Source organism: Ekhidna sp. ABH4_415, from assembly GCF_056161305.1.
The window spans coordinates 288,357-403,699 of record NZ_JBSWYW010000004.1; the positions used below are offsets into that span (position 1 = coordinate 288,357).

At 41.3% G+C, this 115,343-nt stretch carries 96 protein-coding genes, 1 tRNA gene and 1 pseudogene (2 of these 98 cut by a window edge); 46 read left to right on the forward strand and 52 right to left on the reverse strand.

The genetic code is table 11. The features are described 5' to 3' along the window. A protein-coding gene (locus ACXAH9_RS08625) for an asparagine synthetase B (protein WP_474894459.1) crosses the window boundary here: on the forward strand, window positions 1-684 show its 3' portion. The gene continues 573 nt to the left of window position 1, outside the view; only the last 684 of its 1,257 coding nucleotides appear in the window; the start codon falls outside the window, past its left edge; the stop codon is at window positions 682-684. 105 nt (window positions 685-789) lie between these two features. On the opposite strand, the gene ACXAH9_RS08630 is transcribed toward ACXAH9_RS08625, so the two are convergent. Further along, on the reverse strand, window positions 790-1,389 hold the full coding sequence (locus tag ACXAH9_RS08630; RefSeq protein ID WP_474894460.1) for a MiaE family protein: 600 nt from the start codon (window positions 1,387-1,389) through the stop codon (window positions 790-792). Next, window positions 1,389-3,290, reverse strand: coding sequence for a putative porin (locus tag ACXAH9_RS08635; RefSeq protein WP_474894461.1), 1,902 nt, complete (start codon window positions 3,288-3,290; stop codon window positions 1,389-1,391). The genes ACXAH9_RS08630 and ACXAH9_RS08635 overlap by 1 nt, the downstream gene beginning before the upstream one ends. Window positions 3,291-3,395: 105 nt before the next feature. Between ACXAH9_RS08635 and ACXAH9_RS08640 the strand changes: the two genes are divergently transcribed. Together ACXAH9_RS08640 and ACXAH9_RS08645 are read left to right on the forward strand one after the other, a co-directional pair. Next, the gene (locus ACXAH9_RS08640; RefSeq protein ID WP_474894462.1) at window positions 3,396-4,490 is read left to right on the forward strand and encodes a Nif3-like dinuclear metal center hexameric protein; all 1,095 of its coding nucleotides are present in this window, start codon (window positions 3,396-3,398) and stop codon (window positions 4,488-4,490) included. A gap of 8 nt (window positions 4,491-4,498) precedes the next feature. Further along, window positions 4,499-5,296 carry a zinc ribbon domain-containing protein gene (locus ACXAH9_RS08645; protein ID WP_474894463.1) on the forward strand — a complete coding sequence of 266 codons (798 nt, stop codon included), beginning with the start codon at window positions 4,499-4,501 and terminating at the stop codon, window positions 5,294-5,296. A gap of 48 nt (window positions 5,297-5,344) precedes the next feature. On the opposite strand, the gene ACXAH9_RS08650 is transcribed toward ACXAH9_RS08645, so the two are convergent. Both ACXAH9_RS08650 and ACXAH9_RS08655 read right to left on the reverse strand, forming a co-directional pair. Next, window positions 5,345-5,899, reverse strand: a complete 555-nt coding sequence (locus ACXAH9_RS08650; RefSeq protein WP_474894464.1) for a 1-acyl-sn-glycerol-3-phosphate acyltransferase — start codon at window positions 5,897-5,899, stop codon at window positions 5,345-5,347. Window positions 5,900-5,970: 71 nt separating this feature from the next. Then, window positions 5,971-6,915, reverse strand: a complete 945-nt coding sequence (locus ACXAH9_RS08655; RefSeq protein WP_474894465.1) for an acetyl-CoA carboxylase carboxyltransferase subunit alpha — start codon at window positions 6,913-6,915, stop codon at window positions 5,971-5,973. 130 nt (window positions 6,916-7,045) lie between these two features. Here ACXAH9_RS08655 and ACXAH9_RS08660 point away from each other — a divergent pair. Next, a tRNA-Asp gene (locus ACXAH9_RS08660) sits at window positions 7,046-7,119 on the forward strand. Window positions 7,120-7,199: 80 nt separating this feature from the next. Here the strand turns inward: ACXAH9_RS08660 and ACXAH9_RS08665 are convergent. Continuing rightward, window positions 7,200-7,316: pseudogene (locus ACXAH9_RS08665) on the reverse strand (methylglyoxal synthase); the annotation flags it as partial. Window positions 7,317-7,610: 294 nt separating this feature from the next. Here ACXAH9_RS08665 and ACXAH9_RS08670 point away from each other — a divergent pair. Then, the gene (locus ACXAH9_RS08670; RefSeq protein ID WP_474894466.1) at window positions 7,611-13,547 is read left to right on the forward strand and encodes a T9SS type A sorting domain-containing protein; all 5,937 of its coding nucleotides are present in this window, start codon (window positions 7,611-7,613) and stop codon (window positions 13,545-13,547) included. Window positions 13,548-13,679: 132 nt separating this feature from the next. Here ACXAH9_RS08670 and rplT read toward each other — a convergent pair whose 3' ends face one another. The 15 genes from rplT to ACXAH9_RS08745 all read right to left on the reverse strand — a co-directional run bounded on the left by rplT (window position 13,680) and on the right by ACXAH9_RS08745 (window position 28,463). Beyond that, entirely contained in the window at window positions 13,680-14,024 is a 345-nt protein-coding gene (gene rplT / locus ACXAH9_RS08675; RefSeq protein ID WP_474894467.1) for a 50S ribosomal protein L20, read from the reverse strand. A 107-nt stretch (window positions 14,025-14,131) separates the two neighbouring features. Then, on the reverse strand, window positions 14,132-14,326 hold the full coding sequence (gene rpmI / locus ACXAH9_RS08680) for a 50S ribosomal protein L35 (protein WP_349567321.1): 195 nt from the start codon (window positions 14,324-14,326) through the stop codon (window positions 14,132-14,134). A gap of 27 nt (window positions 14,327-14,353) precedes the next feature. Beyond that, window positions 14,354-14,908 (reverse strand): translation initiation factor IF-3, encoded by a 555-nt coding sequence (gene infC, locus ACXAH9_RS08685; protein WP_474894573.1) that lies wholly within the window; start codon window positions 14,906-14,908, stop codon window positions 14,354-14,356. A 72-nt stretch (window positions 14,909-14,980) separates the two neighbouring features. Beyond that, complete coding sequence (gene thrS / locus ACXAH9_RS08690; protein WP_474894468.1) at window positions 14,981-16,924, reverse strand: threonine--tRNA ligase; 1,944 nt, start codon at window positions 16,922-16,924, stop codon at window positions 14,981-14,983. After that, window positions 16,924-17,988 carry a hypothetical protein gene (locus ACXAH9_RS08695; protein ID WP_474894469.1) on the reverse strand — a complete coding sequence of 355 codons (1,065 nt, stop codon included), beginning with the start codon at window positions 17,986-17,988 and terminating at the stop codon, window positions 16,924-16,926. Before ACXAH9_RS08695 ends, thrS begins: the two co-directional genes overlap by 1 nt. 39 nt (window positions 17,989-18,027) lie before the next feature. Continuing rightward, the gene (locus tag ACXAH9_RS08700; protein WP_474894470.1) at window positions 18,028-18,804 is read right to left on the reverse strand and encodes a helix-turn-helix domain-containing protein; all 777 of its coding nucleotides are present in this window, start codon (window positions 18,802-18,804) and stop codon (window positions 18,028-18,030) included. Beyond that, window positions 18,804-19,088, reverse strand: a complete 285-nt coding sequence (locus ACXAH9_RS08705) for a hypothetical protein (protein ID WP_474894471.1) — start codon at window positions 19,086-19,088, stop codon at window positions 18,804-18,806. Before ACXAH9_RS08705 ends, ACXAH9_RS08700 begins: the two co-directional genes overlap by 1 nt. A 60-nt stretch (window positions 19,089-19,148) precedes the next feature. After that, window positions 19,149-20,138: a glycosyltransferase family 2 protein gene (locus ACXAH9_RS08710; RefSeq protein WP_474894472.1), complete on the reverse strand. Its 990-nt coding sequence runs from the start codon at window positions 20,136-20,138 to the stop codon at window positions 19,149-19,151. Then, window positions 20,131-20,934 carry a hypothetical protein gene (locus tag ACXAH9_RS08715; protein WP_474894473.1) on the reverse strand — a complete coding sequence of 268 codons (804 nt, stop codon included), beginning with the start codon at window positions 20,932-20,934 and terminating at the stop codon, window positions 20,131-20,133. The genes ACXAH9_RS08710 and ACXAH9_RS08715 overlap by 8 nt, the downstream gene beginning before the upstream one ends. A 95-nt stretch (window positions 20,935-21,029) precedes the next feature. Then, window positions 21,030-21,716: an SGNH/GDSL hydrolase family protein gene (locus tag ACXAH9_RS08720; RefSeq protein ID WP_474894474.1), complete on the reverse strand. Its 687-nt coding sequence runs from the start codon at window positions 21,714-21,716 to the stop codon at window positions 21,030-21,032. A 62-nt stretch (window positions 21,717-21,778) separates the two neighbouring features. Continuing rightward, window positions 21,779-22,585, reverse strand: a complete 807-nt coding sequence (locus tag ACXAH9_RS08725; protein WP_474894475.1) for an energy transducer TonB — start codon at window positions 22,583-22,585, stop codon at window positions 21,779-21,781. A 93-nt stretch (window positions 22,586-22,678) separates the two neighbouring features. Next, on the reverse strand, window positions 22,679-22,963 hold the full coding sequence (locus ACXAH9_RS08730) for a GNAT family N-acetyltransferase (RefSeq protein ID WP_474894476.1): 285 nt from the start codon (window positions 22,961-22,963) through the stop codon (window positions 22,679-22,681). Continuing rightward, a complete protein-coding gene (locus ACXAH9_RS08735; protein ID WP_474894477.1) occupies window positions 22,953-23,318 on the reverse strand; it encodes an MmcQ/YjbR family DNA-binding protein in 366 nt (121 codons plus the stop codon). Before ACXAH9_RS08735 ends, ACXAH9_RS08730 begins: the two co-directional genes overlap by 11 nt. A 409-nt stretch (window positions 23,319-23,727) precedes the next feature. Beyond that, window positions 23,728-24,954, reverse strand: a complete 1,227-nt coding sequence (locus tag ACXAH9_RS08740) for a hypothetical protein (RefSeq protein WP_474894478.1) — start codon at window positions 24,952-24,954, stop codon at window positions 23,728-23,730. Between the two features lie 2 nt (window positions 24,955-24,956). Next, a complete protein-coding gene (locus ACXAH9_RS08745) occupies window positions 24,957-28,463 on the reverse strand; it encodes a PKD domain-containing protein (RefSeq protein WP_474894479.1) in 3,507 nt (1,168 codons plus the stop codon). 338 nt (window positions 28,464-28,801) lie between these two features. Between ACXAH9_RS08745 and ACXAH9_RS08750 the strand changes: the two genes are divergently transcribed. Beyond that, on the forward strand, window positions 28,802-30,190 hold the full coding sequence (locus ACXAH9_RS08750) for a hypothetical protein (RefSeq protein WP_474894480.1): 1,389 nt from the start codon (window positions 28,802-28,804) through the stop codon (window positions 30,188-30,190). A gap of 46 nt (window positions 30,191-30,236) precedes the next feature. On the opposite strand, the gene ACXAH9_RS08755 is transcribed toward ACXAH9_RS08750, so the two are convergent. The 5 genes from ACXAH9_RS08755 to ACXAH9_RS08775 all read right to left on the reverse strand — a co-directional run bounded on the left by ACXAH9_RS08755 (window position 30,237) and on the right by ACXAH9_RS08775 (window position 41,627). Further along, window positions 30,237-32,087, reverse strand: a complete 1,851-nt coding sequence (locus ACXAH9_RS08755; protein ID WP_474894481.1) for a DUF3857 domain-containing protein — start codon at window positions 32,085-32,087, stop codon at window positions 30,237-30,239. 33 nt (window positions 32,088-32,120) lie between these two features. Then, entirely contained in the window at window positions 32,121-33,971 is a 1,851-nt protein-coding gene (locus tag ACXAH9_RS08760) for a hypothetical protein (RefSeq protein WP_474894482.1), read from the reverse strand. Window positions 33,972-34,438: 467 nt separating this feature from the next. Continuing rightward, on the reverse strand, window positions 34,439-34,828 hold the full coding sequence (locus tag ACXAH9_RS08765; RefSeq protein ID WP_474894483.1) for a hypothetical protein: 390 nt from the start codon (window positions 34,826-34,828) through the stop codon (window positions 34,439-34,441). 7 nt (window positions 34,829-34,835) lie between these two features. After that, a complete protein-coding gene (locus ACXAH9_RS08770; protein WP_474894484.1) occupies window positions 34,836-41,177 on the reverse strand; it encodes a DUF6443 domain-containing protein in 6,342 nt (2,113 codons plus the stop codon). Window positions 41,178-41,189: 12 nt separating this feature from the next. Beyond that, the gene (locus ACXAH9_RS08775; RefSeq protein WP_474894485.1) at window positions 41,190-41,627 is read right to left on the reverse strand and encodes a hypothetical protein; all 438 of its coding nucleotides are present in this window, start codon (window positions 41,625-41,627) and stop codon (window positions 41,190-41,192) included. 309 nt (window positions 41,628-41,936) lie between these two features. Between ACXAH9_RS08775 and ACXAH9_RS08780 the strand changes: the two genes are divergently transcribed. Continuing rightward, on the forward strand, window positions 41,937-44,183 hold the full coding sequence (locus ACXAH9_RS08780) for a TonB-dependent receptor (RefSeq protein ID WP_474894486.1): 2,247 nt from the start codon (window positions 41,937-41,939) through the stop codon (window positions 44,181-44,183). A gap of 243 nt (window positions 44,184-44,426) precedes the next feature. Here the strand turns inward: ACXAH9_RS08780 and ACXAH9_RS08785 are convergent, their stop codons facing one another. Both ACXAH9_RS08785 and ACXAH9_RS08790 read right to left on the reverse strand, forming a co-directional pair. After that, on the reverse strand, window positions 44,427-45,161 hold the full coding sequence (locus tag ACXAH9_RS08785) for a transporter (protein ID WP_474894487.1): 735 nt from the start codon (window positions 45,159-45,161) through the stop codon (window positions 44,427-44,429). Window positions 45,162-45,429: 268 nt separating this feature from the next. Beyond that, window positions 45,430-45,636: a DUF6728 family protein gene (locus ACXAH9_RS08790; RefSeq protein WP_474894488.1), complete on the reverse strand. Its 207-nt coding sequence runs from the start codon at window positions 45,634-45,636 to the stop codon at window positions 45,430-45,432. Between the two features lie 104 nt (window positions 45,637-45,740). On the opposite strand from ACXAH9_RS08790, the gene ACXAH9_RS08795 reads away from it, so the two are divergent. From ACXAH9_RS08795 to ACXAH9_RS08825, 7 genes are all read left to right on the forward strand, one after another. Continuing rightward, window positions 45,741-46,133, forward strand: a complete 393-nt coding sequence (locus tag ACXAH9_RS08795; RefSeq protein WP_474894489.1) for a Fur family transcriptional regulator — start codon at window positions 45,741-45,743, stop codon at window positions 46,131-46,133. A gap of 1 nt (window position 46,134) precedes the next feature. Then, a complete protein-coding gene (locus tag ACXAH9_RS08800; RefSeq protein ID WP_474894490.1) occupies window positions 46,135-48,507 on the forward strand; it encodes a TonB-dependent receptor in 2,373 nt (790 codons plus the stop codon). A gap of 78 nt (window positions 48,508-48,585) precedes the next feature. Continuing rightward, window positions 48,586-49,182, forward strand: a complete 597-nt coding sequence (locus ACXAH9_RS08805; RefSeq protein WP_474894491.1) for a hypothetical protein — start codon at window positions 48,586-48,588, stop codon at window positions 49,180-49,182. Between the two features lie 161 nt (window positions 49,183-49,343). Beyond that, window positions 49,344-49,862, forward strand: a complete 519-nt coding sequence (locus ACXAH9_RS08810; RefSeq protein WP_474894492.1) for a hypothetical protein — start codon at window positions 49,344-49,346, stop codon at window positions 49,860-49,862. 58 nt (window positions 49,863-49,920) lie between these two features. After that, entirely contained in the window at window positions 49,921-50,298 is a 378-nt protein-coding gene (locus tag ACXAH9_RS08815; protein WP_474894493.1) for a group III truncated hemoglobin, read from the forward strand. 156 nt (window positions 50,299-50,454) lie between these two features. After that, the gene (locus tag ACXAH9_RS08820; RefSeq protein ID WP_474894494.1) at window positions 50,455-50,985 is read left to right on the forward strand and encodes a hypothetical protein; all 531 of its coding nucleotides are present in this window, start codon (window positions 50,455-50,457) and stop codon (window positions 50,983-50,985) included. Between the two features lie 156 nt (window positions 50,986-51,141). After that, window positions 51,142-51,636, forward strand: a complete 495-nt coding sequence (locus ACXAH9_RS08825; protein WP_474894495.1) for a nuclear transport factor 2 family protein — start codon at window positions 51,142-51,144, stop codon at window positions 51,634-51,636. A 238-nt stretch (window positions 51,637-51,874) separates the two neighbouring features. Here ACXAH9_RS08825 and ispG read toward each other — a convergent pair whose 3' ends face one another. Then, on the reverse strand, window positions 51,875-53,824 hold the full coding sequence (gene ispG / locus ACXAH9_RS08830) for a (E)-4-hydroxy-3-methylbut-2-enyl-diphosphate synthase (RefSeq protein WP_474894496.1): 1,950 nt from the start codon (window positions 53,822-53,824) through the stop codon (window positions 51,875-51,877). A gap of 7 nt (window positions 53,825-53,831) precedes the next feature. Continuing rightward, complete coding sequence (locus ACXAH9_RS08835; protein WP_474894497.1) at window positions 53,832-54,545, reverse strand: SDR family oxidoreductase; 714 nt, start codon at window positions 54,543-54,545, stop codon at window positions 53,832-53,834. Window positions 54,546-54,614: 69 nt separating this feature from the next. Here ACXAH9_RS08835 and ACXAH9_RS08840 point away from each other — a divergent pair, with 69 nt between their 5' ends. The 4 genes from ACXAH9_RS08840 (at window position 54,615) to ACXAH9_RS08855 (ending at window position 61,127) form a co-directional block, all read left to right on the forward strand. Beyond that, the gene (locus ACXAH9_RS08840) at window positions 54,615-55,358 is read left to right on the forward strand and encodes an MlaE family ABC transporter permease (protein WP_474894498.1); all 744 of its coding nucleotides are present in this window, start codon (window positions 54,615-54,617) and stop codon (window positions 55,356-55,358) included. After that, complete coding sequence (locus tag ACXAH9_RS08845) at window positions 55,355-56,104, forward strand: ABC transporter ATP-binding protein (RefSeq protein ID WP_474894499.1); 750 nt, start codon at window positions 55,355-55,357, stop codon at window positions 56,102-56,104. The genes ACXAH9_RS08840 and ACXAH9_RS08845 overlap by 4 nt, the downstream gene beginning before the upstream one ends. 131 nt (window positions 56,105-56,235) lie before the next feature. Next, window positions 56,236-60,099 (forward strand): PKD domain-containing protein, encoded by a 3,864-nt coding sequence (locus ACXAH9_RS08850; RefSeq protein WP_474894500.1) that lies wholly within the window; start codon window positions 56,236-56,238, stop codon window positions 60,097-60,099. Further along, complete coding sequence (locus tag ACXAH9_RS08855) at window positions 60,096-61,127, forward strand: PorP/SprF family type IX secretion system membrane protein (RefSeq protein WP_474894501.1); 1,032 nt, start codon at window positions 60,096-60,098, stop codon at window positions 61,125-61,127. The genes ACXAH9_RS08850 and ACXAH9_RS08855 overlap by 4 nt, the downstream gene beginning before the upstream one ends. 13 nt (window positions 61,128-61,140) lie before the next feature. Here the strand turns inward: ACXAH9_RS08855 and ACXAH9_RS08860 are convergent, their stop codons facing one another. The 20 genes from ACXAH9_RS08860 to ACXAH9_RS08955 form a co-directional block, all read right to left on the reverse strand. Beyond that, window positions 61,141-64,605: a hypothetical protein gene (locus ACXAH9_RS08860; protein WP_474894502.1), complete on the reverse strand. Its 3,465-nt coding sequence runs from the start codon at window positions 64,603-64,605 to the stop codon at window positions 61,141-61,143. Further along, entirely contained in the window at window positions 64,523-67,939 is a 3,417-nt protein-coding gene (locus tag ACXAH9_RS08865) for a sensor histidine kinase (RefSeq protein ID WP_474894503.1), read from the reverse strand. Before ACXAH9_RS08865 ends, ACXAH9_RS08860 begins: the two co-directional genes overlap by 83 nt. A 37-nt stretch (window positions 67,940-67,976) precedes the next feature. Beyond that, complete coding sequence (locus ACXAH9_RS08870; RefSeq protein ID WP_474894504.1) at window positions 67,977-68,237, reverse strand: DUF983 domain-containing protein; 261 nt, start codon at window positions 68,235-68,237, stop codon at window positions 67,977-67,979. 58 nt (window positions 68,238-68,295) lie between these two features. Further along, window positions 68,296-68,547 (reverse strand): hypothetical protein, encoded by a 252-nt coding sequence (locus ACXAH9_RS08875; protein ID WP_474894505.1) that lies wholly within the window; start codon window positions 68,545-68,547, stop codon window positions 68,296-68,298. A 4-nt stretch (window positions 68,548-68,551) separates the two neighbouring features. Continuing rightward, complete coding sequence (locus tag ACXAH9_RS08880) at window positions 68,552-69,133, reverse strand: DUF420 domain-containing protein (RefSeq protein WP_474894506.1); 582 nt, start codon at window positions 69,131-69,133, stop codon at window positions 68,552-68,554. After that, entirely contained in the window at window positions 69,111-69,536 is a 426-nt protein-coding gene (locus ACXAH9_RS08885; protein WP_474894507.1) for a hypothetical protein, read from the reverse strand. Before ACXAH9_RS08885 ends, ACXAH9_RS08880 begins: the two co-directional genes overlap by 23 nt. A 9-nt stretch (window positions 69,537-69,545) precedes the next feature. Beyond that, complete coding sequence (locus ACXAH9_RS08890; RefSeq protein WP_349567389.1) at window positions 69,546-69,875, reverse strand: cytochrome C oxidase subunit IV family protein; 330 nt, start codon at window positions 69,873-69,875, stop codon at window positions 69,546-69,548. Window positions 69,876-69,895: 20 nt separating this feature from the next. Then, the gene (locus ACXAH9_RS08895; RefSeq protein WP_474894508.1) at window positions 69,896-70,651 is read right to left on the reverse strand and encodes a cytochrome c oxidase subunit 3; all 756 of its coding nucleotides are present in this window, start codon (window positions 70,649-70,651) and stop codon (window positions 69,896-69,898) included. A 17-nt stretch (window positions 70,652-70,668) separates the two neighbouring features. Continuing rightward, window positions 70,669-71,238: a cytochrome c oxidase subunit 3 gene (locus ACXAH9_RS08900; protein WP_474894509.1), complete on the reverse strand. Its 570-nt coding sequence runs from the start codon at window positions 71,236-71,238 to the stop codon at window positions 70,669-70,671. Continuing rightward, window positions 71,235-72,125, reverse strand: a complete 891-nt coding sequence (gene cyoE / locus ACXAH9_RS08905; RefSeq protein ID WP_474894510.1) for a heme o synthase — start codon at window positions 72,123-72,125, stop codon at window positions 71,235-71,237. Before cyoE ends, ACXAH9_RS08900 begins: the two co-directional genes overlap by 4 nt. Then, complete coding sequence (locus ACXAH9_RS08910; protein WP_474894511.1) at window positions 72,122-73,141, reverse strand: COX15/CtaA family protein; 1,020 nt, start codon at window positions 73,139-73,141, stop codon at window positions 72,122-72,124. The genes cyoE and ACXAH9_RS08910 overlap by 4 nt, the downstream gene beginning before the upstream one ends. Next, window positions 73,125-74,987, reverse strand: coding sequence for a cytochrome c oxidase subunit I (locus ACXAH9_RS08915; RefSeq protein WP_474894512.1), 1,863 nt, complete (start codon window positions 74,985-74,987; stop codon window positions 73,125-73,127). The genes ACXAH9_RS08910 and ACXAH9_RS08915 overlap by 17 nt, the downstream gene beginning before the upstream one ends. A gap of 6 nt (window positions 74,988-74,993) precedes the next feature. Beyond that, on the reverse strand, window positions 74,994-76,082 hold the full coding sequence (locus tag ACXAH9_RS08920) for a cytochrome c oxidase subunit II (protein WP_474894513.1): 1,089 nt from the start codon (window positions 76,080-76,082) through the stop codon (window positions 74,994-74,996). Between the two features lie 17 nt (window positions 76,083-76,099). Continuing rightward, complete coding sequence (locus tag ACXAH9_RS08925; protein WP_474894514.1) at window positions 76,100-77,458, reverse strand: quinol:cytochrome C oxidoreductase; 1,359 nt, start codon at window positions 77,456-77,458, stop codon at window positions 76,100-76,102. Window positions 77,459-77,466: 8 nt separating this feature from the next. Continuing rightward, window positions 77,467-78,093 (reverse strand): c-type cytochrome, encoded by a 627-nt coding sequence (locus ACXAH9_RS08930; protein ID WP_474894515.1) that lies wholly within the window; start codon window positions 78,091-78,093, stop codon window positions 77,467-77,469. 2 nt (window positions 78,094-78,095) lie between these two features. Next, entirely contained in the window at window positions 78,096-78,623 is a 528-nt protein-coding gene (locus tag ACXAH9_RS08935) for a DUF3341 domain-containing protein (RefSeq protein WP_474894516.1), read from the reverse strand. 11 nt (window positions 78,624-78,634) lie between these two features. Beyond that, window positions 78,635-80,008 carry an NrfD/PsrC family molybdoenzyme membrane anchor subunit gene (gene nrfD, locus ACXAH9_RS08940; RefSeq protein ID WP_474894517.1) on the reverse strand — a complete coding sequence of 458 codons (1,374 nt, stop codon included), beginning with the start codon at window positions 80,006-80,008 and terminating at the stop codon, window positions 78,635-78,637. After that, window positions 80,008-83,109 (reverse strand): TAT-variant-translocated molybdopterin oxidoreductase, encoded by a 3,102-nt coding sequence (locus ACXAH9_RS08945; protein WP_474894518.1) that lies wholly within the window; start codon window positions 83,107-83,109, stop codon window positions 80,008-80,010. The genes nrfD and ACXAH9_RS08945 overlap by 1 nt, the downstream gene beginning before the upstream one ends. 27 nt (window positions 83,110-83,136) lie before the next feature. Then, a complete protein-coding gene (locus tag ACXAH9_RS08950; RefSeq protein ID WP_474894519.1) occupies window positions 83,137-84,450 on the reverse strand; it encodes a cytochrome c3 family protein in 1,314 nt (437 codons plus the stop codon). 152 nt (window positions 84,451-84,602) lie between these two features. Continuing rightward, window positions 84,603-85,886 carry a serine hydrolase domain-containing protein gene (locus ACXAH9_RS08955; RefSeq protein WP_474894520.1) on the reverse strand — a complete coding sequence of 428 codons (1,284 nt, stop codon included), beginning with the start codon at window positions 85,884-85,886 and terminating at the stop codon, window positions 84,603-84,605. 32 nt (window positions 85,887-85,918) lie between these two features. On the opposite strand from ACXAH9_RS08955, the gene serA reads away from it, so the two are divergent. The 4 genes from serA to ACXAH9_RS08975 all read left to right on the forward strand — a co-directional run bounded on the left by serA (window position 85,919) and on the right by ACXAH9_RS08975 (window position 90,464). Then, entirely contained in the window at window positions 85,919-87,811 is a 1,893-nt protein-coding gene (serA, locus tag ACXAH9_RS08960) for a phosphoglycerate dehydrogenase (RefSeq protein WP_474894521.1), read from the forward strand. Between the two features lie 75 nt (window positions 87,812-87,886). Next, entirely contained in the window at window positions 87,887-88,273 is a 387-nt protein-coding gene (locus tag ACXAH9_RS08965) for a monothiol bacilliredoxin BrxC family protein (protein WP_474894522.1), read from the forward strand. Between the two features lie 59 nt (window positions 88,274-88,332). Next, window positions 88,333-89,403 carry an aminotransferase class V-fold PLP-dependent enzyme gene (locus tag ACXAH9_RS08970; protein WP_474894523.1) on the forward strand — a complete coding sequence of 357 codons (1,071 nt, stop codon included), beginning with the start codon at window positions 88,333-88,335 and terminating at the stop codon, window positions 89,401-89,403. Between the two features lie 149 nt (window positions 89,404-89,552). Continuing rightward, complete coding sequence (locus ACXAH9_RS08975) at window positions 89,553-90,464, forward strand: universal stress protein (protein WP_474894524.1); 912 nt, start codon at window positions 89,553-89,555, stop codon at window positions 90,462-90,464. Here ACXAH9_RS08975 and ACXAH9_RS08980 read toward each other — a convergent pair. After that, a complete protein-coding gene (locus ACXAH9_RS08980) occupies window positions 90,461-90,910 on the reverse strand; it encodes a MarR family winged helix-turn-helix transcriptional regulator (RefSeq protein ID WP_474894525.1) in 450 nt (149 codons plus the stop codon). The genes ACXAH9_RS08975 and ACXAH9_RS08980 overlap by 4 nt on opposite strands. A 135-nt stretch (window positions 90,911-91,045) precedes the next feature. On the opposite strand from ACXAH9_RS08980, the gene ACXAH9_RS08985 reads away from it, so the two are divergent. The 13 genes from ACXAH9_RS08985 (at window position 91,046) to lepB (ending at window position 102,577) form a co-directional block, all read left to right on the forward strand. Then, window positions 91,046-91,582 (forward strand): RNA polymerase sigma factor, encoded by a 537-nt coding sequence (locus ACXAH9_RS08985; protein WP_474894526.1) that lies wholly within the window; start codon window positions 91,046-91,048, stop codon window positions 91,580-91,582. A 35-nt stretch (window positions 91,583-91,617) separates the two neighbouring features. Beyond that, a complete protein-coding gene (locus ACXAH9_RS08990) occupies window positions 91,618-92,043 on the forward strand; it encodes a hypothetical protein (protein ID WP_474894527.1) in 426 nt (141 codons plus the stop codon). Between the two features lie 3 nt (window positions 92,044-92,046). Continuing rightward, the gene (locus ACXAH9_RS08995) at window positions 92,047-92,523 is read left to right on the forward strand and encodes a hypothetical protein (RefSeq protein ID WP_474894528.1); all 477 of its coding nucleotides are present in this window, start codon (window positions 92,047-92,049) and stop codon (window positions 92,521-92,523) included. A 19-nt stretch (window positions 92,524-92,542) separates the two neighbouring features. Then, window positions 92,543-93,643 carry a TorF family putative porin gene (locus tag ACXAH9_RS09000; RefSeq protein ID WP_474894529.1) on the forward strand — a complete coding sequence of 367 codons (1,101 nt, stop codon included), beginning with the start codon at window positions 92,543-92,545 and terminating at the stop codon, window positions 93,641-93,643. Between the two features lie 65 nt (window positions 93,644-93,708). Continuing rightward, window positions 93,709-95,328, forward strand: coding sequence for a CTP synthase (locus ACXAH9_RS09005; RefSeq protein WP_474894530.1), 1,620 nt, complete (start codon window positions 93,709-93,711; stop codon window positions 95,326-95,328). Between the two features lie 10 nt (window positions 95,329-95,338). Next, on the forward strand, window positions 95,339-97,156 hold the full coding sequence (gene yidC, locus ACXAH9_RS09010; RefSeq protein ID WP_474894531.1) for a membrane protein insertase YidC: 1,818 nt from the start codon (window positions 95,339-95,341) through the stop codon (window positions 97,154-97,156). Window positions 97,157-97,261: 105 nt separating this feature from the next. Next, window positions 97,262-97,513 (forward strand): DUF6364 family protein, encoded by a 252-nt coding sequence (locus ACXAH9_RS09015; RefSeq protein ID WP_474894532.1) that lies wholly within the window; start codon window positions 97,262-97,264, stop codon window positions 97,511-97,513. Further along, window positions 97,510-97,932, forward strand: a complete 423-nt coding sequence (locus ACXAH9_RS09020) for a type II toxin-antitoxin system VapC family toxin (protein WP_474894533.1) — start codon at window positions 97,510-97,512, stop codon at window positions 97,930-97,932. The genes ACXAH9_RS09015 and ACXAH9_RS09020 overlap by 4 nt, the downstream gene beginning before the upstream one ends. Before the next feature lie 156 nt (window positions 97,933-98,088). Further along, entirely contained in the window at window positions 98,089-98,865 is a 777-nt protein-coding gene (locus tag ACXAH9_RS09025) for a ParA family protein (RefSeq protein ID WP_474894534.1), read from the forward strand. Window positions 98,866-98,872: 7 nt separating this feature from the next. Then, entirely contained in the window at window positions 98,873-99,766 is an 894-nt protein-coding gene (locus ACXAH9_RS09030; protein WP_474894535.1) for a ParB/RepB/Spo0J family partition protein, read from the forward strand. A gap of 59 nt (window positions 99,767-99,825) precedes the next feature. Next, complete coding sequence (locus ACXAH9_RS09035) at window positions 99,826-100,404, forward strand: DUF5683 domain-containing protein (protein ID WP_474894536.1); 579 nt, start codon at window positions 99,826-99,828, stop codon at window positions 100,402-100,404. Window positions 100,405-100,407: 3 nt separating this feature from the next. After that, window positions 100,408-101,118, forward strand: coding sequence for a 4-hydroxy-tetrahydrodipicolinate reductase (dapB, locus tag ACXAH9_RS09040; protein ID WP_474894537.1), 711 nt, complete (start codon window positions 100,408-100,410; stop codon window positions 101,116-101,118). A 4-nt stretch (window positions 101,119-101,122) separates the two neighbouring features. After that, complete coding sequence (lepB, locus tag ACXAH9_RS09045; protein WP_474894538.1) at window positions 101,123-102,577, forward strand: signal peptidase I; 1,455 nt, start codon at window positions 101,123-101,125, stop codon at window positions 102,575-102,577. 140 nt (window positions 102,578-102,717) lie between these two features. On the opposite strand, the gene ACXAH9_RS09050 is transcribed toward lepB, so the two are convergent. Together ACXAH9_RS09050 and ung are read right to left on the reverse strand one after the other, a co-directional pair. Further along, a complete protein-coding gene (locus tag ACXAH9_RS09050) occupies window positions 102,718-104,184 on the reverse strand; it encodes a S41 family peptidase (RefSeq protein WP_474894539.1) in 1,467 nt (488 codons plus the stop codon). Window positions 104,185-104,250: 66 nt separating this feature from the next. Continuing rightward, entirely contained in the window at window positions 104,251-104,913 is a 663-nt protein-coding gene (gene ung, locus ACXAH9_RS09055) for a uracil-DNA glycosylase (protein WP_474894540.1), read from the reverse strand. Between the two features lie 64 nt (window positions 104,914-104,977). Between ung and apaG the strand changes: the two genes are divergently transcribed. From apaG to ACXAH9_RS09110, 11 genes are all read left to right on the forward strand, one after another. Then, the gene (apaG, locus tag ACXAH9_RS09060; RefSeq protein WP_474894541.1) at window positions 104,978-105,364 is read left to right on the forward strand and encodes a Co2+/Mg2+ efflux protein ApaG; all 387 of its coding nucleotides are present in this window, start codon (window positions 104,978-104,980) and stop codon (window positions 105,362-105,364) included. A 3-nt stretch (window positions 105,365-105,367) separates the two neighbouring features. Further along, entirely contained in the window at window positions 105,368-106,141 is a 774-nt protein-coding gene (locus ACXAH9_RS09065; RefSeq protein ID WP_474894542.1) for an O-methyltransferase, read from the forward strand. Between the two features lie 45 nt (window positions 106,142-106,186). Further along, complete coding sequence (locus ACXAH9_RS09070; protein WP_474894543.1) at window positions 106,187-107,116, forward strand: coiled-coil domain-containing protein; 930 nt, start codon at window positions 106,187-106,189, stop codon at window positions 107,114-107,116. Between the two features lie 149 nt (window positions 107,117-107,265). Further along, window positions 107,266-107,628: a 30S ribosomal protein S6 gene (gene rpsF, locus ACXAH9_RS09075; RefSeq protein WP_424964163.1), complete on the forward strand. Its 363-nt coding sequence runs from the start codon at window positions 107,266-107,268 to the stop codon at window positions 107,626-107,628. Continuing rightward, window positions 107,625-107,876 carry a 30S ribosomal protein S18 gene (gene rpsR, locus ACXAH9_RS09080; RefSeq protein ID WP_349567461.1) on the forward strand — a complete coding sequence of 84 codons (252 nt, stop codon included), beginning with the start codon at window positions 107,625-107,627 and terminating at the stop codon, window positions 107,874-107,876. The genes rpsF and rpsR overlap by 4 nt, the downstream gene beginning before the upstream one ends. An 8-nt stretch (window positions 107,877-107,884) precedes the next feature. Further along, window positions 107,885-108,328 carry a 50S ribosomal protein L9 gene (gene rplI, locus ACXAH9_RS09085; RefSeq protein ID WP_474894544.1) on the forward strand — a complete coding sequence of 148 codons (444 nt, stop codon included), beginning with the start codon at window positions 107,885-107,887 and terminating at the stop codon, window positions 108,326-108,328. A gap of 69 nt (window positions 108,329-108,397) precedes the next feature. After that, entirely contained in the window at window positions 108,398-109,327 is a 930-nt protein-coding gene (locus ACXAH9_RS09090; RefSeq protein WP_474894545.1) for an endonuclease/exonuclease/phosphatase family protein, read from the forward strand. A gap of 13 nt (window positions 109,328-109,340) precedes the next feature. Then, window positions 109,341-110,312 (forward strand): GSCFA domain-containing protein, encoded by a 972-nt coding sequence (locus ACXAH9_RS09095; protein ID WP_474894546.1) that lies wholly within the window; start codon window positions 109,341-109,343, stop codon window positions 110,310-110,312. After that, window positions 110,309-112,384 (forward strand): thioredoxin domain-containing protein, encoded by a 2,076-nt coding sequence (locus ACXAH9_RS09100; RefSeq protein ID WP_474894547.1) that lies wholly within the window; start codon window positions 110,309-110,311, stop codon window positions 112,382-112,384. Before ACXAH9_RS09095 ends, ACXAH9_RS09100 begins: the two co-directional genes overlap by 4 nt. A 154-nt stretch (window positions 112,385-112,538) precedes the next feature. Next, window positions 112,539-112,922 (forward strand): response regulator, encoded by a 384-nt coding sequence (locus tag ACXAH9_RS09105; protein WP_474894548.1) that lies wholly within the window; start codon window positions 112,539-112,541, stop codon window positions 112,920-112,922. Between the two features lie 37 nt (window positions 112,923-112,959). Beyond that, window positions 112,960-115,343, forward strand: partial view of a ligand-binding sensor domain-containing protein gene (locus ACXAH9_RS09110; protein ID WP_474894549.1) — the 5' portion only. Its footprint extends 178 nt past the window's final position; 2,384 of the gene's 2,562 nt are visible here — the first part of the coding sequence; its start codon is at window positions 112,960-112,962; its stop codon lies off the right edge, out of view.

Here is a 115,343-nt window from a genome sequence, read left to right on the forward strand (position 1 = left end):
GCCAAAAAGCATGGCTTCAGCAAAGTATCCCAACTTAAGCTTGCCACTGTAAAGCGAATCAAAGCATATGTAGCAAGTGGTGGCTTCCTTTTTGCCATGTGCTCGGCAACAGACACTTATGATATTGCTTTAGCTGCCGAGGGATTAGATATCGTAGAAAGCATCTATGACGGTGATCCGGCTGATCCCCGAGCTCAATCCAAACTGGATTATTCTAAAACTATGGCATTTGAAAATTTCATCATCGAGCGTGATCCGATGCGCTATGAATACTCGAACATTGATAATCAGGCCAATGAAAGAGGGCTTGTGGAAAAGAACGATTATTTCACATTATTCGAGTTTTCTGCGAAGTGGGATCCAATTCCCACAATGCTAACTCAAAACCATCAGCAGATTATCCATGGATTCATGGGGCAAACCACCGGCTTTAAAAAACAACTGGTAAAAGGTGATGTGATTGTCATGGGCCAAACCCCGAGCATCAGTGAAGCTAAGTACATTCACGGCGTTTTAGGCAGAGGTTTTTGGACGTTCTATGGCGGACATGATCCGGAAGACTACCAGCATTTTGTAAACGAACCTCCTACTGATTTGAATCTACATCCTACTTCACCTGGTTATCGGTTGATCCTGAATAACATCCTGTTCCCAGCGGCAAAGAAAAAGAAGCAGAAAACTTAGTTTAATTCAAGTACTTTATGGAAATGAATTAGAAGAAAATCATTCCCTAAAACCCACCCCTCCCCCTCCAAGGAGAGGAATTAATGTGTTTTTTTAGTATGCTAATCAATGCATCCGATCTGCACGAGGCTTCAAATCCTTCATGATCTTTGCCTCTTCAGCAAGGAAATATCTCCATCGCGCTTCTACCCTCTCCTCAGGAAGATATTCCTTGGCCAGATCAATGAAGTTGTGATAATGACCAGCCTCCGAAACCATTAGGTCATAGTAGAATCTTTGTAGCTCTTCATCTTCAATATTTTTCCAGAGTAGCTTGAATCGCTCACAGCTTCGAGCTTCAATCAACGCATTCATTAATAGGCGTTCTACCAGTTGCTCATCTCTGGTGCCGCCTTTTTTCATTATTCCACTTAGCCGAGAAACGTACTCGTCTTTTCTAGCTTTGCCCAGCTTAAACCCACGCTTCTTTAAATGCTCAATAACCATCTCAAAGTGTGCCCACTCTTCGGCAACTACAGGTGTTAAAACATCAAGAAGCTTTTCACGCTCCGGAAACATGATAATTAAAGAAATACAAGAAGATGCGGCCTTCTGCTCACAATACGCATGATCCACCAAAATGTCCTCAATATTCTTTTCAGCTATATTAACCCACCGTGGATCGGTTGGTAGCTCCAGTCCTAGTGTGGTTTTGTTTGGTTCCATCAATCAAAAAACATCCATCTAACAATTAAATCAATCACTTTGGGTTGGCCAGGATAATTTGGTGTCACAAAATACCCGTCATCCTGAGGTTGATTAAAGTGTGACCACTTTATGGCAAAGAAAAACTTGTCAACCTTCATATTAATGAAAAGATCAGCTGCTGCATATCCAAATATTTCCTGATCCTCCTGCAGGTAGAATTGCTGGATTTCCGGGGCATAAGCATTTGCAAAGTAGGATGAGCGAGCGTGTGCATCAACACCAAACTCTACTGGTATAAGGTCATTAAACCACTTACCTCTCCAAAAAAATCTTCCATTGAAATACAGGTCTGGGACACGGACAAATGATGATGACCCACCTGAAACATTGGTCGCCAGTATCTCATTTTCGAGGTGCCATCCCTCCTGCTTGTCATTAAAAAACCTCAAATTAAAATCACCGCCGAACGAGGAAATAAGTACGGGATCACTGGCTTGTTGAGGCTCGATACTTTGATCGAAGTAAATAAAGTTGCTGTATGAGGTTAGGCTGACCTTCGGTCTGATTTCGAATGACTTAAAATCCAGATTGATTTGGCCATCCATTTTATTGGTAAATATCTGTTTGAAATCATTATGCCATTCGTGATGATTTCCGAAATAATCAGAATAGATAAACGGCACGGCAAACTTCATCGACTTGTAACTGACATTGATCAGATCACTCGAAATGTTGCCGCCAAATTGATATTCACCTCCTACCAGGTATTCAGCATTGGCTGTTACGGCGAATTTTTCCTTCCAATTGAACCTGGCGTATCCTCCCAGGTATTTTTCCACGGTCTTTACACTCGGATTGTATAGCAAGTACTTAAAATCTACCGCTCTTAGTCTGGCGTAAAAACGGTAGAAAACACTTGAAATATCCCCTTTCCATCCTAATTCATTAGAAAGCGAGGTGAAGACGGATCGCTCGTTGGTAGAATCAGGATCGATCAGGAATTCATCATAGAAATCGTCGTAATAATTATAACCGCCAGGTCCGGTACTGGTCTCATAGTCCTGATAGATATTGGTCTCCTTCCGGTAGTCAAATACATGATATAGTTGAAACTGATCAGCGATTTTCACATCCTGGTACACATGCCACCGGGAGACCTTTACAATACTTTGTGCCTGATCAAGACGCACCAATGCATTATCAAACAGGAAAAAGTCTGTGCGAAGGGAGTCTGATGTTGGGCGCGCACCTCCCTGTTCCACTACTTTGTGACTCATACTTGAGTAGCTGGCCATAGCCTGGTAAGGCATTGTTGAATGCTTATAATGTGTATATCCGGTAAATGAGGTTCCAACTACCTGCCTGTCTGTCTGACTTTCCGGAGCAAGCTGTTTATTTGCCGTGATTTTTCGCATGTCAAAACCCAGGTTCCAGTTTTCATTTACATTTCTGGAAAACCCGATATCTACAAGGTTTCTATTACCCCCACCCAGATACACCTGGAGTTCTATAAAGGGAGATTTAGTATCGTAATATTTGATTTCCTCTGGCTGGAAAGCATACCTACTGTAGGCATTAAATCCTGAAGATCGTCCAATTAGATTTTGTGGAGTATAAAAAATTGGAAACAAAGCAGTTCCAAAATTGCCCAGGTCCTGAAACTTCCTGCCTGATTGGTTGTAAAACGATTTTCTTTCAAACTTATAAATGGAAGTATCCACGGTTTGGTACTTCACCTGGTTATTCAGCACCTGAGCTTCCATAGTGAATGAAGTGGTCTCTGGTCCATAAACCAACTGAGTAGAATCATCTACGATTTGGGCGTGTATTGCCTGATAAAATAAAAACGTTGTAAAGAATAAAAATATTCGCACGGGCAAATTTAATGATTGCTTGTATTGAATGACTGCATTTTCCATGCATTTACAAAAAGCATTCCGAATAAGATTGAAAATCAATAAAAACATCCGAAATAGTGATCGCTTATGATATATTATTGCATTGTTGCAACATCATAAAAACTTATGCAAATCAAAGAAATCATAAGCTACCTCGAATCATGGGCTCCACCCTCACTGCAGGAATCATATGATAATTCCGGTTTGCTGATTGGTGAAAAAGACACAGAGGTTACTGAAGTACTCATAACTCTGGACATCACGGAAGATGTCATTGATGAAGCTATTGATACTAGCGCCAATCTTATCATCGCCCATCACCCTTTCATATTCAAAGGCATTAAACGAATAGGAAATACCCATTGGATCGATCGATGCATTAGGAAAGCCATTAAACATGACATCAGCATATACGCCATCCATACCAATCTGGATAATGTGCATACAGGCGTAAACAAGAAGATTGCTGAAAAGATCGGACTCGAAAACCTCTCCATCCTACAGCCTAAGAATGAGACACTTTCAAAGATCACCGTATTTATTCCTTCTGAAAATAAACAAGAGGTGTTGGACGCCATGTTTGAAGCAGGAGCAGGAAACATTGGAAACTACGACCACTGTAGCTTTCAGGTAGCTGGCACTGGTACATTTAGAGGTAATGAGAACAGTAATCCTACCATTGGTAAACAAGGAGAAGATGAAGAAGTGAACGAAACCAGAGCAGAAGTATTGGTTCCAAACTATAACATGAGTGCTGTATTGGCAGCCATGCATCAGGCTCACCCCTATGAAGAGGTAGCTCATTTCGTCACTCAACTATCCAATACAAATCAGGAAGTTGGGTCAGGGATGATTGGAGAGCTTCCTGAGGCTATGGAATCAGAAGCATTCCTAGCTTATCTGAAAGAACGAATGCAACTCAAAATGATTCGACATACAGACGTAGTAAACCAATCAATTAAAAAAGTAGCGGTTTGTGGTGGATCTGGCAGCTTCCTGCTTGGTGCTGCTCAAAGCAAGAAAGCAGATATTTTCATTACCGGTGATTTTAAATACCATGACTTTTTTGAGGCTAATAAAGAGATCATTATAGCCGATATAGGGCACTATGAAAGTGAAGTGTTCACTAAAGAATTAATACAGGATGCTTTAACTAAAAATTTCACTAAGTTTGCGTTCCGTTTGTCGCAGGTAGACACGAATCCAATCAAATATCTATAGAAAACTGAATGGAAAATACAGTAGCTAAAAAGCTAGAAGCTTTAGAAAAACTACAGGCACTAGACTCAAAAATTGACGAGATAAAAAAAATTCGGGGAGCTCTCCCTGAAGAGGTTCAGGATCTGGAAGATGAGATAGCAGGGTATCAGACCCGTATCGATAAACAAGGTGAAGAACAGAAGGAATTAGAAGATGCCATCTCGGCCAACAAGACAGCAATAAAAGATGCTGAGAAGCTGATCAAGAAGTACGAAGAGCAGCAGATGAACGTACGAAACAACCGTGAGTACGATGCTATCACGAAAGAGATGGAACTTCAGCAGCTTGAAATTCAGATTCTTGAAAAAAGAATAAAGGAAGCCGGTGAAAAGATCGAAGCTAAAAAAGAAGAGATCGAAGAAACAAAGGCTATTTTAAGTGAAAGAGAAAAGGATCTCAAAAGCAAGAAGGAAGAGCTGGCAACCATCGTTAAAGAATCTGAAGCTGATGAGCAGAAGATCGAGAAGGATCGGGAAAAAGCAGCTAAAAATGTAGAGGATCGACTATTGAAGTCTTACGATAAGGTAAGAAAGAATATGAGAAATGGTCTTGCGGTTGTTCCTGTGAAAAGAGGTGCATGCGGAGGCTGTTTCAACGTAGTGCCTCCTCAGAAACAAGCTGAAATCAGAGAGAAGAAAAAAATTATCGTTTGTGAGCATTGTGGAAGAATTCTTTCCGACGTGGAAGATGTGATAGAGGAAGAAAAGCCGAAAAGAAGAACAACTAGAAAAAAGACTACAACCAAAAAAGCTGCGGCAAAAAAATAAGTTGTCACCATCAAGAAAAAGAAAAGGCTTCCAAATTGGAAGCCTTTTTTATTTTACACCATCTTCCGGATTTTTTCCGGTGAATTGCTTGAAGTGATTTCTGATTTCTTCCATCTCCTGATCCATCTCCCCTTTTGTATAATAAGGCTCATCTATGTAGACTGTCTTGGTTTTATAATCGAATCCAATCTTCACTATCGGCACGCCTGCTTCATGTGCAATGCGATAAAAGCCTGTTTTCCATTTAGGTGCGTAGCTTCGGGTGCCTTCAGGGGTGATTGTCATAATAAACTCTTCACGTGATTTGTATAAGTCTACTACCTGCTGGACCAGTTGAGTACTTCTCTTTTTACTTTTTCGATCTACCGGCACACCTCCGATTGATTTCAGAAAAAAACCTACCAACGGAATTTTAAACAGCTCCTTTTTTGCTAAAAAATTAGGATGAAATCCGATGACATTTCTGGCTCCCCAACCAACAAAAAAGTCCCAGTTGCTAGTATGTGGAGCCACGATAATGACATACTTTTTCAGGTCAGGCTTTTGTCCTTTTACCTTCCACCCAAATAGCTTGTATAACTTAGCAAGTATCCATTTAATCATTCCACCTTCATTTTAGTTTGTGAAATTAAATCTTACGCAAGTAAGAGGAACCGGATAAAAAGCGGCTATTTTTACTTATAAGCACCCATGGAAGAGAATTTATCGATTCGTTCGTTGATCCTTTCCTCTGGAGATTTTGCCGCTAAGGCTTTAAGCTCTTTTGTGATTACTTTTTTTAGTTCACTTGATGCCTTATTCAAATCGGTATGTGCCCCACCAAGTGGCTCTTTAATAATCCCATCGATTAGCTTATTCTTGAGCATATCATCTGCAGTAAGCTTGAGTGCCTCAGCAGCCTGCTCCTTGTAATCCCAGCTTCTCCACAAAATAGAAGAGCATGATTCTGGTGAAATGACCGAATACCAGGTATTCTCCATCATAAATACCTTATCGCCTATAGCGATTCCTAACGCGCCACCTGATGCACCCTCTCCAATGATGATACAGATGACAGGTACCTTGAGCATTGTCATCTCTTTCAGGTTTCTTGCAATGGCCTCTCCCTGCCCTCTTTCTTCAGCTTCTAAACCCGGAAAAGCTCCAGGTGTATCAATAAGTGTAACAATTGGCTTATTAAACTTCTCAGCCAGCTTCATTAACCTCAACGCTTTTCGGTATCCCTCCGGATTTGCCATTCCGAAATTACGCATCTGACGTTGCTTAGTAGATCTCCCCTTCTGCTGACCGATGAACATTACCGTCTCAGAACCAATCGTGCCAAAACCACCAACCATGGCCTTATCATCCTTCACTGTTCGGTCACCATGAAGCTCAATGAAGTCATTTGTAATCTCATAGATGTAATCCAGCGTATAAGGGCGCTCCGGATGACGGGATAATTGTACCCTTTGCCAGCGGGTGAGATTGCTAAATGTCTCCTTCTTCAATTTCAATATTTTTTTCTCCAATTGATTTACCGCATCTGAAACATCCACATCACTGGTCTTGGCCAGCTCTTTCATATCGGTAAGTTTGGACTCTAGCTCAGAAATAGGTTTTTCAAAGTCTAATAACATAGGATTGAATTTGCAGCAACAAACTTACGGCGAAAGGTTTAAACACCTTTAAAATATTATTAAGAAAATTCGTGATCAGGTATTGTTTGAAAAGAAATAAGCTTTTAGCTTTGCATCGCTTTTGTAGCACGGTCCGGTAGTTCAGTTGGTTAGAATGCCTGCCTGTCACGCAGGAGGTCGCGAGTTCGAGTCTCGTCCGGACCGCAAAAGTCACAAACCCATCTCTTCATGAGGTGGGTTTTTTGTTTTTAAAAGCCATAAAAACTTAAGCCTCACAAACTCAATCAATTTTTCAATAAGGATTGGAAAACCAATTCAGCCGTTACGGGATTTGTGGCCAGAGGAGTGTTGTGCGCACCACAGGTACGCATCAGCATCTGCACATCCGGTTCATGAGGATGCTATCGCAACATTCATTGGTTGAGTGAACAATCCAGGCAATTTGTGTTTTACGATAAATCACATCACTGAAAACAATATCCCGTCACATAATGTGAAAATAAAATATTTGCATTAGCAACTACTAACAATTCTCAAATGGTACAATATTAAGTTGAAATAGAAGCATTTCGTCGAAAAATTTATCAATTGCTAAATCAGAGACATATCTTCGCAGCATATGTTTGAGTGAAATGTGCTCCATCCATTAAGAAGGCACCAGCCACGAGTTAGCGAAACCTTACTTTTCCATCTGTATGAAAAAGCTTTTTATTCCTTTATTAATATTCATTTTTTCATCTCCAGTAATTTCTCAGGATGATTGCGCTGCTCGAGCGATATTTGATTGGGACGATTTTGATGGAAATGAGCCTGTGATTGGTGATACGTATAATACAGGAACGGTAGATTTTGTTTTTTCATCTTCTGGGTCCACAGCAAGAACCACTCTTGATAATATCGGAAATGGTTATTTCCCAACAGGAAATAATGTTTTTGGTGACGCATGGAATATTCTTCAAGATCTTCAAAACAATACTGAGAGTGTTACCTACACGGTAGATTTCAATGGTGACCTTCTTTATGATTTTTGCTTCACGCTCTTGGATGTTGATACCAATGGAGACTTTGTAGACCAGGTTACTGTTAATGGGATTGATGCTCTCGGTGGCACAATTACCTTAACTGCCGGAGACATTAGTAATCAGGGGCCAAATGTAAGTTTTACTGCAACCAATGTATTTACTGGAACAGGTGCATCGCCTGACGCATTCAATGACCCTCAGTCTAATGTGACCATTTGCTTTCCTGAACCTATTCAACGGGTAGAGATAGTTTATACAAACACAGATCCTTCCAACCCTCAACAACAAGGTATTGGGGTTTTTGACTTCAATTTCTGCTCTCTTGACTTTGATAATGATGGAACACGAGACACTGCGGAAACTGATTCAGATGGAGATGGTATTTCTGATATGCAAGAAGGCTATACTCCAGGTGATGCAGATGCAGATGGGATTCCTAACTGCTATGATAGTGATTTCCCAGGACGTGTAGATTCCAACGGAGACAATACCGATGATAATTTCGACAGTGACCTGGATGGCGCACCTGATGCCCTGGATCTCGACTCTGACAATGATGGAATATTAGATGCAATCGAGAATCTTCCTGCGACCGGAGGTTTCCCGGAAGATACAGATGGAGATGGTACGGACGACTACTTAGATAGTGATTCGGATGAAGATGGAGTATCTGATTTAATTGAAGGTAATGATATTGATTTTAATGGTGTGGTTGATGTGGCGCTTGCAGGTACAGATGCTGATGGTGATGGAATAGATGATAACATTGATACCGTTGATGGATTAGAAACTGCAGGTAATTCCACAGGTATCATCTCGGTTGTTGCAGCTAACCTGGTAGATGATGATACTACACCCGACTATAGAGATCCAGATGATGATGGAGATGGAACACTCACAAGCGCTGAAATTCCGGATGCTAACGGAGATGGGATTCCTGATTACATTTCAGCATGTGATGACGGGTCTGTATTAACATTCAATGGGTTCGCAGATGGAACAACGCCAGGTCCGGTATTTAATGTGGACGCGGTTGATATTACTTTTAGTTTTACTGACCCATCAAATTCCTCGCAAGAATACGAGATAGATAATCAGATTCAAACGGACAATTACGTTCGAGTACTTCAAACGACAAGCTCTGCATCTTCTTTTACCTTACTCAGGGTCAAATTCGACAAGCCATTAGAAGGGTTTTGCTTTGACCTTCTGGACATAGATAAAGCGAGTGGAAATCATGCAGACTCCATGGCTGTTAATATTTTCCGGGATGGAGATGTTGTTGTGCTCGATGGGAGCAATATTATCAATGGAGCATATAATAAACTCAATACTAACAATTTTGTCGTTGGAACTGCCAACTCTAATAATGACGAGTATTTTGGGAATGTAAGGCTTTGTTTACTTCAATCAGTAGACTCATTGGTAATTAAATATGGTAATGCTATACCCATTGGAAATCAAGCAGTTGGATTAGATGACTTTTCATGGTGTGGAATTGATTCAGATTATGATCAAATACTTGATTTCAATGATCCGGATGATAACAATAATGGCATCAGCGATATCATTGAAGGAGGTGGTGTCGATCATTCTTTAGATACTGATGGAGATAAAATTCCAGACTACATGGATGCCGACTTTGCAGGATTCACGGACAGTAATGGAGATGGAGTTAATGATAATGCAGACCTGGACCTGGATGGGATTCCGGATCATGTAGATAAAGACACGGATAATGATGGAATTCCAGATGCAGTAGAAGCCAATGGAGGCAACTTACCTGCAAATATGGATGCCGATGGGGCCTACCCTCCTTCATACGCGTTAGCTAATGATTCTGACGGAGATGGAATTGTCAACGACGTTGATACCTCTACAGGTGGTACAGCACTGTCTAACCCGGATACTGACGGAGACACCTTCAACGATTTTAGAGATCTCGATTCTGATGGCGATGGCATCCCTGATCTGATTGAGGCTGGAGGGGCCGATGCTGATAATGACGGCCAAATTGATAACTTTTCGGATGCAACGGGAGATGGATTTCATGATGATTACGATCCGGATGTTTTCGGTACCACTTTGCTGAGCGGCAGTATCTCAAAGTATGCACGGGATTCCGATGGTGACAATATTGCAGATTACTTAGATATTGACTCTGATGGTGACGGTGTGATAGATAATATCGAATCACAATCAACAGCTGGGTATGTGGCTGCAGTGGGTACGGATACCGATGGTGATGGCTGGGATGACAGCTATGATGCTGATAATGGAGGAACTGCACCTTCCCTACCTGATACAGACTCGGATGCTACGGCTGATTACCTGGATTCGGATTCGGATGGCGATGGAATAAATGATAGTGTGGAAAGTCGGGATTCAGACAGTGACGGTGTAGCCGATCAACTGGCATCAGGAACAGACACTGATGGAGACGGACTGGATGATGCATATGATTCTGATTGTGCTCCATGTGGCAGTATTACCGGTGTGACGGCTCCTACACAGGACACAGATACGGATAGCCGTCCTGATTATAGAGATACCGACGATGATGGTGACGGTGTATTATCATCATCAGAAGATTATAACGCAAATGGAAACTTTGCCGACGATTTCACTCAAGGAGGCTCGCCTACTCCGGATTATTTATTCTTCACCAACGACCCTGATGGAGATGGAGTAGACAATGCGAGCGATCTGGATGACAATAATGATGGCATTCCTGATACCCAGCAATCTGATGTAATAGACACAGATGGAGACGGAATTGTCGATAGATACGACCTGGACATAGATGGTGATGGTATTCCAAATGCATACGAAGCAAACGATGGATCCCTTCCTGCCAACATGGATGAAAATGGCCAGTATCCTGTGGCCTACGCTACTGCAAATGATATAGATGGTGATGGTCTGGTGGACGATATTGATGATACCGGAGGGGCTTATTTCTTAGGTACACCTTTACCAAACAATGATTTTGATGGTGATGGATTATCAGATTTTGAAGATGCAGATACCGATGGTGATGGCATTCCAGATGCGATAGAGTCAGTAGGAACAGACACTAATGCTAATGGCATCCCTGACTCATTCACAGATACGGATGGCGATGGAAACCTGGACTACAGAGATGGAGATTCTGATGGCGATGGCATCCTGGATTTAAGAGAGGGTCAAACTACGGCTGGGTATATTGGTACTCCATCAGGAACGGATACCGATGGAGATGGTATTGATGATAGCTTTGATGCGGATAATGGAGGAACAGCCATCATTGGAAATGATCATGATAACGATGGCACTCCTGACTTTCAAGACACAGATAGTGACAATGATGGCATATCAGACCTGATTGAAGGGAATGATAATAATGCAGACGGTGTGGAAGATGACACTCCATCAGGAACTGATGCAAATGACAATGGAGTTGATGATGATTTTGATGCGACTCCTGTGGCACTTCAAAATACGGATGCAGATAGTGAGCCTGACTGGAGAGACAATGATGACGATGGAGATGGTACTCCAACTGCTGATGAAAATGTCGATATAAACCCTGCGGATGGAACTCCTGATTATTTGCAATCTAATGGTAACACGTGTGGCACAGGTTTTACTTCTGTTGCTACAAATGCCTTAGCTGTTGAAAGCGAGACTGGCATTGGCAATGGAGGTGGTATTGCTGCCACGGGAGCGCAGGATTATGTAGCTGGATCAGGTGATTTTACTACTGTCGCAACAGTTGGGAATGGAGATCAACTGGATTTGTATCTGGGCAGCTTTGTTCCTTCTGGATCTACAATAAGTATCCGATATACAGCTGGCGCAATTGGAGATCAGGTAAATGTTAACAGCTCTGTTGATAACATTACATATGGAAATTCACAGACATTTACATCCACAGTCACCACCACAGGAGCAGCAACTTTTTCTTACGTCACCACTGCAGATGTTTATTACGTAAGGTTTACCGGAACCGTGGCAGGTGATCTTGTTGCAATTGACGCACTATCCTTTACCGGATGTCTTGCTGATAGTGACAATGATGGCACTGCGGATGTCTCTGATAATGACAGTGACAATGACGGACTGACAGACCTCCAAGAGGGCAATGGTACCGACCCTTCAGCCGATGCAGATGCGGATGGAGTACCCAATTTCCTTGATACTGACTTTGTTGGTTTTGAAGATATAAATTCAGATGGTATCAATGATAATTTTGATCAGGATTTAGATGGCGTTCCAAACCACCAGGATCTGGATTCAGACAATGACGGAATTCCGGATGCGATTGAAGCAAATGGTGGCTCATTACCGGCTAATATGACGTCTGAGGGAGCATATCTATCATCATATGTTGCAGCAAATGATACTGATAATGATGGCTTGGCAAATGATGTGGATATAGATAACGGGGGTACTGCACTTGCTAACCCAGACACAGATAATGGTACAGGATACGATGACAATTTGCCCGACTTTCTTGATCGAGATTCTGATAACGATGGCATTACAGATGTGGCTGAAAATAATGGCACAGACTCCAACCGTGATGGTATCCTGGACAACTTTGTAGACACAGATGGTGATGGATTAAATGATTCAGTGGACCCAGATAATGGTGGGACAGCATTGACCATAATCAATACGGATGGAGCAGATAATCCTGATTATCTCGATACAGACTCAGACAATGACAGTGCAGGATCTCCTGGACTTGGGGATATATTTGAGGGTCATGACTCTAATTTTGATGGGACTCCATCATGGGATGACAATGATAATTTTATTTTAGACACCAACGAAGGGAATATTGATCTGGACGGTGATGGCATCCTGGATGCATTTGATCCGGATCAGGGAGGAATAGGTGCAGCCTTACCGAATGCCGATGGAGATGGTTTAGCGAACTTCAGAGATAATGACGATGATGGTGATGGTACTCCTACCCTCTCGGAAGATGCTAATTCAGATGGAAACTATTTCAATGACTTCACAGAAGGACAATCTGGTGAGTTTGCCAGCGTTCCCGATTATCTTTACAACTCGTCATCTCCTCTCCCGGTTGAGTTAATTAGCTTTAAAGTGACACTAGCAAACAAAAATGCAGAGCTGACCTGGATCACTGCGCAAGAGATCAATAACGATCACTTTGAAATCGAGTATTCCAATGATGGCTTATCGTTTGAATCAATTGGGCAAGTGGAAGGAAACGGAACGGTAAGTCAGATTTCGGAATACACATTCGTTCACAGTAACCTTCGGTCAGGCTTTAACTATTACCGATTGAAACAAGTAGATTACGACGGCCGGTTTGATTACTCACAGATCAAGCGTATTAGTCTCGGAGCTTTTGAAGACGTGACCATCAGCATCTACCCTAACCCAACCAATGATTGGGCGAATGTGATTATCAATGAAGGCATGGCTACTTCCATTGAATTGATCACTTTGAGTGGCACGGTGTTAAAGTCTATCACCTATGAGGAAGGAATGAACAAACACACCTTTGATGTGACAGGGCTAAAAGCTGGTATGTATTTGATCAGGGTGCAGGGACCCGAAGTGAATACAATCAAGAGACTAGTGATCAGATAATAGACACTTAATAGCATAATAGCATAAACCCCATCCGTTCGGTTGGGGTTTTATTTTGTCCGTTTCAAATCATCACACACAAAAAAACCCTCACATCGCTGTGAGGGTTCCTAAAGTCTTAAGAAGAAGTGCTTACTTCTTCACTGTGTCGACTACTGCTTTGAAAGCCTTAGGCTCATTCATCGCCAGATCAGCAAGTGCCTTTCTGTTGATTTCAATTCCAGCTTCTTTCAGCTTACCCATAAACACGGAGTAAGACATTCCGTGCTCGCGAGCACCAGCATTGATTCGTTGGATCCACAGTGATCTAAATTCTCTTTTCTTCGCTTTTCTGTCTCTGTAGGCATATGACCATCCTTTCTCAATGGCGTTCTTAGAAACAGTCCAGACATTTTTTCTTCTGCCAAAGTATCCTTTGGCGTGCTTCATCATCTTCTTACGACGAGCTCTGGAAGCTACATGATTTACTGATCTCATTTTGTTTTGTTTTTGACGATTGGCGCTCCGACTTTAACGGAAACTTCAGCCAATAATCGGGTTTTACATTTAACCATCCGTTAACTAACGGATCTAATTAATCGAAATTACAGATTCAAAAGACGTTTGATGTTTGGTTCATCCGCCTTATCCACTACTGCCATGTATCGAAGATTACGCTTCTGCTTGGTCTCCTTCTTGGTCAGAATGTGGTTTTTGAATGCGTGCTTTCTTTTAATCTTTCCAGTTCCAGTTAGCTTAAATCGCTTCTTGGCGCTGGAGTTTGTTTTAAGTTTCGGCATCTCTACTTTATTCTGTTCTACTATTAATTACTTTTTCTGTTGCTTAGGCGCCACGAACAATATCATTCGTTTACCCTCCATTTTCGGAAGCTGCTCTACTTTACCCAACTCCTCAAGTGCTTGCGCAAACTTAAGAAGCAAAATTTCTCCCCTGTCTTTGAAAACAATCGTTCTTCCGTAGAAGTGTACGTATGCTTTCACCTTCGCTCCGTCTTTCAAAAACTTCTTCGCATGATTCAACTTAAAATTGAAATCATGGTCATCTGTATTGGGACCAAACCGTATCTCTTTGATTACTGTCTTCTGAGCTTTGGCTTTGATCTCCTTTTGTTTCTTCTTCTGCTCGTACTTGAACTTAGAGTAATCGATCACTTTACATACAGGCGGATCAGCATTTGGTGAAATTTCCACCAAGTCAAGATTTTGCTCTTTAGCGATTTTAATTGCCTGCTCTATTGGGTAAACATCAACCTTCACATTGTCTCCAACCACCCTTACCTTTCGTGCAGTGATTTTCTCATTTACCTTGTAAGGCTCTTCTTTTCTGATTCTGGAAGGGCCTCTTCTTCTTAGTTTAGCGATTGTACTCCTTTATTTTAGTTGAACATTAAAAACAAAACGCAAATATCGCGATTATTTAGTCTTAACAAAAACTCAATTGATAAGTTCAGCCACTTTATTGTGGAAAAAACGAACAAATTCCTCTTTTTTCATCGATCCAATGTCTCCTTCTCCGTGCTGTCTCACAGAAACAGCTCCTTCGGCTTGCTCCTTTTCACCTACAATTAACATATAAGGGATCTTTTTTACCTCAGAATCTCGAATTTTCTTTCCGATTTTCTCATCCCGTTCATCAATAAACCCGCGTATGTCCTGCTCCTGCATTTCTAAATAAATCTGCTTGGCATAATCGTGATATTTTTCAGAAATTGGAAGAATGGCGATCTGCTCAGGTGCCAGCCATAATGGGAAATCTCCTGCACAATTCTCAATAAGTATGGCAATGAAACGTTCCATCGAACCAAAAGGTGCTCGATGGATCATCACTGGTCTGTGCTTCTGATTGTCACTTCCTACATACTCCAACTCAAATCGATTTGGAAGACTGTAGTCTACCTGAATGGTTCCCAGTTGCCATTTTCTACCCAACGCATCTTTGACCATAAAGTCTAGTTTTGGACCATAAAATGCCGCTTCGCCATATTCTACAACCGTCTGCAGTCCTTTTTCATCAGCAACCTCTTGAATTTCTCTTTCAGCACGATCCCAATCTTCATCTTTTCCGATGTACTTCTCAGGGTTGTCTGGGTCTCTGAGGGAGACTTGCGCCGTGAAGTCGCCAAAACCCAGTGCGCCAAAAACGTGAAGTACAAGATCAATTACCTTGGCAAACTCTTCCTTCACCTGATCCTGACGACAGAAGATGTGTGCATCATCTTGTGTAAAACCTCGCACACGTGTAAGTCCGTGCAGCTCACCACTTTGCTCATAGCGATAAACTGTACCAAATTCAGCATACCTGATCGGAAGGTCTTTATACGATCGTGGGCGCGACTTATAAATCTCACAGTGATGCGGACAGTTCATCGGTTTAAGTAAGAACTCTTCATCTTCTGCAGGAGTTTTGATTGGCTGAAATGAATCCTCTCCATACTTTGCATAGTGACCGGAAGTCACATACAACTCCTTACCACCTATATGCGGCGATACCACCTGATCGTACCCCGCTTTTAATTGCGCCTTACGCATAAAGTTTTCCAGACGTTCACGCAACACGGCACCTTTAGGCAACCATAGTGGTAGCCCCTTCCCTACTTTTTCAGAGAAAGTGAAAAGCTCCAGCTCTTTTCCTATTTTCCTGTGGTCACGCTGCTTGGCCTGTTCCAGGAGTTCCAGATACTCCTTTAGCTCTTTCTGTTTGGGAAACGAAATGGCGTATAGACGAGTTAACTGCTTTCTATTTTCATCTCCTCTCCAGTAAGCACCCGCTACATTCAATATTTTTACCGCCTTGATGTAGCCGGTATGAGGAATATGCGGTCCGCGACATAGATCGGTGAAGTTTCCCTGATTGTAGAAAGTGATACTTCCATCCTCCAGTCCGTCAATGAGCTCAAGTTTATACTCATCGCCTTTTTCCTTATAGAATTTGATGGCGTCTGCCTTTGAAATATCCTTTCTGGTAAATTCATTTTTTTCACGGGCCAGCTCCAGCATCTTCTTTTCGATCGCTTCCAAATTGTCCGCGTCAAATTCCTGATCACCGAAATCTATATCATAATAGAACCCATTTTCTATGGGAGGACCAATGCCCAACTTGATTCCCGGGTAGAGCGCTTCCAGTGCCTCCGCCATCAGGTGAGCCGAAGAGTGCCACATGGTAGATTTTCCTTCCTCATCATTCCAGGTCAGCAACTGCAACTCAGCATCCTCTTCGATGGGACGAAAAGAATCTCTTACTTCTCCGTTTACCTTGGCGGCCAATACGTTTCTAGCCAGCCCTTCACTGATACTCATAGCCACATCCAAAGCTGTGCTACCTTTCTCGTATTGTCTCTTGGAGCCATCCGGTAATGTAATGGTGATTTGATCACTCATTAATTCTCAATTTTTTTTGGTTGTAATTCAATTGTTGGAAGCTTTTCTTCCTCAAATTTTAAGCGCTGCAAATATGCAATTTTTCGCTGTATAAGGTCTATTCTTTGTTGTGCTAATGTGTCATCAGGGTTTAAACGAGTAAGGTATTCGAAGTATTTTAATGAAGTTGTGAACCAACCTCGCTCATCATATAAGTCCCCCGCCTTCCAAATGGGTTTCCTGTTTGCTGAGTCTTTGGCAATAACATCTGCCAATACGTAACTGGCAGAATCCCATAATAAGTCCTTTTTAAACCAATCAGCCAGCAAATAAGCAATGGTATCACGATCGGCATAGGGTTTAATTACCTGCCGAGCTTCCGTTCTCCTGTTTGCATTTTCCAGCATCCGAGCATAAGCAAGCTGAATATTAAAATCGTATTTATTCTGCTCAGCATAGTCACCAACCACCTGAAAACTGAAGTCATAATAACCTAACCGGTTTAGAATTTTTCCATACTGCCACATTAATTCATGCTGAGGATCCAGTTTATACAGCTTACCTAGGTTGTAAACGGCAAGTACTGTATCCTTGATTAACAGGTATTGTTCAGAAGCAAATCGAATATCCTCAAGCGACTGCCTTTTTGTTAAGAACCATCTCAGTTCTTCTGAAGCTCTTTTATGCGAACCCGCCTGTACCAGTGATGCAATATATTGCTGGGCAAACTCACGTTTTAAATCATATTCCTCATCCCAACGATCAAACACCTCAACAAGTAGTTGGTGGCGTTGATGCTGCTCGTAGTATGCGATGTATTGACGCACCAATTGATTGGTCATTCCATGGCCCTCCCGATATGCGTCAAGAGCAGAAATACACGTCGTAGGCCACTCTAACTGCTCGCAATAGAATAGCTTTTGATCGACCAACCGGCTATTCTCCGGATCCGATTTTAATTTGTCATTGATGCGCTCAAGTGCTTCACTGTAAAATCCTGCGTGCAGTTCAGGAACAACAATCTTGTCGTTCTTTGGGGAAGAACAAGCAACAACAAACACCAACAATAAGAAGGATCTCCACATAAGCGATCAAAGTTAATTTGATTGCGGTGGAATTAAGTGCTAGTCTGTGCTCTTCTTTAATCTTTCAACGTCGTTTCTCAGATTTCCGATCATTTCCATCATTTGATCCATGGAAAGCTCATTGGTGGTGTTCGGGTCTGGAAACTCTACAGAGATGTATGCTTTCGCCTCCCATATCTCTACAACTTCTGCAGGATCAAGCTCATAAGCGCTAAAGGATTTATTATCAGAAACCAGGAACAGCTTTCCTTTTTCCTCGATGTAGTTGAAAACACGTTTGTATACCACTCCTTCCGATTGGGTCACCAGCACGTAGGTATTTCCGTTTCTGATATGATCCAGCTGTTCTACATATTTACCAATGATGATACTTCCGGAAGCTATTGGCAGCATGGAGTCACCGGCGATTTCAAAGGCTCTATAGGTTCCTCCTTTAGGCAGGACAGGTAGATGAAACCTTGGAAGATCTGTCAGGTACTCCGGGTCGGCATACCCATTGGTGTAACCGGCTGCAGCTTTGGTGGGAACCAGTTGGATATACTCTTCGTCAGCATCCTCGTCTACGGTAACAGCAAGCACTTTTACATTTTGCTTAGGCACCCGATTCTCCCGTGTCAGATCTTCATTGATCAACTCATCCACAGTTACCTCAAATAGCTCAGCCATTTTTGATAATGTGGTGAGCCTCGGATCTGCCCTGCCCTCTTCATACGCTCCCACAGATGGGCGATTAATTCCCAAGGCCAAAGCGAAGGTTTCCTGGGTGTATCCTTTCTTCTTTCGAAGGTATTTGATGTTATTAGGTATTCGTGCCATTATTCGAAGATCATGAGGTTGGTTGGTTGTGATTCCTGCCCTACACTAAATAAATGAAGGTGACGGGATTCGATGCTGCGATCGAGCTCGTTCAATCGTTTTCTGATGCGATGAATGACAGAACGCAATGTTTCATCTGCCTCCACCAGTACATAGCCATATAGCTGCTTACTCTCCCTGATTGTCGCAAAAAATTTGACTTGATAGCGACCTGAACTGAGCTTCTTCGAAGTAATTCTCAGTTTATAATAATCATCTAATATCAAATCCTTTGCTACCTGCATGGTTGAGTATTTGATGATAAAATTAGTAAAAAATATTGAATACTAAAATTTTTAGACTTTTTATGAAGCTAAAATAAAATGCTTGCCCTCTTCATAGCCTTTTTCAATTAAAAATGACCGAATTTCATCGCGTGTACCACGATTAGAAACATAGGAAACTACGAACGCTTTTTCTTTATCAGGGAGGTTTTCATAATGACGAACACCCTTACTTTCCTTCACATCGATGTATCCCGCTATCGAAATGCCTTCCTTTTTAAGGTGATCACTTCTTCTTCGTGATACTCTCCCAGCTCCCCACACCCATACATGTGGATGAAAAGGATTGTGATTCTTTAGCCATTTGCTGAGATAAACAGCCTTAACGCTAAAAAATGCATCTTGAGTGTATCGTTTATCTGTCCGGGTAAGTCTGTTTTCTGTGTCCCTCCATTTCAAAACGGGTTGATCCACTTTTTTCATTTTCACTCCATGTGACTGAAGCCGGAGAAAGAACGCATAATCTTCCGGAAACTCATTGTCCTCAAACATACCGTATGAATCAAAAAGGGGTTTCCGAATCATCATGGTTGGATTAGCTAGAGGAAACTCTACGAATTGATTTAAAGTAATTTCATCAGGCTCTGTGATCGTATTGAGCCAGTTTACATAATGGATAAACCCTTCATTTTCTGAAGGGCCCAGGTATTCCACCAGACCAGAAGCGACACCCAGATCATCTTCCGCTTCCAGCATCTCTACTTGTTGATTTAATCGTTCAGGAAATGCAATATCATCTGCATCCATTCGGGCGATGAATTGCCCCCTGGACGCTCTGATTCCTGCATTTGCAGCATGAGCGACCCCTCGTTGCTCTTCATGGATGAGGATGATCTGATCATGTAATGCAAATGATTTAGCCACTTTGAGTGATGCATCCGTAGAATTATTGTCCACTAAAATCAGCTCGAAATTTTGATAGGATTGATTTAGAATACTTTCGATGGCTTCCTCAAGGAACGGAGCATTGTAAAACGGAAGCACCACTGATACAAGAGGTGTATCAATCATTTCCGCCTTCGTCTTCCTCCTCTTCAGTGGTACCTTCAACCGATGGCTCCTCAGTGGATTCCTCTGGTGCTGAATCTTCTACCTTGTCCTTCTTTTTCTTTTTAAACAAGCCCTTGAAGAATGGCTCCTTCGTTTGTAGTGAATCTGGTGTGTTGCCCGACAGACTATCCACAGGAGTTGGCTTTGGTCTAGGACGCCTATCCACCAACCTTTCCGCAAAATACTTATTGTAGTAAAGCTGCTCTACATTGAAATTATCCTTCGGATCATAACCATACAGGAACCTGTCTTTTTCTTCCTCTTCTTCCGCTTTAGCCACAGACTGTCTCGCCGCAGAATCCAGAACCAGGGAATCCATCGCCACAGATAACGAATCTACACCCAGTGAATCCGCAAAATCGGAGGCTACAAATTCATTAGAGATGGGTTCTGGTGCCAACACATTCTCCATTGGAGCTGTTCGCATCTGGTATTTCTTTATTGGTTTCCAGGCTGGCTTAATGATCCCATACTTTGTTTTGTTCTGTATCCGCCAAGGAACGACCTTTTCACCAGCATAAGCATAATAGTCTGTCTTGGGTTGAGCAACTACCCCAAGTGAGTCATCCGGATCTGCTCCACTTTGCTGAGCCAGAAATTGCGAACGGGTATTTTCATCCAGCTGCCATACATAGGAAAAATAGGCATTTCGGGTAGAATCATCCAGAATGTATGTACTCTGATAGGCAGAGCATATCACCTTGTCCTGGCAGGAGATCAAGGATGCATAACACAAAAGGACGATCAGCCTCTTCATAGAGATTGGTTGTGACAAGCAGTGATTTGGATCAAAAATAGGTTTAATTTCTTATATACCTATAAATCAACGACGAAATTGAACTTTTAGTAGATTTATCTGGATGATAAGTTGTTAAACACATGATCATACATCTTGTCTACCCACATTTCGTACATTTTTCCTGATGGATGAAGGCCGTCCGAGGCAATCAAGGCAGGGTCTTCTTTTGCTTTTCTGGAGATGGGGGTAATGTCAAAGAATTTCACATCCCGAAGTTTAGAAATCTTCTCCGCAATCGCATTATAGTTATCCAGTTCGGTGGCGATTTTTTCCTCATCCAGCATTTTCTTCTTGGCAAATGGCGTCATCCCATAATCCGGAATGGATACCACCATCACATTATAGGGGTTGCCACCCGCAAAATCTATTGCCTGATCTAAAAGCAGTTTGAATTCTTTTTCGTACTGCTCCACTGGATATCCACGATACTGATTATTTACTCCTATTAATAAGGAAACAAAATCATAAGGCCCCTCTACGTCAGCTTTCACAATTCCTGATATAAGCTCATCTGTTGTCCACCCAGTTGTGGCTACTATCACTGGGTCTACCTGGATAGAATCTTTTCTCAATCTGTGAGCTAATTGAACGGGCCAGCGTTCATCCACATCTACTGCTTCGCCGATGGTATAGGAATCACCCAGGGCAAGAAAAACATACCCGTCTTTATTCATGGAGTCGGACTTTTGGGTGGCGCAGGAAGAAACGATCAATACACATAAGAGAAATAACAAACGCATGATTAGGGATTTTGTGCAAATTAAAGATTTCGCGAATGAAATCCTCAACTAATCCCATTTCACTAGCGCTTTTCCAAAATGAACCTGACTGGTATGATCTTCTTCACCCTGACAGGCACTCCACGCTGTTTACCCGGATTCCATGCTGGAGCATTTGCTATCACTCGAATGGCTTCTTCATCACACCCTGCACCAATTCCTTTAGCTAGCTGCACATTCGTGATATTTCCATCTTTTTCAATAACAAACTGAACATATACTGCCCCGGAAATACCCAAACGCATAGCAGCAGGTGGGTATTTAAGTTCACTACTTAAATAAGCATAGAAAGCCTCTATTCCTCCTTTGGGTGTAGGTTCCTGCTCTACCACAACAAAGATTTCATCCACAACCTCCTCCTCTTCTTCCGGTGGGGTGTAGTCCACTACTTCCACCACTTCGTCTTCGGTTACCTCCACATCCAAATTGATCGTGATATCCTCAATAATCTCTGCATCTTTTACCTCAGCAATCTTAAACGCCTCCTGTTTTGGAGGTGGAGGTGGAGGTGGTTGACTGCTTATTGGAATTTCGATGATTTCATTTAAATCTCCCTGAACCTCTCCCAGGTCCACAATATCTCCCGAATCATAGCTTTTCCAGTTTATGGCTATGATCGCTAATAATATACTCACAGCCATACCAACATTCATAAAAAGCGGTCTTAGACGAAGGTCTCGTTCCTTACGCTCCTGCTTGATTTTAAGTAGCTCATTGTAAAGGTCTACTTCTTTATTGACTTTAACGATCTCTTCGTTAACTGAAGAAAGTTCATTAATAACTCCTGGATGTAAACTCGTGGGAGGATGAAGTTCATCTGCCTTTTTCATGATCAATAGATTTAAATGGATGATATGTAAACCTATTGATCCCTAACAGCTTAAGTTATGACCTATGCTAAAGCGTGAAGTGATTAAAATCACCTATAGCACATCCCGCAACTCTTCATTCTTATCAAAAACGGAACGTGCGAAAGGACATAGTGGTACAATGCTTATCGCTTTCTTTCGGGCATCATCCACAGCTCGTTCTACCATTTTCTTGCCCAAACCTGTTCCTCTCATCGAGTCATCTACCTCGGTATGATCAATGATGATTCGGTCAGACCCTGCTTTGGAATAGGTCATCTCTCCTACTTTATTCCCATCCATCTCTACAAAATAGGAACCTTTGGATTCTGACTCTTCATGTTGTATCTCAATGTCCATCACTTTGCTTTAATTCTTCTTTTAGCTTTTTCGGAAGTTTGCTGACTACCAGCTCATAGCTGTGATTGATCAGGTGTCTGATCTTATCATCAGGAACTGATCCATCGGTATCGACAGAATTCCATTGCTTTTTATGCATGTGATACCCCGGACGGATGGAACCGTCAAACTTTTCGCGAAGTTCAATGGCGTACTCCGGATCACATTTGAGGTTGATGAATTCAAAGGAATCAATTCCGGTGAGGGCATACATTTTATCCATCACTTTGAACACCAACGTATCCGGACCAAACGGGGTGTGTTCGGTGGTACCGGGCTTAGCCAGGCAGTAGTCTCGAAATTCTTCGATGTTCATGGAGGAAAGTTAGCAAATGCATTACTCACCCCCTAGCCCCCGAATCGGCGGACCGCTCAAAGGGGAACTCGATTTTGTTTCAAAGAAGCCAGTACACAACCCCAGATCCTTCGCAAGCTCAGGATGACACGCACTTAGAAAGGTTACTAAGAACTTGCTCAGAAGACGGTTTTAACCTATCTCGCCGTTGTTGGTCTTGTGACCAAAAACCATTCTAAAGTCGTTCGGCGTATAAAGGACTCGTCGGTGACAACACCAACGAGGGCGGAGAGTAAATTATAGAATGTCACTCTGAACTTGTTTCAGAGTCTAATTAAAAGAGAATTTAACAACGAATGTAAGAGCCTACCAAAGATGAAAACTTCTTAAAACCCACCCCAAACCCCTCCAAGGAGGGGAATTATAGATGTTAAAATCCAATAGTATACCCAATCCTTGGTGTCAGCGGACGCTGATTGAGGGTGTTGTTTTTGTAGTTGAAGTCGTACAACAACGAAACACTCAAACTGACCTTTCGGGTGATATTAAAGCGGCGACCTATGCCTGCAAGCGCTGCATATTGCCAGGAAGTAGAAGCAGTGGATTCTTGAAATAAAGATTTGTTCTTTACTAGTTGGTACTCCGAATACAAGAAGAACCCTTTGAGAATATCGTAGTTGGCAAACAAACTGAAACCATGTGCGTCTCCTGTCAACGAGGTAGAGTCACGATTATTTAGCTGCTCACGCAGCATGAGTCCCATACCGATAGAGAAAGACTGATTCCAACGATAACCCAACTGGATGTTCGAATCCAATATCACCGGATCGGTGGATTGGATTGTGATGTTTCCATTCAAAAATATTCGATCTTTTAGCGGTGTGCCTTTCAATGATTTTCGTTTGATCCCCTCGTCTTCTTTACTCAAATCAGGTACCACCGCATACTTTTCTTTGGCAGCTTTCAGTGAGAGCTGTGATTTGGTGAACTCTTCCGGGGAGATATTCTTGAAGAAGTCTGACACTCCGGAGCGATCGATTTGCTGGATGTTACCATATTCATCCAGCGCCCCATGCTTCATTTGCTCAGCGACTTTAAAATCACTTTCCTGTCTTAGCTCCTCTGGCAGATAGGACTCCAGACGTTCTTTCATCTGAAAGCGATCCGCCAGCATGGCACTATCCAGTTGCATGGAATCCGGTTTGAACCGATCCAGGTAGGCTGAGTCATACTGACCATACACCTCATAGATTTTTTGTACTTGCTCAAAATCACCTCTTTTGGATAGCTCCTGAAGTGCCCAGTCTACCGAGTCTTCCGGAGGGTCAAATTGCGTGTAATCCACTGCATACTCTTTGGGCTTTCTAAACTTATACTTCCCAAGAAGGAACTCTTTCTTATGTTCTTTCACCTCCTTCCATTTACCGATGGATTTCAAGCTGTCTTTATGATCTCGCTTGTAAGTCTTCCAGGCCTTTTTTGCCGCTTTGATGCTGTCCTTGGAGTACGCTTGCTTATATGCCTTCAGTTTAGACCGAGCATCCTTGGACTTTTCAACTTTCTTGAGATGTTTATCCGAGACGTTTACATCGAATTTGATTTGGCCGTGAAGACTGGCAGTCAAAATCAAGCCAGCCAATATCATAAATGCACGCATTATTAATTAGGACCGCCAGATCCACCTGAGCTACAATTGTTACCTGAATCGATCAGTTCAAAGGTTTCTGTGACAGTCAATGATCGATTACACCTATCAGTAACCTTCACCCTCACTTTATGTGTTCCAGTCACATTTGAATTTTGAGGCCAATTCTCAGAAGGCTGACCAGAACCAAAAGGAATAAAATCCCCTGTACTATTGTACTGATAAGACCACTCATAAACATAGTTACCTCCCGGCGAACATGTGCTTACACCATTTCCTATATTGGCATAAAATGCAGATGGACTACCATCATAAATGCAATGTTGAGTGGGTCCGCTCATCGACAAAGACCAATATACCAGTGTTTGGATTGTAACGATTTTAGAAATAACCACCGGTTCATTGTATTCCGGATTTGAAATCGTCACTTTAACCGTATATGAACCACCGTTGGAATAGGTATGACTGGCTGTCGCACCTGTGCTACTAGAAGTACCATCTCCCCAATTCCAGGTATAAGTGCATTCGCCATATGGACAATTAATGTTTGTTAGTGAAAACTGATGGGATTTATCTTCATAGTTACCATCTACGTGATACTGCACTGCAATTTCCGCATTGAGTTCATTATTATCAGTGATTGTATGATATCTGTACCTTGAAGTAATGTTTCCATCGTTATCACGAGTAAGTAGAAGACGATTGCGATCATCATACTCATAACTAACCTTTCTGGCATTAGCATCTGTGACTTGTGTAACTCCTACCAATGGTTTGTTTGCATAACTGGTTGCTCTTTCATAAGTGGTTCCTGGATTTACTACTGTTCGCTCCAGAAATCCATACGCATCGTATTCATAGTTTGTAATAATCTCATCGAATCCTTTTTTAGATAGCAATAAACCATCAGAACTGTAATCCATGAATTCACCGACCTCTTGAAGATCAGATTCCATCCATGTATCAACCGGTGTTTTCATCAATGTGTATTGCTTATGAGGAACAATAAGTCCATGCTCAATTTTGTATCGGATAATGGAAGCTTGTGAAGTAACATAATCCGTACTTCCCGGAAACTTCGTTTGAGATTCTGACTGGACCACCACACCATGCATTTTCTTTGAACTCATTTCTCCTAACACACTCAAATTGTGCTTGGTACTACTTGTAATATCGACAGGGTAAGAATAAAAAGTTCTCGAGCTATATCCCCTACTATTGTCTACATCCACTTGTGAAGTTAGTGTAGGAAACGTGTCATGATACTTAAAGGACTTGGTCTTTGAAACTTGCCCCCCATTTTCAAATCTAGTTTCCGTGATGGACTCCAATCGATCAGTTTTTATTTGAATATCATATTGTGCCAATGCAACATCTTTCGAACCACTCTTCTCATTTTTAATTTGATATGCAATAGATGATACCATATAGTAAGGTGCTGAATTAACATCTTCATAGTTAAACATCTTGATTAGTATTGGGCTCTGATTATCTAATTCACCATAATATTCAATTCTATCATAATCACCCCTATCATAGTACTCAAGTGAATATGTGGTAAATGGAGCGGATCTGGAGCCTGTATTTGAGTTTATTAACGTCAAACTTCCTGAACTTAGGTGATAAGAGGATTTTGAAGGAGGATTTGATGATATCGCGTTCTTAAAATAATGAACTTCTTTAGATCCAATCAAGTCATTGGTAATTGAAACTTTTCCGTATCCGATTGACATATTGTTTAATTGGAGTACGTTACTAATCGATTGATTATAGATGATAAACCTATCTCTGTTATTACCAATATCCTTTTCATCTAATAGCAGGTATGATGGATTATTATACCCATTGAGCTGTTCGTAGGTAAAGGATTGACTCCTAATTAAATTTTCATTCTCATCAAAGGTTTGAATACTCTCAACCCTAAGACCAGCACCTATTATTGTACCTTGCGCATCCCTATGATGTCCATACGTGTATTTAGAGGTTCCTCCTGTTGGGTAAATAACAGAAGTTAAAATATTTGCTTTTGCATACTCACTTGGTCTTTTATCAATTCCCTCCATCGAGTATCTGTTTGGCGATCGTTCATAGACCCATTCATCTTCCAATTGTGCATTTGGGACATATGTATTCCCTTGATGATCTCCGGCATTGTTATATCCCCAATGATCTGTGTAAAAAGAATTTCGAGGTGGTAATTCATAATAATTAAGTTGACCACTACTGTAGTCTTCATTGATATAGGTGAAACCTCTTACTAAAGACCCGTCCTTATAAATGGCATTTAATTTTAATCTCTTGCATTCTGGGCCAGAACAAAAAGCATTTCTACCACCTTGTAAATATGAGTCTTTAGAATAAAAGTATTCTTGATCAAGCGAATAGGAACTTACGGTATTTCCAAATTTGTCATTCAATTCAATGAGCTCTAATCTCTTACTACCCGGAAGATCATCTCTAGCATTTGAATAGATAAACTCAATATCCCCTTTTGTAAAATGTATTCCTTTTATATATCTAACACCAGTTTCCTTCCTACTCTCATACACTTTAGTATCTGTAGTTGAAATATTCCCACCTGTACTAAGTGCAGTACCTATCGTTTCATATTCTAAGGCCGTTTCCTCTAAAGGTATGGGGTTTGTGTATGAGAACGTGATGCTTTTGTTATCAGGCAAGTCAGGGTAAGTTATTTTAGATAAATGCCAAGTAGAAATATATGTGTATTCATTACTGGGATCGTATAATTCAGTGGTTTTCCTTTTATTTAGTTTAGTTTCCTCATTTATATCAAACAAATACTTAACTCCATTTAGATCGGTTACTTCCCAATATCCATTTGGAAATTCATTGTTGATATAAGTAATCTTTATGTCAGAATAAGGCATCATCTGGAAGTTGGACCATGAGGCTATTCCATATTGGCAAGAAATTCTATCCGTATAATAGGAATGGCATGCTTCCATACAATTTGGATCTTCAACATCACATTCGCTCTGACACTCAGAAACACTTTCATATCCTTCCGGATGGCAATAAACACTCTCCATTAAATAATCATTAAAGTTTCCTTCAAAAATGAAGCGACCTCCTCCTCCCGGAAAGGATAAATAAAAGAGATCCTTTTCTCCATCCAATGAGCCATTTATAAGCATATTCAATTTACCATAATCGAGGTTTGATGGATTATCAATCATAGGAGCATATTCATCTGGAACTCCTCTAATTACTCTAGTGATCATCCCTCCCGCATTCAAGTTCCATCCAAGACCCACAGGGGTTGAGGTTTGAGCCACCTTTATCCCTGAGGTGCTGTAGCTTAGCGAAACAGGCACAGAAGCTCCATTATTGGCAGTAGCAGCGAACAGTGGTACACCGATGGTCGTACTTCCTGAAAACAGACCTGCATTGCCATTCTGACTACTAATGACCCCCTGTGAAGCAGGTGATGGCATGGTCTGGCTAAATAAAACGTGAATAGTGAGAATGCTTAAAAGCGTTGATAGGATCAGTGATTTCATGTAAGGAAACATTGGTGATTTACGTGGGCGAAACGGTTAGGTTAAATATGCCCACTTTTAGTGCTTCAAACATAATTGATTTCCGTTATGTGGCCAAGGGAAATAAAAGTGATTTATTTTCGTCATAGCAAGAAGTAGCTGAAGTAACACTATTTGTTTTTAAGGACTACTGAAATTATGTGAGTTACGAATTTCAAAAACTACACATGTCAAATAATTCTTCATAAAAAGTATATGCACTCTTAGGAATATTTGCATTTTTACAATCACACAATTAGATGGAGAAATCAGGCTTGAAAGGTCTTAATCTTAGTATTTAAAATCACTACCTAACCATTATGAGAAATATTATCTTAATAAATCCCATAAAATTTTTCACTTTATTACTTTTTATATTTTTACTTAACTGTTCTTGCTTATCACAGGAGGTTATCAGAAAAGAAAAGCTTAAAGTAGAATCAAAAGGGCAAACCATATTATTAAATACTTCAAATCCCAAAATCGCTTTATTCGACAAAAATTCTGTAACCCTCGTTCCTATTGATTCTTCTGTGAAAAAATCAACTTATTACGTAAAAGGGTTTCTCTATTATATTGTTGGAGTTCCGCAATATGTTAAGAGATTAGATAAAAAAAATATAGTTGGTTATTCGGTCACCAATAATTCTGATTTCACTTTCTATGTAAAAAGTAAAAAGCGATATTTAGAATTTTTACTTCTTAGATCGAGTAACAACACACATAATTATGGTAGAATCAATTTTAAATTTCCAGATGATGATGATATAGTTTCAATATTCTCTACTATGAACAACTTCTATGTGGTAACTATTACTAAAAACTCATCTACCCTCAACTGCTATGAATTTAATGCGGTGTATTTAAAAGACAAGTGGTCAATTGACTTGTCGGATGAATTTCAAAATTCTTCACTCCACGACTTGTTAATAAGTAAGTTTAATCAGCAGGGAACAATAAACTTAGATCTAACATCATCCATAACTACTGTTGAAAATCCCTTAGAGCTGGATAAAATGCAGTCTATTCAACTGACAAAGATTTTTATTGACAAATCAAACTTACACTTCACATTAGATTCTGACGAAAGATATACTCGGCTTATCTCGATTTCGATTCCTAAAAAAGATTATTCAATAACAAATATTAGTTACCCCACATTCTGCTTCACCAAAAACAATCATAACACCAACTCGTTCTTTGCAGGCAATCGTCTATTCAATTTTAGATTTTGCCCTGATGCATTAGCATTGAAGGTTAGTTCATTGGACGGAGGAACGCTTAAACAATTGGAAATTTCCTCTGAATACGAGTCTTGGAGCAAGACTCCTCTTTATGGAGATGAGTATATGATTAACAAAACCATGAGTAGTATAATTTCTTACTTATCAGAATGCATTGCGGGAATAGTTGTAAATACGGTCGGAAATGATGCTATGATATCACTCGGTGGAAGAAAATCATTAGACAGCTCAGAAATTAAGCCTGGAAAAAAAGCATATTCTGAAGGATGGCTTCTGTTTCCCTTATTCTTTGAAGACCTAACTCCTAAAAAAGCCAATGCCAAAAGTATTTTTGATGACTATGTAAAGTACGCAGCTAAAGCCAAATCATCCAGTTTTCAAAAAACATTTCAATTGGATGATCAATTGTATTATTCCTACTATGATGAAAAACAAGGGGTGTTTACAATAGCCACTTTTAAGTAAACATCATCCACATCTAAAATTAATCACTGCCTGATGTTAAGAGGTATTATGTGCCTGAATGTAAAACGATTTTATTCCTGTCAGCTTTCCGAATAGCATTAATAAAATCTAAAAAACGATCATAATCCATCTCATCATAGGTGCCTTTGGATAAAACAAGGGTTCTCTTCAGAACGATCTCTTTGCTTGAATTAGAGACAAATGAAATATTATACCTCCCAAATTCTGTTTCCAAGCGATGATCTTTAGGCAGACGTTCAATCCAACAATCTTTCGGTAAAATCAGATTGACTGTCTCATCAATGGTAAAGCCTCTTTTTATTTCAACAATTTTAGATACCCGGTCTATCTGTAAATAATGGTCAAAAGACTGCAAAAGATTCGCATTTATTATCAGCCTATCTTCACTTTTTCTTGCTAGATTCCTAACACTAAGATTGAACTCAGTATTGAATTCGGCATGCTCTTTATTGATCGTGCTTGTAAAACTATTTATGGAATAATCTTTGTAATCAAATAAGGTAAGGTTATAACGCCTAAGCTGATCTTCTGAATAGGTTTGGTAAATCTGGGAGTTATCGAAAAACACACCGCTGTATTTAGTTGCGATAACACCTTCAGCATTTCCATCTGAATTTAAGTCAAATTCTGCATCCTTAATTATCCGATTCTCCTTAGCACTATAGCTTGGTGTTTTAATAATTTCACCCGTGTGAACCCCAATCCACAATGCATGCCGGTCATCAGTAAACGAGCCAATATAATTAGGTGGAATTGTCTGACTGGTACATTCTAAAAAAATAGTATCCGAACCATTAGGAACTCCTAGAAATACATGGTTAAACTGATTACTAGGAAAATCATATATTATATCATCTACATCAGCTCCTGCTTTTACAAGGATATAGTTAGACTCAATCCCTTTATAATCAAGCATTGCCTTCATATAGTTTGTTAGTGCTTTGCATTCTCCATAACCATATTCATCCACAAAATCAGAGGGCAAGGATTGAAACCCTCCTATACCCAATTGTATAGAAACATATCTGGTCTGATTTTGCATATAGCTATACGCTGCTTCAACAATTGATCGCACATCTTTCTCAGCCAATTTATCGAGCATTTCTTTTGTTGCTGGCAGCAACTCATTCCTGCCATTATTTAAATCAGCAAACCATATTGCAAAATTTTCCCATTTCGTCATATCACCAATGTATCCATCAAGGTTAAATTCACTCGGAGCAAGATACACTTTAGGTTGATCCTCAATGAACCGTCGATAATCAATTTCCTTCTCTTTTGGCTTTAAATTTCCAACCGACCATGTGATTGAGTTTCTGTTTTCATCAGATTTCGATTTTACAGGATTGGATGGCATGTTATCCTCCAGATACCTTAGTTCATATGTTTCAGGAAAGATCACTTGCAAAATACTAGTGTCTACTCCCATATTAAACCCATCTTGAGCTATCCAGGTAGGCAGATTTAAAAAGCCTTTGTGATCAAAAACAGCCTTCACTCTTACTTTAAATGGGTAGTTCTGATACTGCGGATCCATGACTACATAGTTTGCATCTGTGGTCTCAAAAGATTGAGAAATGGAGTAATGACTCAATTTGCCTTGACCTAAAGACTTAACCCTCTTACCGCCAGGATCAAAAACCTCCATTTTAAATGAACTCAACTTTCTGAATTGATCTTCATAGTCTACGAAAACTGCATTTCTATAGGCCTCCTCATTGTTTATTATCATGGAGTATTCTTGTACAACTCTCAGGTCTTCAATGCTTTTGATTTCGACTGTAATCTTTTCAAACTCTTTTCTTGAAAACTCACCGGGTTGTGAGAATGAGTGAAAATGAGCCAATATAAATATGATAAAAACTATGTTTTTCATTTTAAAGCAAAAGAGCATGTTACTTAATAGACCTTAAGTCTTTTTCACAAGGTGGATCGGCTTATTAATCTTATCTATGATGTAACTATGAAAATCCCTTAGTATTCCGTACTCTTCCTGGGAGTAAAGAGTATTATTTACCTCATAAGAATATTGAACTTGAATTTTATTGTTAAGCATAGAGTAGTTAATGGTAAAAACCATTCCGTTATTAAATGCATTAACCGCTTCAGATTTAGGCAGCTCACTGAGTGTTAGCCCTTCAGGTATCGTAATATTTATGGTAGCTCTCTCCTTAAATCTATGGCCTAAATCAACGGGAGCAATTCTTGCCTGAGCCACATATGGATTGGATGAGAAGCTACAAAAAAGAAATGGATCAATATAGATATCGCGCCCTAAGTCTGTGATGGATTCTGTTACATCTGCCTTGAATGATTCCATCACTACAGCTTTATTGGCTTTTACTTTTGAATCATACGAATCAACCTCAATTTGATATTTATCCGCTAATTGGGCTGCTATGCTTTCATCAGATGAATTATTATAATTCTCGTGCCAGTCTAGAAAGTAATAGTTTGATTTTTTTTGAGAAACATTGATTGAAGCCAGGTGATCCTCATCTAAAACCATATTTACCATACGATGCACCTCTGAAATACGAGAGGGCTTTAATGATATCCATTCACCTTCTTTTTCATCAGTAATAAGCCATCCTTGCCCGTTTAAGCATTTTTCGGGTATCATACCCATAATCAGGTTCTTATCTGTTGCATCTAGCACAATGCCCCCCTCTTCACTTTCTGCATAAGCCAATACATAATTGAGATTCCAAAGGTTAGGAATCAATGGATTCAACAATCCATTATCTCTGGTGCTTAACACCACGGGGTACGCTTCCAGCTCAAGCTCTCTTAACAATGCAATGAGGGTGAGATTAATATCAGCAGATGTACCCTGCTTATCTGTTTTTAACTTTTTATTCAAAAGTTCGCTTCCAAATAACCTGTCATTCCCATTCCAGCTAATTTCATCGCGCATGTAGCTATAGGCTTTTTGCATCCGCTGTTCTTTTGTAAGTGTTTTCTTCCACAACTTCACTGAGTCTTTCAAAAAAGAAGTGCTTTTTATCAAATGTCCAAATTGATAGCTTTCCATCAATTTTTCGCTTATTGTTGGCCATGAGGTGCTTATATTTTCGTAGAAATATCCAGGAATAGCAATTTTTGTCAGCTGAAATTCAAATTTTGTCACATAGTTGGAGTAATGAGACACAAATGGTTCCACCACAAAGGCCGGAACATCTTTAACCATATAATGATCATTCCCGATAACATCAATTTTACCAAAACCTCTTTGCTGCTTCTCAAAAATTACGTATTGTGTTTTTTCCAATTTCAACTCATTATATACAATGGGTATTGTTTCCTGAAATCGCCATTCAAATGGTATACCATAGTGCATATAGCGAATGTCTATTACACTACCCACTTTCACATTTGGTAAAAAGATCTTATAAACATGAAATCCATCAAACAATTCCTCAGTATAAATTGAAGAGTTAGTGAGCTTACTTTCAACTATTTGATCATTTTCAAGATTGTATACAAATGCGCTGATGCTCCCCTTACTTGGAGTCTTGAGCGTGAGATTAGCATATGATTTACCTGCATGTTTGAGTACTTTAATTCGCCTATGTCTGATGAACTTTCCATCTTGCCTAAATTCTCCCTTATCGTATAAAACAACTGCGCTAGCAGAAGAATCAAATGCACAATATTTCATTTCCAGCTCTTGCCTGGAGACATCTTTAAACTTGATTGATTGCTGGGAAAATGATAAAAATGAAAACAACAAAGGCAGTAGAGAGAAAAACAGTTTCATGAAATTAATTGATTTGGCGAATAGATATATTACAAGTAATTATTGATTGGCAATAAAACTCCAAGTATAGCGTAATTCCGTTATTTGAGCAAGCCAGAATAATTGAAAAAGGGATTATCAATTTTGTTCCCTGTGCCAATTCCTACAATCAATCTTGGTGCAGGACACTGCTTGGATTGAAGTAAAGGTAAAAGTTAATTAAGATCGCTTCGTTTCACTCGCGATGACGAAAATAAAAATATTTCCGTCTTTGCGAAGGAAGAACGACTGAAGCAATCTCATCTATTGTAACTAACGACCATAATTGCATGTCATCCTGAACGCAGTGAAGGATCTACTTCAATTGATCGCAGATTTCTCTGTAAGGTCCAACCAGACACTTGAACCAGTTTTGTCTTTTTAGGCTTGGGCTAGTTAGGAATAAACAAACATATTCCGCAAGTTACAAACTTGCGGGAGCGGGGGAGTTAATCTTCTCTCAATTCTTCATTCAAATATTCGCCTATTCTAAATATGAATTGACGATTTCCTCTTTTAATTACAAGCGTATCATTACCTGATCTCTTTTCTAGATAATCGTCAACACTTAAAAAGTAATTGAGTTTATAAGGTTTATATTCATAGTTTCTAGCAGGCAAAATTTTGATTTTCTTTCCACTGTTAAGTTCTATTAGAGCAACGGACTGATATGGTCTTACCGAGAGAATTGAATCATAAATGTAATCTTGAAATCCTATTTCTTCATAGCTATCAATTTTTCTGTTAAAAACCATGAAGATTATTATCCCAAGAGTCAATCCAAAAACCATTAGTTTAAGGAATAACATCCATTTATTATCGTCATTTATTGAAAACATTTACTCATTATTTATAGCCAGCAAAACCAATATTAAAATTTCCTGAAGGCCCTTGTGGAGACATTCCTATATTTCTTGATATGCCAATGATATAACCACCAGAGGCAACTTTTGCTATTGAAATTCCGCCACCAAGTTCAATACCCACTGACATCCCAAGATTACCAGAAAATCTTAAACCTTTAAAATCATCAAAGCTAAGTGTACTAGGGTTCCCTGTATAATAGTATTCTGTAAACATCATTGAGATACCCACATCAAGCCCTACGGCATATCCAACTTCCGCGAAGGTTTTTGTTTTGCCTTTATCTGGCCCTGTTAATAAGGTTAATTTGGAATTGTAGGTAACGTCAACACCTCCAGCAACTACAACATCTACATTAACAGCATATGATTTTGCATCTGGCAAAATACCGAAAGCTATTCTAAACAGATTGAATTCTATTATTTCAGCAAGTGAAGGTTCTCTATTTTCAGTTTTTCCATTTGATTGATCTTGAGTTACTCTCCCATCACCCCACAATCCAACATCACCAAGAAAATCTTGCCAATTGAATACTGCTCTATTGATTGAAATGCCTAATCCGGCAGTTAGTAAATTTTCATCATCATCATAAATCCAATAACTACTTCTATCACCTGCAACATATGAACGATTACTTGGATCAAAATAAGATGAAGGGATTATCTGTCCGGACCCTAATGCTCCACCACTAACTGCAAAACTTTTATCTGTGCCTTTGGCTGTAGAGCGCCAAGCAGTTATCATCATTGAACTTAATCTTTCCCTGTCACTAGCAACATAAGATTTAAAATCAACCCCATATCCAAAGCCTTGGCTTAAACCACTCCCCAATCCAACATTAATCCAATCCATTGGTTCACCAGTTCCCATTACACCACCCGCATCTACAACTGGCCAGTGATCAGGAAAATCTTCAGGTCTCAACCCCAACGGATCCGTATACCTTACCGGATTATTATAATTCGCATGATACGGAGAATAGCCCGTCTGCGTGCCGGCCATCGGGTCTACCGCAAAGAACTGCCCCAGAGTAGGATCGTAGTTTCTGTATAGGAAATCATAATAGCCCGTGAGGCTGTCATATCCTGCATAGGCCGCCTGGTACATCATGCCCGGGTCTATGTAGCCTGCTGCCCGCCAGCTTTTGTCTGTATGCAAGCCGTACGGATAGTATTCATTCACCTGCGAGACCTTAAAGCTCGCACTCGCACTACTGTGCGTGATCTTCAGATCGTCAAAAAAGACTTCCTGGTCCTCCTCACTTTCATTGGCTACATACACCAGCAAATAACCCGGCTGATCAAATACCAGCTTGCCAGGTGTCTCTAGCTTGGCCCATTCCTTAAATGAAGAATCTGTGACTGCCCGGTAGTTGGATAATTCAGCCACAAACTGGTAATTCACATCATAGAACAAGTACGCCAGGTACGCATCCGGTGCATCGGTGTTGCTTGCCGTGTTTCCATCTACTGGAAACGGGTTACTTCCTCCTGTGCCCAGGGTATTGCTAAGGGCCTCTCCCAGAGCACCATCTGTAGAAGAGGTTCCTGTCATCGTGTGCAGGGCAGTCAATATATCGCCAAAGGTACTGGAAGTGCCATGAGGATCATCCGTGTATTTCGCCCAAACGTTTATTTCCACTTCGTCGTTGGCCTGGATATTCAGCACTTTTGCTGGACCCAGTGTACGATTGGCTGCATTATTCAATGCGACACTTTTAGTACCCAGCGGCGTATGATTTTCGTTTGGCACCCGGGTCACTCCGGTCCAGTCAAACTCCGGATGCTCCGTTTCCATGGTAGCCGTATAAATGTTGCGCTCCGGCAGCACCCCAAAGGCCACCCGGTTGTTGCCCTGGTTGTCCGTAATGAAGTATTCATTGAAATACTGGCCGTTTTGTTTGTAGGCCCTACCTCCTTCTATATACACCTGGTTGATCTCCTCATCCAGGTACTCTACTGCTCCTACATAGTCTATTTTGGCGATGGATTTACCGTCAGCGTTTATTACTTCTTTCGACAGTCGGTTCCCTCCAGCATCGTAGGTGTAGCTGATCGTGGTGTTATCGTAAAAAGTGATCTGATCCACCAGCTGCAGGTGGTTGTAGTGAATATCCGTGATCTGCTTATTCATGTCGGAGGTGCGGTTGCCCATCTCGTCATACGCATAGTCTGTGCCGGGATAGTAGTCCTCCATTCCACTGGTGTTGGCACTGTTGTCTGCTACAGCGGTCAGCTTATTTGAATTTGGTTCATAGGTATAATCTAAATTATCCAGTGGACCGTCAGCCGCATTACGTGTCAGCTGGTCGGTGTTGCCATTGGCATCATAGCTGGCTGTCATGGTGTAGGTATCCGCGTCACCGGTCCAGGTGCCCGCATTGTCCGTCGCATAGCTGGCAGCCTGCAGTTGGTTTAGTGGGGTGTAGGTGTAGCCGTAGATGGCTTCCTTACCCCCCTGTGGTCCCCCCGAGGGGACAGTCTCATTGGTAATATTGGTAGCGTTCCAAGAGGCAGAAGCAATATTTCCGTCATAGCTTGGCGCAATGGCCTGCCCGTTTACAGTAACAGGGTCAGTATAGTTTAGCTCCATACCAAACACATCGCTCTCCTCATCACCCAAACCGGAATCGTTGATGGACTTCAGCCACCCACGGATGGTGTATCGGTAGTCTACCGACTGCAGGAAGGAGCCTCCATTGTCGCTGGAATGAATATTCTTTTCCACCAGCTCACCCAGTACATTGTAATTATAGGCAGCCACCAGCGTGCGGTTGGCCCCATCAATGGTCTCATACGTGCGTAGGTGATTTCCGCGATCATCGTATTCATACTCGGAGAGCAGCGTCACAGATTCCTTTCCGGTATGGTCCAGCAGGCTTTGCAGCACCTTGCCTTCCCAGTCCATCTCGTAGCTGAGGCGGTCCGTACCACCCACGTGGTTTTCAGCCACCAGCTGAATTTCGCGTAGCTTGTTGTCGTAGTACACCACCGAGTTGAGCCACAGGTCGGTACCCAGCACGCGCACTTTTGCACCGGTGGTCATGCCCAGTACGGCAGAACTATGACTATCGGCTACTATCAACTCAAAATCTGGTCCAAGTGTAACATCTGGTGGGATTGTTACTACTACATTTTGCTGATAAGCAAACTTACTGTTTGCCTCCGCCTGCGTAATTGTATGGTCAGAGGTCAACAATATGTATCCATCAGGAGCCGAGGATTCGAATGTAAAACCAGCAGGCATCAGGGAAGAAAAATCATGACCTTCCACATCCCAGCCTGGTCTGCTCACAAAATCGTAGTTGTCGTAATACGTGATGGTGTGCAACTCATAATCAGAAAAGTCAATATCCAGTTTGGGGAACGATCGATCCAGCGTATATCCAATCGCATCATTGGTGACACCCTCGTACCTGCCTCCGGATACCATGGCCTGCAGCTCAGCACGGGTCTTTGAGGTAGTGACCAGACCGGAAAGCACCGTTCGACCGAAAATATCGTATTTCACAAACGTCCAGGTGTTGTTGCCTTCGGCATCTTTTTGTCCATCGTGCCGCGTGAGAACCGGTCGGTTCCATTCATCGTAGACCACATAGTGCCATCCGGCACCCGGAGAGCGAGACTCAATTACCCTGCTTCGCTCGTCGTATTTTTGCTCAAACAGGAAGCCGGCAATTTCCTCATCGGTCAGCGATGTTTTATTTGCCATCTTCGGTGGAATCACATACCGCAGGCGTGCGTATTCATCATACACATGATAGGTCGTATTCCAGGAGTTCCCGTCCCATTTGCGCTTGGCGAGGGTTTGGCCAAGACCGTTGCTTATCGTCTGCGTCTTTCTTCCGTCGGGTGAGGTCACCTCACTGATGGTAAGCAGGTTATTACTATATAACGATCCTACAACTGGTTTTTCATTAGCATCCAGCTCCCATCTTTTCACTTCATCTACCGTGCCATTCATAGAAGTCGTATACATGAAGTAGCTCATCTCGGTTTTCTTGTTGGCCGTGTGCCATGCCTCTCCTGATGCCAGGACAGATGTCACTCGCCCATAGTTGTCATACTCCCGCACGCTGAATGGGTTGGCATCATGCGTGATGCCCTGCTGGGTGGAATAAAAACCGGCCTGCTCGGTGGTGGGATCTGTACGGTATTCACCCGGCACGTTCGCATCTACGAGATATGACATATAGGAGGTAGACTGCCGCCCCTGGTTGTCATATACATTGTATTGCACCACATCCTCCCCATTTTGTCCGGCTGCTGCAGCAATGCTCATGGTCGGTCTTCCGGCACCATCGGTATAGCTATAGCTTACACTTTTTTCCGTTTCAGAGAGTGTAGCAAATCCTGCAGGGTCGCTGAGTGGTATCCGGGGACGCTCCACACGCACAAAGTTTTGATCCATGGAGGGCGGCTCTATGCAATCGGTACGTAGAGCTGGTGAAACAGTATTGGAATACACACTGCCGCTGCACGGCTGCTCATACCGCACCCGAAATGCATCGCCCTCTACCACCATGGAGGTTCGGGTGGTCTGGATATTTCCAAGGGTTACCCAGGTCCCTTTCCGAAGCACCTCCAAAAAGGTGTTGTTTACGTCAATGTTGTTGTTGGTTTTAGTAAAACGAAAGCTCACATCATCGCCTGGACAGTACTGCCCGGCAGTATAGGTCAAAGAGCCCGGATTAGATTGTACCGTGTAAACCGGAATGGTTATTTGATTGGAGTTTACCCATGTGCTCCCCGCAGACTGCACCTGCCGCATCACCCTCAGGTTTTCGGAGATGGTCATGGTGGTATTAAAGCTTACTGAATTAACATTATCGGCAAAAGTTTTCCAGGTGGAGCCATCCAGATACCTCCAGCGATAGGTGTAGTTTCCATCCCCCCCAATTGCTGCATCGCCGCTGATCATTTCAGGGTCATCGCCTGCACACAGATCGCCTCCGGTATAGGTAATGGTTCCTCCTCTCAATACCGGCAAAACAGACACATATGTAGTATAGCCAGAGCTTCTATCTTCTCCGTTCGCTTGAACACGATAGTAGTATGTCTTCAGATCATTGAGCCCGGAAAAGGCATAGTTTAAAAACTGGGTGGTTCCGGAAGCTACAATCGTAGAAAAATTGGGATCATCCGAAACCTGAACGGTGTAACTCTTTGCATCTGTCACTGCGCTCCAGTTTGTTCTGAAACCTGACAATGACCGGTTGGTGGTGTTGATGCCTGTAGGTTTAGAAATAGAGGTGTAGGCCGTACGCGTGGACCCATAGCCAGAGGTGTAATGCTGGCCTACTCCTTTTAGTCGGTAATAATAATTCTTGCCTGCCTCCAGTCCGGAGATGGTTTTGCTGGTGGTGGTGGTTGAGTATCCGTTGTAACCCGATAGGTGAGTGGAAAAATCACTTTTTTCAGAGACATACAGCAGGTAAGATTGAGCTCCACCCACACTCTGCCAATTAGCATTAAAGGAATGATTGGTTCGTGATGTTTCTGCGGAAGCAGCGGGTGTAGCCATATTGGTATTAGCCATCACATAATCTGAATTAGCAGAGGTGGCATCCTCTCCTACTGCCCGGGCACGGTAATAGTATTTTTTCCCAGGAGTTAGACCTGAAACCGTCAGGCTGGTACCGGAGACGGATTTATTATTGTAGCTGGACAGCTTATTGCTAAAGCTGCTATTGGTTGCTACATCCAGGCGATAAGACTGAGCGCCGGACACCCCGCCCCATCGGGCTGTAAAGCGAGTAGTGGTTCTACTTGTTTCTTCAATTTTAGCCGGTTTTTCAATATTGGTAGTCACCGTCATCGTATTGGAATTCCCGGATACATTTCCGTTAGACCCTTTGGATCGGACCCGGTAGTAGTAGCTCTTACCGGGCGTCAGGTTCAAAACAGAATAAATCGTAGGTGGAGTACCATTGTTACTTCCTTCAAAGCCACCGTCAAAGCCGCCACCAATTTCGACATTGTTGTAACCAGATAATGTAGTGGGACCAAAATTACTTGTAGTAGCCACATCCAGGTAGTAATGGGTGGCATTATCCACAGCCGTCCAGTTGGCATTGAAGCTCATGGTCGTTACCGAGCTGGCTGCAGTGGCTGTAGGGCGTGAAGTGTTGGTAGAGCCTCCGCCAGATCCACCGCCAGATCCGCCCCCTTCTCTTTCTACGCAGTTTCCTTCCACATCTCTTAAACACGGTTCCCTATCTCCACCACCATCATCCGGCGGGCAGATAAAGCACTGTGCACTTGCACCTAAAGAAAAGAACAATAGAAACGATAAGAAGAATAGGGTGATTATAGGTGATTTCATCGGTGGTGATAATTAATTCGACGGAATTTTTTTGAGGTACATTTTATTTAGTAACTCATCTGAAGAGGGAGAGGCAATAATGAACAGTAGATGGTTAGGATCAGGCATTTCAAAATGCTGACTTTTTGAGGCACCGCTATAAAAATCAAGCTTTAAGCTACCATTTTCTATTGTCCAGGTGCCATCAAAAAAGGTTCCTCCTTTGGTACCTATCAAAAAGGTGGAGTCCTCTTTGAAAAAAAATTGTTGATTGACCAGCTGGGTTTTTAACTGGCTTTTTTCTTCCTCTGTCAGGGATTCAAATCGATTTTGGGAAGACTCGTCCATCAGGGACAAAGTACCCTCATAATCGATCTCCCAACTACCAATTAGGTCTGAACGGTTTTGGCTATACGAGAAAAAACAAAATGTTAGACAAAAGAAAGTGAGCAGAACAGTACGGTGGTCCATATTGTGATTAGGTTAGGTGTGACGCCTAGCTGAAAACGTCAAATATTCACAAGTATAAAACCACTATTTAAAATATACAACTGATCGTAAGATTTCCGATGGAACACATGTTTATCACACTTTGCTTCATTGCGTGGAGGCATGTCGAAGCAATCTTATGATTAGGAGCATACCTTGCATTGATGAGATTCCTTCGCTTCGCTCGGAATACGGCAGTGTCTATTCTATTTTTAGGCTAATCTAACTTTTTGTTTTGTTTATACTAATCAATAGTTTTGCATAATCGTAAGAATGATGAACGATATGTTTATGAGATTAGGGGTATTAATCATGCTATTCGTGCCAATCCTGTCATTTGGTCAAAATGAGGTGAGTGGAACAGTATTGACGGATGGAGAAGCTTTCCCAGGTGCTACCGTACGATTATTGGAGACAGATCATGGTGCGGTGACCGATGCAAACGGTGATTTTTTAATCAAAGATGTGCAGCAAGGCAGCTATACATTAGAGATTCGATCTGTTGGCTTTAAGATCATCAAGGAAGAAATAACTGTTCCATCCACTTCACTTTCTTTCAACCTTGAAGAAAGTACGCTCACTATGGACGAGGTAGTGGTGACAGGCACCATGCAGCCAACATTCGTTTCCCGATCGCCAGTCAAAGTGGAAGTGGTCACAGCAAAACATTTGAACACCTATACCCCTGCGGCAGCAACGAGTGTTGTAGAAGGCATTTCATTGGTCAATGGCATCCAGGAGGTGGTGGCGTGTGGCGTATGTTTTACGAACAGTATCTCCATTAACGGACTTCCAGGCCCTTATACTGCAATCCTCATGGATGGCTCCCCTATTTATGGAAACCTGGCTTCTGTTTACGGACTCAATGGCATTCCCAGCATGATCATCGATCGGTTTGAAGTGATCAAAGGGCCGAGCTCGACCCTCTATGGCTCAGAAGCAGTGGCAGGTGTGATCAACATCATCACCAAAGATCCTTCCAGTCAGCCATTGTTTTCTGCAGATGTGATGGGTACCTCTCATTATGAGTCATTTGGCAACTTCTCTTTGGCTCCACGCATTGGAAAAAGTGCAGGTTTCATCGGACTCAACTATGCCTACATCAATGATTTTGATGACAGAAATGGGGATGGTTTTGGTGATAACATTAACCTGGACCGTATTTCCCTTTTCTCCAAGTGGGATATTTATCGGCCTTCTGGGAAGAAATTCACGATCTCAGGGAAATATTACTATGAAGACAGACGAAATGGGGTAAAAGAGTTTCTTCAAGACCGAAACTATCGGAATCTGCGAGGAAGCAACGAGGTGTACGGAGAAAGCATCTACACGCACAGGTACGAGCTTTTCGGAACGTATCAATTACCTACATCAGAGAACATCCGGATCGATTACTCGCTGAGCACACATGAGCAGGACAGCTATTATGGCGCTGACTACTACCAGGCATCCCAGGACATTCTTTTCTCGAATTTGATTTGGGACAAACCCTTAAATAATCATCAACTAACCACAGGCCTGACCTCTAGGTATCAAACCTATGATGACAATACCATAGCTACTGAGGCGAACGGTGAAAATCAACCGGACAATCAATACATTCCTGGGATTTTTGTGCAGGACGAATGGAATATTTCCGATCGGTTTACGGCCCTCTCAGGCTTAAGGCTGGATCACTACGAAGACCATGGCCTCATTCCCGCCCCAAGGCTAAGCCTGAAATATAAGCCAGGTGAGTGGACCACCCTGCGCTCCAACTTTGGTACAGGTTTTCGCATTGTAAATCTCTTTACAGAAGACCATGCCTTTGTTACGGGTCAACGTGAGGTGGTCATTGAAGAAGAACTGCGTCCTGAGGAATCATACAACCTCTCTTTCAACCTTAATCACATTTATACATGGGGTGCCAGCCAGGGCATGCTGGATATCGATGCATACTATACGTACTTCACGAACAAGATCACACCAGATTATTCTAATGAAGATCAAATTCGTTACACCAATACAGATGGGTTTGCAGTAAGCAAAGGAATAGGCATCAGCATTCAGCAAGAGCTGGCTTTTCCTCTGGCTTTCAATGCGGGAATAAACCTGCAGGATGTGACTGAGAAGGAAAACGGTGAAAAAAGGGATATCGAATTTGCTCCCTCCTGGACAGGTATATTCACTGCCAATTACCGTCACAAGCCCTGGGATTTGACCCTGGCCTACACGGCAAGGCTGACGGGCCCGATGGCGCTTCCTGAGGTGTATGATTTAGATGGAAATGGAAATCCATTGCCCAACCCACGACCAACCTCCTCCTCTACTTTCGCTATTCACAATTTACAAGTAGCAAAAGACTTCAAGAATGGCTGGTCGATATACGGAGGCCTACAAAACATCTTCGATTATGTACAGCCCTGGTCACCTTTGACAGGGACCAATGATCCCAATGCCAACCTCGGATTCAGCGATAGTTTCGATACGGCCTATGCGTACTCACCTATTCATGGAAGAGAGGTGTACCTCGGTATTAATTGGAGTTTGGCGAGGTGATAATTTTATCATTCACTGATTGTTAAAAGACTCTACCGTCAGGCTAAGCTCTCCTCAATGTCATCCTGTTAAGGATCTATCAATTTCAGTGCTTCGACCTTTAGAGATTCTTCCAGAATGACAACATGGTAGAGCAGAATCCGCTTAGCCCTGACGGTTTCACTAACTCAAAAAAGAGAACTTGTGATAAATGTTAATCAGTGTGTTCGATCCCTTTAGGGAACAAAAAGGCGCGCAGTATCTTTAAAACCCGACCGCCGCACCAAAACCAATAAAATAGTCCGGTGAGATATCTGACAGTCCTACCCCCCCGGTTAAATCAACCTGGAAGTTGTTTTTCACCAGGTAGATAAACCCGGCATTAAATCGGTGATCTGCATCATCTTCGTAAAAGAAACCATATGGTTCGGCGAAGGCTGTCCAACCGGGAAGAAATGAATACCCAATCACTGCTGAGTAGAGTGTAGTGGTATTGTTTTCAGGAAACTGCATACCCACATTGTAGCCCAATGACCAAAATTCGCCAAGTGTGTTTGAGAAGTTTAACCGTACCTCAGGAATGGCCTTCCCCGGTCTAAATTCTTCCTTCCCATTATTAAGTGTCACCTGTCCAATAATACTCGTTTGAGGCATGGCGCCTCGCTCTGTTACCAGGTGCACTTTCGTACCAAGTGTGATTGGAGTAAGGCCACTTACTTTAGCATCAGTCGCTCCATCTTTGACCTGTTGGATGTTTTGAGTGATTCGTAGCTCAGCAAACTTTAAGAGTCCTACTCTGGCGTGTAAGTTGGCTATTGTAGTATTAGTAATGTCTAAAGCTGACTCGTGAATAAATCCATATTCGATAATGGCTGTTCCAAGTGGAACCACGGTCGAGGCTGCTGATTGCGTGGGTCTGTCTGTGATCATTGGGTCAGAATCCTGAGCAAAAGCAGTTGCTGTGCTCAGGAAAAGAGTGATTATTAGTGACTTTTTCATAAAGCTAAAATAGTAAGAGTCTGTCTCAAAAAAGCAAAAAAGCCATCATCCCGAGGAATCGAACAGGGCAGCCTGTCGGCGATCTCGATATTAATAACGGTTCTTTTAACGAGATTGCTTCATTTCATTCGCAATGACGAAACACTTTTGAGACAGCCTCTTATTGAATTCATTTGAATAGTGCATCAGGTGGCTTGAAAACGCTTTCCAGTTAGATTAAAAATGTTTAAAGATTTCTCCCGTTGGTCGAAATGACAAAATAGAAGGTTTACGCTCTAGATATGGCTCTCACAATCATCACGATCACCGCTCCTAAAAACATCAGGATGGAAATCTTATTAATTGTGTGCATCGCTTTTAGGTTAAAGCTCTTGGGACGGTTTGGATCCTTTTTTCTGAAAAAGTAAGTCAATACTTCAGTGAAATCAAAGTAGTTGACTTTCTCCTCTTGCTTATTTGTTTCTTGCTTTTCCATATGCTATTGAAACCACAAAACTAAAGAAAGTGTTTCCCAATTAATTAATGCAATTAAGTTGCATAAAGTATATTTGCTTCATGCAGGAAAACCTGAAACAAATCTTGAAAAATCACAGTCTGAGAATCACCGATTGTCGGCTGGACGTGATGCAATATTTTCTGGATGAAAAGAATGCGCTTTCGCAAGGTGATTTAGAAAATAGGTTCACCGAATATGATCGCGTAACACTTTATAGGACACTGAACAGCTTTTTGGATTCTGGCATCCTGCACAAAATTCCCAACGAGACAGGCAGTGCCACCTATGGCCTGTGTCACGATACCTGCTCTCCTGATCATCACGATCACAACCATGTTCATTTCAAATGCAACACCTGTGGGCAGATCGAGTGCCTGGATGAAAAACAACCCATGCCAAATATTTCACTTCCAGAAGGATATGAAGCAGAGGGAGTGAATCTCATTGTAGACGGCAAATGTGCCAATTGTGTCTAAGATGAAGTATTTATTCATTGTATTCCTGGCGATTTCCTTTCAAGGACTTACCCAATCGTCTGATTGTGATCGGTCGGTCACAGGTAAAGTATTGGACATTGACACCAATGAACCATTGCCTTTCGCAACCGTTAAGATCAAAAACTCCTCTTTAGGTGCAGTAGCAGATGAATCAGGTGAATTTGAGATCACAAACATTTGTCTGGACGAGGTGGACCTTGAGGTTCGGTTTCTTGGCTTCAAAACAGTAGTGCACCATCATGATTTTCATCACCCCTCTCCTGTTATATACATGGCTTCTGAAGAAACACTTTTGGAAAGTGTGGTTGTGGAAGAAGTACTGAATGCTCATGAGGTTAAAACCCTTGACCCGAAGGAAATTTCGGTTGATGTATCTGAAAGTATGGGGGCAACTGCCGGTGACCTGCTAGCTAAGGCATCTGGAGTATACACGCTACGAACCGGACAAAATGTGGTAAAACCTGTCGTTCATGGCTTGCACTCCAATCGGGTGTTGATCATCAACAATGGTGTACGGCACTCTTACCAGGCCTGGGGATCGGAACATGCACCGGAAATTGATCCTTCTCAGATAGACCGTATCCAATTGATCAAGGGAGCCTCCACCGTACGCTACGGACCGGATGCGCTTGGAGGGGTCATCCTTTTCGATGCGCCACAACCTGCATACAATTCAGGATTAAAAGGAGAAATCAATACCGGCTTTCAAACGAATGGCCGTTCCTTTAGTGCGGAAGCAACTGCACAGGCTGGCTATGAACGGAATGCATGGATGGTCAGTGTGAATGGTACGAAACAAGGTGATCTAAAAGCTCCGGATTATCACTTAACCAATACAGGAAAGAGAGAGCTTGGCTATTCGATCGCCACGCGCCACCACTTTTCATGGATCGATATTGATTTATATGCCAGTCACTTTGAACAAGAGCTGGGGATTTTGAGGGGATCGGTAAATGGAAATCTGACAGACCTGGCAAATGCCATTGGTGCTGATGTACCGAATGAAACCAAAGATTTTTCATTCGACATTAATAATCCCAGACAGGAGACCGTTCATGATCTTTTCAAAATCAAAACAACCATCTTTTTAGGTGAACAGCAATTCGATCTGCAATACGCTTTTCAAAAGAATGAACGACGTGAGTTTGATATCCGCCGAGGCACAAACAATGATCGTCCGGCAATTAATTTGAAACTAAATACGCATACAGTGGATTTTGACTGGGATCACCCAAGCTCTGGTAATTGGGCTGGTACAGTGGGAGTGCAATTCTTCGCTCAAAACAACGACAATATCCCTGGCACTAATACTATACCATTTGTGCCTAATTACAACAACACGAGTGTTGGTCTTTTTGGTATCGAATCCTACACAACAAACCAAACTACATATGAAGCAGGTCTACGCTTCGATTTTCTGAACATGAATGTACGTGGTAGAGATTCAAGCAACGATATCTATCGGGAGAACTTGAATTTTCAGAACTTCACATTCACTGCCGGCATGATCCATGACTTCAGTGATCAAATTTCCATCCGATCCAACATAGGTACCGCATGGAGGGCTCCTAATATTAACGAACTCTACAGCTTCGGGAAGCATCAGAATATCATTGAGTTTGGGCTGTGGCGATATGAAATTTTCATGGCCAATGATAGCATCTCTACCTCAGGAGTATTTACACAGGATGATAAAGAGGTAAAAAGTGAGCGAGGCATTAAATGGATTTCTACCCTTGACATTTATGGTGATGCTTTTAGAGTTGAGATTACCCCCTATGTCAACTGGATTAAAAACTATTTCTTTCTCAGGCCTTATGGTTTGACCAATACCGTGCGAGGTACCTTCCCCTATTTTATCCATGATCAAACGGACGCATTGTACACGGGTTTAGATGTCGATATCAGCAAAGAGTGGAATGAGGAGTATTCTGGAGAGTTAAAAGTTTCTTATGTCTATGCACGGGATGTTTCCAATGATCAGCCATTCATTGGTATTCCTCCGCTAAATGTACAGGCGAATCTTACCCGCAAAATCAAGAATTTTACGCTGACATTGTATCCATCCTGGACCGCCCGACAGACTCACCAGCCGACAGTTATTCCGGCAGAGGCCTTCGCTGGTTCCGAAGAAATTGTATTTGACCGGACAGGAACCTTTGATTTCCTGACTTCTCCTGAGGCTTTCTTTTTGATGAATGCCTCCCTTAAATATGAGCGGGATAACCTTACTGTCAGAATAGCTGGTGAGAATCTCTTTAATACCTCCTATCGAAGGTACACAGATCAGTCTCGCTATTTTGCAGATGATTTGGGCATCAATTTCAAACTTTTCCTCAGCTACTCAATTTAATTCTTACAACATTGTTGCACTTATGCATTAAGGGATTTATACTTGCAATAGTATTGCATAAATGTAATTGACTTAAAAATGAAATACATCAAAAACTATTTATTAGTCGGTCTAATCGTAACCGGAGGGCTTTGTACAAGTTGTGGAGATGATGATGCACCTGCTGCAGAAAATGAAGAAGAAGTCATTGATTTGGTTACACTCACATTCACACCTCAGGGAGGTGGATCAGCAATTGTTGCCACCGCGACTGATCCAGATGGTGAAGGTGTGGCTGATTTCGAAACAGAAATCATCAACCTGGACATCAACACAACCTATGATCTGGCTATAAAAGTCGAAAATAGTGAAGGGGGTGAAAACATAACAGAGGAAATTGAAGAGGAAGATGAGGAACACATGTTCTTCTTTGCTTTTACCAATAATATCTTCAGTGATCCTGCGGGAAATGGAAACGCAGACAATAGAACGGATGATGTGAACTATAGTGATCAGGATGCTGATGGTAATCCAGTGGGATTATCCACCTCATGGACTACTTCGGATGTGGCCTCTAGCGATGGTGATTTTCAGGTCATTCTAAAGCATCAACCAGGTATCAAATCTACCACCTCTACATCATCTGATGGTGAAACAGATATTGACATCACCTGGACGATCAACATCAACGGCTAACTCCTCAGATATATTAGGTTAAACATCTTTAGGTTAGTCTTAAAATCCACTCGACGGGTGGATTTTTTTATGAGTAAACACTAAGTAGCAATTAATTTAACAATCCGCTGTTTTAGGATTTAAGAGAATAATCCAACTTTGCTTTTCAATTGAATAAACAAATGAAAACGATTAAGAATCTCTTATTACTTGCAGCAATAGCTTTAAGTATGTCGATTGCTTCATGTGGAAGTGATGATTCAGACGCTCCAGAGTCTAGTGCGACTATCACATTTGATGGAAAAGTTTACCAAAAACCCAGTGATAATGAAATCGCCTACATTGAATTCTCTATAGATGATGAAACCTCTTTTTCAATCGGGGGGGATGCGGTGAATGGTTCGGATACAGTGAACTTTACTGTGAACGTTCCTCGTTTGACTATTGCAACCTATACCAGAGCTTCAAATGGTGGTGATGCGGCTGTTTCGGTAACACCTTCCAATGAATCTACCTTCTCCACAAGTATTTTTGGACAGGATACTGACATGACTGATTATGAAATACAGATTACGGCGGTGACAAAGAAAACCGTTTCGGGTACTTTCACTGCCACTGTTCAATCTTTTAGTGACGAAACCACCAAGGAGATCTCAGGTGAGTTTGTCGCCATTGATTTTGCATCATTCTTTGATTTTTAATTAGACAGAATGGCTTTTTAAAAGGGGCTTCTTGCCCCTTTTTTATTATAATTCCATAATGCCAGATATTACCACGAGAAAGGATATTGAGCTACTTGTTGATGCGTTTTATGAGCTGGTCATCGAAGATAGGATTATTGGTGAATTTTTCACCAAGGTTATGAAATTGAAATGGGAGGTTCACATCCCGATCATGTACGATTTCTGGGAAACAATCCTGCTCGAAAACATGGTTTATGAGGGCAACCCCATGCTCAAACACATTCAACTCAGCCAGAAAAAGAGCTTGGAGCCCCGGCACTTTGAAAGATGGTTGATGCTATGGGAAATGACTGTCATTAATCACTTCGAAGGACCGAAAGCAGATGAGGCCATAAGCAGAGCTAAACAAATCGCTGACCTAATCCAGTTTAAAGTCAATTCCAAAATTCTTTGAGGCATTAAGAAAGTATCCTACTCCATATTTGGTTAAACGGGATATCTATGAAATTCATTCAATGATCTTGTTAGATGACTCATTTGTCGAAATAGAAATAAACGTGTGATCTTGAAATGTATTTTCGTGGCTTTACTAAACAGATATATATTTTACATGAAGAGCTTACAAAAATTTACGTTACTATTAACTATTTCATTTGGTTTTTTATTTACTGCTTGTGTTGAAGATGTTGAAGAAAAACTGGAAGACGTTGTGACGTTTAATGAAGATTTTACTTACGATGAAACGTTTTATATAGCGTTAGATGAAAGCGCCTCAGTCGTATCCAGAGACACTAGTGATGTGGACGTTTCTCTTGATGGTATGAAAGTGACTGACGTTACTTTCAATAAGATTGAGCTTTCAATTTCTAATTATCAGGGTGAATCCATTACCCTAAATAACTTTGAACTGACGCTTGAAGGATCAGATGTGGTATTGCAAAGTCCAATCAGACAAGACTTGTCACAATTAAACGGGCAAACCATTGAATTAGAATATACTGATGATTTTGAAGCACTCGAAGCTTACTTGCTGGAAAATCCACAAACCAAGCTTTTGACTGCTATTGACCTGAGTGGTGGACCAGTAAGCTTTACATTGGATTTAGCTATCGACATGAATATCGAAGCTACTCCCCTATAATTAGATTAGAGCCAAATCATCTATAATATTTTACAAGCCTTTCTTGGCTTCAAAACCTGTGAAGTAACCTTCACAGGTTTTTTTATGAACGATTCAAGGATTTTCATAACCTCTTTCGATTGCTGCCCGTTAACATCCTCTTTCAAAATAAACAACATGATACGTCAATCCTCCTTAATCACTATGCTATTCATTCTTCTTAGTATTAATTCTTGCAATCAAAAAGGGAATACAAGTGAACTGCATCAACTTAAACAAATAAGCCAAAATCAAGAAGTACTCGACAAAAACAAAGAATTAATCACCCGTTTCTATCAGGAATTTTTTGGTGATAAAGATTTTACAGCTGCCAACCGATATATTGCAGATACATATATTCAACACAACCCGACAGTGGGTGACGGTAAAGAGGCGTTGGTAAAGGCCGCTGAAGTTTGGTTAAGAGATGCTCCAAAGCGTGAAATCAATTTCAACCTGATTATTGCTGAAAATGACCTGGTCTTTGTACAGGTCATTTCCGAAAACGGAGGCAACAGACAATCGACCATGGATGTCTTCCGGGTAACCGATGGAAAAATAACTGAACACTGGGATGCATTTGCAACTTTTAAGAAAGCTCAAAACTCTGCCAACGATCATCCTCTATTTTAGAAAAACTCTCCATTGCCTCGGTTCGTGTCCTCACGAATCGAAAGAAATAGGTTAATGAAGCACAAACCTTAGATCATAGCCCTTGAAACAAGATCAGGGTGAGGTTCTAGCTAAAAAGATCAAGCTTACGAGTCGTCAGACGAATTAAACCCTTCAGTTTCGAATAACACCAACAAATAACAGACACTATATACGATACAACTCGGGATACGTCGGACCGTCCTCAAAGAGGGGATTACTAAACCTCCACTTCTTCCGGCTCTACCCAACTACCATGCTCCTTGATCAACTCGATGAGTTCATCAAGAGCCCGCTCTGAAGGTACCCCGCGTTTCACTACTTCTTGGCCTTTGTAAAGTGTGATTTTTCCTTTTCCCGAACCTACATAACCAAAGTCCGCATCAGCCATCTCCCCAGGACCATTTACAATACAACCCATTATGCCAATCTTCACCCCTTTCAAATGGTCGGTTCGCTTTCGAATCATAGCAGTGGTTTCCTGCAGATCGAAGAGTGTACGTCCACACGATGGGCACGAGATGTATTCCGTCTTTGTGATTCTGGTTCGGGCTGCCTGCAGTATTCCGAAAGCAGTATTGTTGTACAATTGCAATGTATCAATAGATGGAGTAAAGATTGGAGACAGCATAATGCCGTCACCGATTCCATCAATCATCAAGGTACCCGCATCTGTGGAAGCATGGACGATCAGTTCGTCCTGCGTTCGCTCTTCGTATGACTGATTCAGCACGACCGGAACATCTATTTTACGATTCATCAGCTCCACAACAAACCTTCTGATACTAGCAGTGGCATGTGCTTGCTCAGAATGCAGTATAAGCACTGTATTGGCCGTTTTTTTCAGTAAACCAAAGATTGTTTGGTCGTAATTGTCAGTATCAATCCCTATAAAGTTTAACTTACCATCAAGAGACTCAACTTTTTCTAAATCAGAGATATATGGGTATTTATTTATCTTATCACTGCAGTTTTTCCAAACATCATAATCCATGACCTCTTTCAGTCCATTTGGCAGCATGAATTCAACAGGATTTGAACCAGTATAAATGTAGTCAGCTCCCAGGTCATTCATCCCCCACTTGTCCAGTTCAGGCAAATAGGAATGCCCAATGGACTTCAAATCTTTCACATCAATCTGATCGACGTTTGAGAAATCCGCAATGACGCGTGGTACATTCTCATGACCAAAATTGAAGACCTCCTTAGTTGCTCTTCGCTTATATTCAAATGGATCAATTGGCCACTGGTCAGTGACCGATTTTATTTCTTTCTGGTTCTCTTTATTAGCTAGGCGGTCCACCATGATCTGAGCTACCGGAACTTCCACTTCCGGCTCCTCTGTGAGTGAAACCCGGACCGTATCTCCTAACCCATCTTCTAATAAAGTGCCAATCCCTACAGCCGATTTGATACGACCGTCTTCTGCTTCGCCGGCTTCAGTCACACCCAGGTGTAATGGATATGGCTCGAGTCCTTCCTCATCCAGCTTGTTCACCAGCAAACGATACGCCTGTACCATCACCTGCGGATTACTACTCTTCATTGAGATTACCAGGTCTTTGTAGTCCATCGATTCGCAAATACGAATGAATTCCAATGCTGACTCCACCATACCAAGTGGAGTATCACCGTACCTACTCATGATCCTGTCAGAAAGAGAACCGTGATTCGTTCCAATTCGCATGGCTGTTCCGTGCTTTTTACAGATTTCTACCAGCGGAGAAAATTTATCTTCGATGCGTTTAATCTCATCTGCATACGTCTGATCCGTATATTCGATCTGTTCGAATTTCTTTTTATCCGCGTAGTTGCCCGGGTTCACCCGCACCTTTTCCACGATAGTTGCAGCGAGCTCGGCAGCATTTGGCGTAAAATGAATATCTGCAACTAGGGGCACTTCACATCCTCGCTTTCGAAGCTCATTCTTAATATTTTCCAGATTTTGAGCTTCTTTAATGCTTGGAGCTGTGATTCGAACATACTCACACCCCGCCTCTACCATTCTAAGTACTTGTTCTACAGAACCCATGGTATCCATGGTATCCACAGTGGTCATGGACTGCACACGGATGGGGTTATCTCCTCCTAAAGGGATATCTCCTATGTATACCTCCCGTGTTTTTCGTCGGGAATAGTGTGTGAGACTATTGCAGTATTTCTGAATCATATGTTTCTTATATATCTCCTAATTGAGGTCTCAATACCACCTCTTCTATTACACTACGCTCACTCAACCGATAACTGGTATAGATGGTTTCGGCGATATCTTCCGGTTTCATGAATCGTTCTTCCGGAATATTCACTCCATCCCAGCTCGGTGTTTTCACGGCCCCTGCCAAAACTGAGGTAACACGCACACCAAATTCTTTCAGTTCTTCTCTGATCGCTTGCGAGAATCCATATAACGCAAACTTGGAAATGGAGTAAGATCCACCATTTGGATAGGCTTTCAAGCTCGCCACCGAACAAAGATTAAAGATATGACCACTTTTATTTTGTTTCATCGCCGGAGCTAAAGCGCGGGTCAGGTGATACGCACTGTACAGGTTTGTATTTATCATCTGCTCCAATGCGCCATCTTCCTCTTCCAATACTGACCCTGGATTAAAAACGCCCGTGTTATTTACAAGAATCTCAACTGGTTTGGCAATCATTCTTACAAACTCCACAAATGATTTTACCCCTTCCTTATTAGACAAGTCAGCAGCAAACGTATGAATTAGTACCTTATGGTTTTCATTAACCTGTTTTCTCAACACGTCCAGATCATCCTCATTTCTGCTACAGGTAGCCACGGGCCAGCCTTCGGATGCAAAACGCTCTACAAGTGCCCTCCCTATTCCCTTAGTTCCTCCGGTAATTACCACCAATCTCTCTGAATTATGCATGTTTCTTTTTTGATTATTCCTTAAGGTGTTATGTTTGACAAAGCTAACAATCTTAGCGTACGCAACTTCATGAAGAGTTTAGGGAAATTCATCATCTTTTTAGGCCAATTATTCGTCAGAAGGGAATCGTTCAAGACGTATGTCACCCGTATCATAGATGAAAGCATTAAAGTTGGCTACAATTCGGTATTCATTGTTGTAATCGTTTCTGCCTTTATGGGTGCTGTTACGACAGTTCAAACGGCTTACAACCTCATTTCACCACTAATTGCCGACCCTGTGATCGCTCTGGTGGTAAGGGATATGACCTTAATTGAGTTAGCTCCTACCATTACAGCAATTGTTTACGCTGGAAAGGTGGGGTCCAATATCGCCGGAGAATTAGGCACAATGAAAATAACCGAACAGGTGGATGCACTGGAGGTGATGGGAATCAATGCTACCTCCTACCTTGTTCTTCCCAAAATAATCGCTTCCGTCTTAATGTTTCCAGTATTGGTGATCATGGCCGGGTTTGTCTCCATCTACGGTGGGTACCTCACAGCACAGTTGACCGGTGTGATATCAGGAACAGATTACATACTCGGCATCCAAATGGATTTCATTCCATTCCAGGTCACTTTCGCTTTGATTAAAGCTGTTGTATTTGGATTCTTAGTGGCAGCAATCAGCTCGTATAAAGGGTATTTCACATCAGGAGGTGCATTGGAGGTAGGTCAATCCAGTACCAATGCCGTAACAAGCAGTTGTATTGCCATATTGGCCGGAGATTATCTATTAGCTTACCTATTAGCCCCATTGTTGACACCATGATTGAAGTAAGAAATATTTCCAAGTCATTTGCTGACAAGCAGGTACTCTTCGATATAAATGTCGATTTTGAAACCGGTAAAACCAATATGATCATTGGAGCGAGTGGAACTGGAAAAAGTGTTTTGCTCAAATGTATAGTTGGCCTAATCAAACCAGATGAGGGGACCGTTGAATTTAATGGACGAACTTTTGCCAATGCGTCCAAGGAGGTGCAAACAGAAATTCGGAGAGAAATGGGCATGCTATTTCAGGGGGGTGCCTTGTTTGATAGCTTAAATGTGGAAGCTAATGTAATGTTTCCGCTCAATGTCCTGACAAAGCAATCCTATGAAGAGAAACTTGAGCGTGTTAACTTTTGCCTGGAGCGCGTAGGATTGGAAGATGTCAATAGTAAAATGCCGTCGGAAATCTCAGGTGGAATGAAAAAGAGAGTGGGTATTGCGCGAGCTATCGTGACCAAACCAAACTACCTATTTTGTGATGAGCCCAACTCCGGACTTGATCCTCAAACATCAATCAAGATTGATAATCTCATCAAAGACATTACCGATGAGTACGGCATTACCACCGTGGTAGTATCTCATGACATGAATTCAGTATTAGAGATAGGTGATAAAGTAAATTTCATGCACGAAGGGAGAATCCTTTGGACAGGACCGAGTGATGATATCGGGGATTCTGATGTGCAGGAATTGAATGATTTTGTCTTTGCTGGCCGACTGATGAAAATGGTTAAAGGCGTTTAATGCGCTTTAAGATTTGGGATAATCCTCACACTTTTTAAAGGTTGTCACAATATTTAAGAAAATCACACATTATAACTGTGTACCTTAGTTGGAAGAGTTAAATTTATTCTTCCAAAATTACCATTCTAACTATGAGGCTAAATCTAACACTCACCACAGCCCTCATACTTTTTGGAATACTGGCTTATGGCCAGTGTAGCCTGCTTAGCACCACCATCAGTGTTGATTTTAGTGCTGACGGAACCTGTGCGCCTGTCACTGTAAATACGTTTGAGGTTACCTATACCTTTAATGCCCCACAAAATCCAGCGGATATAGAAATCGAATTTAGATGGAACGATCCGGGCAATACAACACAAACGATTTCTGGAGCAGGGTTGACTGTCTCCAACGGGAACCGAACATATCAGGCCACTTCCTTACCATTCCTCTACCCGGATACCGGGCCCGAATGCTTTTTTGAGGCCCAGGCATTTATCATCGTAGCTGGTGATGAGTGTGAATCTTCCGAACAGACTCAGATCGTACCTTCCTGGAATGTCGATGATCAGAACGGTGGCATCATCGCCATCGATCCGGGAGCCTACAATGTCTGTGAGAATACGGCGATCACCAACGTGTCATTTACAGACGCCTCCACCTTCAACTGTAACATAGCCGACCATCCAGACAACCCTAATCAGATTTCACGTTGGACACAATTTGTGTATGGGACAGATCCCGCACCCGCTGTGGGCCGGATAAGAGACGTAACCCTGGAAGATGGAGGCACTCAGGTGTTGACTGATGGTTCAGGCAATATCGCATCACCAGACACCCGGGGAACAGCTGGCCTAATGGTCACTGCTGCCTATTTTGGACAGGTACTGGAAGTGCCGTTTCCGGCAGACGTACCCAATAACATTTCGCTACCAATCTCTGCCCCTGCCAATGCGCTCAATGCAGTAGGGAGTACTTTTGAAGTAACTCTTTTCAATTGGAACACCTGCAATCCATACAATGGAGATCCACTTGACCCCAACTACGAAGATGCAGTTTCTGAGACTGTGTTTTTCACCATCATTCCACCGCCAGCACCCTCCTATCAAGCCAGGGATGGTGGACCCGGCGGACCAGTCTTAACAGAGTTTTGTATCGATTCGGATATCTACTTTGAAAATCTCACTGCTGGTGGACCTTACAATTACACCTGGGAATTTTATGATGGGCCAGCGGATACGGATCCTCTTTTAAATACATCAACTGATGTTAATCCAACCTATAGTTTTAACACGGGCGGGTCTAAGTTAGTGAGACTCATCGCGACCGATCCGAATGCTGATGGCGTATGCGATGTGGTCTATGATGATGTCATTACCCTCTCTCCGGATGCCATTGCAGACTTTGATTTTTATGATGCCGGCTTTACCACAACCATAGCACCAGACTTTTGCCAGACAGGAGGAGATACATTCACCGTGGGATTCAGGGACAACACCACACTGGTACCAAACACGGAGCTGCTCTATGAATTTTACGTTGAAGGAAACCCACCTACTAGCGGAACCCCGGACGATACCCAACCAGCAGGTGGAGTGTATACCTCTTCTAACATACCAGACTTTACTCGATCGTATACGAATGAGGAATATGTAATTGTGAGACTTATAGCACGAAACACCTCAACGCTTTGTGGAAGTATCTCCCAGGATACGATCTTTGTTTACGGACAGCCAACACCTGATTTCACCACGAATGAGGCGTGTGAAGGAGCCCGCACTTCATTTTCAACTATTGCAAACGCCACCGATCTTACCACTCAGGTGAACAATGATGAGGTAGATACCTGGGAGTGGGATTTCAGCTATGATGGATCGTTCAATATTGAGTTGGTTCGGACCGACAATTCAGATTTCGATTGGTACCTGGATGGAACAGACATTGCGACCGGAGTAGAGCCTGCCACTTCAATAGCAAACACTTACACAGTTGCTCTGCGAATGACAACAGAAAAAGGAGGCTGTTCGGACATTATCACCATGCCTGTGACTGTAAACCCTAATCCAGACGCTCAATTTTCGCATAATGCTGGCGCAGAGGTTTGTCCTGGTGATATTGTGACTTTCAACAATTTATCAAGCAATGTGGGACTCACAACCAATTATAGTTTGGAGGTAGCTCATCCCCCATCCGGATTTGCCTCGTCCGATCCTTTTCCTTTGGCGAGCCTTGATTTTGCATTCGTTAATCCTGATGACACCATTCGAACCTATCAAATACAAATAAGAGCTGAAACAACTGATGGCTGCATCACATTTAGTCCGATTCAGACCATCCAGGTCTCGCCAGACGAGGAAGCTGAATTCTCAGACCCATCCTATGATTTCTTTGCTACGAACTGCTCTCCATGGAACAGCACCATGATCGTTGATACAGAAACGGCCAGCCTAAATGCGGATGAATACACCTGGACATTGATGGATCAAAACGGTGTTTTGGCTGGATACCCGGTTACAGTACCTGATACAGATCCTGATTTCAATGAATTCGATTATCAGATTGTCAACATAAGTAACACCATTATGAACTACCAGATGGTGCTTGAAGCTGAAAAAGCAGGTGTCTGCATTTCCAATGACACGTTCAATATCCAAATCAGTCCACAACCAGATGCTGCGTTTACAGCGAGTCGAGAAGACGAATGCGATCAGGTAAACTTCACACTTGAAGCGACTCAAAAGGGACTGGCAAATTATGATTGGTCTTTCAACCCAGTCCCAGATGCTGCTTTTGGTGGAAATGATGAGATTCAAGTATCCTTTAATCGAGAGGTGAATACCGGTTCAGATTTTATTGCAACGATGACGCTGGTGACCACCAACCTAGCTTCGTGTGAAAGTGATCCTGAGGTGGTCAATGAAACCATTGAGAAAGAGCGCCCTTCTGTAGTAGCAGACTTCACCATCGATCCGACGGAGTTACAGCTTCCGGACAACACCATCACAATCACCAATAACAGCACCACCGGGCCTGATATAACATACCTATGGGATTTTGGTGATGGTACCACCTCTACTGATCAGAACCCGGGCACTCACGAGTATAATCGCTTCGGCACCTACCAAATCACGCTTGAGGTTACTGATGATTTCTGTACGGTAGAGACTTCTCAATCGCTCACAGTGTTTCCAACAGCTCCAGTCCTTGATTTTGAGGCGGACGTGTTGGAAGGCTGTGCACCCCTAACCGTGCAATTCACTAACCTTTCACAGTTTGCAGAACCCGGCGAATATCTATGGGAATTTGGAGATGGTAGTATATCCAGGTCTGATAATCCGACACACACATTCTTTCAGGATGGGAATTTTACCGTAAGGTTGAGGGGAGAAAACGAAGTGGGAGAAACCTCGGAAATTGAAAAAGAACAATACATCGATGTTTATGGAAGGCCTTTCGCTGATTTCCTTGTTTCTGCCCGCGTAGTATACATACCAGATCAGGAAGCTGTATTTAGAAACCTAAGTGAGAATGCTACCAACTTTCAATGGGATTTTGGTGATGGAACAACATCCACTGAAGAAAGTCCAAGCCATGCCTATACCGAAGAAGGCTTCTATGATATCACCTTAATTGCTTCGAATGATTTTGGATGTGTTGACACCCTATTCCGATCGGCAGAAATAGAGGCCATCTCTGGGGGGCAAGTAAACACACCAAATGCCTTTACCCCTAGCCTGAATGGGCCTACAGGTGGGAATGTAGGATCAAATGGGAATGATCCATCGAGAATCAATGATGTGTTTTTGCCTCGTCTTGAAGGAGTGGAAAGATTTCGAATGCTCATTTACAATAAGTGGGGCCAGTTGGTTTTTGAGAGCAACTCACAAGATGTTGGCTGGGACGGCTATTACCGAAATCAATTAGCACCTTCCGGTGTGTATGTTTACAAACTGGAGCTGAGGTATTCAGACGGGCGAGATGTAATAAAAGTAGGAGACGTTACTCTGATTCGATGAAGAAAATACTCTCCTATATCACCCTCTTGTTTACAATCGCCCTTTCAATGGGTCAGGATGCGCAGTACTCACAGTTTTACTCCAACCCACTTTATCTGAATCCTGCTTTTGCTGGCACAGCAGCTAACACGCGAGCAGTGGTGATTCATCGGATTCAATGGCCCAACTTGCCGCAGGCTTTCACTAACTCTACTGTATCACTTGACTATAATGGAGACAATATCAACAGCGGTTTTGGCGTGCTGATTCACCAGGACAGCCAAGGATCAGCGAGTCTGCAAAACACGACCACATCATTTATTTATGCTTACTCCGCAAATATCAATGACAAGGTAGTGATACGCCCGGCACTGAAATTCGGCTATGTATTTAGAGATATAGATAGGTCTAAGCTGGTTCTTGGAGATCAGGTCGATTTCGGTGTGGATGGAACACCCTCGCAAGATCCTCAGGTCAACTCCATTCGATTACAAAATTATTGGGATATCGGAACCGGAATATTGATCTACACCAAGAAAAATTGGTTTGGGGTGGCCATTGACCACTTAACTCAACCGAATCAATCACTATTGGAAGGCACAGACAAGTTAGCTATTCGTTACTCTTTTCATATCGGTAGCCGATATCCTCTTCAGAAACTCATACCAATAGGCACAATTGCTCCTACAATCGCACCAAGTATCTTGTATCGAAGACAAGGCGATTTCCAACAGCTGGATGCAGGAGCTTCTGTTCATCTTCAGCCTGTGATCATAGGCCTTTATTACAGAGGAATGCCATTCGTAAATGATTCGTTTGGTCGGATCAATCAGGATGCAGTCATCCTACAGGCCGGTGTAGAGTATTACAATTTTGAGTTTAGTTACAGCTTCGACCTTAACCTTTCTAAGCTTGATCCGGTAGCGGGAGGTGGTGCGCATGAATTTTCGCTGATCTACAACTTCAAGTTTCCTAGAAGCAGATACAAACCTCCTAAATCACAAAGAAAGCTCAATTGTCCGGTGTTTGTGCACAAGCCAATCAACTGATCCTTTCTGCTGATCAAAAGAATGCAGTCACCTGCACATTTCCTGTATGGATAGCGGATGCATCTTCAGACTTTCTGCCATTGTAAAGAAGGGACAGCTGCATTCCTTTTGAGATTTTCTGTTGCCAGTTAACCTGCCACGTCTGGTTCGTTCCAGGCTGTAAGGCATCTAACAACAGATACCCGAGGTAAGAAGATGGATCACCAGTAAAATCAATTTGAACGATGGAAAAGGTGCCACGCAAGGAGCCCTTACCTGCCTGATTCCAGGTCAGCTCGGTCTTGTACACCTTAGATAGTGCGGATTCTAATGATGACTCAGTAAATTCATTCCTTCTTGTCTTTCGCTCATAGCTACCAATTAAGCGCAATACATTGGATGGCTGCCAGATCAATTGTGGACTGTAGGTGTATGTGATGATCTCAAAGTTTCGTGAGTCCAAATAATCAGATTGGTTTAGCAAATTGCCAAGCGAGGTAGTGACACGAAACGTGTATTCAGAACCTAAATCTACTTTAGCATTTGAAATCCATTCCAATTTTTCTCTCGTTTCAAACCCCTGAACCAGCAACTGTTTGTTATCCGATGTTTGGTGAGTGAAATCACCTGCAAAGCCTCTTCCGTTTCGGTTATAAAACAGCGTGTATCGTTTCACATTTTGAGTAAAAACCAGATTCTCATCACCCAAATCAACTGTGAAAGGATTTAAACGATCACTGTAGGATTCTGAGGTGGTTTTGTAATTGACATTGAAATTGACATTAGCAGAAAGTTTGGAAGCAAATTGCTTAAAACCTCCATGGCTTCTCCATTTGGATGGAAATCGTGCATCAATCGTATGCAAGTAGAAGGTTTGAAAGGATGTGATGTAATCGTCAGTAGGGGTGAAAATCTTAACGTAATTACGTTCATCCGGATTGATTGCTTCAAAGAATTCATTCAGATCCTGCACCCCATCACCATTGGTGTCTCTCCAGGTATGGGTCCCCTCTCCTGTAGCCACAGGGAGGTAGACAAACTCCCGCCGAAGCTCCCGACTGTTTCCAGTGGAGTAAGAAAAGTTTGACCTCAGATTCCGTTTCAGGAAGTTCTGAACCCAATTGACTCGTCCGTTGATCACCTCATCCTGTCCCAGGTTGAGATCGAGCTTATCTTCCACCTGTCGGTAATTAAAATCAGCAGTAAAACTCCCTTTCTCTCCATTACGGCTGTAAGAAGTGCGCAGGTTTTTGGAGAAAAGGTAATCCACCATGTTTCCATTGACAGGTCGTTTGTCGCTTCTAAGCTGATAACCAATTCGATAATTGGATTTAGATGAATCTGTGCTTGCCAGGTATACTTCATGTGCACTGTAGTGCATCAATGAGCTCACCACACTATCGCCAGCCTGAATTTCGTTTTCGTCCATGTCAAACTGGTAGCCCGGAGCGATCTTCCATTTTCGATAACTCAGGTCCGACTTAGATCTGACCCAATCTGTCGTACGATTTACCTGTTGATTCTCGAGCAAAAAGTGAGTGGAAACCAATCTGACATCAGCGACTTCCTGATTAAAGTCAAGCGTATACTGCCAACCATCAATAAAATCTGCACGCTTTCGACGATTAGCAGACATGATAAACCGATTTTCATTATTCTTTTCTATGCCTGCTCTAGCAAAAAGGATTAAATCCTGCGACTGCTCATTTCGGTCAGGGGTATAATTCCAGTCCCGATCAAACAGGATGGATCGGTAACGGTCTATAAAGGTGAAATCCTTTTCATCAAGCTCCATAGCCAGAGAGCCCAGCCAATTATAACCAGGAAGAGGTGCCGACCTTCCTGAGGTTTGGATAGATGTAAAGTACCCCCTGCTGGTGTTGTCATTATCATCCACCGGTGAATAAAGATTTTGATCTGTATTAGAAATAGCCACCTCACTTTTGACAGATTCATATTCTGATAATTGAACCTCTCCTCCTAACGTTATCATTTGCCTGCTGTTGGGTAACGGAATAAAAGCACCCGGCTCATAATTTCCTTGCGCCTCACCGCTTTGCGGAGAAACCCATTCGTATACGCGTCCATTAGCCGTCGTTTCCCTTAATAAATAGTTCCCATTACCAAATCCAACATCAGAGAAGGTTGGGCTAAACAATTCGGCTGATGGGTCTGTCGAATATTGAAAGATCTCCTGAGGGTTTCCATCCTGATCCACTGTATCTTTTTTGATGTATAGAATGCGATTCTCAGAAAATCGCACTGAATCAAATCCGGTCACAAATGCCTGATCGATATTATCCCCTATTGAACGTAGTTGATCCAGGTCCGTCTCATTCAAACTAAAGCCGAAACTGGTGTTTGGATTGTCTCTCTCCCGATAGTAATTGGCATACAAACGGACCTTTTCGTTTGAAACTGACTGGTATGCTGAAAGATTCGTTCGACTGTAAAACTGCTCTGCATATTCAAAATCCACTCTAATGATGGAAAATTGAGTGATCACGATGTGATTGTTAAAGGTGATTTCACCCAGGTTATAATCAATGACATAATCCCTATCAAACCCTCTCTCGAGACGCTTTCCATCTAAAAACACTTTCTCTGAATTTGCCAACACAATAATGAATCGCTCCCCGTTTGGTCCTCTCAGTTTGTAAGGACCGTTCAGCCCATCAATGGGTTCCAAAACTGCTGAATTAAACTTCCCTTTAGACAAAGCGCCCGACACACGAGATTCATGTTTCCACTTGCCTGACTGCCCCCTATAGCTGGCCTGCAATCCTTGCACGTTTTTATAATACCTCAAAAAGTATCCGGCATCACTTGGTTGCTGAAGCACTACATCGCCGGCCGTTACATCAAAACGATCATTATAGAGTTTAATGAAAACATTATCAAAATCTCTGATCTGCTGGGTATTCCCTTCTGGCTGATAAGGCACGTTTTGATCTGTGATGACCGCTGAAAGGAACAGGTTCTCATCCAACTTGCCATCCATCTGTAGGTTGAGACTTGAATTCACAAACAAACTCTGTCGGTTGCCGAAGGAAACACCCCGGGTAATTGCGCCATATTTCTGCATCCCCCCGAAATCAAAGAGCTCTTCTTTTTCAACACCGGGGTTTTGACCTGAGATAATTTCTATTTCCCTGGAGTCGTCATAGTCTGCGATATCCCTGTTTTGATAGGCTTTGGTGAGCAAAGGTGACAATACTCGATAACAGACCTCAACTTCTGGTTGCTGTGACCTGATGTTGATCACCTGAGTGGAATCATTCCATTCGTAGCTGGCTGCTACTTCAATAGATCCAGGCTCTATGAGTATAGAATCAAGTTTTACCTGAATATTGGATGGGATAGTTTTACACTTAAGATTTTGGGCGTGAAGAGCCGATGAAAAGAGTATAAAAAGACTAGGAATCAGCCAGCGGCATGGAAATGAAAAAGGTAGTTCCTTCTCCTTGCTTTGATTCAAACCAAATGTTTCCTCCCGCATTTTCAATTCCTTTTTTTGCTAAGGCCAGGCCTATTCCGCTACCTGTTGATTTTGTACTAAAATAGTTCAGGAATATCTTATCCCTCAATTCATCAGGAACTCCCCTACCATTGTCCTTTACAGAAAGCAGCCCTTTACCCGAACGTTCTTCGAGTGAGATATGTATTTCCGCTTGTTTACCCTCAACCGACTGAATGGCATTCAGAACGACATTATTCAATATTCTCCTGAAAATATCTTTATCTGCTTCTATTTGAACACCGGAATCGGCATTTAGATGAATCTTTACATCCTCAGCGCTGTATAAGCCCACAACCTCTTTAATTAACATTCCCCAATCAAAAACCTGATTATCCGGTGCTGGCATTTCCGCGAAAGCTGAGAATGATTCCGCAATCTGACTCAAGGTATCCACCTGGGTTAGCAGTGAGGTTAGTGTTTCATACTCTTTGGATTCAGCATCGTGTTTTCTTAACATCTGCTGGATTTTTAGTTGCATAGGTGTGAGCGGATTTTTAATCTCATGAGCTACCTGCTTCGCAATCTCTTTCCATGCAGTTTCCTTCTGGCTTTTCGCCAAAGCCAGTTTACTATCCTCCAATTTCACAAGCATCTGATTGTAATCCTTCACAAGGGAACCAATCTCATCAGAAGACTCATATTCTATAGGTTTGTTCACCTCCTGTAGGGTGACCCTTCGAATCTTAGCCGCCACCATCCGAAGCGGATGAAGAAGATTATTCAACACCGCATTTCCAAAAACGATAGCAATAATGAAGATGAACCCAAATATGGTTATCAAGTTGCCAAATACCTCAATTTGCTGACGTCTGAGGTGATTTTTTGAATCGAAGAATGGCATAGCAATGAACCCCGCTACCTGATTATCGATGGTGTTTACCACCGCATAGCAAACTTTATAATCCAGACTACCAACACTCTCATCAGCAATGATGCTCTGGTTTTCTTTTACTACCAATTCTTCAAATACAATTGGATTAATGAGGTTTCCCTGCAACTTAAGATTAAAAATTTCCGGTTGACTGGTTGCAATTAGATAGCCTGACTCATTGTAAAAACTCAAATCAGATTGAATATAACTACTGATCTCCGCCAAACGATATGCACCTACTTCATTGCTGACTTCTTCTATTTCATTCGAAAGTATCTCAGAAATATACAATGCCTGCTTGATGTAACTGCGATTGATTTCTTCACGATATGAGGTATTTAATGTATTGAGTAAAGCAAAGCCTGTAATTAGCAAAGGAATGACGAAAGCCATGCCGAGGTACAGCTGGATTTTACTGGTAAAATTGAATTTTAGTCCATGCTCAACAGCCGAGCTACTCACACTAAAAACCCCAAAGGAAAATAGCAGGAGAAGAAAGAAAAAGAAGAAATTGGTAAGCCTATCTCGTGCCTCATATTTCTTTGAAATAATTAGAATCGTCCTTCCGTCATTGGTTTTCACACCATAGTAGTGACGTTTATTTTTTTCAATACCTCTTTTGTAAAGTGCATCTCGTTCAAAATCCTCTTCGGTTGGCCACTCTCCCTGTCCAAACTTACTGCGATGAAACAGGATGTCATCACCGGCAAAAACAGCATAGTCGAAATCATTAGTTACCGAGAAATATTTGTTATCAGTCAAAAGTGCAGGATATACACTCGTTGGGACCCGTTTTTTGATTTGAAGGATGATCAAGCCAACAAGATCACCCACATTTATCTTACAGATGTATTTGAAGTTTGTTCCTTCATCTATAAAGTAGATGTTATCATAATCGGACTGATTTTGAGGGGTCAGCAGGCTGTACTCTCGCGTGAAACGAGTGTTCAAAGACAGTTGCTGATAGTCCTGAAAAACGATATCCAGGTCATATTTATTGAAATAGGGAGTTAGAAATTCACTCCTTATTCTCTCTTCCAGCACCTTCCTACTTCGCTCGCTTGCAATGAGTGCCAATGTCTCATCTGACGAAAGCTTTTTTATTGTTTGATCGAGGTAGTACTCGCCTAAAACATCTCTCTTCAATAGCAGGTAGTTGGCAAATTTCTTTTTTGCATCCAGTTCTGCGCCCTCTTCATATTTATAAATGCAGAATGCAAGCACAGCGGATACTCCCACACTGAAAATCAATATAAAAAGCAGGTTAGCATAAGTGAATTCTCTGAAGGATTTACCCCACTGATAGCGGATTGAGATCAATAAAACTGAAACATGAACAACACTGAACGAAATCGACAACAAGTCTGCAAAAGCCATTAGCACTGCTGCAATTAATGACCCGATGATAGCCTGGGAAATGAAGTGGCTTCTTCTAATTAAGTTGAGGGTGAGGTAGGTGAAGTAGAAATACCCAACACAGGCTAGCAATATGCAGAGGTAAGCTACTGCTCTCAGCAAAGAAAATTGAATGGATTGTCCTACATCAAGAGAGAGCTGCGAGTGGCTAATGATACTCCATGCAACGTGAAGTACAACACCAGAGAGAATGGTATTGAAAGCACTCACACAAACAACTCCCCATTTAGATCTCTTAATGTTTTGAAGATATGGTGCCGAGGCTAAGAGGATCAGATTCAATATCAAACAGTTGATCAGGAGGTCACCCAGTGTGGGATTGACCACAGAGGAAGTATACTTGATTGGGTCAAAAATCTCGTACCTGAAAAGCAATTGAAAGGCATCAAAAGCGAGCGTTAGAAATCGCAGAAGTAACAAACCTATACTTGATACCCAAAAGAAGCGGATACCCTCCTTACTAAACTTCCAATATTCAAAGAAAATGATCGCCAATATTATGATGGTCACAAGCACATCAATTAGCCGGCTTGGCATCCAATCCACGTCAAAGTAGATTAGCTTATTAAAATGATATTCGCCTGAGGTAGCAGACAGATCAGTTATTTGATCATAGAGTAAAGCGCTTTTACTTTCATTTAGGTATTGATTGGTGATTGAATAAGTCTCCAGCAATTGGTGACATGAAACATAAATACACGTTTCCCTTTCCAATTGCTGAACGAGAAATATACCAAGATCATTTTCAACTATCTGGATAGTGTCCTGAGTCAAATTGGATACAAAAGGTCTGTTATCGCTCCAATCTTCTAATCTTCCATTACAAATTGTTCGTTTTCTAAAATCACTTGAAGTAGCCTCACCATCCCGCCAGTTCTGAAGGTCCTGATATTGCTGAGAAACGATTTCCTCGAAGCTATCAATAGCCTTCTTGCTTTTTAACTCCTCCCAATCAATAAAAAAGTGATTGATAGAAAAAGCCACCAGGCACGCAAAAAGTAGCAGAAATGAGACCCTGTGATTCACAAGCTTGAATATACAATAATCAAGCCTTTAATCCTTTTTAGCTCTTCCAAATGAGATAAAGAAAGACCACACGTGAGTATCTGAAATTGAGTGGAAACAGTAAAAGTGCAGCTGCAAGAATGGATATTAAATACACATTCAATGGCGGGTCGCTAAAGAAATAATAAAGGATAAATGCGGTTACTAAGAAGATCGCCGTAGAAAACCCATAGCTCACATACATTGCCCCATAAAAGTTGCCCGGCTCTTTTTCATACCTCAAATTGCAATTAGGACAATTGGTATGCATGGATGACATTTTCTTTAAGTTGAATGGGGAGTGAGTAAAAATCTCACCCTCCCTGCACCGGGGGCATTTAGCCTTTAATACGCTCGCTAAGACTGACACGCTTTGTTGTTTTACTGTATTTGTACCAAAGGAAAATCATCAGAAATACGACGATGTAAGGTGTGAAGAACAGAAACATAATTCCATTATTCAGTCCCTCTGCCATAGAGGTCTCTCCTGCACTCACATTGTTTTTTATTTGCGTCCGGCACATGGCGCACTGTGCCCAGTTTATGAATGGAATGAACAACGAGAATACAAGAATGACAACCTTCCTCATTTTTCTAAAAATAATATGGTTCGATCATGAAGTAAACAATTACCCCGGTAATGGATACATACAACCAAACCGGATACGTAAATTTCACCATCTTCTTATGTCGATCAATCTGATCAGTTAGTGCATAGTAAAACGCGAATAATACGAACGGCACTACAAGAATTGATAGCAAAATATGACTTGCAAGAATAACCAAATACACTACCCTGCTGGTTCCTGCCTCTATCAATTCTTTTTCGCTTAATTCTCCGTCATGATTCAGGTCTCCAAATTTTACAGACTCAACACTGGAATGATAGAGTACATAGGAGATCAGAAACAACACTCCAAGAAACAGAGCCGTAAACATAAATGAACGATGAGCTTTAATGTTTCCCCTTTTTATAGAAACTAGGGCAGCTATTAACGTAACAACTGTCAGTGAGTTAATAATGGCATGCGCACCTGGTAGCATCTTCACCCAATCTCCTGTCATGCTCAGTTTCGCCGGAAAGAAAATCAGAAATGCAACAACAAGTGGTATAAGAATGGATATCAAATAAATGACCCTCAGGTAGATTTTATTATCTGCTTGTTCCTTTGCCATATGATTGTTGAAGTGTTAAAATATCCAACTCTGTGAGTAATTGATCCACACCTTCACGGGTAAGATCGTACCCTCCCCAGAGACCCTCTTTGTTTATTAAAACAAGATCTACGTCAGATTGATTGATACAATCAAAAAAAGATATTGATTCATACACCAAGGTAGCTTTGCGCTTATCTACGGCATAGATAACCCTATTCATATAGTTGGTTTCCACCAGTGATAAGGTATCACTTTTGGATACAATAGTTATTTCTTCAAATTGCTGACATTCGGAAGGTATCTCTGCCATCAAGGCTAAAGAAAACCGATTGTCCCCAAACAACTGAAGTATAAGGTACCATGCAACTGGTACCAGTAGAACGATGAATATGAATATGCGCTTAAGCCCCTTGTTCTTCAAGTTGCCAGATCAATAAAGAGCTTCAAGTATGGCTCCACCTTGATAGATCATGATGAAGATAAAGAATACTACAAAAAGCATTGGAAGCACTATGGACATTTTCAGGGACTTCTTCTCATGACCAAGGTGCATGAATTCCGCTACTATGTAATACGCTTTAAGAATAGTCAGTGCTATGAACACCCATATTCTAACCCACTTATGCTCATGAGGTACTGTAAATGCAATACCGAATTCAATCGCTGTAATAGCTGCCAGGTATAACATCACTTTGATGAAATTTCTCACCTTAGCCTTATTTACCGGCTTTACCTCAACTTGTTGCGTTTGCTGCTCCATTTGATATATCTATTATGCGATTAAACTAAGTAAAAGAATGTGAAAACAAATACCCATACCAGATCTACAAAGTGCCAGTAAAGGCCTACTTTCTCTACCATTTCGTAGTGCCCTCGTCTTTCGAAGACTCCCACTGTTGCCTGATAGAAAATGATGAAGTTTATGACTACTCCACTGAATACGTGGAAACCATGGAATCCGGTAATGAAAAAGAATAATGCGGCAAAGTTTGGCGGTCCATATTGATTTTGAGAAAGTCCGGCACCTTGTAAAAAGTTGCCTACTGCATTCATTGACATATCTGAACCGTGAATGAAGTGACCCCACTCCCATGCCTGACAGCCCAAGAAGGTTAAACCACCAAGAATCGTCCATAGCATCCACTTCTCCACTCCTTTTCGATCCATACGCTCACCAGCCTCTACCGCCAATACCATCGTCACACTACTAACGATCAAAATGAACGTCATAAGACCAACAAAAACAAGTGGAGCGCTTTCAATTCCTAATGCATGCATCCCTGGGAATGCTTCAAATACTTTTTCCGGAATCGGCCAATACTCTTGCGAGAACTTAAAGTCAGCAACCGCACCTGCGTATGCCGGGTGACTGAATCGGATCAATCCGTAAGTGATCAATAATGCGGAAAATGTAAAGGCATCTGACAGGAGGAAAAACCACATCATCAGTTTGCCATAGCTTGCCTTCATAGGTGAAACACCACCTCTCCAGATATTTTTTCCTTTTTCTTCTACTATTACAGCCGATTCAGCCATTATTTTAGGTTTTAGGTTTAATTATTGAAAATCAAAAATAAGTATAAATACAACCAAAGTCCACCAAGAAAATGCCAGAAAGTAGTACACATTTCAATTCGCACCATGCTCTTTGAATGAACTTTATATTTAAATGCTTTTGCCAACACAATCAACAGAAAAATCACCGCTCCAATTAAGTGAACAACATGCAGTCCTGTAAATATGTAAATAAATGAACTAGCCGGGTTTCCAACAAAATGATAGCCTCCATCTACCAGCTGACCCCATGCTTTTACTTGCCCTACGATAAAGGCTAAAGCCAAAATACCGGTCACAGCCAATCCTATTCGTATATTCTGAATGTTATTACGCTTTGCTGAAATGTAAGCGAAGTGCATGGACACACTACTTAATAGTATGATTGCAGTGGTCCATTTAAACAAAGGCGGAAAATCAATATAGATCCAATCCCCTACCGATTTCTTTACAATATAGGCACTCGATAGTGAGATGAAAATCATGATTACCGAAACCAAAAACAGCCACATGGCGAATTTTTGGGGATGCATGGATCGTACCTTACCTGCTTCTATCTCTCCTGTCATATCTTGTCAATTAAAAAGGTTATTTGCACAATAGGTAAGTAGATGAATGAGCCAAACATAATGCGCCTGGCTTTTTGATTAGATGTATCTTTCATTAGGCTGAAGGTGGTTGCTAAAAACAACACCCCACATACTGTAGCTACTACTCCGCTGGTAAGACCTGTCAGTCCAAAAATCGTAGGAAGTAGTCCCAGGGGCAACAGGAACAAGGTATAAACCATAATATTGATGGCTGTACTTAAATCCTTGGCTCCACCTCCCGGTAATAGTTTAAATCCTGCTTTCTTATAGTCCTCATCAGACACCCATGCAATCGCCCAAAAGTGAGGAAACTGCCAAATAAACTGGATACCGAAAATGATCATGGCTTCATAAGACAACACACCGCTTGCAGCAGCCCAGCCGATTAATGGAGGCAAAGCACCTGGAATAGCACCCACAAAAACAGCAATGGATCCTACTCTTTTCAACGGTGTATAAACAAACGCATAAAGTAGTAAAGACAGAAATGACAATGCGGTTGCTAACACGTTGGTAGCAAGTAGCATTAAGGCTAAACCGGCAATACCTGTCAGAATACTAAACCATACGGCTTCTGTTTCAGTAATGCGATTAGAAGGTAATGGACGATTTTTTGTCCGCTTCATGATCGCATCGTACTTCTGTTCAAGCACTTGATTGATCGTAACTGAGGAACCGGAAACCAAGAATCCGGCAATCAGGAATAAAAGGAAGCTTCCCCAGTTCAACACGGATTGGTTTGCCAACGCATAGCCAAATCCTGATGAAAAAACGACTAAAAAGGAAAGACGAGGTTTTAGTAATTCGTAATAAGCACGTGCTTTCTCAGAAGTGCTAATATCGATATGTGAAACAGCCGTATTCATTTCTCGAATTTGAGACGCAAAGTTAAATAAAACAGCAGGCTAAAGATACCCACTGCTAAAATTAAATGAAGGGGTTGTACCCAAAATGGAAAGTCGAAACGAACCATCGCAATTCCGGCAATCATAGCCATAAAAACCAACACAACTAGCTGCATAGATCGTTGGACAATCCAATCCTCCCCGACCTTACGAGCAAAATAAAACATGCTTACTACTCCAATTAGAATCAGCCATGAATAAGACCGATGAACATAAAATGTAGTAGACAGGTAATTGACCCATTCACTTCTTCCAGTTGTGGACACCAGCAAGTCATCGATCACTCCTCTCACCTCTGTGCCAAGAATAATCTGTGGAATGAATAACAATGTGGTGAGCAATCCAATAATAAAAAGTGGTTTATGTTTTATTGTCTTCAATTCTCTCACCTTCACATTCATCCAGATCAACAAGGCCACAATCAACAATGCCAGTAGCATATGAAACGTAATAAAACCATGAAGAAGGTTTGTAGACACAACCAGCGAGCCAACCCAGCCCTGAAAGCCTGTTAGGATGAAGATTGCTACACCCATTATTGGAATCCAAATTGATTTTTTCCGAAAAGAGAAGGATAAAACCATATTCAGAAAGACTAGCAGACCAATTAACACACCAACTAACCTATTGATATACTCAATCCATGCTTTAGTCGCATTAAATTCGTGCTCAACCAACACCGCCGGATCTTTCGTGATCTTTTCACTAAGTTCCTGATAGCCTAGTTTGCTAAACAAACCAGATAGTCGTTCATTCTTAGCTATTCGCTGTTCACGGAAGACATCCTGATAATTTTCAGGTAGCGTTTCAACGCTGGTTGGCGGAATGTAGGAGCCAAAGCATTTCGGCCAGTCCGGACATCCCATGCCCGCACCCATTACACGCACAATGCTCCCAACTAGGATCAGTACGAATACTGATCCTAGTGTAATTGCATTGATTCTTAAAAATTTCTTTTGATTAATTAGCTTTCTCAACTCCTGTCAAATCTTCATCCTTCGTTAGCTCATTCTCGTGCTCAAGGTTAGATTCAGGAGTGTGTGAGTAAGGTACTGTTTGCGGAATGAAATCATCTTCTGCTCCGGGCTTACTATAATCGTAAGGCCATCTGTATACCTTCGGTATCGCTCCAACCCAGTTTCCGTGTCCAGGAAACCGTGGTGTTGTCCATTCCAGTGTGTTGGATTTCCATGGGTTTGCTGGAGCCAACTTTCCCCTCCAGATGGAGTAGAAGAAGTTGAACAAGAAGATAAATTGTGCAGCAAAAGTTAAAATTGCAGCGACACTTACAAGCGCATTCAAATCTCCGTAGATATTGAATGTCTCAAAAGAAGTAAATGAGTAATATCTTCTTGGGAATCCAGCAATTCCTATGTAATGAAGTGGGAAGAACACCAGGTAAATCCCGATAAAGGATAGCCAGAAGTGTACTTTTCCAAGTCTGTCATCCATCATTCGTCCAAAGAACTTAGGGAACCAGTGGTACACACCCGCTAATAGTCCAAAGAACGATGCACTACCCATTACCAGGTGGAAGTGAGCCACCACGAAATAGGTATCGTGCAAGTTGATATCCAATACCGAGTTTCCAAGGAAAATACCTGTCAATCCTCCTGAAATAAAGAAGGACACCAACCCAATTGAAAATAGCATGGCTGGCGTGAAAACGATATTTCCTTTCCACAATGTAGTGATATAGTTAAATGCTTTGATGGCTGACGGTACCGCAATTACCAACGTAAGGATCGTAAATACTGACCCTAAGAATGGGTTCATTCCTGTCACAAACATGTGGTGTGCCCATACGATGAATGACAAGAAGCCAATTCCTAACATTGATCCAATCATCGCTTTATACCCAAAGATTGGCTTACGTGCATTTGTTGCGATGATTTCAGATGTGATACCCAAAGCAGGTAGAATTACGATATATACCTCTGGGTGTCCAAGGAACCAGAATAAATGCTGATACAAAATAGGGCTACCACCTACATTAGGAAGTGCCTCTCCTGCTATGTAAATCTCTGATAAATAAAAGCTTGTTCCGAATGATCTGTCAAAAATCAGGAGTAAAGCTGCTGATAACAACACCGGGAATGAAAGTAGTCCAAGTATTGCAGTGATAAAGAAAGCCCAGATTGTCAACGGTAATCTGGAGAAGGACATACCTTCTGTTCTGAGGTTGATCACTGTAGTGATATAGTTAATACCACCAAGAAGTGACGATGCTATGAACAGTGCCATTGACACCAACCATAACGTCATTCCAAGGCCTGAACCTTGAATAGCCTGTGGCAGTGCACTTAATGGAGGGTAAACCGTCCATCCCCCACCTGCAGGTCCTGTTTCAATAAATAAGGAAATGAACATTACCACACTGGATGCAAAGAAGAACCAGTAAGAGAGCATGTTCATAAACCCAGAGGCCATATCTCTTGCACCAATCTGAAGTGGAATCAAGAAATTCGAGAATGTCCCACTCAAACCAGCTGTAAGCACGAAGAATACCATGATGGTACCGTGCATGGTTACCAATGCAAGATAAAATTCTGCGTCAAGTTTACCAGCTTCGGTGATCCACTGCCCTAGCATTGGTCGCAACCATTCCAGGCTCATTTCCGGAAATCCCAGTTGCAATCTGAAGATGATTGAAAGTCCGCCTCCAATCAATGCCCAGAAAATTCCTGTAATCAAGAATTGCTTCGCGATGGTCTTGTGATCAGTCGAGAAAATATACTTGCTTACAAACCCCTGCTCATGATGCTCATCGTGGTGATCATCATGCGACAAATCTTCCTGTAGTTGTATATCTGTTACTGACATATGATTTTATTTAAAACTGCTTGCAGCAGTTGTAACTTTTTGTTCTTTCTCAATGTTTTCGATTCCAGCAGCAATTTTTGCAGCTTCTTTCAGATTCTCAGGTACCTGGCTGATGTAATCTGGATTTTGCTTAAGAAACGTGTTTTCCTGACTCTCCTTGTACCATGAATCATACTCATCCTGCTCTAATACCGTAATGATACCCTTCATCCCATAATGACTCTTACCACAAATCTTATTACAAACAAGCTCATAGTTAAAATCAGGATTTCCGGTAATCTCTCTCATCTCTGCTGTACTTACCGTAGGTGTGAACCAGAACTGAGTAGGCATACCCGGCACAGCATTCATCTGCATTCTGAAATGCGGATTGTACACACTATGGATCACATCACGCCCTCTTATCTTCAACAACACTGGCTTATCTTTTGGTAAAACAAGTTGTGTAGGCATGAAATCATCATGACCACTTTGATCTGATAAATCTATTCCCATTGAATTGATTGCATCAATCTTTCTGAAGTCATAATCACCTAATTGGCCATCTTTTCCCGGATATCTGAAGGCCCATGCGTACTGATAACCCATCACTTCGATTACCTCGGCATTTTCAGGTGCAGGACCTGTGATCACATTCCACTGCTTTAACCCTGAAATAATCAACCATGCCAAAACAACTGCCGGTACCAATGTCCATATCATCTCCAACTTATTATTATGTGGATAGTAATGAGCTTTATTGCTCTCTTTGTACCGATACTTGAACCCAAATCCAAAAAGGAAGATTTGAGTGATAATAAATACTGCCACTGTGATCCACATAGTAATCCAGAAAAGGTTTTCTGTTATTACTGCGTGCTCAGAGGCAATCGGCAAATTGTAGTTATCGTATTCTGTGATTGAAAAATAGAAGAATGCAGCTATTCCCCCAACAAGAAACAATAACATCAATACTCCTTGAAGGCTGTTGTTTTTAGAAACGTAACCTTCACTTTTTTTCTTCTTTACAACACCAACTAAGGTCGTGACACGGTAAGCTGTGAATATTACAGCAACAATTAAAATGACCGCTAGTACAATTATTAAATTAAGCATAACCTATCCCTCACTTATTAAATATGATGATGCAAACTTTCTTTTAACATTGGGTGGTTCTTCGCAAATAGAGGTGCTTTCGAAAGTGCATTGTAAGTCACAAATAAGAAAGCGCTCAAGTACACGAGAATTAACCCTATTTCAAGGAATCCAAAGCCTCCATTGTCTCCTACAGTTCCCGGCGAAACCATCATGTAAAAATCCAGCCAGTGACCGAATACTACTGCAGGACAAACCACTTTTAGAATTCTTGTATGTCTCTTCGCATCTCTAGTCATTAAAACCAAGAATGGGAAGAAGAAGTTTAGAATTAAATTGATATAAAATACAGGAGCATAATGATCATCTTTCCATCGCTCCAGGAAGTATACAGTCTCTTCAGGAATGTGCGCATAATAGATCAATAAAAACTGGGAGAACCAGATATACGTCCAGAAAATACTGAATGCGAAAACGAACTTCCCAAGGTCATGGATGTGGTTTTCATTCACCACAGACAAGTATCCTTTGTCTTTCAACATTACCACTATGAATAGTGTAAGGGCCAGACCTGCTACCCACCAGCTGGCAAAAGCATACCAGCCAAACATGGTACTAAACCAGTGCACATCAATTGACATAATCCAATCCCATGCTGCCATAGAAGAAGAAACTGCAAAGAATACAAGGAAAATAGCCGAGATCTTTCTCATCTGGTACCACTTGGTAGTACCTCCTTCAATATCCTCAGATAAAGCAAGTGACTTTAGTTTTCTAAACAAGAGGTACCATACTCCAAAGAAGATTACTAACCTTCCAATCCAGAATATAGGGAATGTACCACCTTCCAAAGGCCAGAAAAAATAAGCTGCTTTCCCCTTTACTATCTTATCTCCACCAACTTCCGCATATAAATCCTCATGTGTCCAGTGAAAAATATCATGCCCGCCAATCATAAACACCACGAGCATCAGTACAAATGCAATTGGAAGCCAATTTCCAAAAGCCATTGGAATTCTCTTAATACCTGTTGCCCATCCTGCCTGAGAGGCATATTGGATAGCAAAGAAGAACACTCCAATGATTGCTAGGCCAGCGAAGAATACATTGTTGATCCAAAGATTAGATAGCACTCTTTTTACAGATGGGCTACTTCCATGATGTGCTTCATCACCACCTTCTTCACCGTGTGATCCGCTGTGATCTTCAGCTTCATATGGTTCCTCTCCGTGCCCGTCAGATACTACTTCTGAATGATCTCCGCCATGACCTCCGCCATGATCACCTGAACCTAATGTAAAATAGCCTAGCACAGAAAGTACCAACCCCACCAATAAGGTAATGATCAGACGTTTCTTCGCAGTAGCAGTAAATTCAAATCTTTCTTCTGATACCATGAGTAGTGTTAATTCGACTTTTGCAATTCTTTAACGTAACGAGCGATTCTCCATCTGTCCTCCGGACTAACCTGTGAACCATGAGCACCCATCAAACCTTTTCCATAGGTAATCACATGAAAGATGTGACCCTCTGTGATTTCTAAATATGCAGCTCCATTCAAATTCGCTACACCTGCATATTTATCAGCAACTAATCCGTCAGCATTTCCTTTTGCTCCATGGCAATGCTTACAGTAGCTATCGTATAATGCCTTTCCTTCCTTAACTACACTCTCATCTTCTACAGGAAAAGGACTTTCCAGTGTTTGAGCAGCGATTTCAAGATCGTCAATTGTCATTCTTACCGGAAGTGGCTCACCCCTTCTTACCGTATTAGCTACAGGCTCGCGCATGTTCATTTTGAACTGGTTGTAAGGGTTGGAGTTGTAAAACTCACCATGTCCATCCTCATCATTAGAATCCAACCACGTACCAGCATCTTCATTTGTAATCTGAGTCAATGGCTCATATGGAGTAGAATGATACATCTGAGGAGCATATTCCAATCCAGTGTCATCCACACCAGCAGCACATGAAGCTAAAACAGCTCCAAGTGTGATAATTCCTAAATATCTAAATGTCTTTAGTCGCATTATCAATCAAACTTTTTATTGTTAACCTCTGTAGCTCCGCTCCCCTGCAACACTTTCTTAATGTCTGCTTCTGATTTGTTATTTCTATCCAAATCAATTGCCATTACATGCTTATCGTCTGTGATTCTAATATCATAGATTCTTGGCTTTCCCCATGGCTTCAGGTTCGAAATCACAAAGAATGTTCCCACCATACCAAAAGATGCCAAAAGTACCGTCATCTCAAAAGTCACCGGAATGAAAGAAGGAATCGGAATATAATCCTTACCTCCAATGATCATTGGCCAGTCAATACCCATCATTCCAACCATCATGGTCAAAGCCAGGCAAGTTCCGGTAATACCAAACAAGAATGCAGCCACTGAAAGCCAGCTTCTTTTATATCCTAATACTTCCTCTATTCCGTGGACGGGAAATGGTGAATAAACCTCTTCGATTTTCACACCGGATTCACGAACGGTTTTGATGGCATCCATCAAAACATCTTCATCGTCATAGACGCCCAATACGTAATTCGTTCCTTGAGACATATCTTATCTATTTACGCCGACTTAGACGGCTTTTCACCTGTTGCTTTAATAATACTCTTAACCTCAGCCATGTTGATTACAGGGAAGAACTTCGCAAACAGGAAGAACGCTGTAAAGAACAAGCCAAATGTGAACACATACACGCCGATATCATACATCGTCGGGTAGAACATAGCCCAACTTGATGGCAAGAAATCTCGGTGTAGTGAAGTCACTATAATTACAAATCGCTCGAACCACATTCCAATATTTACAATGATTGAAATGATGAAGGTTGCAGCAAGATTTGTTCGAATCTTTTTGAACCAAAATAGCTGTGGTGAGATCACATTACAGGTCATCATTGACCAGTATGCCCACCAGTAAGGTCCTGTTGCTCGGTTTATGAAAGCGTATTGCTCAGCTTCCACTCCTGAATACCACGCGATAAAGAACTCAGTAATGTATGCAATACCTACAATCGAACCTGTCACAATGATGATGATGTTCATCAATTCAATGTGCTGGATCGTAATGTAATCTTCCAGTTTATAAACTTTTCGTGTTACCAGCAACAATGTCAATACCATCGCAAATCCTGAGAAGATCGCCCCTGCCACAAAGTATGGAGGGAAGATTGTGGTGTGCCACCCAGGAATTACTGAAGTCGCAAAGTCAAAGGATACAATGGTGTGTACTGAAAGTACGAGTGGAGTTGCTAAGCCAGCAAGTACAAGAGACACGGTCTCGTAGTGTGACCAGGTTTTAGCTCCACCTGTCCAGCCGAAACTGAGTGCGCCGTAAATAGCTTTCGAAATTTTGTTCTTTGCTCTATCTCTGATCGTTGCAAAATCAGGAATCAGACCTATATACCAGAATACCAATGAAACAGAGAAATACGTTGAGATGGCAAACACATCCCACAGTAGCGGAGAGTTAAAGTTTACCCACAGCGATCCGAATGTATTTGGAAGCGGTAATGCCCAGTAGAATCCTAACCATGGACGACCCATGTGAAGAACCGGGAACATCGCTGCACAAATTACTGCAAAAATCGTCATCGCCTCTGAGGCTCTGTTAATGGACATTCTCCATCGCTGACGGAATAATAATAGTACAGCTGAAATCAGGGTTCCTGCGTGACCGATACCTACCCACCATACGAAGTTGGTGATATCCCAGGCCCAACCAACAGTCTTATTGAGACCCCACATTCCAATTCCATCCCAAAGGGTGATCGCTACTGCATACCCTCCGGCCAGGAGAAGTGCTAAAGAGACTGCCATGGCTAGCATCCATGTGATGGATGGTCGCTCCTCTACTCTTCCAGCAATATCCTCAGAAACATCGTGGACGGTTTTTCCACCTGTTACTAAGGGTATCCGTACTTCTGATTCTGCGTGCATTATGCTTCTATTTTATCGTTGTTGTCTTTGTTTCTTACTTTGGTCAAGTACCATACGTTCGGCATCACTCTCAGCTCTTCAAGCACATGGTAGGCTCGATCTTCCTGAGCTTCCACACTCTTCTCTTTGTACTTCAATTTCAATGTTTTGGAAATTCTGCTTTCCGGATCTTTCATATCTCCGAATACAAGTGCATCGGTAGGACATGATTTCGCACAAGCGGTTTGAATTTCTCCATCAACAGGTCTTCTGCCTTCTTTCTTAGCGTCCAGCTTACCAGACTGGATTCGCTGTACACAGAATGTACATTTCTCCATTACCCCTCTAGCTCTCACAGTCACATCCGGATTCAATACCATCTTACCAAGGTCGTTGTTCATTGGTGTATTCGCATCGAACTTCGCATTGTCATGGTATTTGAACCAGTTGAATCGACGTACTTTATATGGACAGTTGTTCGCACAATATCTTGTACCAATACATCTGTTGTAAGTCATTTGGTTTAGACCCTCACTGGAGTGCGTAGTAGCTGCAACCGGACATACTGTTTCGCATGGTGCACTGTTACATTGCTGACACATCATCGGCTGGAAAGTAACTTCCGGATTTTCAATCGCAGCAAGCTCTTTCTGCTTCACCTCCATGAGGTTCTTATCATCAGCAGTCAGCTCATTCTCAGGTCGTTCACTGTAGTATCGATCAATTCTGATCCAGTGCATCTCTCTTCGATTCAACACCTCTTCCTTACCTACTACAGGAATGTTATTTTCTGTCTGACATGCTACTGTACATGTTCCACAACCTGTGCACGAGTTCAGATCGACAATCATTCCCCAGTGGTGGTTCGGGTATTCGTGTCCTTTCCAAAGGGAAACAGCATGAGGCCTCACTTTAGACCCATCAGCTTTCGAGATCATCGGGAAATGTCTTCCTGCCTGAGGATCCTTTTGGTATTCACCAAGTGTCGTTTCCTGTATTACTGTTTCTCTTCCTGCGTAGGTCTGACTGGTTTGAGTTTGAGCTACTTTTCTTACTTCACCAGTAAGCTCCATGGTAGCTTTTCCACTGTATCGTAAGCCTTCAGCAGAACTGCTAACAAGTTGATAAGCATTTACTCCAACACCATTACCTACTTTACCAGCTTTGGTTCTTCCGTATCCAACAGCTAAACCAACTGTTCCATACGCCTGTCCTGGTTGAGGAATTACCGGTGCAGTTACAGACCTGCCATTTACAGTAAGTGTAGCAACCTTGTAGTCCATATCCCCACCTTTAACAGCCCAGTCGTTTTCACGAGCTAGCTTTGGAGAAACTGTGAAGTAGTTATCCCAACAAGCTTTAGTAATCGGGTCTGGCATTTCCTGCAACCATGGGTTGTTTGCCTGAACACCTTCGCCTACCGAGTAGTTTGTGTATAGCGCAAGCTCAAGTCCGTTGGACTTAGCTGAATATCCTTTCAGGTTTCCAGCTACCACAACTGGATCTACAGAAACTGTTTTCGAAGCAGCCGGTGCATCTACATTATAAACGCCATCGTGTAGGCATTTATCAAAGAATCTTGTAACATCACCATCAGCGAATGGCTGCCAACCTTCTTTTACAAATTCGTAGTATGATGCATCATTTTCAGCCCATCTTAGGAAAGATTCCTGAGCCTGACGTGTGTTGAAAATATTTTTAATTGTTGGCTGTGAAAGGGTCAAGTGACCGGTCACCGGTTCAAAGTCATTCCATGACTCAAGGTAATGATGGTCAGGAGCAACATACTTCACAGAGCTGGAAGTTTCATCCATTCTGTCAGAAGTAGAAATAGTCGTTTTAACTTTTCCCAGTGAGCTTACCAATTGAGCTCCCACAGGGTGATCATAAGCTGGATTACAGTTATAGAAAATAACCGTTCCTACGCTTCCGCCCTTCACATCACTAACAAGCTGATTGAATGCACTGTCACTCCCTTGTCTTGTATTGATGCTTTTCGTCAGATCAATCGTTGCTCCATAGCTTTGAAGCAAATCATTGATTGCTATGACGAGAAGCTGAACGCTTTTGTCATTCGATCCGCTTACTACAACCGCTTTACCTCTTGATTTCCAAAGGTCATTAGCTGCTTTTTCAAGCATGACCGAATCTTCCAGTCTTGCTACCCCTACAGTTGCCGCTCCTGCTTTCTGAGCAATTAGATTGTATAGGTTAGCCACATATAGCCCTTCCTGAGAAGGCTTGATTGGTTGTCGGTAATCAGCATTTGATCCTGTCAATGACAGATTGGATTCAAAAGCATATAACCTGGACATTTCCTTCTTGTCCGGACCTAATTTTCTAGTTGAAGCAAACTGCTTATTGTTGACTGCCTGATTTGGCCAGTTGCCAAGAAAATCAGCAGTTATGGATACAATGGTGCTTGCTTTTGAGAAGTCATGCCAAGGCAGGCTTCTAGCTCCAGTAGCTTCACCGTAAGCATCAAGTAATCCACTCATGGAAACCGGATCATATTGAACATGATCTACTTCACCATATTTATCTCTCAATGCCTGAATGGCTCTTGAAGTGCTAGGGCTGCAGTTTGAATAAGAAACAATAGTGATCTTACCAGTATTTGCTGCAAGCTCTGATTTTATCCTATTATCGATGGTTTCCCAATCGGTATCTTCTCCAGCAATTTTTGGATTCTGTAGACGTTCCTGATCGTAAAGTGATAGTACAGATGACTCAACCTGAGTGGTTGTTCCTCCTTCACTAATCATAGAAAGCTCATTGCCTTCTATTTTGATCGGACGACCTTCTCTTGTCTTTACAACTACTGAAGCAACATCGTTACCCATGGCGTAAGTAGAAGCATAATAATTAGCTACTCCAGGATCTACGTCAACTGGTTTATTGACATAAGGAATCGCTTTTCTTACTGGTGCCTCACATGCTGCTAAAGAAACCGCAGCTACACCAAAGCCCATCATTTTAAGAAAATCCCGACGGGATGGCTCACCATTGTCTCCACCATTTATCGGCAAATAATCCGGGAATTCTTTTGAAGCTCGTTCTTGGAAATCTGCTGTGTTTTCCAATTGCTCCAACCCTTTCCAGTATTTCTTAGTTTCTTTCATTTCTTTTAGATCAGCTGTTTTCGAATATTAATAGTGACACTTAGCACATTCCAGGCCTCCGATATCCTCCACTTTCATCGGCTCCTTACTCTGCTCTGAGTGGAGCTTCACAAGCTTGTCATAATATTCGTTTCCTTTCGTATTTACATCTGTTTCTCTGTGGCAATTGATACACCATCCCATGGTAAGATTTGAGTATTGATATACGACCTCCATTTCTTTGATTGGACCGTGACAGGTCTCACATTCAAGCTCAGCCACCTTCACGTGTTGAGAATGGTTGAAGTATGCCAAATCAGGTAAGTTGTGAACCCTCACCCATTCAATAGGCTTGGTATTTGTACCATACGTTTGTGTTTCAGGATCGTAATCGATCGCTGCATAGATTTTTGCAATTTCTTCAGAGATGCCATCTTCTCCTCCTACATTTTTGATCTGTGAGTGACAGTTCATACAAATGTTTGGTGATGGAATATTTGCGGATTTTGACTTTCTCACGCCTGTGTGGCAGTACTGACAATCTATCTCATACTGACCTGCGTGAAGTTCGTGTGAGAAAGCGATTGGTTGTGTAGGCTGATAGCCCTGCTGTACGCCTATGGTAAATGCCCCGTCAATTAAGGTCTTTAGTACAATGATGGTGAAAATGAACACCACCGTTCCAACAAATGAGTTGCTTTTCAGGTACGCTCCCAGGTCAAATTCCTGCTCAACAATATCTTTTTCTGCCTCATCCAGACCTTTAACTTCCTTCAGGTGTTTGGTCAGTGTTCTGACGGCTATTAACAAAGCAACAACTGCTAACGCCAGGACAACCACCAAAATAATGATGACAGCTATTAAGTAAGTGGAAGAGACAGCATCTCCATCCGTTTCTCCTGCAGCAGCAACTGCTACTTCTTCAACTGGAGGACCAGCATCTGTTTCAGCTTTTATATAGGCTAGCAACTCCATCACCTGATCGTCCGTAAAAGGATAAGCCGGCATGGCAGTTTTGTTGTACTCTTCCCAGAGAGCAACGGCCTGTTCATCGCCTGAAGCGATCATAGCTTGTGAATTCTTGATCCATGAGTTTAACCACTCAATGGAGCGTCGCTCGTAGACCGCATTCAAAGCAGGACCAATGCGCACCTCCCAAATCTGGTGACACTGAGTACAATTAGCTTTGAAGGTGGATTCTCCAGCAGCGATAACGCTTTCTTCGGTAGGAATTTCCTGAGCTTTTAGGCTTAGGGTAAAGAATACTCCAAGAGTTACACTTAAGAATATTCGGGTCAAATTCGGTGTTGTTTTAAACATGTATTCCGATGGCTTGAAATCAAACGGGTACAAAAGTAACATGGGGTTGCTTGTTTTTCAAAGGTGGGTTATAACCCCATTCCCACCTCGACTACCTGTCTTTCGTAAAGCAATGATAGTCAATATTTTAAGAATGAAAATTTTCCCAAAAACAACCTTATTTAGAATAATTTTAAATAACCAAAAAACATTGCTTATTTGAGATTTCCTACAGGTTCCGTATTTTTCCTGATACTGCCGTTCAAGTATTCATATATCATCTGATGTATCGTCGGTCTGACATTGAGATTGTATAGCGCTCGATAGGTCCTGGATGGGTACACACGATTGCATAGAAAAACAAAGATCACTTCATTTTCAGGATCTGCCCATGCGAGTGTACCGGTGTATCCTGTATGACCATAACTTCGGAAACTAGCATCTCTTGCTACACTGCTCCGAATTGAGTCATATTCTAATAAGGGTTTGTCAAAACCAAGCCCTCGTCTGTTGTCATTGTTGGGATATTGAGTTGTTGTGAAAAGCTGAATGGTGTTTGGCTTCAATAACTGAAGAGAGTCAGCCTTCCCATCATTGATAAACATCTGAAAAACTTTTGCCAGATCAGATGCATTGCTGAACAGTCCTGCATTTCCGGAAATTCCCTGCATCATAATAGCTCCTTCGTCGTGAACTTTTCCATGGATTGGTTCCATCCGAAAGAAAGTGTCCACCTCTGTTGGGACGATCTGGCTTAGCTTATACTTATCCAGTGGATTAAAAGTGAGAGTCTCTGCTCCCAGGGGCTCATAAAAGTTTGCCTTTAAATAGTCTTGGTAAGATGTATCGGTTAGTTTTTTTACAAGCTCTGGTATCAGATAGAAAAACAATCCAGAGTATCGATATTTCTTTTCCTTAGACACCTTACTCTTCCTGATCATCTTCTTGATTTTCGAATAGAAGTCGCTGTGCAGGTAAAGACTATCAGTTAATGGATACGAATAATCCTCATCAATTTCATTAGTCACAGTCTTATTTCTAAACCTCCCGTTTTTTCTACGGGCTTCCAGATGGTATGGTATCCATGGGTACAACCCTCCTTGATGAGCAAGCGCCTCCCTGAATGTCACTCGCCCTACTTTTCTTCCGATCTTGTCAATATAATCACCGATAGGGTCATCCAGCTTGATGTGACCATCTTCGTAAAGCTTCATCATGGCCAGGGTTCCCCCTACCACTTTGGTGATAGAAGCAATATCATAAATGTCATTTACTGCTACTGCACGAACAGAGTCATAGGTATGATGGCCGTAAGATTTCAGAAAAAAAATACTATCTCCCATACTGGCATAAACCACACAACCGGGAAAGGCCTCTGCATTGATTGCCTCATAAACAATACTATCAATGTTCTGGCGAAGCGAATCATAGTGCTGACCGTAAACGAAAACGATTGCAAAAAAGAAAACAGAGAATAACGTATGTCGGAGATTTTGCATGTTCTATTTTTGATGCTTAGCAAGTTTTACTGATGCAGCAAACTAAATATTTCATTATTGATTTCGACAGCACATTTACACAGGTGGAGGCACTTGATGTATTGGCTGAAATCGCACTCAAGGATAACGAAAATCAAGCGAAAGCTATCCAGGAAATCAAGGATATCACGGACCAGGGAATGGAGGGCGGCATGTCCTTTCGCGAATCGCTGAAAAGAAGGGTTGAAATATTACAGGCTAATAAAAAGCACCTTCCCGAATTGGTGGATCGTTTGAACTCTTTAGTATCTCCTTCATTCAAAAGAAATACTGAATTCATTGAGAAGTATAAAGAGCAGATTTTTATCGTCTCCAATGGCTTCAAGGACTTCATTGTACCTATCGTAAAAAAACATGGCATCAAGGAAGAACATGTATTTGCTAATGAGTTTGAATACGATGACAGTGAAAATATTGTGGGATTTAATGAAGATAACATACTCTCAAGTAACAACGGAAAACCAAGACAGATCGAAAACTTAAAATTGAATGGAGAAGTCTTTGTTTTGGGAGATGGATACACTGACTATGAAATTAAAAAAGCTGGACTAGCTCATAAGTTTTATGCCTTCACTGAGAATGTAAGGCGTGAGAAAATTTTGGATGAGGCGGATCATGAGGCGCCTTCGCTGGATGAATTCCTATTCACCCAAAAGCTGGAACGAGCCCACTCCTACCCTAAAAACCGAATTAAAGCACTGCTCCTTGAAAACATTCATGAAGATGCCATATATAAATTAAAGCAAGAAGGCTACCAGGTGGAGGTGCATCCTGCCGGTATGACAGAGGATGAGCTGGCTGAAGCCATAAAAGATGTGAGCGTTCTTGGAATTCGCTCAAAAACCCAAGTCACTGAAAAAGTATTAAAAAATGCGAAGCGATTGCTCTCTGTTGGAGCATTTTGTATTGGCACTAACCAGATAGACCTAAAAGCCGCATTACATAAAGGAGTGGCCGTATTCAACGCGCCATTCTCAAATACTCGTTCCGTGGTAGAACTAGCGCTGGCGGAGATCATCATGCTCATGCGAAACCTACCCGATAAAATAATGCAGATGCATCAGGGTAAATGGAATAAATCGGCAAGCGGAAGTTTTGAAATCAGAGGGAAAACTCTTGGCATTATAGGATATGGCAAAATAGGGTCACAACTCTCTGTACTTGCCGAGTCCGTGGGTATGAATGTACAATACTTTGACATTGAGGAAAAACTCGCCCTTGGTAATGCAAATCCATGCCCTACCCTCGAGCATCTACTTCAAAGCTCAGATATAATAAGTGTGCATGTAGATGGTAGAGAGGAAAATAAATGGATGATTGGACCAAAGGAATTTGAGCTAATGAAAGATGGTGTTGTATTTGTTAACCTCAGTAGAGGTCATATTGTAGATATTGAGGCACTCACGAAAAACATTGAAAGAGGAAAGATTCATGGTGCGAGTCTAGACGTCTTCCCCGAAGAACCTCTGAGCAATGATCACCCATTCGAATCACCACTCATGGGTTTAAGAAACACCATTTTAACCCCTCATGTGGGGGGAAGTACGCTTGAAGCTCAGGAAAATATCGCGGATTTTGTACCATCCAAAATCATCGAATACATCAACACCGGATCTACCACCAACAGTGTCAACTTTCCTAATATTACTTTACCAACATTGAGTCAGGCACATCGATTTATCCATATTCATAGGAACGAACCGGGAATTCTTGCTGATATAAACAATATTTTGGCAAAACATGGCATTAATATTGGGGGACAATACCTAAAAACCAATGATACAATCGGTTATGTTATTACGGATATAGATAAGAACTATCAAGAAGACGTAATAAAAGACCTGAAATTGGTTCAAGGCACCATAAGATTCAGAGTTTTATATTAAGTTTAAAGCAAATTTTAGTTAAAACCACCCAACCAAAAGAGCTTATTTTAACGTTTATAAGCTAAATTGTAGAGAATGAGTTATCCGCTTAATTGGAAATCGCTAAACACAAGGGACGAATTCAACCGCTTGGTAGAGGATTCGAGAGAAAAACCTGCGCTTATTTTTAAGCATCGACCTTCTTCGCCAGAGAGTACTCAGGCACTTGAAAAACTGGAGAAAGAATGGACAATCTCACCAGAAAACCTTGACTTATATATGTTGGACGTCATGAAAGATAAGGACGTCAATGAAGCTGTGACTGAAATGGCGGGGGTAATCAATGAATATCCGCAAGTTTTGCTTTTCGCTGATGGAGTTACGATGTATGATGAGTCCAGAGAAATGATCAATGTCAAGAAAATTCGTCTGGCTTTGAAAATTATTAACAGGACCTTTAAGTGGATGGAGACTCGAGTCTGATTGGAACCCTTTTTATCATTTAGAAATTATATTGCTCTTTAAATAAAAGAGCTTTTTTTATGTCCAACAAAATCTACTTCACTCCAGGGCCTTCTCAGCTTTTCTACACCTTCGAGGAGCATCTGAAAAGGGCTTTATTTCAGGATATTCCTTCCATTTCCCATCGCAGCAACACTATTATTAAAGTCATAGAAGAAACTAATGAAGCACTGCGTGAATTACTAGAGCTACCTGATGGATACAATATCTATTTTCTCAATTCAGCCAATGAAGCCTGGGACCGAATAATCCAAAACCTGGTTGAACATAGCTCGCATCATTTTGTAAATGGAGCTTTCAGTAAGAAATTTTACGATTTCGCTCTTGAACATAGCAAGAAAAGTACATGTACAGAAGTTGGGGATGGTAAATCATTCGATAACTGGAGTGTACCAAATGAAGCTGAACTAATCGGTATAACAAAGAATGAGACCAGTGTGGGCTATAGTTTCGCTGAGGATGAAATTGCATCCATCAGAGAAAATAACCCTGACAAACTCGTTGCACTGGACATTGTGAGCGCATCTCCCTCCCTACAGGTTAACTTCTCTAATGTAGACACTGCATACTTCTCTGTTCAAAAAGCATTTGGACTTCCGCCGGGTTTGGGCGTTTGGATTGTAAATGAAAAGTGTCATGAGATAGCTTCAAAAAGATCTCAATCAGCTTCACTTGGTTCGTATCGCACATTACCTAACCTCAAAAAGTTTGGTGATAAAAATCAAACTCCAGAAACACCAAACATGCTCTTTATCTATCTCCTTGGGAAGATTGCACAGGACATGATTCAGGCAGGCACCCAGCGATTACGAAACGACACTACTTATAAAGCAGCCATTCTAAACCAGGCGATTGAAGAGCACCCCCATCTATCCCACTTTGTGCAGAGTAAGGAACATCGATCTAAAACTACCATTGTCGCTGCAACTGACCGTGCTCTTCAGTTCATCAATCACTTCGAAAAAAAAGGCATTATCCTGGGAACAGGGTATGGTAAGCACAAGGAAAAGCACATACGAATTGCCAACTTCCCCACACATTCCAAAGAATCCGTTGAAATGATTTGTGATTTAATGAAGGAAATGGAATAATATTTCGTTTGATTGAAACTTTTTACTTCATTCCGAGTATTATTCTTAAACATGATATTTTTTATAAAATATATTTTGATTTAAAGATTTAAATCATGGTCAAAATAATATTGAACCATACCTTTGCATTAAAATAAACACCCAAAACGTTGATCGCGCCACTTAAAAAATTAATCGTCTGCCTTGACCATACTGATATGGATCAAGAGCTCATTAAAAATGCCTGCAGCATTAGCAAAATTGCCGGCACTAATCAGATCACCTTTTTAAATGTGATTCGTGAATTCAATATGCCTGAGGCTGTGTTAAAGGAGTTTCCTCATTTAATGGACAAGGCACTAGATGAAAGAAAAGAGGAAATAAAGGGTTTAATTGAAAAACACTTCAAATGTGATGTGCCAACCAAAATCATGGTGCGTCAGGGCGGTGAAACAAAAGAAATCTTAAAGGCCGCTGATGAAATCAAATCTGATTTAATCATTCTTGGTAAGAAAAAGGTGAGCGACTCTGTACTTAGTACCAGGGTGGCTAGACGGTCTCCATGCAACATGCTTATCATTCCTCAGGGATCAGAACTAAAATTTGATAAGATTTTCATTCCTGTAGATTTTTCAGACTACTCTTCACTTTCATTGAAACGTACTTTGATGTTTACTGAGAAGTTGAAATCAAAAATCTACCTTCAGAACGTTTATCAGGTTCCTTCAAGCTATCGTTATTCTGGCAAAACTTATCAGGAATTTTCAGAGATCATGAAGGGTCATGCTAGTAAAGATCTAGAAGTGCTGATCAAAAAAGTGAAAAAGTATACTCAGGAATTAATCCCTGTTTGTTCTTTAGATAAAGACGGCAAGATCGTAGACCTGGTAATTAAAGAGGCGAAAAAGAAGAATGTAGATCTTATCGTAATGGGTGCTAAAGGAAGAACAACCACCTCTGCCCTATTCATTGGTAGTAAGGCTGAACGAATGATCCGGATGAACGACTCCATTCCTTTGATGATTATTCGAAAGAAAGGAGCGATTGCAGGAATTCTGGAAACACTTAAGGATTTGAACTAACTCCTTAATTTATCTAATAAGGTATTGAGGGTAGCGGCTTCTTTTTTAGAAAGCTTGTTATTAGCATTTTCCCATTCATCCATCTTCACATCCATTTCTTTCAGCACTTCCAGACCTGCTTCAGATATATAAACATCTACAGCGCGACGGTCATTCTTGCATTGACTTCTCCTTACTAATCCTTTTTGTTCCAGTTTGTCTACTATTCTGGATGCGTTTGAGCTTTTGTCAAGCATTCTTTCAATCAACAAATTGACCGTAGCTGGCTTTGGGTGCTGTCCTCTTAAAATTCTCAAAACATTAAACTGAGGTGTAGTGAGTCCATTTGACTTGAAAAGTTGAAGGTGCTGCTGCTGCAACCATGCACTGGAAAAAATGATATTGATAATTGCTTTAGCGAACTCGCTCTTAAAGGTCTCCTGCTTAATATCTTCTGCTATTCCCATAAAATCAAATTAAATACAATTACATTAAATGTAACAACATTTTAAATAACAAGTTGCGAATACAAATAATTTCATTGCGAATTTAAACCTTCGATTAACTTTATTATCTAAGTTGGTAAACCCACCTGAAACACTTTGGAAGAACAGATCATAGCAAAGATCCGGGAAGAGGAAACCCGTAATTACGGATTCAACCTTTTGGTGCGAGAGTATCAGGAGAGGGTCTATTGGCATGTGAGGAAAATGGTGATTGATCACGATGATGCAGATGATCTCGTTCAGGAAATTTTTGTGAAAGTCTGGAAGAATCTCGGCAAGTTCAGGGAAGACTCAAAGCTTTATACGTGGATCTATCGTATTGCGACAAATGAATGTCTAAACTTTCTGAAACGAAAGAAAAGGCGCTTCTTCATGCCAATTCATGATCTGGAAGGAGAACTAACTGAAAAGCTAACAAGTAGTGTTGAACCTAGTGGTGATGAGGTACAAATGAAGCTACAAAAGGCCCTTTTGAAACTGCCAGATAAACAACGAATGGTGTTTAACATGAAGTACTTTGATGATATGAAGTTCTCAGATATTGCAGAAATTACAGGAACCTCTGTCGGTGCGCTCAAAGCCAATTATCATCATGCCGTGAAAAAAATTGAAAATTTTATCAATGAGGATTAAACCTTAAGTAAGGAAAGACATCTAAGGAATACGTAATGAAATATAAACTAGACGATATAGACAAAAAAGAGGCATTTAAAGTGCCAGAAGGCTATTTTGAGGATTTACCGATGAGAATTCAAAAGCGTGTTGATTCTGAAAAGTCAGCGGTAAACCCACTGTTTATGCCTAAATGGGGGTTGGCCCTGGCAGCATCCATCGCCTTGATTGTCACTTTTGTTTTTGTATTCAATAACAATAGGCCATCTCCCGAAGATATGCTTGCTGATATCTCACAAGATGAGCTAGTTGCTTATCTGGAACAGATGGAGCTTGATGAATATGAAATTGCCAGTGCGTTTGATGAAGACATGGAAATTTTTGAGACTGAAGACACCAATGTACTGGATGGCATAGACCTTGGTGAGGATGCAATTGATGATGTGCTGTTGGAATATGATTTAGAAGATGAATACTTATAAGATATGAAACGAATGATATTTATAGTTACAATGGTTGCCTTCTTTGGAGGGTTCTCCCAAAGTCCGGAGGCCCTGAAAAAGATTGAGGCGGCCAAGATTGCCTTGATCACTGAGCGCCTGGAATTAACCCCGGCGCAGGCAGAGAAATTTTGGCCGATTTATCGTGAATTCGGCAAACAGCGCCAGGACATCCGACGTGATTTTGATCAGGCAAGAAGAAATTTCGACCCGAACAAAGCATCTGAAGAAGAAAATAAGAAGATGCTGGAGATGGCAAACCAGGTAAAGGAGCGCCAGCTAAAACTGGAGCGTGAGTACTCACAAAGAATTCTTAAAGTCATATCAACCCGCCAGTTCAACAACTTAAGAAAAGCGGAAAATGACTTCAAAGAAATGCTGCTGAGAAGAATTCGCGCAGAACAGATGAAAAGGCAGAAGCAACGAAGGAATGACGGAAGATTAAACGACCGACGCAACTAAACCCAACCTACCCTACCTGATGCGTCGAACAGTCACCATAGCGGTGCTGCTCATCATTGCTTCTCCCTCATTTTCGCAGGATTCATTGAGTTACGCTGAGCAGCTAAAGGCCATTGAAGAAGAGATGGACTCTTTATCCATCTTTAATCTTATCGATAGCCTATTTACTTTGGATTTAGCGCCATCCAGCGAATTGAATATTCGATTTGGCTACACAACCAATGTGACAAGCGCAGGCCGTGATTATAATATCAGTCAATCCGGAATCTCACCCGGCATATCCTATTATCACAAATCAGGATTCTACGGAGATTTAGCTGGCTACTGGAATAGCGGCGTAGATCCCAACTATAACCCCACCATTTTATCGGTGGGCTATCTGGGATCATTCCAAAATCCTAAATTGAGTTATTCTCTTGATGCTGAAAAATGGTTTTACAACCCCAAGGATTCCTCAGAAAATCCGCTTACGTACTCCGTTGGAGGTTCACTTAGCTATGATTTCAAGTGGGGCTTTGCATCGGTTGACTATTCTTTCCTTTTTGGAGAAGAGACTGCCAACAGAATTATCACAAACATATCAGGCAATATCGATTTAGGTAAATGGTGGATCTTTAAAAGCATCACGCTTTACCCAACTGTTAATATGATGATAGGCAATAGCGACATCACGCAATTAAGAATAAGTAATCGTCAGATCAGTGATCAAAACGCAGCACGCATTCAACGATTAACAACATTTGCAAACTTGACTGATGAACAGAAAAAATATGTGGGTATTATGATCGTCAGAGCCTATAGAAATGGAACAATAACAGAGGAGGTTCGAAATCAACTATTGGCAGACTTGAGGTTTTCCTCGGATCTTTCTTCGCAGGACCAGCAAGCACTTCAACAAATTGTAAATGAAGGATATGAAGTTACTGAATACATAGATGCTAATAAATTCGGCATACTAAACTATTCATTCACACTTCCACTCTCCCTTTCCACAGATCGTTGGTATTTCATGTTGAGTTATACATACAGTATCCCTGTGCAACTGCCGGGAGAGTTTATAGAAGTGGATCCCATCGGATATTTTGGGGCATCAATTTCTTATCGCATTCCCTTCAAATAATCAGCGCCAGTAAGGAATAAAAAACTACCTTTGCGTCCCGTAACAAGAAATAGGAAACGCTCTTCATGTCTAAAACGAAATACATCTTTGTTACGGGCGGTGTAACATCATCCCTCGGAAAAGGAATTATAGCTGCTTCTCTCGGCAAACTACTGCAAGCCAGGGGATTATCCGTAACCATTCAAAAATTTGACCCTTATATCAATATTGATCCGGGGACACTCAATCCGTACGAGCATGGAGAATGCTATGTGACCAATGATGGGGCAGAAACAGATTTGGACCTGGGACATTACGAGCGATTTCTAAGCATTGAAACTTCTCAGGCCAACAATGTTACTACCGGTCGTATTTATTACAACGTCATTCAAAAAGAACGTCAGGGTGAATTTCTAGGTAAAACCGTCCAGGTAATCCCACACATTACCGACGAGATAAAAAACAACATCTATAAACTGGGAGAAACCGGGAAATACGATGTGGTCATCACGGAGATTGGTGGATGTGTAGGTGATATCGAGTCGCTCCCATTCATTGAAGCCGTTAGACAAGCAAAATTTGAACTTGGCTCAAGCAATAGTATTTCTATTCACCTGACATTGATCCCATACCTGAAGGCTTCAGGTGAATTGAAAACCAAACCAACACAGCATTCTGTAAAGGAGTTGCTGGAGGCTGGAATTCAGCCAGATATTCTTGTTTGCCGATCTGAGTATCCTATTACTCAAGAAATCAGGAAGAAATTAGCATTGTTCTGCAATGTGCCAATCAATTCGGTAATCGAGGCGCTGGATGCTCCTACTATCTACGATGTGCCGATCTTGATGCGCAAGGAAAAACTGGACGAGCGAGTGCTCACTAAGTTCAAGATGCCATACAAAAAAGAGCCAAAGATTGATAAATGGAAAGAATTCCTTGGGCGACTTAAGAATCCGACCGATTCGGTAAACATTGGGTTAGTTGGGAAATATGTAGAACTTCAGGATGCCTACAAGTCAATTGTGGAATCCTTTGTTCATGCAGGTGCAGCAAATGAGTGCAAAGTAAACCTAAAGTGGATCCACGCAGAAGAGTTGGACGGGGACAATGTAGAGAAAGAACTTAGCGGGTTGGATGGAATTTTAGTTGCTCCCGGATTTGGTGAGCGAGGCATAGAAGGTAAGATTTATGCAGTACAATACGCACGGGAAAACAAGGTACCGTTTTTCGGTATTTGCCTGGGTATGCAATGCGCAGTGATCGAGTTTGCCAGAAATGTGCTCGGTAAGAAAAAAGCCAATAGCACTGAGATGACAAAGACCTCCTACCCTGTCATTGATCTGATGGAAAGTCAGAAAAACATTAAAGATATGGGTGGAACCATGAGACTTGGGGCTTATGTTTGTGAGCTCAAAAAAGGAAGCAAGGCATATGCTGCCTATGGATCCAAAAGAATCATGGAACGTCACCGTCACAGATACGAGTTTAACAATAAGTATTTAGAGGACTATGAAAACGGTGGAATGACAGCAACGGGGATCAATCCGGAAACGAACCTTGTAGAAATCATGGAAATCAAAGATCATCCGTGGTTTGTTGGCACGCAATATCATCCGGAGCTAAAATCTACCGTAATGGATCCACATCCTCTTTTTGTAAAATTTATTAAAGCATCTCTTGACCTCAAGAAGAGTCAGGAGGCATAATTCTAACTAAATGGATAGAAATCAATTTACAGGACTAATCCTAATGTTCGCTCTATTGGCGGTTTATTTTACATGGTTTGCGCCAGACCCTGCTCCTACTGAGGAATTAACCACGCAGGAAGAGCCAGTTGAGGAAACAATAACTGAAGCTGCCCCAACAGACACTACTACAATACTTCCGTCCGTACCTGATTCAGTTCAAGCCTCATTAATCAATCAGCAATATGGAGCTTTTGCTTTTGCTACAGGTAAGGAAGAAGCTTATAAAACCATCGAAAATGATGAGATCGTTGTGACTTTCACCAGCTTTGGTGGAAGAATTAAAGAGGTTGTGCTTAAAAACCATAAAGATTACATGGGCAATCCATTGGTTTTGATGGATGGATCCAAGTCTAAGGCAGACATGATTGTCGATCACAATGGAAAAACAATCAACCTCTCCGAGCTGACCTTTGTGCCAACGGTTAAAAACTTTGGTGACACCACACAGATTTCATACGTACTGACAAATGGAACCTTTTCCCTTATCCAGAAATATTTGCTACCTCCAACTGGCTTCCAGCTAGCATATAGTATTGAAAGTAAGAATCTGAATACAGTATTGAATCCAACGGATGTAAAATACAACTGGAATCATGCGATCAACCGTGCGGAAGAGAATCTAGAGGATGGACGCTATAACAGCAACGTTCGCTACCTGTTGGCTGATGGTGACTATGATGAGCTGGCCGAACGATCTACTGAGTTTGAAGATGAAACATTGGGAAGTCAGGTAAAGTGGGTTTCTTTCAAGCAAAAATTCTTTACCGCAGCTATTATTGCTAATTCTGCATTCAGATCCGGTTATGTTAGTCAGACGGTAGATTTTGGTGATACTACTTCAGTAAAAAACCTATCCATGCAGATGCTGATCCCATACTCTGATTTCGCAAACAATTTCAAGGCCAGATACTTCTTTGGCCCGAACAATTACAGAGTACTTAAAAAAGTAGCACCGGATTTTGAAGAGAACCTGGACATGGGCTGGGGTCCACTGCCATTGGTTAATAAATATCTAATCATCCCCATTTTCCACTTCCTGGAGCGATTCTTCTCCAACTACGGAATCATCATTCTATTAGTAGTAATTGTCATACGAATCATTCTGGCTCCTCTTACCTGGAAGTCGCATATGTCCATGGCTAAGATGCGAGCAATGAAACCGGAGCTGGATGAAATCAAAGCCAAGCATGATGGCGACATGCAGAAAGCTCAGCAGGAGCAAATGAAGCTCTATCAACAGGTAGGCATCAACCCGGTGAGCGGGTGTATTCCCATGTTGCTTCAGATGCCTATTTTATTCTCTTTGTTTTTCTTCTTCCCGAATGCGGTGGAGCTAAGACAGCAGGCTTTCTTGTGGGCGCATGACTTGTCTACTTATGACAGTGTCTTGAATTTACCTTTTGAAATTCCATTCTATGGTGATCACGTTAGTTTATTCACATTACTGATGACACTCTCCACAATTCTTTACACCTGGAGTAATAGCCAGATCACCACCGTGCAGGGACCTATGAAAACGCTTCAATACATGATGCCCATCATGTTCCTATTCGTTTTGAATAGCTACGCATCCGGATTGACCTTTTATTACTTTGTTTCCAACATGGTGACCTTCGGTCAGACTGTCTTATTCCGTAAGGTTATTGATGAGGATAAGATTCACCGTGTGCTGCAAGAGAACAAGAAAAAGAATTCCAATAAGAAGAAATCTAAATTTCAGCAAAGACTAGAGGATGCGATGAAGGCAAGCCAGGAAGCACAGAAGAATAAGAAAAAGAAAAAATAATAGTGTTAATAAACACACTAAAAAACCTTGGTTCTACGTAAATGAATCAGGGTTTTTCTTTTTTTACGTAAACTTATTTTATTTTTGACGTATAAACTTTTTAGGATGGATGCTAAGGTTACTTTGAGTTTTGATCAAAAAGCAATTGAATCTGCAAAGAGATTTGCTGAAAGGCATAACATTAGTCTGTCCAGACTTACCCAGTTTCTTTATAGCCAGCTTGATTCTGATACTTACAAATCTTTAGAAGAATTACCCGTTGCAGACTGGGTTCACCAAGTTGCAGAAGGTGAGATTGAATACAAGAAACCCACCAAATCGGTAAAAAAATCCTTTTACGAAAGTCGTAAAAAGTGAAGGTTTTTCTAGATGCAAACATTCTTGTAGCCACACTGAATAAAGAATACCCTGTCTTCACTTATTCTTCTCGGGTTTTGAGTTTAGCCAAATCAAGCAAATTTGACCTTTATACATCTAGCTTGTGCCTTGCAATTGCATTTTACTTCTCTTCAAAAAAAAGTGGAACGCAAGCTGCCAGGAAGAAAATAGCTCTCCTAAAAGAGATGATCAACTTGGCCGTCATTACTGAAAGTGCGGTGAGTAAAGCGATTGATAATTCAAAAATCAATGATCTGGAAGACGGTTTTCAATACTATGCAGCAATAGAGTCAGGCTGCTCATGCATCGTGACGGAAGACCTTAGTGACTTTTACTTCTCAGAAATGGAAGTCTTAGATTGTAGATCATTCCTCAATCATCATGTGTTTGAAAGATAGATTGTTGATAAACGCACTAAAAACCTTGGCTCTATTTAATTAAATCAAGGTTTTTCTTTTTTACACAAGTTATTCACAACATGATTATCTTGAGAGTAGGTTGGATATATTTGTGTTCTTTACACTACCTAACATCACATCAGAAACTAAATTTATATGGGTAAGATCATTTCTATAGCAAATCAAAAAGGAGGAGTTGGCAAAACCACATCAGCCATTAACCTGGCTGCAAGCCTTGCCGCTCTTGAGTTCAAAACCCTGATTGTGGATGCGGATCCACAGGCGAACGCTACATCTGGTGTTGGGGTAGATCCTAAAGGCGTAGAAGTGAGTATCTATGAATGCATGGTTGACGGAGCAAGTGCGAAAGAGAGCATTGTCGAAACGCAGATCAAATTTCTTGATCTCCTACCCTCTCACATTGATTTAGTGGGTGCTGAGGTAGAGATGGTGAACATCGAGGAGCGTGAAGAGAAGATGAAGCAGGCCTTAGCAGAGGTAAGAGATGAATATGATTTCATCATTATTGATTGCTCTCCTTCCCTGGGATTGATCACGATTAATGCACTTACTGCTTCAGATTCAGTCATTGTACCAGTTCAGTGTGAATACTTTGCATTAGAAGGACTGGGTAAATTGCTAAATACGATCAAAATCATTCAAACAAGGCTCAACCCTGATCTGGAAATTGAGGGAATTCTACTGACCATGTATGATGTGAGATTAAACCTTGCTAATCAGGTAGTGGAAGAGGTCAAGATGCATTTTGAGTCGCTTGTATTCAGTACCATGATTCCTAGAAACATCAAGCTTAGTGAATCCCCGGGATTCGGTATGCCAGCCATCACGCACGATGCTGATAGCAAAGGATCCATCAGCTACCTAAATCTGGCCAAAGAAATTTTGCAAAGAAACGAAGTAAAAGCAGCCTGAAGAGAACATGGCAGAGAGTAAATTCAAGAAAAGATCCGGACTGGGACGAGGACTAGGTGCCCTTCTGGAAGATTCGGGAGAGAAGGAAAAAATCAGTGGATCTGGAGCTACTCCAAAAGGAGCCATCAGCGAAATTGAAATCTCGAAGATAGAGACCAATCCATGGCAGCCCCGATCAGATTTTGATGAGGACGCATTAAATGATCTGGCTGAATCAATTAAGGTACAGGGCATCATTCAGCCCATCACTGTACGTGCACTCAGTGAAAAAGAATTCCAGCTCATCTCCGGTGAGCGTAGACTTCAGGCCAGCAAAAAAGCTGGTTTAGAGACCATTCCTGCCTACATTCGTCTGGCAGATGACCAGCAAATGCTGGAAATGGCACTAATTGAAAACATTCAGCGTGAAAACCTGAATGCCATTGAAATAGCGTTGAGCTATCAAAGACTCTTGGCAGAGTGTGACTTAAAGCAGGAAGAGCTGGGTGATCGTGTTGGTAAAAACCGAAGCACGGTCACCAACTACCTACGATTGCTCAAGCTTCCACCTGACATCCAGGTAGCTTTGCGTGATGGGAAGCTTAGCATGGGCCATGCCCGCGCTTTGATCTCCATTGATGATGTATCTCTACAGTTGGATATCTTCAAACAGATTGTGAAAAACGATCTATCTGTTCGAAAGGTAGAAGAACTGGTAAGAGCCAAAGGCAAGAAAGAGGAAAAACCCTCAAAAGAGGAAACAAAAGTAGATCCGGAGCTTAAGAAGCTACAGAGTAAGCTCTCAACTCATTTTGGATCAAAAATCGCTATCAAATCAAACGGAAAGGATAAAGGTGAGATCAAGATACCTTACACCTCTACCGAAGATTTGAACAGGATTCTGGAGATTTTGGACATTTAAGGAAAAATCATCCGTTTTATTCAGGTTTAGGCGCGAACTTTGTGAAGCAATCGCCCATGATGAAAAGACTATTATTTGTTTTTGCATTCACCTACTTCGCTTTGTCTGCTGTATCACAGGATAAACCTATCCTGATAGATGACTCTACATTCGTAAAAGCGAATGAAGATGCAGATCTTTTCGAAGAGGTTTCCAGCCTGGATCCTCAGCGGGCAGCTCTACTATCAGCTATTTTTCCAGGAGGCGGCCAGATTTACAATAAACAATACTGGAAGGTACCCATCGTATGGGCAGGTGTGCTCACTTTTGCCCACTTCATCAATTACAACAACAATGTCTACCATGGCCTAAGAAATGCAGCTCTCCTGACCGCTAGCGGACAAACCAATCCATACGCATCCATCATTCAAAGCGAAACTGCTTTGGTGAGAAACCGTGATGTATTTCGAAGAAACCGAGACATGCTCATCATAACAGGTACCGTTTTTTACATCTTACAAATTGTAGATGCGCACGTATCTGCTCACCTGGAAGAATTTAAGGTCAATGATAAACTTGCTTTGGGTATAGAGCCTTCTATTCAACCAACTCCATTATTTTCGCAGGCTGTAGGAGTTTCATTTGTATTGAAATTTTAGCCAATGAACATTGCATTGATCGGGTATGGAAAAATGGGGAAAGCCATCGAGCAAATTGCTCTGAAAGCAGATCATTCCATTTCCTGCATAGTTCATTCTTCAGATAATCTACCCTTGTTGGCACAGTCTGATGTTGATGTAGCCATTGAATTCACCCAGCCAGAATCGGCATTTGAAAACCTCTCTTTTTGCATCAATAACAGCATCCCTGTTATATCCGGAACAACCGGATGGATTGACCGACTTCAGGAAATCGAACGCTTATGCAAGGAGAAAGACGGAACATTTCTTTACGCCTCCAATTTCAGTATTGGAGTAAATCTTTTCTTTGAGCTCAACAATTGGCTTGCTGATAAAATGGCTCAGCTTGACTTCACTCCTGCTATGAAGGAGGTTCATCATACGGAAAAGAAAGATAGTCCAAGTGGTACAGCCATCACTCTGGCTGAGGGGATCATCACCTCTCACCCATCTATTGAAGGCTGGATAAATGAAGAATCTGCCGACAGTAAAAAATTAGGAATAGTTTCTGAGCGAACACCCAACGTTCCCGGTACGCATACCGTAAGCTATTCGTCTCCTTTAGAATCAATTGACATCACTCACACAGCTCATGATCGAAGCGTTTTTGCAGAAGGTGTTGTGAAAGTGGCTGAGTGGATTCATCAGAAAAAGGGAGTTTTCACCATGTCTGACTTTATAAACGATAACTAACAATATGTACTTTCATGATTTTAATCCTGTTTTTGTCATTACGTTCCTGATTTTATGGTACGTATTGCAGGGCACAGCTTATTACAAGTTTTTTGAAAAAGCAGGCAAGGAAGGCTGGAAAGGATTTGTTCCTTTTTGGAATTATTACATCCATCTTGAACTAGTAGGTCGACCTAAATGGTGGGTACTCCTGCTGTTTGTGCCGGTAATCAACTTTTTTGTTGGTCTCACCATGCACCTGGATTTAATGAAGTCATTTGGAAAATATACCTATCTGGATCAGGTGCTTGGAGTAGTTTTCGCTCCTATTTATATGAATTACATCGCGTGGACTGACACAACCTATTTGGGTAAAGCCACTGAGATGCCGAAACCAAAAAAATCCTTCGGTAAGGAATGGTTTGAAGCGATCGTATTCGCTGTTTTTTGTGCCACTTTCGTGCGATGGATTTTCATGGAAGCGTATGTGATCCCTACAGGGTCGATGGAGCGCTCGTTGTTAGTGGGTGATTTTCTATTCGTAAGTAAAGCAGAGTATGGTCCTAGAACTCCACAAACACCTCTACAGGTACCACTGACTCACCAAACGATCTGGGGAACAGAAATTCCTTCATATGTTCCTGGTGTCTCTTTGCCAAGCCTGAGATTACCCTCTTTAGGTAAAGTAGAAAGAAATGATGTGGTGGTTTTCAACTATCCTGTGAACGATCACTATAATCAGCGTAAAAGTGGCGAGTATCATCCTATGGACCTGAAAACGCATTATATCAAAAGGTGCGTTGCAATAGCAGGTGAAACCATCGAAATAAAAGCTACTCAGGTGTATATAAACGGTGAGGAGCAGGAAAACCCACCATTGATGCAGCACGAATACTTCGTCCGAACAAATGAATCCATTCGAGAGCGCGTTTTTGAAAACTTTAATATCAATCCATACAATAGTGTGACTCGGTATCCGGAGGGTTATTCTGTTTTAATGCCATCTTCTGTTGCTGAGGAATTCGAAAAATTGTCATTTGTAGAGAGCGTAACGCTTCAACTAATTCCTGAAGATCGGTCAGAACAAAACATATTCCCGGATGCAAGATACTTCCCATGGAATCGGGATTTTTTCGGACCATTGACAGTGCCCGCAAGAGGGATGACCATTGAGGTAAATGAAGAGAACCTGGCGATGTATGGATCTACCATCTCAAATTATGAGGGACACGAGTCGGTTGAGATCGACATTGATGTATTAATAATCAATGGAGAAGAAGTGAGCGAATACACCTTCCTGAAAGATTACTATTTCATGATGGGAGACAATCGTCACGCATCCGATGATTCTCGGTATTGGGGATTTGTACCGGAAGACAATATTGTTGGTGAGGCATCATTTATCTGGATGTCATGGGATACCAATGGCAGTTTCTTTAACAAGGTAAGATGGAGTCGTCTGTTCGACGGAATAGAATAGTCAGGATATCCAATGGACTAAATAGAAAAGTCCAATAAAGAATCCAAAGCCAAGAGCTAAGAATACAAACAAAGCAAGGCACCCCGGAAGGAGTGCCTTTTTTTCGTTATCTGACTTATAGAAATGTTCTAAGTGGTGACTCATTCATTAAGTATCATTGATTGGATGACATTCGGAACACTTTCATCATCAAGTAATATTGTTTCTGTTCGTTTGGATGCAACCCTGATAGCTTCCAAACCAGAGTCGCGAGGACGTTCTACTCTGGCCACCCCTGTAATTACTCCTAAAGCTTCTGCCAGCAGCGGTTCTGTTGGATCGCCGAGCGGCTTCAGGTCTTCTAAGAAGTCAAGCTCGTTCACTTCAATGTTTGGGTCAAACCCATCAATGTAATCTGTAAATCCGGCTGAATTAGCTAGCTGGCTTATGATTGGTTGAATGGCATACTTATGGTCAGGATCTAAGGATCCAGACTTTAAATAGTCATCAGAATCATATAAGGTAACTGAGCCAACATTCTTTCCTACTGTTGTAGTGCCTATAAGTGTTACATCCATATAAGGCAGCAAGCCAGCAATAATAAACTCAGATGCTGAAGCACTACTACCACTGGTTAGAATAAAAATACGATTCAAATTCAATCGATTCATCGCCAATGTGGACGTCTGCTCCCCTTCAGAGTCAAAAACTGGAATGGATGTCAAAAAGGACAAGTCTGAATTGAACTCAGCAAGCTTGTCATTATAAATGATTGATCCAAGTATATCATTAGAGGAAGCATTACCATAAAGCATTGAAGCTAATATTCTTGAGGTCAACAAAGACCCCCCTCCATTGTATCTAAGATCCAAAACAACATCAGAAATACCCTCAGTATTAAAGGTCCCGAATACGCTGTTTAATTCTTCATGGTAGGAATTATTATTGATGAATTGGTTATACATCAGGTATCCCACCTTCACTCCCTCCACCTCTAGCACTTCGGATAGTAGAATTGGGTTTTCTGAAAGCTCCACTGCTGTTAAAGCTACCTCCTGATCCGTTTGGGAGATTGTATTATCCTGAAGAGTTGCAAGGGTCAATGTGTAACTGGTACTTTGAAAAAGTGTAGAGATATAGTTATTTACGGTAAGTGCTGTACCATTAACATGCGTGAAAAGATCCCCTCGTTTCAAACCGGCATTTGCCGCAGGTCCTCCAGGAACTACATATTTCACGTAGGCCAACAAATCATCACTTCCACTTGCCAAACGAACCAGACCAAGTTCATATCCATATGATTTAGATACTCCTTGGAAAGAGGCTTCTAATTCTTCGTAATTATCAACAATCCATGAAAACCGATCATCTTGATAAAGCAGATCATCAAAGAGAGCTTCAGGTGTGTTGTATGAATTAAGAAAAGTATTTAAGGATAGGTCATTCTTGGAATCAGAAAGATTAGGAACATCTGATTGCCAATAATAAAAGACATTCATTGCGGACCAAACAAACTCGTTCACCTCATTTTCTAATGGTTCACTAAAGTCTAAACCGTCATCACTTCCACATCCACTTAGCCAGAAGGAACTAATGGCCAATATCAATACTAATTTTATTACTTTCATATTCATAAATATCACTCAAGAACGGAACAACACCGAATGTTTCTTCACTTAATATTTAACGTAAAATTACCAACTTATTGGTCTAAGACCCTTAGATGACAGGTATTGGTTGGTCTTAGAAAAGTGTTTACACCCAAAAAATCCAGAATGGGCCGAAAATGGGGATGGGTGGGGTGCTTTCAAAATTAAATGTTTATCTCCATTAACCAGCGCACCTTTCTTTTGTGCATAAGCTCCCCATAAAAGAAACACCACATTGTTCTTCTCTTCAGACACTACTCGAAGCACCTCGTCAGTAAACTGTTCCCATCCTTTATTTTGATGAGAGCCTGCTTTTCTTGCCTCTACCGTCAATGTAGCATTAAGCAATAGAACGCCTTGATCAGCCCACCTTTCCAAATTGCCGGATTCTGGAATAGGTTGTTCAAGATCATTCTGAATTTCCTTAAAAATATTCTGAAGCGACGGAGGATGTCTCACTCTATCAGCCACAGAAAAGCAAAGACCGTTGGCCTGACCAGGTCCATGGTAGGGATCCTGACCAACTATAACCACCTTAATATCCTCAAAAGGACAATGATCAAAGGCATTAAATATCAATGAACCCGGAGGATAGATTTGCTTCGAACAATACTCTTTTTTCACAAATGAAACAAGGTTCTGGAAATATTCTTTCGTAAATTCAGATTCCAGTCGCTCTTTCCAGCTCTTCTCAATTTTTACATCCATAAAATTTTCTTCGTGCTGTTCTTGGTAAATTAAATTCAAATTCTATTAAATTGTCAGCCAAGATATGATCACTGGAGTAACTAAAGGCATAAAAGTTTCGGTAGAAACCAACTACCAGCCGGAGCACTCGCAACCGGCCAATGATCACTTTGTGTTTACTTACAGGATCACAATCGAAAACAACTCTTCCAATACGGTACAACTCAAAGCTAGACATTGGGATATTCTTGATGCCGCACATCCTAAACATGAGGTTGATGGTGAAGGCGTAGTTGGGAAGCAGCCTGTATTAGAACCTGGAGAAATCCATCAGTATGTGTCTGGCTGTAACCTTCGATCAGGTATTGGTAAAATGAAAGGATATTACATTATGGAGCGAATCGTAGATGGTCGCCTATTCAATGTAGAAATCCCTGAATTTTTGATGGTAGTTCCTTTCAAACTCAACTAAGATTTGAAACCCAACATTTTGTTCAGGCTTCAAAACTATTTGAAGTATCAATTCAATGCAGTTGGGCCACATGCACTGCACTCTCCTTTTCTCTTTGACTTATACAATCAGGTAATCAAGCCTGCAAGAAAGTTTCGTCTGGACAATGTTGAAAAGTTGAGGAAGGAACTAAAATCAAACCATGAAATCATCGACCTGTTTGACCTGAAAACAAAAACTGCCTACAAAAAAACAATTAGCTCCATTGCTAAAACCTCATTAAGCACCCCTCAGTTTTCTTCTTTCCTGTTCAAGCTCATTGAATGGATGAAAATAGAACGGGCAATGGAAACTGGGACATCCCTTGGAATAAATACGCTCTACATGGCAGGGCCAGAAAAAGTAAATCGAGTAGTCACGATTGAGGCCTCCCCTATTATCTCATCCATTGCACAGAAGCAATTCTCCAAACTGCTGCAGCACAAAATCGAAATCAAACAAGGAGTAGTGCAAGATGTATTAGATCCTCAACTCATCAAAGAACAACCAGAATTATGTTTCATTGATGCAGATCATCGATCGGATGCAGTGCTTTTTTGTGTTGAATCAATAATGGCTCATAGCCAAAACATCAAATGCATCGTCATTCATGACATTTATTGGTCTGCAGATATGCAGAAAGCCTGGAGACAGATTGTATCAGACACTCGATTCAACCTCACTGTTGACCTCTTTCAGGCAGGTCTTATTTTTACGAAAATTGAAATGCCTAAGCAGCATTTTATATTACGTTTTTAAAGCGGGTGCATTTTCCTACTTTTGCCCCCGTAATTCAACTTAAGAATGGAAAACAATAAATCAGCAGAACAACCTGACTACATGAAGCCAAAGAAGAACCGGACGCCAATTTTTATTGTCGTTACATTCTTACTCTTGGTAGCGATAGTGTTCTTTTATTATCAAAATCAGCAGCTTGAGGATGAGCGAGCCAGGCAGCAAAAAGAAATTTCAGACACGTATTTAAAGCTGGACTCTGTTGCTAACGAACTCGATATTCGCATTCAAACCATTAAGGAGTTGGGTGGAGAAATTGATACCCTGGAGGCATTGAAAGCTCAATTGGAAGCTGACAAAAAACAACTACTGGTAGATGCTGAATACCAAAGAGGAAGAATCACTAGGCTTAACAACCGTGTAGATGGTTATAAAGAGCTACTACTGATTAAAGACGAGGAGATCAAACAGCTTAAGGTACTGAACGAACAATTAGCTGAGGAAAACACAACCCTGAAAGTTGAAAAGAATGAATTAAATCAAACACTACAAGAACTGGAGAAGAATAAGGAAGAACTGGCTAGTAAGGTGGCTTATGCATCTCGTCTTCAGATCGAGGGCATGATTATCAACGCCATTAACGATCGCGGTAAAGAACGCGATGGTGGGGAGTATAGAAATCGTCATATTGAGCAACTAAAGATTCAATTCACGGTAGTGGAAAATGAAATCGCACCGATTGAGGGCAAAGAGCTTTTACTACGTGTAATAGCGCCTGATGGGAATGTCCTTTTTGACGTAACAAGAGGATCAGGATCCTTCACATTCGAGAACAGAGAGATGTTTTATACGGCTAAGCAAGAGATTCTATATGATCGAAACAGCCAGCTGGTAACATTTCTTTATACCAAAGGCAGTGATTATGCTATAGGTCAGCATAAAGTTGAGGTATATACCGATGACTACCTGATGGGTAAGGGCAGCTTTATGGTGAAGTAATCTAGTCTACAGTCAATAGGCTTTTAGTCAATAGTCCAATTACTAGAATTGGTTTGATTGAAAGTTTGAATAACTCACTTGTCTGTTACTCAAGATTGCTTAATTTTGCAGCTCATTTTTAAAATATTAGTTCTTAACTTATTTACAACATGATGAAGAATTACGAGACGGTATTCATTTTGACTCCCGTTTTGTCTGAAGCTCAGATGAAGGATACTGTCGGAAAATTCAAGAAAGTTCTAACTGATAACGGCGCAGAGCTTGTTAACGAAGAGAACTGGGGATTGCGCAAGCTTGCCTACCCTATTCAGCATAAAACCACCGGGTTTTACCAGCTGTTTGAATTCCGAGCAGAACCTGAACTAATTGCTAAGCTAGAGACAGAATACAGGAGAGACGAAGCAGTGATGAGATTTCTCACCACTACACTAGACAAGCACGCTGTTATTTATAACGAGCGAAGAAAGAAAGGCGAATTCAATAAGAAGAAAGAAAAGGAGGCAGCCAAATGACATTACAAAACGAACCAATAAACAGAGAGCAGAAAAAGGAAAAGTACTGCCGATTCAAGAAGAATGGCATTAAGTACATCGATTATAAAGATCCTGACTTCTTGCTAAAGTTTGTAAACGAGCAAGGCAAGATCCTTCCTCGAAGAATTACTGGTACCAGTTTAAAGTATCAGAGAAAGGTAGCCCAGGCGATCAAACGATCAAGACACCTGGCGTTGATGCCATATGTTGGAGATTCCCTTAAATAAGTACTGACATGGAAGTAATACTAAGAGAAGATATACAAGGACTAGGCTATAAAAACGATACCGTTGAAGTAAAGCCTGGCTATGGCAGAAACTACCTGATCCCGAGAGGCATGGCGATTATTGCAAGCTCTTCTAACAAGAAGATGATCGAGGAAAATATTCGTCAGGCAGCTCACAAGGCTGAAAAAGCTAAAAAGGATGCTGAGGAAATAGCAAATAAGATTGGAGATGTCACTTTGGAAATCAAAACCAAAGCTGGAGAGAAAGGAAAAATCTTTGGAGCCATTACTCCTCTTCAAGTATCAGAAGCTTTGGCGGCTAAAGGACACGAGGTAGACAGAAAAAGAATTTCTTTTGAGCAAAAGATCAAGGAATTAGGTGAATACACAGCCACCCTTGACCTGCACAAAGAAGTACACCACCCGGTAACAATCAAGGTGGTAGCGGAATAAGCATTTTAATTCTTAGATATAGAAGCCCTGGGTCGTGAGATTCAGGGTTTTTTTATTGAATTTTACCATATGAAAATTACGTATATCTTGATCTCTCTGGTGCTATTATCAGCATGTGGCAAAAGTGATGATACACCTCCAATCACTCCGATTGAAGAGGAAGAAGAACCAATTGAATACGTCATCACTTGCACGGATGAATCTTTTAGCTCTATGCCTGTACAGTGTACACCGGAACTACTAGCAGAAAACCTTGATGTGGTGACATGGAACATTGAAAACTTTCCCATGCAATCAAACACGGTGGAATTGGTGGCCGATATCATTCTTAACCTTGATGCGGATATCTACGCCATCCAGGAAATAGATGACATGGATGCTTTCACCGCACTCACTAATTCCCTTGATGGCTATGAAGGAATTGCATATGATGTACGAGGTGGGATCGAACTGGGATATATTTATAAATCAAGTGAAATCACAAGTTTTGGCTCACCAATCGAGTTGTTTGACGGTCAAACAAGTCCATTCCCCAGAGAACCTGTTGAAGTGGACATTACCCATGCAAATGGGCTATCAGTCAAACTCATTAATATTCACCTCAAATGTTGTGATGGATCGGAAGATCGAAGAACAGATGCCAGTGAAAAACTGAAGGCCTACATAGACAACAATTATCCGAACGAGGAAGTGATCATACTTGGTGATTGGAATGAAGATTTTGATACTGGTTCTTCATTCTCCAATTTCCTGAAGGATATCGACAATTACATATTTGCTGATTATCCTATTTATGATGGCTCTGGAGTTGACTACAGCTATCCGTGTACTGGAGCTTCCTATTGCCCCAGCCACATCGATCACATCCTGATTACCGACGAACTGTGCGATAACCTGACTACAACAAATACTGTGAGACTGGACGATTGTGTTTCAAATTACCTAACTCAGGTTTCGGATCACCGACCAATTATGATTAGTCTCAAAGCTGATGATTAACACTTAAATTTGATTGAAACTCAATTCAAAAGTGTTCAAGCTTTCATTTGAAATACCGGCTTCAAAAGAAAAAATAAATCTCAAAGATCCGATCTTCCTGATCGGTTCATGCTTTTCTGATGAGGTTGGAGCAAAGCTGACACAGTCAAAATTTAAGGTGTTATCCAATCCTTTTGGAACCATCTACAATCCCTACTCTATTTTCAAACTCCTAAAGAATGAAGCTGACAAGAGTGATGTTTTAGAAAGTCAGGGAATCCATTATCATTGGGATACGCATGGAACAATATCTGGACTAAGTGAAGAGGAAGCCTCAAAGAGCTTCGAAAATCAAGCGAAAAAAACGCAAGATTTTCTAAAACAGTCGAAATGGCTGATTATTACTTTAGGAACAGCAATCGTTTATGAAGTTGACGACAAGAAGATCGTTGCTAATTGCCACAAGGTTCCTGCAAAGCGTTTTAAAAAGCGATTTCTAACTCAAAAAGAGATTCTCCATCAATTTGAGTCGTTACATGCATACTTGAGAGACATCAACCCGGATCTCAATATCATTTGCACTGTCAGTCCGGTCAGGCACATTAAAGATGGTTTGGTAGAGAACAATAGAAGCAAGGCAATTCTCATAGATTCAATCCATCAAATTGTTGATCAACATAACAATGTCAGCTATTTCCCTTCTTATGAGATCCTTATTGACGAGCTAAGAGATTATCGTTTTTACAATGAGGACATGATCCACCCCTCTGCGCAAGCAAGCAACTACATATGGGAAAAGTTTTGCAAAACGTATTTGGATACCGAGACAACTTCATTCATCAAGGAGTGGAACAGTCTTCAGTCCGCGATTCATCACCGGCCGTTTCAAATCAAATCTAAGAACCACCAGAATTTTTTAAAAAACACCCTCCATAAACTCGAAATGATGAATGAAAAAGTAGATGTCAGTGTTGAAATCAAACAAGTAAAGAGCCAAATTATATGAAGCAATTTTCAATCATCTTCATTTTCATTCTTGGCTGTCAATCCACAAAAAATCGAGAAATGCACGAATACACCAACGATCTCATAAACTCAACCAGCCCCTACCTCCTACAGCATGCTCACAATCCGGTAAATTGGCAGGAATGGGGAAATGAAGCCTTGGAACAAGCCAAAAAAGAAGACAAGCCAATTTTGGTAAGTATCGGTTATTCAAGTTGTCATTGGTGCCATGTGATGGAAAAAGAGTCATTTGAAGATACTGCCGTCGCTCGAATCATGAATGAGCATTTCATCAACATTAAAGTGGACCGTGAAGAACGACCTGATGTAGATCAGGTGTATATGGATGCTGTCCATGCCATGGGCCTACAAGGCGGTTGGCCACTTAATGTCTTCCTCACTCCAGACCAAAAACCTTTTTACGGTGGTACTTATTTTCCGAAGCAAGGATGGATAAACCTACTCACAAGCATCAATGAGGCATTTGAAAAAAATCGAGACAAGATAAATGAGTCAGCAGAGGCGTTTACTCAAAACCTTCAGGCTAAAGAGTCAGAGAAATACAAACTCGAAGGTGACGATCATACACTTTCAAATGAAGAAATCAGTACAGCATTTGACACATTAAAAAAGAAATTTGACAAAGTAGATGGTGGTATAAAAAAATCACCAAAATTTCCCATGCCTTCAGTGTGGCAGTTTCTAGCCACCTACTACCATCTAACAAAAGATGAAGAGGCTTTAAAACACTTTGAATTTACCTTAGAAAAAATCGCAAATGGTGGCATCTACGATCACATAGGTGGTGGGTTTGCCAGATATAGTACGGACGAAGAGTGGCATGTTCCCCACTTCGAAAAAATGCTTTACGACAATGGTCAGCTTTTGAGTCTCTATGCCAATGGATATAAGTTGACAAAGAATCCAAAGTTTAAACAGACAATTGTAGAGACTGTTGAATGGCTAAAACGTGAAATGCTGGATGATTCCGGAGGCTTTTACTCTGCCCTGGATGCGGACAGTGAAGGCGAAGAAGGGAAGTTTTATGTTTGGACTTACGATGAAGTTGTGCAATTAGCAGGATCAGATTCTTCGCTGATCACCGCCTATTACGATGTTCAAGAAAAAGGCAACTGGGAAGGCAAGAATGCCTTACGAGTCGTAAAGGATGAAAAAGAGCTGATGAATGAATTAAATCTCACAGAAGTTCAATTTAACCAAAAGATATCAGCCTTTAAAGAAGCAGCCCTTGACAAACGAGATGAGCGTGTAAGACCGGGGTTGGATCATAAAATCATCGCCGGCTGGAATGGTCTAACGCTCTCGGGTTTGAGTAAAGCGTTTCAGGCACTGCAGGATTCATCGATCCTGGAACTAGCTAATCAAAACGCTACATTCATCAGAAAGCAACTGATCAAAGACGATAAGCTCAATCGCTTCCCGGATAAAAACATGGAAGGATTTATGGAGGACTATGCATCGGTCATACAGTCTTTCATTAAATACTATGAAACAACACTTGACAGAAAATACCTTGAATTAGCTCAAGTTCTCACTCAACGAGTGGAAGAAGCATTTTATGATGAAAGTGAAAATCTGTACTTTTTTACGAGTGATGAAAACACGGAGTTGATCGCGCGAAAAAAAGAGCTTTTTGATAATGTAATTCCATCGTCTAACTCCATCATGGCTTGGAACCTGATACATCTTGGAACACACTTCTATGATGATGAGATGATCAAAAAGGGGAAATCCATTCTTGCTCAGGTGAAAGACCTGATCGTTACCGAACCAGAATATTTGAGTAATTGGGGTATGCTCGGATTGGAGGTTTCAGACAAGTTTGCAGAGGTGATCATTGTTGGCCCGAAAGCAAAAGAATATGTGAATGAGATCAACAAGCAGTTTATCCCAGCAAAGATTATTTCAGGAACTGTTCAGGAATCCGATCAGCCTCCATTCCAACATAAATCAGCTATGAATGGAGAAACTACAATCTATGTCTGCTACAATAAATCATGTAAAAGGCCCACACTAAATGTTAATGAGGCTTTAAATCAACTAAGGAATTAATTCAACCTCAGTTCTGAGCACTACGTAGAAAAAAAATAAATAACATCGATCTTTCTACCCAGAAAGTTTCTTTTAGAAGTAATTTCAATAGTATTGATTAACATATTCTTATTTGTAGTGTTATATCAATTATGGACCTCTAACGAAAATCTGGATGGGAGAATTAAAAATCTTGTTAATTGACGATGATCCATCTATAAATTATTTGAATAAGATTATTATAGAAAGAGCCGACATTCATGCGATTGTATGTGACCGTACGGAGGCTGCTGACGCGCTACTCCAAATCTCTCAAGGTGAAATCACTCCAAATCTGATATTACTTGATTTAAATATGCCAGTAATGAATGGATGGCAATTTTTGGAAAAATATGAACAGCTCCCGAAAAAATCCAGAACCAGTAAGATCATTATTCTGAGCTCAACAATTAACCCTGTGGACAAAGAGAGAGCTTCTGATTCGTCGCTCATCCATGATTTTTTAAGAAAGCCGCTTTCGATCGATGATGTAAAATACATTCGTAAGTCCCTTATCTAAGTAATAATTAAAACTCAAATGAGGGTTATCTTGTAGCGTGAACGCGAGATACATCCTCTTAATTTTTATTTTCTGGTCATCACTCCTGGTCACTAGCCAGGCGCAGTTCTTTCCATCCAAACAGTATATGACCGCAGATGGTATGCCTAGCAATAGCGTTTTTGATATTGCTCAGCATCCTTCAGGAATGATGTGGTTCATTACAAAATCCGGCCCGACCTATTATGATGCAAAAAGCTGGCACGACTTTGCAGATTCACTGAACCTGCCAACTTCCAATAATTCCAAGATTATTTCGAACGATAGCATTATTTGGGTTGCAGGCCTAAACAAGACCCGATTTACTGTACAGTTTTTCAAAGATTCATGGACTGAAATTGAAGTGCCCTACTCCACTGAGCATTTCACCGCTCACATCTCCTTCAATGTATACGGTGTTGATAACGACTATACTATAACACTTGGAGCAGATGATCAACTATTCGTTTATAAAAGCAAGTCAAAGGAGTGGATGAGGAAAAAATTGAGTTTCAATATAAACAACATTCAATCACTCCATGGCCGATGCATCATAGCATCAACTGCTGGATTGTGGCATTTTGATGGCGATAAACTGAGTTTACTGGATTTGCCTTATGAGGAACTTCCAACAAATAACATCCTTACCGTTGCGGATGGCGGTGACAAATTATTGATGTTAGGATTCAATTGGTATGCGGAAGTATTAGATGATAAAATCGAATTTCTAATACGTAATGTCGGGCTGACAAGCTCCTCATTAACGAACCAAAGCAGCCTTGTAATGGATAAAAATGGACAGGTATTTTTCGGGTCCGCCACTCCTGCCAGAATGATTGATCATAAAACTAGTACGTGGCAAAATCTGCTAATAAAAGGTGAAAATGTAAACATTGGAAGCACACGTATTTTTTGTGATACCGAAAATAATCTATGGGTAAGCGATTCAAGAGGACTTTTTAAATTCAATGTTTTACAATTTCGAAACTATAACAAATCATCAGGTCTTGCTGCAGATGAGGTTACAGCAATCACTCAACTACAAAGTGGACCCATTGTGCTTACCAATCCTTTTGACTTTAATGTCTTACATGATGGCCGTATCAGCAACTATAGTTATGAAGTAAAAAAAACCCTTAATTATCGAATTCTAGCCATCGATGAAGACACCATTCAGAATAAGCTCTACATGGCAACCAATGATCAGGGATTACTTGTGTACAACATTGGAGACTACAGCAAGCCTACAAAAGTATTTTCCGGAGATCGATTAAAATTCACTTCAGTAAAAACTTTTCAGGGAACAACCTACATAGCAGGAAATAGTGGCATTTACTATCTAAACAAGGACCGACTTGTAACTTTAAATACTAATTCTTCCATTAGAAACATAAGTACACTCGGTGATAATGTAGCTTTTCTATCACATTCTGAAGGTCTCTTTACATATGATGGATCTACATTCAAAAACTATTCATCTACAAATTTTGATCTCAAAAGCATTTATCAGGCTGTAATCTACGAGGGTGACACATTACTGGCTACTCGGGATGGAATCGGTCAAATCAATCAGGGCAGAATTACTCATTGGGACAAACTAAAAATAAGAACCCCAGTTTATGGCTTACTAGTTGATTCTCAAAATAGACTATGGGTCGGTGGAGATCATGGCGTTTATATGTACAATGGGAATAAGCTTGAATTATTTGGTTTAGATGAAGGATTGTCAGGGAATGAAATCAACAGGAATGCTCTGATTGAAGATAAGGAGGGAAACATTTGGATTGGCACGGAGAAAGGGGTGTCCGTATTCAATGACCAGAATGAGATAGTTCAGAACCTGAATTTAAAGGTTAATATTCAAGGAGTTTGGATTGGTCAAGATTCCACCACTGCATCATTGGGCAATCTTACTTTACCTTATGAGATGAATAGCCTAAGAATAGCCTACCACTGCCTCTCCTATGTTGATGAATCTAAAATAAATTACAGGTATCGCATCAGCCGAACAAGTGAATGGATTGTCACATCTGATGCCACGAGTGATATTGTTTTTAGCAATTTAGAACCAGGTAATTACACCTTTCAGATTCAAGCGAGATATAGAACCGGGGAATGGGGACCAATTATGTATTTTGATTTTAAAATCAACCAGCCTTTTTATAGGAGGTGGTGGTTTAGATTAGGCTTGATTATTATCATTGGGTTTGCTGCAAGAGCAATTTTTCATTTTAGATACTTGTATTTAATCCGGAAACAGAAATTATTAAAAATCGAAGTTTCAAATAGAACAAGGGAAATAACACTGCTTAATGAACAATTGGAGCAAAAAGTAAAAGAGCGTACGATTGAGCTTCAAGAAAAGAATAAACTACTGGAAGAATCTGCATTCGTTAATGCTCA

Excerpts from the sequence above, each read along its gene's own strand:
- ACXAH9_RS08630 (WP_474894460.1), bottom strand. The coding sequence starts at position 1,389 with ATGGAACCAAACAAAACCACACTAGGACTGGAGCTACCAACCGATCCA.
- ACXAH9_RS08635 (WP_474894461.1), bottom strand. The coding sequence starts at position 3,290 with ATGGAAAATGCAGTCATTCAATACAAGCAATCATTAAATTTGCCCGTG.
- ACXAH9_RS08640 (WP_474894462.1), top strand. The coding sequence starts at position 3,396 with ATGCAAATCAAAGAAATCATAAGCTACCTCGAATCATGGGCTCCACCC.
- ACXAH9_RS08645 (WP_474894463.1), top strand. The coding sequence starts at position 4,499 with ATGGAAAATACAGTAGCTAAAAAGCTAGAAGCTTTAGAAAAACTACAG.
- ACXAH9_RS08650 (WP_474894464.1), bottom strand. The coding sequence starts at position 5,899 with ATGATTAAATGGATACTTGCTAAGTTATACAAGCTATTTGGGTGGAAG.
- ACXAH9_RS08655 (WP_474894465.1), bottom strand. The coding sequence starts at position 6,915 with ATGTTATTAGACTTTGAAAAACCTATTTCTGAGCTAGAGTCCAAACTT.
- ACXAH9_RS08670 (WP_474894466.1), top strand. The coding sequence starts at position 7,611 with ATGAAAAAGCTTTTTATTCCTTTATTAATATTCATTTTTTCATCTCCA.
- rplT (WP_474894467.1), bottom strand. The coding sequence starts at position 14,024 with ATGAGATCAGTAAATCATGTAGCTTCCAGAGCTCGTCGTAAGAAGATG.
- rpmI (WP_349567321.1), bottom strand. The coding sequence starts at position 14,326 with ATGCCGAAACTTAAAACAAACTCCAGCGCCAAGAAGCGATTTAAGCTA.
- thrS (WP_474894468.1), bottom strand. The coding sequence starts at position 16,924 with ATGAGTGATCAAATCACCATTACATTACCGGATGGCTCCAAGAGACAA.
- ACXAH9_RS08695 (WP_474894469.1), bottom strand. The coding sequence starts at position 17,988 with ATGTGGAGATCCTTCTTATTGTTGGTGTTTGTTGTTGCTTGTTCTTCC.
- ACXAH9_RS08700 (WP_474894470.1), bottom strand. The coding sequence starts at position 18,804 with ATGGCACGAATACCTAATAACATCAAATACCTTCGAAAGAAGAAAGGA.
- ACXAH9_RS08705 (WP_474894471.1), bottom strand. The coding sequence starts at position 19,088 with ATGCAGGTAGCAAAGGATTTGATATTAGATGATTATTATAAACTGAGA.
- ACXAH9_RS08710 (WP_474894472.1), bottom strand. The coding sequence starts at position 20,138 with ATGATTGATACACCTCTTGTATCAGTGGTGCTTCCGTTTTACAATGCT.
- ACXAH9_RS08715 (WP_474894473.1), bottom strand. The coding sequence starts at position 20,934 with ATGAAGAGGCTGATCGTCCTTTTGTGTTATGCATCCTTGATCTCCTGC.
- ACXAH9_RS08720 (WP_474894474.1), bottom strand. The coding sequence starts at position 21,716 with ATGCGTTTGTTATTTCTCTTATGTGTATTGATCGTTTCTTCCTGCGCC.
- ACXAH9_RS08725 (WP_474894475.1), bottom strand. The coding sequence starts at position 22,585 with ATGAAAAAGGCAGATGAACTTCATCCTCCCACGAGTTTACATCCAGGA.
- ACXAH9_RS08730 (WP_474894476.1), bottom strand. The coding sequence starts at position 22,963 with ATGGACATTGAGATACAACATGAAGAGTCAGAATCCAAAGGTTCCTAT.
- ACXAH9_RS08735 (WP_474894477.1), bottom strand. The coding sequence starts at position 23,318 with ATGAACATCGAAGAATTTCGAGACTACTGCCTGGCTAAGCCCGGTACC.
- ACXAH9_RS08740 (WP_474894478.1), bottom strand. The coding sequence starts at position 24,954 with ATGCGTGCATTTATGATATTGGCTGGCTTGATTTTGACTGCCAGTCTT.
- ACXAH9_RS08745 (WP_474894479.1), bottom strand. The coding sequence starts at position 28,463 with ATGAAATCACTGATCCTATCAACGCTTTTAAGCATTCTCACTATTCAC.
- ACXAH9_RS08750 (WP_474894480.1), top strand. The coding sequence starts at position 28,802 with ATGAGAAATATTATCTTAATAAATCCCATAAAATTTTTCACTTTATTA.
- ACXAH9_RS08755 (WP_474894481.1), bottom strand. The coding sequence starts at position 32,087 with ATGAAAAACATAGTTTTTATCATATTTATATTGGCTCATTTTCACTCA.
- ACXAH9_RS08760 (WP_474894482.1), bottom strand. The coding sequence starts at position 33,971 with ATGAAACTGTTTTTCTCTCTACTGCCTTTGTTGTTTTCATTTTTATCA.
- ACXAH9_RS08765 (WP_474894483.1), bottom strand. The coding sequence starts at position 34,828 with ATGTTTTCAATAAATGACGATAATAAATGGATGTTATTCCTTAAACTA.
- ACXAH9_RS08770 (WP_474894484.1), bottom strand. The coding sequence starts at position 41,177 with ATGAAATCACCTATAATCACCCTATTCTTCTTATCGTTTCTATTGTTC.
- ACXAH9_RS08775 (WP_474894485.1), bottom strand. The coding sequence starts at position 41,627 with ATGGACCACCGTACTGTTCTGCTCACTTTCTTTTGTCTAACATTTTGT.
- ACXAH9_RS08780 (WP_474894486.1), top strand. The coding sequence starts at position 41,937 with ATGAGATTAGGGGTATTAATCATGCTATTCGTGCCAATCCTGTCATTT.
- ACXAH9_RS08785 (WP_474894487.1), bottom strand. The coding sequence starts at position 45,161 with ATGAAAAAGTCACTAATAATCACTCTTTTCCTGAGCACAGCAACTGCT.
- ACXAH9_RS08790 (WP_474894488.1), bottom strand. The coding sequence starts at position 45,636 with ATGGAAAAGCAAGAAACAAATAAGCAAGAGGAGAAAGTCAACTACTTT.
- ACXAH9_RS08800 (WP_474894490.1), top strand. The coding sequence starts at position 46,135 with ATGAAGTATTTATTCATTGTATTCCTGGCGATTTCCTTTCAAGGACTT.
- ACXAH9_RS08805 (WP_474894491.1), top strand. The coding sequence starts at position 48,586 with ATGAAATACATCAAAAACTATTTATTAGTCGGTCTAATCGTAACCGGA.
- ACXAH9_RS08810 (WP_474894492.1), top strand. The coding sequence starts at position 49,344 with ATGAAAACGATTAAGAATCTCTTATTACTTGCAGCAATAGCTTTAAGT.
- ACXAH9_RS08815 (WP_474894493.1), top strand. The coding sequence starts at position 49,921 with ATGCCAGATATTACCACGAGAAAGGATATTGAGCTACTTGTTGATGCG.
- ACXAH9_RS08820 (WP_474894494.1), top strand. The coding sequence starts at position 50,455 with ATGAAGAGCTTACAAAAATTTACGTTACTATTAACTATTTCATTTGGT.
- ACXAH9_RS08825 (WP_474894495.1), top strand. The coding sequence starts at position 51,142 with ATGATACGTCAATCCTCCTTAATCACTATGCTATTCATTCTTCTTAGT.
- ispG (WP_474894496.1), bottom strand. The coding sequence starts at position 53,824 with ATGATTCAGAAATACTGCAATAGTCTCACACACTATTCCCGACGAAAA.
- ACXAH9_RS08835 (WP_474894497.1), bottom strand. The coding sequence starts at position 54,545 with ATGCATAATTCAGAGAGATTGGTGGTAATTACCGGAGGAACTAAGGGA.
- ACXAH9_RS08840 (WP_474894498.1), top strand. The coding sequence starts at position 54,615 with ATGAAGAGTTTAGGGAAATTCATCATCTTTTTAGGCCAATTATTCGTC.
- ACXAH9_RS08845 (WP_474894499.1), top strand. The coding sequence starts at position 55,355 with ATGATTGAAGTAAGAAATATTTCCAAGTCATTTGCTGACAAGCAGGTA.
- ACXAH9_RS08850 (WP_474894500.1), top strand. The coding sequence starts at position 56,236 with ATGAGGCTAAATCTAACACTCACCACAGCCCTCATACTTTTTGGAATA.
- ACXAH9_RS08855 (WP_474894501.1), top strand. The coding sequence starts at position 60,096 with ATGAAGAAAATACTCTCCTATATCACCCTCTTGTTTACAATCGCCCTT.
- ACXAH9_RS08860 (WP_474894502.1), bottom strand. The coding sequence starts at position 64,605 with ATGCGGGAGGAAACATTTGGTTTGAATCAAAGCAAGGAGAAGGAACTA.
- ACXAH9_RS08870 (WP_474894504.1), bottom strand. The coding sequence starts at position 68,237 with ATGTCATCCATGCATACCAATTGTCCTAATTGCAATTTGAGGTATGAA.
- ACXAH9_RS08875 (WP_474894505.1), bottom strand. The coding sequence starts at position 68,547 with ATGAGGAAGGTTGTCATTCTTGTATTCTCGTTGTTCATTCCATTCATA.
- ACXAH9_RS08880 (WP_474894506.1), bottom strand. The coding sequence starts at position 69,133 with ATGGCAAAGGAACAAGCAGATAATAAAATCTACCTGAGGGTCATTTAT.
- ACXAH9_RS08890 (WP_349567389.1), bottom strand. The coding sequence starts at position 69,875 with ATGGAGCAGCAAACGCAACAAGTTGAGGTAAAGCCGGTAAATAAGGCT.
- ACXAH9_RS08895 (WP_474894508.1), bottom strand. The coding sequence starts at position 70,651 with ATGGCTGAATCGGCTGTAATAGTAGAAGAAAAAGGAAAAAATATCTGG.
- ACXAH9_RS08900 (WP_474894509.1), bottom strand. The coding sequence starts at position 71,238 with ATGACAGGAGAGATAGAAGCAGGTAAGGTACGATCCATGCATCCCCAA.
- cyoE (WP_474894510.1), bottom strand. The coding sequence starts at position 72,125 with ATGAATACGGCTGTTTCACATATCGATATTAGCACTTCTGAGAAAGCA.
- ACXAH9_RS08915 (WP_474894512.1), bottom strand. The coding sequence starts at position 74,987 with ATGTCAGTAACAGATATACAACTACAGGAAGATTTGTCGCATGATGAT.
- ACXAH9_RS08920 (WP_474894513.1), bottom strand. The coding sequence starts at position 76,082 with ATGCTTAATTTAATAATTGTACTAGCGGTCATTTTAATTGTTGCTGTA.
- ACXAH9_RS08925 (WP_474894514.1), bottom strand. The coding sequence starts at position 77,458 with ATGGTATCAGAAGAAAGATTTGAATTTACTGCTACTGCGAAGAAACGT.
- ACXAH9_RS08930 (WP_474894515.1), bottom strand. The coding sequence starts at position 78,093 with ATGCGACTAAAGACATTTAGATATTTAGGAATTATCACACTTGGAGCT.
- ACXAH9_RS08935 (WP_474894516.1), bottom strand. The coding sequence starts at position 78,623 with ATGTCTCAAGGAACGAATTACGTATTGGGCGTCTATGACGATGAAGAT.
- nrfD (WP_474894517.1), bottom strand. The coding sequence starts at position 80,008 with ATGCACGCAGAATCAGAAGTACGGATACCCTTAGTAACAGGTGGAAAA.
- ACXAH9_RS08945 (WP_474894518.1), bottom strand. The coding sequence starts at position 83,109 with ATGAAAGAAACTAAGAAATACTGGAAAGGGTTGGAGCAATTGGAAAAC.
- ACXAH9_RS08950 (WP_474894519.1), bottom strand. The coding sequence starts at position 84,450 with ATGTTACTTTTGTACCCGTTTGATTTCAAGCCATCGGAATACATGTTT.
- ACXAH9_RS08955 (WP_474894520.1), bottom strand. The coding sequence starts at position 85,886 with ATGCAAAATCTCCGACATACGTTATTCTCTGTTTTCTTTTTTGCAATC.
- serA (WP_474894521.1), top strand. The coding sequence starts at position 85,919 with ATGCAGCAAACTAAATATTTCATTATTGATTTCGACAGCACATTTACA.
- ACXAH9_RS08965 (WP_474894522.1), top strand. The coding sequence starts at position 87,887 with ATGAGTTATCCGCTTAATTGGAAATCGCTAAACACAAGGGACGAATTC.
- ACXAH9_RS08970 (WP_474894523.1), top strand. The coding sequence starts at position 88,333 with ATGTCCAACAAAATCTACTTCACTCCAGGGCCTTCTCAGCTTTTCTAC.
- ACXAH9_RS08980 (WP_474894525.1), bottom strand. The coding sequence starts at position 90,910 with ATGGGAATAGCAGAAGATATTAAGCAGGAGACCTTTAAGAGCGAGTTC.
- ACXAH9_RS08990 (WP_474894527.1), top strand. The coding sequence starts at position 91,618 with ATGAAATATAAACTAGACGATATAGACAAAAAAGAGGCATTTAAAGTG.
- ACXAH9_RS08995 (WP_474894528.1), top strand. The coding sequence starts at position 92,047 with ATGAAACGAATGATATTTATAGTTACAATGGTTGCCTTCTTTGGAGGG.
- ACXAH9_RS09000 (WP_474894529.1), top strand. The coding sequence starts at position 92,543 with ATGCGTCGAACAGTCACCATAGCGGTGCTGCTCATCATTGCTTCTCCC.
- ACXAH9_RS09005 (WP_474894530.1), top strand. The coding sequence starts at position 93,709 with ATGTCTAAAACGAAATACATCTTTGTTACGGGCGGTGTAACATCATCC.
- yidC (WP_474894531.1), top strand. The coding sequence starts at position 95,339 with ATGGATAGAAATCAATTTACAGGACTAATCCTAATGTTCGCTCTATTG.
- ACXAH9_RS09015 (WP_474894532.1), top strand. The coding sequence starts at position 97,262 with ATGGATGCTAAGGTTACTTTGAGTTTTGATCAAAAAGCAATTGAATCT.
- ACXAH9_RS09025 (WP_474894534.1), top strand. The coding sequence starts at position 98,089 with ATGGGTAAGATCATTTCTATAGCAAATCAAAAAGGAGGAGTTGGCAAA.
- ACXAH9_RS09030 (WP_474894535.1), top strand. The coding sequence starts at position 98,873 with ATGGCAGAGAGTAAATTCAAGAAAAGATCCGGACTGGGACGAGGACTA.
- ACXAH9_RS09035 (WP_474894536.1), top strand. The coding sequence starts at position 99,826 with ATGAAAAGACTATTATTTGTTTTTGCATTCACCTACTTCGCTTTGTCT.
- dapB (WP_474894537.1), top strand. The coding sequence starts at position 100,408 with ATGAACATTGCATTGATCGGGTATGGAAAAATGGGGAAAGCCATCGAG.
- lepB (WP_474894538.1), top strand. The coding sequence starts at position 101,123 with ATGTACTTTCATGATTTTAATCCTGTTTTTGTCATTACGTTCCTGATT.
- ACXAH9_RS09050 (WP_474894539.1), bottom strand. The coding sequence starts at position 104,184 with ATGAAAGTAATAAAATTAGTATTGATATTGGCCATTAGTTCCTTCTGG.
- ung (WP_474894540.1), bottom strand. The coding sequence starts at position 104,913 with ATGGATGTAAAAATTGAGAAGAGCTGGAAAGAGCGACTGGAATCTGAA.
- apaG (WP_474894541.1), top strand. The coding sequence starts at position 104,978 with ATGATCACTGGAGTAACTAAAGGCATAAAAGTTTCGGTAGAAACCAAC.
- ACXAH9_RS09070 (WP_474894543.1), top strand. The coding sequence starts at position 106,187 with ATGGAAAACAATAAATCAGCAGAACAACCTGACTACATGAAGCCAAAG.
- rpsF (WP_424964163.1), top strand. The coding sequence starts at position 107,266 with ATGATGAAGAATTACGAGACGGTATTCATTTTGACTCCCGTTTTGTCT.
- rpsR (WP_349567461.1), top strand. The coding sequence starts at position 107,625 with ATGACATTACAAAACGAACCAATAAACAGAGAGCAGAAAAAGGAAAAG.
- rplI (WP_474894544.1), top strand. The coding sequence starts at position 107,885 with ATGGAAGTAATACTAAGAGAAGATATACAAGGACTAGGCTATAAAAAC.
- ACXAH9_RS09090 (WP_474894545.1), top strand. The coding sequence starts at position 108,398 with ATGAAAATTACGTATATCTTGATCTCTCTGGTGCTATTATCAGCATGT.
- ACXAH9_RS09100 (WP_474894547.1), top strand. The coding sequence starts at position 110,309 with ATGAAGCAATTTTCAATCATCTTCATTTTCATTCTTGGCTGTCAATCC.
- ACXAH9_RS09105 (WP_474894548.1), top strand. The coding sequence starts at position 112,539 with ATGGGAGAATTAAAAATCTTGTTAATTGACGATGATCCATCTATAAAT.